The organism is Pseudomonas sp. LAIL14HWK12:I1 (assembly GCF_003202095.1).
Lineage (GTDB): Bacteria > Pseudomonadota > Gammaproteobacteria > Pseudomonadales > Pseudomonadaceae > Aquipseudomonas > Aquipseudomonas monteilii.
Genome location: NZ_QJKG01000005.1, coordinates 322,160 through 434,459 on the forward strand (window position 1 = coordinate 322,160; position 112,300 = coordinate 434,459).

General features: G+C 62.8%; 110 protein-coding genes, 4 tRNA genes and 1 riboswitch (1 of these 115 only partly in view). Of the genes, 35 read left to right on the forward strand and 79 right to left on the reverse strand.

Going from position 1 to position 112,300, the window contains the following annotated elements:
• The first annotated feature begins 111 nt into the window (after positions 1-111).
• The gene (locus D906_RS15455) at positions 112-1,413 is read left to right on the forward strand and encodes a delta-60 repeat domain-containing protein (RefSeq protein WP_025754900.1); all 1,302 of its coding nucleotides are present in this window, start codon (positions 112-114) and stop codon (positions 1,411-1,413) included.
• 7 nt (positions 1,414-1,420) lie between these two features.
• Here the strand turns inward: D906_RS15455 and pcaQ are convergent, their stop codons facing one another.
• Complete coding sequence (pcaQ, locus tag D906_RS15460) at positions 1,421-2,353, reverse strand: pca operon transcription factor PcaQ (protein WP_019097092.1); 933 nt, start codon at positions 2,351-2,353, stop codon at positions 1,421-1,423.
• A 9-nt stretch (positions 2,354-2,362) separates the two neighbouring features.
• Positions 2,363-3,292: an AraC family transcriptional regulator gene (locus tag D906_RS15465; RefSeq protein ID WP_016715507.1), complete on the reverse strand. Its 930-nt coding sequence runs from the start codon at positions 3,290-3,292 to the stop codon at positions 2,363-2,365.
• Between the two features lie 285 nt (positions 3,293-3,577).
• Here D906_RS15465 and D906_RS15470 point away from each other — a divergent pair, with 285 nt between their 5' ends.
• The 4 genes from D906_RS15470 (at position 3,578) to D906_RS15485 (ending at position 7,473) form a co-directional block, all read left to right on the forward strand.
• Complete coding sequence (locus tag D906_RS15470; RefSeq protein ID WP_016715506.1) at positions 3,578-4,918, forward strand: MFS transporter; 1,341 nt, start codon at positions 3,578-3,580, stop codon at positions 4,916-4,918.
• 92 nt (positions 4,919-5,010) lie between these two features.
• Positions 5,011-5,721 (forward strand): fumarylacetoacetate hydrolase family protein, encoded by a 711-nt coding sequence (locus D906_RS15475; RefSeq protein WP_016715505.1) that lies wholly within the window; start codon positions 5,011-5,013, stop codon positions 5,719-5,721.
• 18 nt (positions 5,722-5,739) lie between these two features.
• Entirely contained in the window at positions 5,740-6,498 is a 759-nt protein-coding gene (locus D906_RS15480) for an SDR family oxidoreductase (RefSeq protein WP_016715504.1), read from the forward strand.
• 24 nt (positions 6,499-6,522) lie between these two features.
• On the forward strand, positions 6,523-7,473 hold the full coding sequence (locus tag D906_RS15485; RefSeq protein ID WP_016715503.1) for a 2-hydroxyacid dehydrogenase: 951 nt from the start codon (positions 6,523-6,525) through the stop codon (positions 7,471-7,473).
• Between the two features lie 65 nt (positions 7,474-7,538).
• On the opposite strand, the gene nirD is transcribed toward D906_RS15485, so the two are convergent.
• The 3 genes from nirD to D906_RS15500 form a co-directional block, all read right to left on the reverse strand.
• The gene (gene nirD / locus D906_RS15490) at positions 7,539-7,901 is read right to left on the reverse strand and encodes a nitrite reductase small subunit NirD (protein WP_025754898.1); all 363 of its coding nucleotides are present in this window, start codon (positions 7,899-7,901) and stop codon (positions 7,539-7,541) included.
• Entirely contained in the window at positions 7,901-10,453 is a 2,553-nt protein-coding gene (nirB, locus tag D906_RS15495) for a nitrite reductase large subunit NirB (protein ID WP_027609470.1), read from the reverse strand. The genes nirD and nirB overlap by 1 nt, the downstream gene beginning before the upstream one ends.
• A 304-nt stretch (positions 10,454-10,757) precedes the next feature.
• Positions 10,758-14,774 (reverse strand): bifunctional nitrate reductase/sulfite reductase flavoprotein subunit alpha, encoded by a 4,017-nt coding sequence (locus D906_RS15500; RefSeq protein ID WP_027615903.1) that lies wholly within the window; start codon positions 14,772-14,774, stop codon positions 10,758-10,760.
• Positions 14,775-15,116: 342 nt separating this feature from the next.
• Between D906_RS15500 and map the strand changes: the two genes are divergently transcribed.
• Entirely contained in the window at positions 15,117-15,887 is a 771-nt protein-coding gene (map, locus tag D906_RS15505; RefSeq protein WP_027615904.1) for a type I methionyl aminopeptidase, read from the forward strand.
• A gap of 87 nt (positions 15,888-15,974) precedes the next feature.
• Here the strand turns inward: map and D906_RS15510 are convergent.
• The 4 genes from D906_RS15510 to D906_RS15525 all read right to left on the reverse strand — a co-directional run bounded on the left by D906_RS15510 (position 15,975) and on the right by D906_RS15525 (position 16,476).
• Positions 15,975-16,051, reverse strand: a tRNA-Asp gene (locus tag D906_RS15510).
• Between the two features lie 13 nt (positions 16,052-16,064).
• Positions 16,065-16,140, reverse strand: a tRNA-Val gene (locus tag D906_RS15515).
• A 170-nt stretch (positions 16,141-16,310) separates the two neighbouring features.
• Positions 16,311-16,387 (reverse strand) — tRNA-Asp (locus D906_RS15520).
• A 13-nt stretch (positions 16,388-16,400) separates the two neighbouring features.
• Positions 16,401-16,476: transfer RNA gene (locus D906_RS15525), tRNA-Val, on the reverse strand.
• Positions 16,477-16,691: 215 nt separating this feature from the next.
• On the opposite strand from D906_RS15525, the gene rdgC reads away from it, so the two are divergent.
• The 3 genes from rdgC to sugE all read left to right on the forward strand — a co-directional run bounded on the left by rdgC (position 16,692) and on the right by sugE (position 18,745).
• Positions 16,692-17,612 carry a recombination-associated protein RdgC gene (rdgC, locus tag D906_RS15530; protein ID WP_016715497.1) on the forward strand — a complete coding sequence of 307 codons (921 nt, stop codon included), beginning with the start codon at positions 16,692-16,694 and terminating at the stop codon, positions 17,610-17,612.
• 212 nt (positions 17,613-17,824) lie between these two features.
• Positions 17,825-18,286 carry a hypothetical protein gene (locus D906_RS15535; protein ID WP_019097087.1) on the forward strand — a complete coding sequence of 154 codons (462 nt, stop codon included), beginning with the start codon at positions 17,825-17,827 and terminating at the stop codon, positions 18,284-18,286.
• Positions 18,287-18,427: 141 nt separating this feature from the next.
• A complete protein-coding gene (gene sugE / locus D906_RS15540) occupies positions 18,428-18,745 on the forward strand; it encodes a quaternary ammonium compound efflux SMR transporter SugE (protein ID WP_012270979.1) in 318 nt (105 codons plus the stop codon).
• Positions 18,746-18,754: 9 nt separating this feature from the next.
• On the opposite strand, the gene D906_RS15545 is transcribed toward sugE, so the two are convergent.
• The 4 genes from D906_RS15545 to D906_RS15560 form a co-directional block, all read right to left on the reverse strand.
• Positions 18,755-20,632, reverse strand: coding sequence for a 1-acyl-sn-glycerol-3-phosphate acyltransferase (locus tag D906_RS15545; protein ID WP_019097085.1), 1,878 nt, complete (start codon positions 20,630-20,632; stop codon positions 18,755-18,757).
• Between the two features lie 131 nt (positions 20,633-20,763).
• Positions 20,764-21,597, reverse strand: coding sequence for an amidohydrolase (locus D906_RS15550; protein WP_027615807.1), 834 nt, complete (start codon positions 21,595-21,597; stop codon positions 20,764-20,766).
• A 24-nt stretch (positions 21,598-21,621) separates the two neighbouring features.
• A complete protein-coding gene (locus D906_RS15555) occupies positions 21,622-22,896 on the reverse strand; it encodes an MFS transporter (protein WP_027615808.1) in 1,275 nt (424 codons plus the stop codon).
• A 99-nt stretch (positions 22,897-22,995) separates the two neighbouring features.
• Positions 22,996-23,727: a GntR family transcriptional regulator gene (locus D906_RS15560; protein WP_019097082.1), complete on the reverse strand. Its 732-nt coding sequence runs from the start codon at positions 23,725-23,727 to the stop codon at positions 22,996-22,998.
• 152 nt (positions 23,728-23,879) lie between these two features.
• On the opposite strand from D906_RS15560, the gene D906_RS15565 reads away from it, so the two are divergent.
• Entirely contained in the window at positions 23,880-25,055 is a 1,176-nt protein-coding gene (locus tag D906_RS15565; RefSeq protein WP_019097081.1) for an MFS transporter, read from the forward strand.
• Between the two features lie 125 nt (positions 25,056-25,180).
• Entirely contained in the window at positions 25,181-28,654 is a 3,474-nt protein-coding gene (locus tag D906_RS15570) for a hybrid sensor histidine kinase/response regulator (RefSeq protein ID WP_019097080.1), read from the forward strand.
• On the opposite strand, the gene rmuC is transcribed toward D906_RS15570, so the two are convergent.
• Both rmuC and D906_RS15580 read right to left on the reverse strand, forming a co-directional pair.
• Positions 28,626-29,996, reverse strand: coding sequence for a DNA recombination protein RmuC (rmuC, locus tag D906_RS15575; RefSeq protein WP_161751474.1), 1,371 nt, complete (start codon positions 29,994-29,996; stop codon positions 28,626-28,628). The genes D906_RS15570 and rmuC overlap by 29 nt on opposite strands.
• A 193-nt stretch (positions 29,997-30,189) precedes the next feature.
• Complete coding sequence (locus tag D906_RS15580) at positions 30,190-30,603, reverse strand: tetratricopeptide repeat protein (protein WP_033693674.1); 414 nt, start codon at positions 30,601-30,603, stop codon at positions 30,190-30,192.
• Positions 30,604-31,551: 948 nt separating this feature from the next.
• On the opposite strand from D906_RS15580, the gene D906_RS15585 reads away from it, so the two are divergent.
• From D906_RS15585 to D906_RS15595, 3 genes are all read left to right on the forward strand, one after another.
• Positions 31,552-31,776 (forward strand): hypothetical protein, encoded by a 225-nt coding sequence (locus D906_RS15585; protein ID WP_016715487.1) that lies wholly within the window; start codon positions 31,552-31,554, stop codon positions 31,774-31,776.
• A gap of 249 nt (positions 31,777-32,025) precedes the next feature.
• The gene (locus D906_RS15590) at positions 32,026-32,508 is read left to right on the forward strand and encodes a hypothetical protein (RefSeq protein WP_019097078.1); all 483 of its coding nucleotides are present in this window, start codon (positions 32,026-32,028) and stop codon (positions 32,506-32,508) included.
• Between the two features lie 147 nt (positions 32,509-32,655).
• Positions 32,656-33,921, forward strand: coding sequence for an OmpP1/FadL family transporter (locus D906_RS15595; protein ID WP_019097077.1), 1,266 nt, complete (start codon positions 32,656-32,658; stop codon positions 33,919-33,921).
• Between the two features lie 42 nt (positions 33,922-33,963).
• Here the strand turns inward: D906_RS15595 and D906_RS15600 are convergent, their stop codons facing one another.
• Positions 33,964-34,893, reverse strand: coding sequence for a LysR family transcriptional regulator (locus D906_RS15600; RefSeq protein ID WP_027615809.1), 930 nt, complete (start codon positions 34,891-34,893; stop codon positions 33,964-33,966).
• 113 nt (positions 34,894-35,006) lie between these two features.
• On the opposite strand from D906_RS15600, the gene D906_RS15605 reads away from it, so the two are divergent.
• A complete protein-coding gene (locus D906_RS15605; RefSeq protein WP_027615810.1) occupies positions 35,007-35,267 on the forward strand; it encodes a DUF2798 domain-containing protein in 261 nt (86 codons plus the stop codon).
• Here D906_RS15605 and D906_RS26810 read toward each other — a convergent pair.
• The 15 genes from D906_RS26810 to cobO all read right to left on the reverse strand — a co-directional run bounded on the left by D906_RS26810 (position 35,155) and on the right by cobO (position 46,945).
• Complete coding sequence (locus tag D906_RS26810) at positions 35,155-35,415, reverse strand: hypothetical protein (protein ID WP_097156175.1); 261 nt, start codon at positions 35,413-35,415, stop codon at positions 35,155-35,157. The genes D906_RS15605 and D906_RS26810 overlap by 113 nt on opposite strands.
• Positions 35,416-35,719: 304 nt before the next feature.
• A complete protein-coding gene (locus D906_RS15615) occupies positions 35,720-36,271 on the reverse strand; it encodes a glutathione peroxidase (protein ID WP_019099289.1) in 552 nt (183 codons plus the stop codon).
• Positions 36,272-36,317: 46 nt separating this feature from the next.
• Complete coding sequence (locus tag D906_RS26815) at positions 36,318-36,440, reverse strand: hypothetical protein (RefSeq protein WP_256204610.1); 123 nt, start codon at positions 36,438-36,440, stop codon at positions 36,318-36,320.
• Entirely contained in the window at positions 36,437-37,639 is a 1,203-nt protein-coding gene (locus D906_RS15620; RefSeq protein ID WP_027615811.1) for an MFS transporter, read from the reverse strand. Before D906_RS15620 ends, D906_RS26815 begins: the two co-directional genes overlap by 4 nt.
• 64 nt (positions 37,640-37,703) lie before the next feature.
• Positions 37,704-38,108: a MarR family winged helix-turn-helix transcriptional regulator gene (locus D906_RS15625; RefSeq protein ID WP_016715479.1), complete on the reverse strand. Its 405-nt coding sequence runs from the start codon at positions 38,106-38,108 to the stop codon at positions 37,704-37,706.
• A gap of 71 nt (positions 38,109-38,179) precedes the next feature.
• Positions 38,180-38,914 carry an adenosylcobinamide-GDP ribazoletransferase gene (locus tag D906_RS15630; RefSeq protein ID WP_025754894.1) on the reverse strand — a complete coding sequence of 245 codons (735 nt, stop codon included), beginning with the start codon at positions 38,912-38,914 and terminating at the stop codon, positions 38,180-38,182.
• 1 nt (position 38,915) lies between these two features.
• Entirely contained in the window at positions 38,916-39,482 is a 567-nt protein-coding gene (locus tag D906_RS15635) for a histidine phosphatase family protein (RefSeq protein ID WP_025754893.1), read from the reverse strand.
• A complete protein-coding gene (gene cobT / locus D906_RS15640; protein ID WP_025754892.1) occupies positions 39,479-40,534 on the reverse strand; it encodes a nicotinate-nucleotide--dimethylbenzimidazole phosphoribosyltransferase in 1,056 nt (351 codons plus the stop codon). Before cobT ends, D906_RS15635 begins: the two co-directional genes overlap by 4 nt.
• The gene (gene cobU / locus D906_RS15645; protein ID WP_027615812.1) at positions 40,531-41,052 is read right to left on the reverse strand and encodes a bifunctional adenosylcobinamide kinase/adenosylcobinamide-phosphate guanylyltransferase; all 522 of its coding nucleotides are present in this window, start codon (positions 41,050-41,052) and stop codon (positions 40,531-40,533) included. Before cobU ends, cobT begins: the two co-directional genes overlap by 4 nt.
• Position 41,053: 1 nt before the next feature.
• Positions 41,054-42,508: a cobyric acid synthase gene (locus D906_RS15650; RefSeq protein WP_019099292.1), complete on the reverse strand. Its 1,455-nt coding sequence runs from the start codon at positions 42,506-42,508 to the stop codon at positions 41,054-41,056.
• The gene (cobD, locus tag D906_RS15655) at positions 42,505-43,497 is read right to left on the reverse strand and encodes a threonine-phosphate decarboxylase CobD (RefSeq protein WP_019099293.1); all 993 of its coding nucleotides are present in this window, start codon (positions 43,495-43,497) and stop codon (positions 42,505-42,507) included. Before cobD ends, D906_RS15650 begins: the two co-directional genes overlap by 4 nt.
• Positions 43,490-44,398, reverse strand: a complete 909-nt coding sequence (cbiB, locus tag D906_RS15660) for an adenosylcobinamide-phosphate synthase CbiB (RefSeq protein WP_016715472.1) — start codon at positions 44,396-44,398, stop codon at positions 43,490-43,492. The genes cobD and cbiB overlap by 8 nt, the downstream gene beginning before the upstream one ends.
• Complete coding sequence (gene bluB, locus D906_RS15665; RefSeq protein WP_016715471.1) at positions 44,395-45,045, reverse strand: 5,6-dimethylbenzimidazole synthase; 651 nt, start codon at positions 45,043-45,045, stop codon at positions 44,395-44,397. The genes cbiB and bluB overlap by 4 nt, the downstream gene beginning before the upstream one ends.
• Positions 45,042-46,337: a cobyrinate a,c-diamide synthase gene (locus tag D906_RS15670; protein WP_019099294.1), complete on the reverse strand. Its 1,296-nt coding sequence runs from the start codon at positions 46,335-46,337 to the stop codon at positions 45,042-45,044. The genes bluB and D906_RS15670 overlap by 4 nt, the downstream gene beginning before the upstream one ends.
• The gene (cobO, locus tag D906_RS15675; protein WP_016715469.1) at positions 46,334-46,945 is read right to left on the reverse strand and encodes a cob(I)yrinic acid a,c-diamide adenosyltransferase; all 612 of its coding nucleotides are present in this window, start codon (positions 46,943-46,945) and stop codon (positions 46,334-46,336) included. Before cobO ends, D906_RS15670 begins: the two co-directional genes overlap by 4 nt.
• A gap of 119 nt (positions 46,946-47,064) precedes the next feature.
• A riboswitch (cobalamin riboswitch) is annotated at positions 47,065-47,285 on the reverse strand.
• 167 nt (positions 47,286-47,452) lie between these two features.
• Between cobO and D906_RS15680 the strand changes: the two genes are divergently transcribed.
• Positions 47,453-48,031, forward strand: a complete 579-nt coding sequence (locus tag D906_RS15680; RefSeq protein ID WP_019099295.1) for a hypothetical protein — start codon at positions 47,453-47,455, stop codon at positions 48,029-48,031.
• Positions 48,032-48,171: 140 nt separating this feature from the next.
• Here the strand turns inward: D906_RS15680 and D906_RS15685 are convergent, their stop codons facing one another.
• From D906_RS15685 to D906_RS15705, 5 genes are all read right to left on the reverse strand, one after another.
• On the reverse strand, positions 48,172-48,705 hold the full coding sequence (locus tag D906_RS15685) for a C40 family peptidase (RefSeq protein ID WP_016715467.1): 534 nt from the start codon (positions 48,703-48,705) through the stop codon (positions 48,172-48,174).
• A gap of 139 nt (positions 48,706-48,844) precedes the next feature.
• On the reverse strand, positions 48,845-49,486 hold the full coding sequence (locus D906_RS15690; RefSeq protein WP_019099296.1) for a C40 family peptidase: 642 nt from the start codon (positions 49,484-49,486) through the stop codon (positions 48,845-48,847).
• A gap of 127 nt (positions 49,487-49,613) precedes the next feature.
• On the reverse strand, positions 49,614-50,321 hold the full coding sequence (gene hda, locus D906_RS15695; RefSeq protein WP_003252443.1) for a DnaA regulatory inactivator Hda: 708 nt from the start codon (positions 50,319-50,321) through the stop codon (positions 49,614-49,616).
• 152 nt (positions 50,322-50,473) lie between these two features.
• The gene (locus D906_RS15700) at positions 50,474-51,547 is read right to left on the reverse strand and encodes an AI-2E family transporter (protein WP_019099297.1); all 1,074 of its coding nucleotides are present in this window, start codon (positions 51,545-51,547) and stop codon (positions 50,474-50,476) included.
• A gap of 12 nt (positions 51,548-51,559) precedes the next feature.
• The gene (locus tag D906_RS15705) at positions 51,560-52,618 is read right to left on the reverse strand and encodes a DUF2066 domain-containing protein (RefSeq protein ID WP_027609868.1); all 1,059 of its coding nucleotides are present in this window, start codon (positions 52,616-52,618) and stop codon (positions 51,560-51,562) included.
• 254 nt (positions 52,619-52,872) lie between these two features.
• On the opposite strand from D906_RS15705, the gene purM reads away from it, so the two are divergent.
• The 4 genes from purM to D906_RS15725 all read left to right on the forward strand — a co-directional run bounded on the left by purM (position 52,873) and on the right by D906_RS15725 (position 55,670).
• Positions 52,873-53,931, forward strand: coding sequence for a phosphoribosylformylglycinamidine cyclo-ligase (purM, locus tag D906_RS15710; RefSeq protein WP_003252437.1), 1,059 nt, complete (start codon positions 52,873-52,875; stop codon positions 53,929-53,931).
• The gene (purN, locus tag D906_RS15715) at positions 53,931-54,584 is read left to right on the forward strand and encodes a phosphoribosylglycinamide formyltransferase (RefSeq protein WP_019099299.1); all 654 of its coding nucleotides are present in this window, start codon (positions 53,931-53,933) and stop codon (positions 54,582-54,584) included. The genes purM and purN overlap by 1 nt, the downstream gene beginning before the upstream one ends.
• An 8-nt stretch (positions 54,585-54,592) precedes the next feature.
• Complete coding sequence (locus tag D906_RS15720) at positions 54,593-55,303, forward strand: DUF3108 domain-containing protein (protein ID WP_016715462.1); 711 nt, start codon at positions 54,593-54,595, stop codon at positions 55,301-55,303.
• 184 nt (positions 55,304-55,487) lie between these two features.
• Positions 55,488-55,670, forward strand: a complete 183-nt coding sequence (locus D906_RS15725) for a hypothetical protein (RefSeq protein WP_016715461.1) — start codon at positions 55,488-55,490, stop codon at positions 55,668-55,670.
• A gap of 46 nt (positions 55,671-55,716) precedes the next feature.
• On the opposite strand, the gene D906_RS15730 is transcribed toward D906_RS15725, so the two are convergent.
• The 7 genes from D906_RS15730 to D906_RS15760 all read right to left on the reverse strand — a co-directional run bounded on the left by D906_RS15730 (position 55,717) and on the right by D906_RS15760 (position 63,995).
• Entirely contained in the window at positions 55,717-56,256 is a 540-nt protein-coding gene (locus D906_RS15730; protein ID WP_016715460.1) for a DUF2058 domain-containing protein, read from the reverse strand.
• Between the two features lie 26 nt (positions 56,257-56,282).
• On the reverse strand, positions 56,283-57,116 hold the full coding sequence (gene mazG / locus D906_RS15735) for a nucleoside triphosphate pyrophosphohydrolase (protein ID WP_025754884.1): 834 nt from the start codon (positions 57,114-57,116) through the stop codon (positions 56,283-56,285).
• Between the two features lie 92 nt (positions 57,117-57,208).
• On the reverse strand, positions 57,209-59,449 hold the full coding sequence (gene relA, locus D906_RS15740; protein ID WP_019099300.1) for a GTP diphosphokinase: 2,241 nt from the start codon (positions 59,447-59,449) through the stop codon (positions 57,209-57,211).
• A gap of 96 nt (positions 59,450-59,545) precedes the next feature.
• Positions 59,546-60,904, reverse strand: a complete 1,359-nt coding sequence (gene rlmD, locus D906_RS15745) for a 23S rRNA (uracil(1939)-C(5))-methyltransferase RlmD (RefSeq protein ID WP_019099301.1) — start codon at positions 60,902-60,904, stop codon at positions 59,546-59,548.
• Positions 60,905-61,804: a cysteine synthase CysM gene (cysM, locus tag D906_RS15750; RefSeq protein WP_025754883.1), complete on the reverse strand. Its 900-nt coding sequence runs from the start codon at positions 61,802-61,804 to the stop codon at positions 60,905-60,907.
• Between the two features lie 94 nt (positions 61,805-61,898).
• A complete protein-coding gene (locus tag D906_RS15755; protein WP_025754882.1) occupies positions 61,899-63,272 on the reverse strand; it encodes a cell wall metabolism sensor histidine kinase WalK in 1,374 nt (457 codons plus the stop codon).
• 3 nt (positions 63,273-63,275) lie between these two features.
• On the reverse strand, positions 63,276-63,995 hold the full coding sequence (locus D906_RS15760) for a response regulator transcription factor (RefSeq protein WP_019099304.1): 720 nt from the start codon (positions 63,993-63,995) through the stop codon (positions 63,276-63,278).
• A 193-nt stretch (positions 63,996-64,188) separates the two neighbouring features.
• On the opposite strand from D906_RS15760, the gene D906_RS15765 reads away from it, so the two are divergent.
• Genes D906_RS15765 through D906_RS15780 form a run of 4 tightly spaced genes read left to right on the forward strand, consistent with a single transcriptional unit; the run spans position 64,189 to position 68,837 of the window.
• Complete coding sequence (locus D906_RS15765; RefSeq protein ID WP_019099305.1) at positions 64,189-66,942, forward strand: response regulator; 2,754 nt, start codon at positions 64,189-64,191, stop codon at positions 66,940-66,942.
• A 35-nt stretch (positions 66,943-66,977) separates the two neighbouring features.
• Positions 66,978-67,967 (forward strand): 2-hydroxyacid dehydrogenase, encoded by a 990-nt coding sequence (locus D906_RS15770; protein WP_019099306.1) that lies wholly within the window; start codon positions 66,978-66,980, stop codon positions 67,965-67,967.
• Between the two features lie 31 nt (positions 67,968-67,998).
• Positions 67,999-68,436 carry a hypothetical protein gene (locus D906_RS15775; RefSeq protein WP_019099307.1) on the forward strand — a complete coding sequence of 146 codons (438 nt, stop codon included), beginning with the start codon at positions 67,999-68,001 and terminating at the stop codon, positions 68,434-68,436.
• Positions 68,433-68,837, forward strand: coding sequence for an META domain-containing protein (locus D906_RS15780; protein ID WP_019099308.1), 405 nt, complete (start codon positions 68,433-68,435; stop codon positions 68,835-68,837). The genes D906_RS15775 and D906_RS15780 overlap by 4 nt, the downstream gene beginning before the upstream one ends.
• Positions 68,838-68,871: 34 nt before the next feature.
• On the opposite strand, the gene D906_RS15785 is transcribed toward D906_RS15780, so the two are convergent.
• Positions 68,872-69,336, reverse strand: coding sequence for a TlpA disulfide reductase family protein (locus D906_RS15785; RefSeq protein WP_019099309.1), 465 nt, complete (start codon positions 69,334-69,336; stop codon positions 68,872-68,874).
• A gap of 85 nt (positions 69,337-69,421) precedes the next feature.
• On the opposite strand from D906_RS15785, the gene arsC reads away from it, so the two are divergent.
• Genes arsC through D906_RS15800 form a run of 3 tightly spaced genes read left to right on the forward strand, consistent with a single transcriptional unit; the run spans position 69,422 to position 70,783 of the window.
• Positions 69,422-69,775 (forward strand): arsenate reductase (glutaredoxin), encoded by a 354-nt coding sequence (gene arsC / locus D906_RS15790; RefSeq protein ID WP_016715448.1) that lies wholly within the window; start codon positions 69,422-69,424, stop codon positions 69,773-69,775.
• Entirely contained in the window at positions 69,772-70,377 is a 606-nt protein-coding gene (gene wrbA / locus D906_RS15795) for an NAD(P)H:quinone oxidoreductase (RefSeq protein WP_097156174.1), read from the forward strand. The genes arsC and wrbA overlap by 4 nt, the downstream gene beginning before the upstream one ends.
• Entirely contained in the window at positions 70,370-70,783 is a 414-nt protein-coding gene (locus D906_RS15800; RefSeq protein WP_016715447.1) for a DUF2069 domain-containing protein, read from the forward strand. Before wrbA ends, D906_RS15800 begins: the two co-directional genes overlap by 8 nt.
• 30 nt (positions 70,784-70,813) lie before the next feature.
• Here the strand turns inward: D906_RS15800 and D906_RS15805 are convergent, their stop codons facing one another.
• Together D906_RS15805 and ttcA are read right to left on the reverse strand one after the other, a co-directional pair.
• Positions 70,814-71,485 carry a DNA-3-methyladenine glycosylase I gene (locus D906_RS15805; protein WP_019099310.1) on the reverse strand — a complete coding sequence of 224 codons (672 nt, stop codon included), beginning with the start codon at positions 71,483-71,485 and terminating at the stop codon, positions 70,814-70,816.
• 4 nt (positions 71,486-71,489) lie between these two features.
• A complete protein-coding gene (ttcA, locus tag D906_RS15810; RefSeq protein ID WP_016715445.1) occupies positions 71,490-72,314 on the reverse strand; it encodes a tRNA 2-thiocytidine(32) synthetase TtcA in 825 nt (274 codons plus the stop codon).
• Positions 72,315-72,575: 261 nt separating this feature from the next.
• Between ttcA and D906_RS15815 the strand changes: the two genes are divergently transcribed.
• Complete coding sequence (locus D906_RS15815) at positions 72,576-73,175, forward strand: Yip1 family protein (protein WP_003252385.1); 600 nt, start codon at positions 72,576-72,578, stop codon at positions 73,173-73,175.
• Positions 73,176-73,306: 131 nt separating this feature from the next.
• On the forward strand, positions 73,307-73,801 hold the full coding sequence (locus D906_RS15820) for a SprT family zinc-dependent metalloprotease (protein WP_016715444.1): 495 nt from the start codon (positions 73,307-73,309) through the stop codon (positions 73,799-73,801).
• A gap of 59 nt (positions 73,802-73,860) precedes the next feature.
• On the opposite strand, the gene fpr is transcribed toward D906_RS15820, so the two are convergent.
• The gene (gene fpr / locus D906_RS15825; protein ID WP_004375483.1) at positions 73,861-74,640 is read right to left on the reverse strand and encodes a ferredoxin-NADP reductase; all 780 of its coding nucleotides are present in this window, start codon (positions 74,638-74,640) and stop codon (positions 73,861-73,863) included.
• A 118-nt stretch (positions 74,641-74,758) separates the two neighbouring features.
• On the opposite strand from fpr, the gene finR reads away from it, so the two are divergent.
• Positions 74,759-75,685, forward strand: coding sequence for a LysR family transcriptional regulator FinR (gene finR, locus D906_RS15830; RefSeq protein ID WP_016715443.1), 927 nt, complete (start codon positions 74,759-74,761; stop codon positions 75,683-75,685).
• Here finR and D906_RS15835 read toward each other — a convergent pair.
• From D906_RS15835 to D906_RS15845, 3 genes are all read right to left on the reverse strand, one after another.
• Positions 75,682-76,047, reverse strand: a complete 366-nt coding sequence (locus D906_RS15835; RefSeq protein WP_010952700.1) for a diacylglycerol kinase — start codon at positions 76,045-76,047, stop codon at positions 75,682-75,684. The two genes, finR and D906_RS15835, sit on opposite strands and share 4 nt — an antisense overlap.
• Before the next feature lie 73 nt (positions 76,048-76,120).
• Positions 76,121-76,771 carry a response regulator transcription factor ErdR gene (gene erdR, locus D906_RS15840; protein WP_016715442.1) on the reverse strand — a complete coding sequence of 217 codons (651 nt, stop codon included), beginning with the start codon at positions 76,769-76,771 and terminating at the stop codon, positions 76,121-76,123.
• 179 nt (positions 76,772-76,950) lie between these two features.
• Entirely contained in the window at positions 76,951-77,661 is a 711-nt protein-coding gene (locus D906_RS15845) for a tRNA-uridine aminocarboxypropyltransferase (protein WP_016715441.1), read from the reverse strand.
• Between the two features lie 217 nt (positions 77,662-77,878).
• On the opposite strand from D906_RS15845, the gene D906_RS15850 reads away from it, so the two are divergent.
• Entirely contained in the window at positions 77,879-78,298 is a 420-nt protein-coding gene (locus D906_RS15850; RefSeq protein ID WP_019099311.1) for a quorum-sensing-regulated virulence factor family protein, read from the forward strand.
• Positions 78,299-78,313: 15 nt separating this feature from the next.
• On the opposite strand, the gene D906_RS15855 is transcribed toward D906_RS15850, so the two are convergent.
• The gene (locus D906_RS15855) at positions 78,314-78,523 is read right to left on the reverse strand and encodes a hypothetical protein (RefSeq protein ID WP_019099312.1); all 210 of its coding nucleotides are present in this window, start codon (positions 78,521-78,523) and stop codon (positions 78,314-78,316) included.
• Positions 78,524-78,683: 160 nt separating this feature from the next.
• Between D906_RS15855 and D906_RS15860 the strand changes: the two genes are divergently transcribed.
• The gene (locus D906_RS15860) at positions 78,684-79,805 is read left to right on the forward strand and encodes an LOG family protein (protein WP_019099313.1); all 1,122 of its coding nucleotides are present in this window, start codon (positions 78,684-78,686) and stop codon (positions 79,803-79,805) included.
• Positions 79,806-79,854: 49 nt separating this feature from the next.
• On the opposite strand, the gene recX is transcribed toward D906_RS15860, so the two are convergent.
• The 5 genes from recX to D906_RS15880 all read right to left on the reverse strand — a co-directional run bounded on the left by recX (position 79,855) and on the right by D906_RS15880 (position 82,851).
• Complete coding sequence (gene recX / locus D906_RS15865) at positions 79,855-80,325, reverse strand: recombination regulator RecX (protein WP_016715436.1); 471 nt, start codon at positions 80,323-80,325, stop codon at positions 79,855-79,857.
• 21 nt (positions 80,326-80,346) lie between these two features.
• Positions 80,347-81,414 (reverse strand): recombinase RecA, encoded by a 1,068-nt coding sequence (recA, locus tag D906_RS15870; protein WP_016715435.1) that lies wholly within the window; start codon positions 81,412-81,414, stop codon positions 80,347-80,349.
• 103 nt (positions 81,415-81,517) lie between these two features.
• Positions 81,518-82,000: a CinA family protein gene (locus D906_RS15875; protein ID WP_019099314.1), complete on the reverse strand. Its 483-nt coding sequence runs from the start codon at positions 81,998-82,000 to the stop codon at positions 81,518-81,520.
• A 46-nt stretch (positions 82,001-82,046) separates the two neighbouring features.
• Complete coding sequence (locus D906_RS26535) at positions 82,047-82,196, reverse strand: hypothetical protein (protein ID WP_155951169.1); 150 nt, start codon at positions 82,194-82,196, stop codon at positions 82,047-82,049.
• Between the two features lies 1 nt (position 82,197).
• A complete protein-coding gene (locus D906_RS15880) occupies positions 82,198-82,851 on the reverse strand; it encodes a hypothetical protein (protein WP_019099316.1) in 654 nt (217 codons plus the stop codon).
• Between the two features lie 251 nt (positions 82,852-83,102).
• On the opposite strand from D906_RS15880, the gene mutS reads away from it, so the two are divergent.
• Positions 83,103-85,688, forward strand: coding sequence for a DNA mismatch repair protein MutS (mutS, locus tag D906_RS15885; protein WP_080587388.1), 2,586 nt, complete (start codon positions 83,103-83,105; stop codon positions 85,686-85,688).
• Positions 85,689-85,828: 140 nt separating this feature from the next.
• Positions 85,829-86,152, forward strand: a complete 324-nt coding sequence (gene fdxA / locus D906_RS15890) for a ferredoxin FdxA (protein ID WP_012270863.1) — start codon at positions 85,829-85,831, stop codon at positions 86,150-86,152.
• Between the two features lie 513 nt (positions 86,153-86,665).
• Here the strand turns inward: fdxA and rpoS are convergent.
• The 8 genes from rpoS to D906_RS15930 all read right to left on the reverse strand — a co-directional run bounded on the left by rpoS (position 86,666) and on the right by D906_RS15930 (position 93,849).
• A complete protein-coding gene (rpoS, locus tag D906_RS15895) occupies positions 86,666-87,673 on the reverse strand; it encodes an RNA polymerase sigma factor RpoS (protein WP_003252351.1) in 1,008 nt (335 codons plus the stop codon).
• Between the two features lie 108 nt (positions 87,674-87,781).
• On the reverse strand, positions 87,782-88,642 hold the full coding sequence (locus D906_RS15900) for a peptidoglycan DD-metalloendopeptidase family protein (RefSeq protein ID WP_019099318.1): 861 nt from the start codon (positions 88,640-88,642) through the stop codon (positions 87,782-87,784).
• 215 nt (positions 88,643-88,857) lie between these two features.
• The gene (locus tag D906_RS15905) at positions 88,858-89,496 is read right to left on the reverse strand and encodes a protein-L-isoaspartate(D-aspartate) O-methyltransferase (protein ID WP_161751472.1); all 639 of its coding nucleotides are present in this window, start codon (positions 89,494-89,496) and stop codon (positions 88,858-88,860) included.
• A gap of 35 nt (positions 89,497-89,531) precedes the next feature.
• Positions 89,532-90,281 carry a 5'/3'-nucleotidase SurE gene (gene surE / locus D906_RS15910; protein ID WP_016712911.1) on the reverse strand — a complete coding sequence of 250 codons (750 nt, stop codon included), beginning with the start codon at positions 90,279-90,281 and terminating at the stop codon, positions 89,532-89,534.
• A complete protein-coding gene (gene truD, locus D906_RS15915) occupies positions 90,269-91,327 on the reverse strand; it encodes a tRNA pseudouridine(13) synthase TruD (protein ID WP_027609873.1) in 1,059 nt (352 codons plus the stop codon). The genes surE and truD overlap by 13 nt, the downstream gene beginning before the upstream one ends.
• Positions 91,324-91,797: a 2-C-methyl-D-erythritol 2,4-cyclodiphosphate synthase gene (gene ispF / locus D906_RS15920; RefSeq protein ID WP_019099320.1), complete on the reverse strand. Its 474-nt coding sequence runs from the start codon at positions 91,795-91,797 to the stop codon at positions 91,324-91,326. Before ispF ends, truD begins: the two co-directional genes overlap by 4 nt.
• 76 nt (positions 91,798-91,873) lie before the next feature.
• Positions 91,874-92,728, reverse strand: a complete 855-nt coding sequence (fghA, locus tag D906_RS15925) for an S-formylglutathione hydrolase (RefSeq protein WP_027615813.1) — start codon at positions 92,726-92,728, stop codon at positions 91,874-91,876.
• Positions 92,729-92,736: 8 nt separating this feature from the next.
• Positions 92,737-93,849: an S-(hydroxymethyl)glutathione dehydrogenase/class III alcohol dehydrogenase gene (locus D906_RS15930; protein WP_016712915.1), complete on the reverse strand. Its 1,113-nt coding sequence runs from the start codon at positions 93,847-93,849 to the stop codon at positions 92,737-92,739.
• A gap of 106 nt (positions 93,850-93,955) precedes the next feature.
• On the opposite strand from D906_RS15930, the gene D906_RS15935 reads away from it, so the two are divergent.
• Positions 93,956-94,852 (forward strand): LysR substrate-binding domain-containing protein, encoded by an 897-nt coding sequence (locus tag D906_RS15935; RefSeq protein ID WP_019097125.1) that lies wholly within the window; start codon positions 93,956-93,958, stop codon positions 94,850-94,852.
• A 43-nt stretch (positions 94,853-94,895) separates the two neighbouring features.
• On the opposite strand, the gene ispD is transcribed toward D906_RS15935, so the two are convergent.
• From ispD to bamA, 15 genes are all read right to left on the reverse strand, one after another.
• Positions 94,896-95,603 (reverse strand): 2-C-methyl-D-erythritol 4-phosphate cytidylyltransferase, encoded by a 708-nt coding sequence (gene ispD, locus D906_RS15940; protein ID WP_019097124.1) that lies wholly within the window; start codon positions 95,601-95,603, stop codon positions 94,896-94,898.
• Positions 95,600-95,881 carry a cell division protein FtsB gene (gene ftsB / locus D906_RS15945; RefSeq protein WP_016712918.1) on the reverse strand — a complete coding sequence of 94 codons (282 nt, stop codon included), beginning with the start codon at positions 95,879-95,881 and terminating at the stop codon, positions 95,600-95,602. The genes ispD and ftsB overlap by 4 nt, the downstream gene beginning before the upstream one ends.
• A gap of 168 nt (positions 95,882-96,049) precedes the next feature.
• On the reverse strand, positions 96,050-97,339 hold the full coding sequence (gene eno / locus D906_RS15950; protein ID WP_016712919.1) for a phosphopyruvate hydratase: 1,290 nt from the start codon (positions 97,337-97,339) through the stop codon (positions 96,050-96,052).
• Positions 97,340-97,492: 153 nt separating this feature from the next.
• Entirely contained in the window at positions 97,493-98,338 is an 846-nt protein-coding gene (gene kdsA, locus D906_RS15955; RefSeq protein ID WP_019097123.1) for a 3-deoxy-8-phosphooctulonate synthase, read from the reverse strand.
• Between the two features lie 3 nt (positions 98,339-98,341).
• Positions 98,342-99,970 (reverse strand): CTP synthase, encoded by a 1,629-nt coding sequence (locus D906_RS15960; protein WP_019097122.1) that lies wholly within the window; start codon positions 99,968-99,970, stop codon positions 98,342-98,344.
• A 269-nt stretch (positions 99,971-100,239) separates the two neighbouring features.
• Complete coding sequence (tilS, locus tag D906_RS15965) at positions 100,240-101,523, reverse strand: tRNA lysidine(34) synthetase TilS (RefSeq protein WP_025755053.1); 1,284 nt, start codon at positions 101,521-101,523, stop codon at positions 100,240-100,242.
• Between the two features lie 147 nt (positions 101,524-101,670).
• Positions 101,671-102,618 carry an acetyl-CoA carboxylase carboxyltransferase subunit alpha gene (locus tag D906_RS15970; protein ID WP_025755052.1) on the reverse strand — a complete coding sequence of 316 codons (948 nt, stop codon included), beginning with the start codon at positions 102,616-102,618 and terminating at the stop codon, positions 101,671-101,673.
• Between the two features lie 106 nt (positions 102,619-102,724).
• Complete coding sequence (dnaE, locus tag D906_RS15975; RefSeq protein WP_027609875.1) at positions 102,725-106,249, reverse strand: DNA polymerase III subunit alpha; 3,525 nt, start codon at positions 106,247-106,249, stop codon at positions 102,725-102,727.
• A gap of 217 nt (positions 106,250-106,466) precedes the next feature.
• The gene (rnhB, locus tag D906_RS15980; protein WP_019097118.1) at positions 106,467-107,090 is read right to left on the reverse strand and encodes a ribonuclease HII; all 624 of its coding nucleotides are present in this window, start codon (positions 107,088-107,090) and stop codon (positions 106,467-106,469) included.
• 1 nt (position 107,091) lies between these two features.
• The gene (lpxB, locus tag D906_RS15985) at positions 107,092-108,219 is read right to left on the reverse strand and encodes a lipid-A-disaccharide synthase (RefSeq protein ID WP_019097117.1); all 1,128 of its coding nucleotides are present in this window, start codon (positions 108,217-108,219) and stop codon (positions 107,092-107,094) included.
• A gap of 1 nt (position 108,220) precedes the next feature.
• Positions 108,221-108,997 (reverse strand): acyl-ACP--UDP-N-acetylglucosamine O-acyltransferase, encoded by a 777-nt coding sequence (gene lpxA, locus D906_RS15990; protein WP_016712927.1) that lies wholly within the window; start codon positions 108,995-108,997, stop codon positions 108,221-108,223.
• On the reverse strand, positions 108,994-109,434 hold the full coding sequence (fabZ, locus tag D906_RS15995; protein ID WP_003252314.1) for a 3-hydroxyacyl-ACP dehydratase FabZ: 441 nt from the start codon (positions 109,432-109,434) through the stop codon (positions 108,994-108,996). Before fabZ ends, lpxA begins: the two co-directional genes overlap by 4 nt.
• Positions 109,435-109,548: 114 nt before the next feature.
• The gene (lpxD, locus tag D906_RS16000; protein WP_019097116.1) at positions 109,549-110,604 is read right to left on the reverse strand and encodes a UDP-3-O-(3-hydroxymyristoyl)glucosamine N-acyltransferase; all 1,056 of its coding nucleotides are present in this window, start codon (positions 110,602-110,604) and stop codon (positions 109,549-109,551) included.
• Between the two features lies 1 nt (position 110,605).
• Positions 110,606-111,109, reverse strand: coding sequence for an OmpH family outer membrane protein (locus tag D906_RS16005; protein WP_003252311.1), 504 nt, complete (start codon positions 111,107-111,109; stop codon positions 110,606-110,608).
• Positions 111,110-111,153: 44 nt separating this feature from the next.
• Positions 111,154-112,300, reverse strand: part of the annotated coding region (bamA, locus tag D906_RS16010; RefSeq protein WP_110321037.1) for an outer membrane protein assembly factor BamA (this coding region is incomplete at its 5' end). 404 nt of the annotated region lie beyond the right edge of the window; 1,147 of its 1,551 annotated nt are in view.

Here is a 112,300-nt window from a genome sequence, read left to right on the forward strand (position 1 = left end):
CCTCCATTCCAGGGGCAAGAGACCTGTCATTTATGCCAGTAGATCGGATGAGGGCCTGCGCTTTCAATAGTGCGGGTAGTCACAGATCGTGACCAGCCAGAGGCTTACTCAATGAAACGACCGATCATTTCAGCTTTTCTTCAACAATCCACGCCTGACCGCAACCGTTTGAAGGCAAGTGCCGCCCTTAGTGACGCCCCTGTAGACCGGAGCTTCGGTAACGAAGGCTACGCTTACCTGCTGGCACAGGAGCCAAAATCAGCTGGAGTGTGCACTGACATCCTCAAAAGCCACGTTCGACAAGATCGCTACTACGCGTGCGCATTTCAATCGCATAAAGAAACCCAGGTATTCAACAGCGCCGTCTGGCTGCTGGATGGCGACGGCGAGCGAGATCACAGCTTCACCGTCGACTTTGGATCGCTCATGGAAAAGGACAAGACGTTTATTCCCTACAGCCTTATGGAAGATCGCAAGGGCAACCTGCTCTGCCTGGGTGAAGTGTCCAAAAACCCCCACCGGCTATGGAAATTCAAGAACACGGGAGAGTTAGACAAGAGTTTCGCCAGCACTGGATTTATCGATAGCGACCGACTGACCGCTGAGCGGCTGAATTTCCGCTTCGCCGCCGCACTCTCTGATGGCTACGTCATTGCCTGCCACACCCCCGACTTCAAGACCGTCCTCGTCGCCCTGTCGCCGGACGGCACCCTGAAGCCAACCTTCGGTAATGAGGGGGTGCTGGACCTTGAGTCGCAGTTGCCTGGGTACGGTGCCGGCATAACCGGCCTTATCGCTACAACGCATGCTGATGGAAGCAATCGCGTTCTGTTGCTGAGTTTGAGAGGCGTAGGCGACGACCTGTTCTCGGTATTGAGCGCCATCGACAGTAAAGGCCGCTTGGACACTTCCTTTGGCAACAATGGCCATTTCAAATCAGAAAACGCCACCTTTTATCGAGGCCTGTCGTGCAGCAGCGTGTCGTCACTTGTCACGCTATGCGGAGGGCATATGCTCGCGGATGAAAGCATGCAACCAGACATTATCCGGTTGACCAGCAACGGAGCCCCCGACCAGGACTTCAACAAGGGGGCGCCTGTCCGCTTCGACGCCAACGCCGGGATGTGGCACCACATGATCGAGTACGAAGGGCGCCTGGTGGGGGTAGGCAGCTTCTATAACCATAACCGGGCGGTCCGCTATCAGGCCGACGGCACACTCGACGTCACTTTCGTTTCGCCCTGGGGGCATGGTGCGTTTGGGGCCGTCCCACCGAACCCTGGTTTTTACATGGATGGCAACTCATCGATTGCCTTCGTTCCCGCCAGTAAACGCCTGCTGATTTGTGGTGATGTGAATGTCACAGCGCAAAATCAGGTGGCTGCGGCAGTGCTCGCTTTAGCATTGGGTTGAAAGGCACTCAGGGGTAGTTACCCTCGCGGTACTGCCCCGCTACCTCGCGCAGCACTTCGCACACCCACTGCCCCGGCAGGCTCTGCGGCAAGGCGGCATTGCGACAAATGCCCACAGAGCCACCCGGTTCACGCACGCCCAGGTCTAGCTCGACCAGCTCGCCACGGCGCAGGTCGAGCAACACCGCATCGCGTGGCGCTACCCACAGCCCATCGCTACCCAGCAGGTAGCGCCGGCTCAGCGCCAGCGACAGGGTTTCCAGGCGCTGCGCCGGCATCTGGATGCCGCATTGCACGAACAGGCTGTCGGCATGCTGGCGGATGGTGGTGCCCGCCGGCGGCAACACCAGCGGGTAACACCCCACCTGGCCCCGCTCGACAGGCGAGGTGGCCAGCAGCGGATGGCCCGGGCGTACCACCAGGCTCATCGACTCGCTGTACAGGTGCTCGAACGACAGGCCCTGGATCTGCGGGCTGTCGGTCATGCGCCCGACCACCAGCTCCAGCTCGCCCAGCCGCAGTTGGCCAAGCAGCTGCGCGCTGACCCCGGTGACCACACTGATCACCAGCGCTTCATGGCGCTGGTGCAGGCGGCACAGCACTTCGGGCATAAGCAGGCCTTCGACCGTCGACAGCACGCCGATGCGCACCTGCGACGGCGCCCGCGCCTCACCACGCAGGCTGCTGACGCCATCGCGCAGGGCCTGCACACTGGGCCCGGCATAGCGCATGAAGCGCGTGCCGGCGGGGGTCAGTTCGACACCCTGTCGGCTGCGCGCAAACAGGCGCGTTTCCAGCAGGTCTTCAAGTTCCTTGAGGGTTTTGGAAATGGCCGGCTGGCTGATGGCGAGCACGTCGGCAGCCCTGGCCAGGCTGCCCTGCCGGGCAATCTCCAGAAAGCACAGCAGGTGGCGGTATTTGATGCGGGTGTCGAGGTTCATGCCGCAAGCTTAACGCATCGCCACCTGCGGCGTATCCGGGTCGCGCTGTTGGCGGCGGAACTGCCCTGGCGGCAAACCGTGAATCTGGCGGAAGCGCCGAGAGAAATAAGCTTCATCGGCAAACCCGCACAAGCGCGCCACTTCACCCACCGGCCGACTGCCATTGAGCAGGTAGTTACGTGCGGTGTGCATGCGCCGCTCCAATACCAACTCGCTGAACGTCTTGCCAATTTCCTTGCGCAGCCAGTGGGTCAGGTAAGTCGGGGACAGGTACGTGGCAGCGGCCACTTTCTGCAGGTTCAGGTCCGGGTCGTCAATGTGGCGGCGCAGGTACTCGCTCATGCGATTCAACGCGGCCCGACGGCTCAGTTGCGCTGCGTTGCTATCCGCCAGAATACGCAAGGGTTCAGCATACAGCCCGCACACCTGGCCAATCAGTTGCAACAGCAGGCCCTTGAGCACCTCACGGCTGCCAAAGCGGCGGTTGGCATCCAGCGCACGCATGCGCTCAAGCAGCTGCAACACCTCGGCGAAATCGGCGTCTTCCAGGCAAAAATCCAGGTGCTCCTGGAAGCGAAACGGTGACAGCTCCGGGGCTTGCAGGATCGAGACTTCTTCCAGATCCATCGGGTCGCAATCCAGGTGTGGCAACAGGAAGGTCTGGGAAAAATTGATCACCACGAAATCACTGTCCGCAGGATGCGGGATCACATGCACCCGGTGCGGCAGGATGAAGGCCAGTGTGTTGCGCTTGAACGGGCGTTGCACGCTGCCGATGTGCTGCACCGTATCTCCCCCCAGGTTGATCTGGACCTGGAAATATTCATGACGGTGCGGCGCGGTTTCGGCCGGGCGCCCACGTCGATCGCGAATGTGGAAATCCATCAGCTCGCTGCGCTGCTGCATGACGTAGGTGGGGACCTCGCGCTTTGGTGGCATGGGCAAACTCCGTTAAGCAAACAACCAGTTGTACGACGTCCACATTTAAACGTGACTACAAAAAACGACGCAACCGCATTTCGTCACAACCCGCTTAAAACGCGACACACAGCAATTAACCAGCTCAAAACCCTGTGCCCGGATTCTTTTGGACACCGCACGCTTCCCCCTCCTTCCATGGCAAAAACGGTCTAACCCTGCCGTTGCATTCAAAGCGTTGTACGACCACCTTAGAAAAGGGACTGCAGCCCAACCTCAACCAACAACAACAAACGAGGTCGACTCATGTCGAGCACGCCTACCCCCCGCGCAGCGTCGTCGTACACGCTGGACGCGGCCCCCGCCCAGCGCCTGCCCACCCGCCGCCGCTGGTTCATGCTGTCGCTGCTGCTGGTGGCGACCATCATCAACTATGTCGACCGGGTAAATATCTCGATCGCAGCCCCGTTCATGGCCAAGGACCTAGGCTTGGACAAGGTGGAGATGGGACTGATTTTCTCCGCTTTCGCCTGGACCTACGCCCTGGCCCTGGTGCCCGCCGGCTTCATCGCCGACCGCTTTGGCTCGCGCCTGACCTATGGTGTGTCGCTGATCAGTTGGTCGGCGGTTACCGTCGCCCAAGGCTTGGCCAGCGGCTTCTCCTCGCTGTTCGGCCTGCGCCTTGCGGTCGGGGCCATGGAAGCCCCGGCTTTTCCCGCCAACAGCCGCGCGGTGACGGTGTGGTTCCCTGCCCGCGAACGCGGCATGGCCAGCAGCATCTACGTGTGCGGCCAGTACCTCGGCACTGCGCTGTTCACCGGTGCCCTGCTCTGGCTGGCAACCACCTACGACTGGCGCCACGTGTTCTACAGCACCGGCCTGGTCGGCATCGTGTTCGGCGTGGTGTGGCTGTTCCTTTACCGTGACCCGTTGAACTGCAAGAAGGTCAGCAAAGAAGAACTGGCCTACATCGAGGGCGGCGGCGGCCTGGTCAAAAGCAGCCAAGAGCGTACCCGCTTCGACTGGCGCCAGGTGGCCGAGCTGTTCCGCTACCGCCAGGTATGGGCCATCTGCCTGGGCAAGTTCGCTAGTACCTCGGCGCTGTACTTCTTCCTCACCTGGTTCCCCACCTACCTGATCGAAGAGCGCCAGCTCACCTTGATCAAGGTCGGTATCTTTGCCGTGATGCCGTTCATTGGCGCCACCGTCGGCATCCTGCTGGCAGGCATCGTCTCTGACTTGCTTATCCGCAAGGGTTACTCGCTGTCGTTCGCACGCAAGCTACCGCTGGTGGTGGGCTCGATGCTGGGCATGTCGATCGTGCTGGTGAACTTCACCGACTCCAACGTGTTGTGCATCGCCATTCTCACCTTGGCGTTCTTTGCCCAGGGTATCGCCTCGTCATCGTGGGCTGCGGTTTCAGAAGTGGCACCCAAGCAACTGATCGGCCTGACCGGCGGCATCACCAGCCTGGCAGCGAACATCGGCGGCATCGTCACACCGATCGTGATTGGTGCGGTCGTGCATGCCAGTGGCTCGTTTGCCATGGCCTTCTGGTTCATCGGTGGCGTGGCCCTGATGGGCACCCTGTCGTATTCGCTGCTGCTCGGCAAGCTGTATCGCATCGAGCTGAAGACAGCGGCATGAGCACGGAAAAGTCCAATCCTTCCCCGCTTTCGTCCAACTTTGCCAGCCAGGCACTGGCTACGCTGGCCACTCCAGCACGGAGGATTCACCCCATGAGTTACCTGTTCAACCCGCCGGCCATCATCAGCCTGTCCATTCGCGGCAGCGATACGCGTTTCCCGGTTGGCCGCGTGTTCTGCCTGGGCCGCAACTATCCCTGGCCGGAGTCCTACGGGCCAGCACCGCAGGAGCCTGTGTTCTTCATGAAGCCGGCGAGCAACGTGGTCGAGGCACAAGGTGAGCTGCCGTTCCCCCCACAGACCGAGGAGTTCTGCCACGAGATCGAGCTCGTGGTGGCCATTGCCAAAGGGGGGGCGGATATCGCCCCGCAGGAGGCGATGGAACATGTATTCGGGTTTGCTGCCGGGCTTGACCTGACCCGCCGTGATCATCAGCGCAAGGCCAAGGCCGAAGGCCTGCCGTGGGAAAGCGCCAAGGTTTTCGAGGCCTCGGCCCCCATGACCGCTATCGCGCCTGCCAGCGAACTCCCTTGGCCCCTGCCAGCCTCGCTGTGGCTACAGGTGAACGGCCAGGAACGCCAACGCGCACACCTTAGCCAGCAGACCTGGCCGGTGGCCGAGGTCATCAGCCGACTGTCCCGCCAGCTGCCGTTGCGCCCAGGTGACCTGATCATGACCGGTAGCCCGCCCGGCGTAGCCCCTTTAAACCCGGGTGACACCCTGCATGCCGGCATCGATGGCATCGGCGAACTGCACATGCGCGTAGGCCCCCGCCCTGCCGGGCAAGCCGCTGACGCGGCCTGAAACCCCAGGAGTATTCACATGAGCCAACATAAGAAAATTGCACTGGTCACTGGCGCAGGCAGCGGCATCGGCCGCGCCGTCGCCCTCGCCCTGCTGGAAGATGGCTTCAGCCTGGTCCTTGCCGGGCGCCGTATAGAGCCACTGCAAGCGGTGGTCGAACAAATACAGGCAGCGGGCGGTGAAGCCCTGGCCGTAGCCACTGACGTGCGTGACGAACAGAGCGTCGCGCAACTGTTCGCCACCATCGAGGAGGTGCATGGCCGCCTCGACGTCATCTTCAACAACGCCGGCATCAACGCCCCCGCCGTGCCGGTCGACGAGCTGCCGCTGGAGAACTGGCGCAACGTCATCGCCACCAACGTGGATGGCGTGTTTCTCTGTGCCCGCGCAGCGTTCGGCCTGATGCGCCGCCAGCAGCCGCAAGGCGGGCGGATCATCAACAACGGCTCGATCTCGGCACACACCCCGCGCCCGTTCACCGCGCCCTACACGGCCAGCAAGCATGCGGTGCTGGGCCTGACCAAAGCCCTCGCGCTGGATGGCCGGCCTTACAACATCGTGTGCAGCCAGGTGGACATCGGCAATGCCCTGACCGAGCTGTCCGAGCGCATGACCCGTGGCGTGCGCCAGGCCAATGGCGAAATCGCCGCCGAACCGATGCTCGATGTGCGCCATGTAGCCGACGCGGTGCGCTACATCGCCGCGCTACCGCTGGACGCCAACGTACTGAACATGACCGTGATGGCCAGCAACATGCCGTTCGTTGGCCGTGGCTGATCCTTGTTCCTGATGGAGTGACCGATGAAACCCGAAGTCCTGCAACTTAGCCCGATCCTCATCCCGCAAATCCGTGAGCGCCTGGAACAGCTGTTCACCGTACACCGTTACTACGAACAGGCCGACAAGGATGCCTATGTCAGCCAGCATGCCAACAACATTCGCGGCGTGATCACCGGTGGCCACACCGGTATCAGCCAGGCACTGATGGCGCGCTTGCCCAACGTCGAAGTGATCGCGGTCAATGGCGTCGGCACCGACGCGATAGACCTGGCCTATGCCCGAGATCGCGGCATCCAGGTAACGGCGACCATCGGCGCCCTCACCGAGGACGTCGCCGACCTCGCCATCGGCCTGCTGATCGGCTTGTGCCGGGGTATCTGCACCGGTGACCGTTTCGTACGCGCCGGCCATTGGGCCACCAGTGCCACGCCGCTGGCACCGTTGCCACTGGCCCGGCAGGTGTCGGGCATGCGTGTGGGCATCGTCGGTATGGGCAGGGTCGGTCGCGCAGTGGCGCAGCGGGCGGCGGCGTTTGGTTGCCCGATTCGCTACACCGACCTGCAGGCGCTGGATGTGCCTTACGGGTTCGAGGCAGATTTGCTGCAGTTGGCCAGGGACAGCGATGCACTGATTCTCGCGGCGGCGGCCGACAAGGGCGAGGCGCTAATCAATCGTGAAGTGCTGCAGGCGTTGGGCGCCGAGGGGTATCTGATCAACATCGCGCGCGGCAAGCTGGTGGATGAGCCCGCGTTGATCGCAGCGCTGGAGGCCGGTGAAATCGCTGGCGCGGCGCTGGATGTGTTTGCCGATGAGCCCCGCGCGCCCGAGGCGTTGTTCGGCCGTGAAGATGTGGTGCTGCAGCCACATCGGGCCAGCGCCACGGTGCAGACGCGCACGCGCATGGGCGAGATGGTGGTGGCCAGCCTGGTAGATGTGTTTGCCGGGCGCACGCCGCAGGGGTTGGTTATCTGAGCCGCCTGTTCCGGCCTCTTCGCGGGCACGCCCGCGAAAGGGCCCGAACAGGCAGCAGATGATTATCAGGCTACAGCCAACTCCACAGCCCCATCCTTCAACCGCACCGGCCACACCCGCAGCTGCTGCCCGGCATCCTCCAGGCACACCCCGCTCTGCAAGCTGAAATGCTGCTTGTACAACGGCGCCGCCACCACCAGTTCGCCCTGCACACTGCCCACCAGCCCGCGGCCAATGATGTTGGCGCCAGAACGCGGGTCGCGGTTGTCTACCGCATATAGCGGCTGGGCCTGCCCCGGCAGGTAGAACAGCGCCACCTGCGCCCCGTCCAGCCATACCACTACCCCGGAATCGGCCACCAGGTCTTGCGCCTGGCACACCGCCTGCCAGTGCTCGCAGGTTTTTACAGCAACATTGGACAGGTTCATCAGACAGCCTCCTCGACAGTAGGGATCAGGTGCAGCGGCGCAGCCGGCCGGCGTTGTTCGCGTTCGCGTACGAAGTGCACGTCCGGGTCGGCGCGCTGGTCGTTGACAAAGGTGCGGAAGCGCTTGAGCTTTTCCGGGTCGTTGAGGGCGTTGGCCCATTCGCATTCGTACTGGTCCACCACATGCTGCATCTGCGCTTCCAGTTCGCCAGCCAAGCCCAGGCTGTCTTCGATGACCACCTGTTTCAGGTAATCCAGCCCGCCCTCCAGGTTCTCGCGCCACACCGAAGTGCGCTGCAGCTTGTCGGCCGTGCGGATGTAGAACATCAGCACGCGGTCGATCAGGCGTACCAGGGTTTCGTCGTCCAGGTCGGTAGCGAACAGCTCGGCATGCCGTGGGCGCATGCCGCCGTTGCCGCACACGTACAGGTTCCAGCCTTTGTCGGTGGCGATCACGCCGATGTCCTTGCTTTGCGCCTCGGCGCATTCGCGGGTGCAGCCCGATACCGCGAACTTGAGCTTGTGCGGGCTGCGCAACCCCTTGTAGCGGTCTTCCAGGCGCAGGGCCATGCCGACACTGTCCTGCACACCGTAGCGGCACCAGGTGCTGCCGACGCACGACTTCACCGTGCGGGTCGACTTGCCATAGGCGTGGCCGGTTTCGAAGCCGGCCTCGATCAGCTCCCCCCAGATCAGCGGCAGTTCGTGCAGCTGGGCGCCGAACAGGTCGATGCGCTGGCCGCCGGTGATCTTGGTGTACAGGTCGTACTTCTTGGCCACCTGGCCAATGACGATGAGCTTGTCAGGGGTGATTTCACCGCCAGGGATACGTGGCACTACCGAGTAGGTGCCGTTCTTCTGCATATTGGCCATGAAGGTGTCGTTGGTGTCCTGCAGTGGCACCAGCGCCGGGTCCATGATCGGCTGGTTCCAGCACGACGCGAGGATGTTGCCCACTGCCGGCTTGCAGATGTCGCAACCCACATGGCCCTTGCCATGGCGTTCGAGCAGTTCGCTGAAGGTGCGGATGCCCTCCACCCGCACCAGCCCGTACAGCTCCTGCCGGGTGTAGGCAAAGTGCTCGCACAGGCTCTTGTCCACCGCGACGCCACGGGCCGTCAGTTCATGCTCGAACACCTGCTTGAGCAAGGCTGCACACCCCCCGCAGCCCGTGGCAGCCTTGGTGCACCCCTTGACTGCGGCAAGGTCGCTGCAACCGCTGTCGATGGCGGCGCACACCGCCCCCTTGCTGACGTTGTGGCAGGAGCAAATGGTCGCGCTGTCCGGCAGTGCATCGGCGCCCAAGGCCGGCGCGCCACCGCCTTGCGGCAGAATCAGCGCGGCCGGGTCGGCCGGCAGGGCGATGCCGTTCTGGGCATATTGCAGCAGGGTGTCGTAGTAACTGTTGTCACCCACCAGCACCGCGCCGAGCACGCGCTTGCCGCTGGCATCCACCACCAGCCGGCGGTAGGCACTGTTGGCTTCGTCGATGAAGCGGTAGCTGCGTGCCCCTGGCGTGGCGCCGTGGGCATCGCCGATCGAGCCGACATCCACGCCCAGCAACTTGAGCTTGGTCGACATGTCGGCACCGGTGAACGCGACCGCCGCCTCCCCCGTCAGCAACGCGGCCAGGTTGCGCGCCATGCTGTAGCCCGGGGCGACCAGGCCGAACACGCTGCCGTTCCACGATGCGCACTCGCCGATGGCAAAGATACGCGGGTCACTGCTGCGGCAGTGGTTGTCGATCACTACCCCGCCACGCGCGGCGATGTCCAGCCCACTGGCGCGGGCCAGGGCATCCTGCGGACGAATACCGGCAGAGAACACGATCAGGTCGGTTTCCAGGTGCTCGCCACCCTCGAAGTTCATGCGGTAGCGATAGGCTTCACCGTCGCTGATCGACTGGGTGGCGCGGGACAGGTGCACGCCCACGCCCAGCGCTTCGATCTGTGCCTTGAGCGCGGCACCGCCCTCGCCGTCCAGTTGCACCGGCATCAAGCGTGGGGCGAACTCAACCACGTGGGCTTCCAGGCCCAACGATTTGAGCGCGTTGGCGGCTTCCAGGCCAAGCAGGCCACCACCAACCACCACGCCACGACGGGCACTGGCGGCGGCGGCCCGGATGCCATCGAGGTCGTCGAGGGTGCGGTAGACCAGGCGGGCGTTGCCGCTGGAGCCTTCGATCGGCGGTACGAAGGGGTACGAACCGGTGGCCAGCACCAGTTGGTCGTAGCTGTACCGGCCTTCGGCGGTAACCACTTCGCAGCGCTCGCGGTCGATTTCCAGCACGCATTCGCCAAGGTGCAGGTGCACGCCGTTGGCGGTGTAGAAATCGGGCTCGCACAGGGCCAGGGTTTCGGCACAGCTGCCGCCGAAGTATTCGGACAGGTGTACGCGGTCGTAGGCGCGTTGGCGCTCTTCGCCGAACACATGCAGTTCGAAGCGCTCGTGGGCGCCGCGGCTGACCAGTTGCTCGACGCAATGGTGGCCGACCATGCCATTGCCGACGATGACCAGTCGCTCTCGTTGCCCGCTGCTCGCTGTTGCCTTCATAAGCCGATCCTCGATCAAAAAAAAAGCGCCTGGAGCCGAAGCTCCAGGCGCCTTTGCCTGTATTCATCACGGTAGGTGGCCCGGGTTGATCGCCGTTGATCAGTGGGCTTTGTTGTAGCTTGGGTAAAGCAGGGAGTGTGCCAATTGCGTTACCTGTACCGGCCTCTTCGCGGGCAAGCCCGCTCCCACAGGGATCTCCACAGGTCTGCAGACTTGCACATTACCTGTGGGGTGGGTTTACCCGCGAAGAGGCCGCCACAGGCAATGCACATTCAAGGTGCAACGCTCCCCATCCTGGAGCACTTCAGTAAACATCCCGCCGATACCGCTTGGCCTTGCTCAAGGCCTCCATGTAGGTATCCGCATCCACGCCACCATGCTCGGCAATGATTTCACGCAACGCCGCATCTACATCCTTGGCCATGCGCTGGGCATCACCACACACGTAGAAGTACGCCCCCGCCTCCAGCCATTGCCACAGCTGCGCGCCCTGTTCGAGCATGCGCTGCTGCACATAGATTTTCTTGGCCTGGTCACGGGAAAACGCGGTATCCAGCCGCAGATGACCGCTTGCCTGCCAAGCCTGCAACTGCTCCTGATAATAGAAATCGGTCGCCGCATACTGCTCACCAAAGAACAGCCAGTTGCCCCCTTTCGCGCCCCGCGCTTCTCGCTCCTCCAGAAACGCACGAAACGGTGCAATGCCAGTCCCAGGGCCAACCATGATCACCGGCACGCTGTCATCCTCGGGTAGCCGGAAGTGCTTCGACACCTGTGGGAAGATGGCCACTTTCAGCGCCTGGGCACGGTCGGCCAGAAAGCTGGAACACACGCCTTTACGCTCGCCATAGCGCACGGTGGAAACGGTCAGGTGCACCTGATCCGGATGCGCCAATGGGCTGGAGCTGATCGAGTAAAGCCGTGGCTGCAACGGTTTGAGCAGGTCGAGCCAACTGGCCAGCGGCAGTTTTTGAGGGAAAGCACGCAGCACATCGACCAGCTGTCGGCCCCACAGCCAGTCCTGCAGCTCGGCTTTGCACTCGGGCTGTAACAGGCGCTGCAGGTCCGGGGCACTGCCGGCAAAGGCCTGCAGTTGTTGCGGGGTCACCTTGGCAATCTCCAGATGCGCTTGCAGGGCTTCGGCCAGTGGCATGGCAGGCTGGCCTTTCAACTCGACCATGGCCTTGCCATCGAGCTGCGTCAGCGCCAGCAGTTCATCGACCAGCGTCGGGCAATTGCGCGGCCATACGCCCAGGGCATCACCAGCTGCATAGCTGAAGCCGCTGCCGCTCAGGTCGAACACCAGTTGCCGGGTTTCCTTGCTTGCACCGGGCCCATTGAGCAGGCGGTTTTCCACCAAGGCGGCGGCCCAGGGTTGCTGCTTGCCATAGATCGTGACCGGCGCAGGCTCATTGACCGGTTGTGGTGTGGCAGCAGTGCCCAGCGAGGGCAGCAGCGCTTCGAGCCAGCCGCAGAACGCTTCGTCAAAGTCGGGCTCGCAGTCCACCCGCTGCAACAAGCGCCGCCCACCCAGCTCAGCCAGGCGCTGGTCGAGTTTGCGGCCAAAACCGCAGAACTGGTCGTAACTTGAGTCACCCAAGGCCAGCACGGCATAGGGGAGCTCGGCGCAGAGGGTGCCCTCTTCGCCCTGCAATGCCTGCCAGAATGCCCTGGCGCTGTCTGGCGCGTCGCCATCGCCAAAGGTGCTGGCGATCAGCAGCACGCTGGCGGCGCCTTGTAGCTGGCGCGGGCTAACGGCTTCCATGCAACTGAGCTGCACCTCCAGACCGGCACCGCGCAAGCGTTGGGCACAGCGCTCGGCCAACAGTTCGCCGTTACCGGTCTGCGAGGCCCACAGCACTTGATGCCGTGGCGCCGGCAACGCCGCAGCGGGCAATGCCGCAGGCTGGGCAAACAGACCGGCCAGCAAGCCGTCGACGAACAGCCGACGGCTGGCGGCCAGCGGTGCATTGGCCGGCAGGCTGGGTACGCCTTCGGCACGGCTTTGGTCCAGGCCCAGCAGAAAGCCTTGCAGGTAATGGCGCTCTTCTTCTGCCAACACCGGGGCTGGCAGGGTGTCCAGGCCAAGCAGACGAGACAGGGTGGCAGTTGGCATTCGGGCTGACTCCGCAATGGCAGTGTTCAGTTCAAGGGTATCGATGCGTTCGCCTGCGACCCGCTCCAGGGCCACGGCGCAGTGTTTGAACGCGGGTTGCAGCGACAGCGGGTCAACCGCATCGCAGGTGACGGCATTGATTGCCAGTTGCTCACCGACCACATCGTTCCAGTGGAACGGTGCGAAGCAGTTGCCTGGCATGACCCGGTCGCTGATGCGTGCGGGTAGCACGGCCTGGCCACGGCGCGAACGAATGGCCACCTGGTCTTTCTCGGTAACGCCCAGCCTGGCGGCATCTTCGGGGTGAATTTCGACGAAAGGGCCGGGCTCCAGCTTGCTCAATGCCGGCACCTTGCCGGTCTTGGTCAGGGTGTGCCACTGGTGCTGCACACGGCCGGTATTCAGCACCATGGGGTAGTCGTCATTCGGCAACTCCGGTGCCGGCAACCAAGGCCGGGCGAAGAAACGGGCTTTGCCACTGGCGGTCGGGAAGGCCAACGCCGGGCGCTGGCCCTGGGCATCGTGCAGCAGCACCTGGCTGCTGCCGTCATTCAGGTAGCGCAACGGGCTGCGGTCGCTGTCACGGCCAGGCGCGCAAGGCCACTGGCGAGGTTGCCCACGCAGTTCGGCATAACCGATGCCGCGCAGATCGTACCCGGTGGCAGGGTTATGGAAGCGACGGATTTCCTCGTACACCGCTTCGGCATCGGCGTAATCGAAGGCGTCGGCATAACCCATGGCGCAAGCCACACGGGCAATGATCTGCCAGTCCGGCAAGCTCTGCCCTGGCGGCTCGACGGCGCGCGGCATCAGGGTAAGGTTGCGCTCGCTGTTGATCATCACACCCTCGCCTTCGGCCCACAGCGCGGCCGGTAGCAGAATGTCGGCGTAGCGATTGGTTTCGGTGTCGAGGAAAGCGTCCTGAGTAATCACCAGCTCGGCCTGATGCAGGCCGTCGATCACTTGCTGGCGGTTGGCGACACTGGCCACGGGGTTGCTGCAGATGATCCAGCAAGCCTTCACTTCACCGGCTTTCATCTGTTCGAACAGCGCCACCGTGCCCTCGCCGCCTTCGCGGCGCAGGCTGCCAGGTGCCAGTTGCCATTGCTGTTCGACAAAGGCACGGTCGGCTTCCACCAGCGCCGAGCGCTGGCCTGGCAAGCCGTGCCCCATGTAGCCCATCTCACGGCCGCCCATGGCGTTGGGCTGACCGGTCAGCGAGAACGGCCCGCTGCCGGGGCGGCAGATGGCGCCGGTGGCCAGGTGCAGGTTGCAGATCGCATTGGTGTGCCAGGTGCCGTGGATGCTCTGGTTCAGGCCCATGGTCCAGCAGCTCATCCAGTTGCTGGCACCGCCGATCCATTCGGCGGCCTTGATGATGTCGGCCTCGGCCAACCCGGTGATGGCGGCCACCCGCTCAGGGCTGTAGTCATCGAGGAAGGCTGGCAGTTCGTCCCAACCTTCGGTGAAGCGGGCGATGAAGCCAGGGTTGGTGTGGCCGTTACGGTGTAGCAGATGCAACAGGCCGTTGAGCAAGGCCATATCGCTGCCGGGGCGTACCTGCAGGAACAGGTCGGCCTTGTCGGCGGTGGCGCTGCGCCGTGGGTCGACCACAATCAGCTTCGCACCGGCCTTGATCCGGTCGAGCAAACGCAGGAACAGGATCGGGTGGCAGTCGGCCATGTTGGCGCCAATCACCAGGAATACGTCGGCGTGCTCGAAATCCTGGTAACTGCCGGGTGGGCCATCGGCGCCAAGCGACAGCTTGTAGCCACTGCCGGCGCTGGCCATGCACAAGCGCGAGTTGGACTCGATGTGGCGGGTGCGGATAAAGCCCTTGGCCAGTTTGTTGGCCAGGTACTGGGCTTCCAGCGACATCTGCCCGGACACATACAGCGCGACGGCATCGGGGCCGTGCTGGTCGACGATGCCACGCAGGCGTGCGGCTGTTTCGGCGATGGCCTGATCGATACCGGTGCGCGCCGGCTGCTGGTTTCGCTGCTGCCGTACATAGGCGTCTTCCATGCGCCCGGCGGCGGTCAGCGGCAGGTGCGCAGTGAGACCCTTGGTGCACAGACGGCCGAAGTTGCCGGGGTGTTGCTTGTCGCCGCTGACCTTGCTGACCTTGCCGTCGGCAACGCTCATGACGATGCCGCAGCCGACGCCACAATAGGGGCAAACGCTGCGTACTGCGGTGTTGGCCATGGGCGGGCTCCTGTAGGGAACGCAAAAAGGCGCCGGCTGCCCCGGCTTGCTGATGCAAGCGAGGGGCAACACGGCGCCTTTGTCGTGAGGTTTTGTGGGCTGTCGACGTTGATGGCCCTGGATGAGGAGTAAGTCAGCAATTAATGGGCCAGATGTACCGGCCCTTTCGCGGGCACGCCCGCCCCACAGGGATATCGCAAAGCCTGAGGGCGGTGCCGCACCTGTGGGAGCGGGCGTGACCGCGAAGAAGCCGCCACAGGTTTCGCACCACACGGTGGCAACCCGGGGTCCCCTGGCGCTATGCTGGGGCACATTCCAGCATGAGCAACCGCCCTCCCCCCCATGTCCCAAGTGATCCTCAAGACCCCCACCCAACTCGACCTGATGCGCCGCGCCGGCCAATTGCTGGCCCAGGTGTTCGCCGAACTCGACAGCTTCATCCGCCCCGGCATCACGACGATGCAAATCAACGACCGCGCCGAGGCGTTCATCGTCGACACACTCAAGGCCCGGCCTGCGAGCAAGGGCCAGTACGGCTTCCCCTATTCGCTGAATACCTCGGTGGACCACGTGGTGTGCCACGGCATACCCAAGGTCGATGAAGTGTTGAAGGAAGGCTCGATCGTCAACGTCGACATCACCCTGGAGCAAGGCGGCTACATCGCCGACTCGTCGAAGATGTACTGCATCGGGAAAATCAGCGATGAAGCCCGGCGCCTGGTCGACACTACCTACGATGCGCTGTGGAAAGGCATCGAACAGGTGCGCCCCGGGGCCACGCTGGGCGATATCGGCCATGCCATCCAGGCCCATGCCGAGGCAGCGGGCTACAGCGTGGTGCGCGAATATTGCGGGCACGGTATTGGCCAGCAGATGCATGAAGCGCCGGAAGTGTTGCACATCGGCCAGCGTGGCATGGGCATGCAGCTCAAGCCGGGAATGGTGTTTACCATCGAGCCGATGATCAATCAGGGTGGACGTGGCACCCGGGCGCTGAAGGATGGCTGGACGGTAATTACGCGTGACCACAGCCTGTCAGCGCAGTGGGAGCATACGGTAGCGGTGACTGAAGAAGGGTTTGAGGTGCTGACGCTGCGGGAGGAAGAACACTGACACCTGAAACTCAGACACAAAAAAAGCGACCCTAAGGTCGCTTTCTTTGTTACTTCCGGGTGTTCAGTGGGCCCTGGAAGTGGAATATGGCGCAGCGGACGGGACTCGAACCCGCGACCCCCGGCGTGACAGGCCGGTATTCTAACCGACTGAACTACCGCTGCGCTATACATCGAGTGGTGGGTGATGACGGGATCGAACCGCCGACCCTCTGCTTGTAAGGCAGATGCTCTCCCGGCTGAGCTAATCACCCATGTCTCTCGGTGTGGCGCGCATTCTACGGGCGACTTGCAGCTCTGGCAAGCACTTATCGCAGTTTTTTTAAACTTTGATCAAACATCAAATTCCAGGCACAAAAAAAGCGACCCTAAGGTCGCTTTCTCTGTTACTTCCGGGTGTTCAGTGGGCCCTGGAAGTGGAATATGGCGCAGCGGACGGGACTCGAACCCGCGACCCCCGGCGTGACAGGCCGGTATTCTAACCGACTGAACTACCGCTGCGCTATACATCGAGTGGTGGGTGATGACGGGATCGAACCGCCGACCCTCTGCTTGTAAGGCAGATGCTCTCCCGGCTGAGCTAATCACCCTTCGTCTCGGTGTGGCGCGCATTCTACGGACGGCCCTGCACCCTGGCAAGCACTTTTTAAACTTTCTTCAAAAAAAACTTCATGCCTTTCAAAGACCTAGCGTTGCCGGGTGTTTCTTTGAGGCAGAAGCGGCTGCTGGCCCTGTGACAGGGCTGGCCTCAGATCACCACACGGAGAATAATGCCCGCCTTATGCATTAAGGAGAGTTGCCCCTCATGTGGTTCAAGAACCTGCTGACCTACCGCCTGACCCAGGAAGTCCCGTTCGAGCCTGAAGCGCTGGAAGCCGCCCTGGCCAGCAAGCCGGCCCGCCCCTGCGCCAGCCAGGAGCTGACCACCTATGGTTTCGTCGCGCCGTTCGGCAAAGGCGAAGACGCTCCCCTGGTGCATGTCAGCGGCGAGTACCTGCTGATTGCCGCGCGCAAGGAAGAACGCATCCTGCCGAGCAGCGTGGTCAACGACGCGGTCAAGGAAAAGGTCGAAGAGATCGAGACCGAGCAGATGCGCAAGGTCTATAAAAAGGAGCGCGACCAGATCAAGGACGAGATCATCCAGGCCTTCCTGCCGCGCGCGTTCATCCGCCGTTCGATGATCTTCGCTGCCATCGCCCCGCGCCAGGGCGTGATCCTGGTGAACTCGGCCAGCGCCAAACGTGCCGAAGACCTGCTGTCGACCCTGCGTGAAGTGATGGGCTCGCTGCCGGTACGCCCGGCCACCGTAAAAATTGCACCGGTTGCCACCATGACCGACTGGGTCAAGTCGCAGCAGGCCGCCGAAGGCTTCTATGTGCTGGACGAGTGCGAACTGCGCGACACCGCCGAAGACGGCGGTATCGTGCGCTGCAAACGCCAGGACCTGACCGGCGAGGAAATCCAGCTGCACCTGAGCACCGGCAAAGTGGTGACCCAGCTGGCCTTGGCCTGGCAGGACAAGCTGTCGTTCATCCTGGACGACAAGATGGTGATCAAGCGCCTGAAGTTCGAAGAGCTGCTGCAGGAGCAGGCCGAGCAGGATGGTGGTGATGAGGCAGCGCAGCAGTTCGATGCCAGCTTCCAGCTGATGATGATGACCTTTGCCGAGTTCCTGCCGGTGCTGTTCGAGGCGCTGGGTGGGGAGGAGATTCCGCAAGGCGTCTGATGTGTCTTGAAATGCCGGTGCTGGCCTGAATGACATGTTTCTGCCCGCACCCGCCTTTCGGCATACGGAGGTTGCCTGACCTTCCGACAACTTGAGCATTCCAGGAAAAGCTTCTGTCTGCGTATCGTTCTGCCATGTAGATACGTTCGGTGTGCGGTGGCGGGCGCCGTTGCCTGCCGTTTAAATCACATGACTGAATGATAGAGATGACAATGGATGACTCCAGGCTAGACACCTCGAAAACTTTCACTGGCGATATTTACCTGGAAGAGGATGGAAAAAGACGCCCCATACGCATCGACGACAGTGGCTGGTTACGCATCATGGATGCGCAGGTGCTGCCGGTGACATTATGGTTCGGTTGCTATCAAGAGGATGATGGCGACATCTATATCATCAAAGAGTTTACCAACGGCGGGAGCAAGTCTGATCGCGTCCTGAGTCTGAACGATGATGGCCGGTTGGGACTTTACTCCGGATCGAGCCGCCCTTGGCGAATCCGTAGGCAGGATGGGGAAGTTCTGGTACCGCGCTCTACACCTGAAGCGGCTATAACAGTGTCAACCAAGGGTGGTCGGGTGTGGACAGCGAACAACAGCCAGTGCAAGGCCGCCAAAGGTGCCGGTAGCCACTTTGTTGTGCATATCCATAAAGTGGGCGTGTACCGATTCTGATCGGCTAGCGCTTACGCTTAACTGGAACTTGCCTGGCGGGGAACGGTTGGGCACCATGGCGTCACTGTGAGGACGACCTCACGACGCACCGCGTGACCATTCCGGGGACGGCCCCATCATTCAAACGATGGAGACACACCTATGTCCTGGATCATCCTGTTCTTCGCCGGCCTGTTCGAGGTCGGCTGGGCCGTTGGCCTGAAATACACCGACGGCTTCAGCAAGCCGATTCCCACCGTGCTTACTGTTGGCGCCATGGTCATCAGCCTGGGCCTGCTGGGCCTGGCCATGAAAGAGCTGCCGCTTGGCACCGCCTATGCCATCTGGACCGGCGTGGGTGCCGTCGGCACGGTGATCGCCGGCATCATCCTGTTCGGCGAATCCATGGCCCTGGTACGGCTGGTCAGCGTGGCGCTGATCGTCTGCGGCCTGGTCGGCCTCAAAGTCAGCGCCAGCTAACCCTCCCCCCTAACGCAGGTTGCCGCGCAAGCGGCTGACCTGCTCGCGCAAGGTTTCTGGCCGCGCTGCCTCCACCGGGATGGCGGCGCCGGCCACGATGGTCACCCGCGACCAGAGGCGCTTGAAAAAGCCCTTGGCCGGGTCGCGGCTGAAGAAGCTGCCCCACAGCCCCTGCAAGGCCAGCGGAATCACCGGCACCGGCGTTTCTTCCAAAATGCGGTTCACGCCGCCCTTGAACACATCGATCTCACCATCGCCGGTCAGCTTGCCTTCCGGGAAGATGCACACCAGCTCGCCGTCGGCCAGGTACTCGGCAATGCGCGCGAAGGCCCGCTCATAGGTGGCCAGGTCTTCGTTACGCCCGGCGATCGGGATGGCGCCAGCGGTGCGGAACACGAAGTTGAGCACCGGCAGGTTGTAGATCTTGTAGTACATGACAAAGCGGATCGGCCGGCGGATCGCCCCGCCCAGCAGCAGCGCATCGACGAACGACACGTGGTTGCACACCAGCAGCGCCGCACCTTCATCGGGGATGCGCTCCAGGTCGCGATGCTGCACGCGGTACATCGAATGGCTGAGCAGCCAGATCAGGAAACGCATGGTGAACTCGGGCACGATCCTGAAGATATAGGCGTTGACCGCGATGTTGAGCAGCGACACCACCAGGAACAGCTGCGGGATGGTGAAGCCCGCCAGCCCCAGCAGGATGATGGTGAGCACCGCCGACACCACCATGAACAATGCATTGAGGATGTTGTTGGCCGCGATCACCCGCGCGCGCTGATCCTCGGCCGTGCGGGCCTGGATCAAGGCATACAGCGGCACGATGTAGAAGCCGCCGAACACGCCCAGGCCAACGATCGACAGCAGGATCCACCAGGCCTGCCCCATGCCCAGCAGCGTCAGCCAGTCGTGCGGGACCGCTGCAGCAGGCACATCGCCGGAATGCCACCACCACAGCAGGCCGAACAGGGTCAGGCCGAACGAGCCGAACGGCACCAGGCCGATTTCCACTTTGCGCCCGCTCAGCCGCTCACACAGCAGCGAGCCCAGGGCAATGCCCACCGAGAACAGTGTCAGCACCAGGGTGACCACCGTGCCGTCACCGTGCAGCCAGTCCTTGGCGTAGGCCGGAATCTGCGTAAGGTAGATGGCCCCGACGAACCAGAACCACGAGTTGCCGACGATCGAGCGCGACACGGCCGGCGGCTGGCCCAGGCCCATGCGCAGGATCGCCCACGACTGCTTGAAGATGTTCCAGTCCAGCGGCATGCTCGGCGAAGCGGCAGCGGCCCGCGGGATCCAGCGGCTGGCCAGGTAACCGAGCACTGCGGTGCCGACCACGCCACCCGCCACCACCGTGGCGTAGCTGTCGGCCGACATCATCACCCCGGCGCCGATAGTGCCGGCGAGAATGGCCAGAAAGGTGCCGGTTTCCACCAGCCCGTTGCCGCCGACCAACTCTTCTTCGCGCAGGGCCTGCGGCAGAATCGAGTACTTCACCGGGCCGAACAGCGCCGAGTGAGTGCCCATGCCAAACAGGGCCACCAGCATCAGCGTCAGGTGGTTGGTGATAAAGCCCAGCGCACCGATCGCCATGATCACGATCTCGGCCAGCTTGATCGCACGGATCAACGCGTCCTTGGCGAATTTCTCACCAAACTGCCCACCCAGTGCCGAGAACAGGAAGAACGGCAGGATGAACAGCAAGGCGCACAGGTTGACCCAGATCGAACGGTCACCGTCGCCCAGGCTGAGCTTGAACAGGATCGCCAGGATCAGCGACTGCTTGAACAGGTTGTCGTTGAATGCACCCAGTGACTGAGTGATGAAAAACGGCAGGAAGCGCCGCTTGCCGAGCAAGGTGAATTGCGAGGAGTGACTCATCGTCCTTGGTCCTGAGGGCTTTTCAATTGGAGGCGCGCCGGGCGCGTCAGGCCACAAATCTGCATGGGAAATGCGTGCACTGGCAAGCACCTTCACGCCCACAATGACCAGGTCGCCTCAGAAACAGCCCATCATTCGAAGCCGAACAACGCTCGCGCTGTATCCACCAACAGCGCCCGACGCAACTCCGCCGAACACCCCAAGGCCTCAAACTGTTCCAAAGCCGTACTGAAACCCACCGCCGACTCATGCTGGGTATGTGGCCAGTCACTGCCCCACATCAGCCGCTCGGCGCCGTAATGCGCTTCCAGCGCACACAGCGCCTGCCGGGCGAAGGCGAGGTTCTGTTCCGGCGAGCCTTCCAACCGATAAATACCCGATACCTTCACCCATACCTTGCCCCGCCCACCCAGGGTCAGTAACTCGGCAAAACCCGGTTGGCCCAGGCCACGGCGGGCATCAGGCCGGCCGAAATGATCGACCACGATGTCCAGCCCATAAGGCTCAAGCGCCCGCACCAGTGCCGGAATGTCCGCCACGTGGCGATGCAGCTCCAGGTGCCAGCCCTGCTCGCCAATGCGTTCAAGCAAGGGCCGCCACTGGGCACCGGTGAGGTCGGGCAACGCCTGGCCCATGAGGTTCAGCCGCACGCCCTTCACGCCTAGCCGGGCCATCTCATCCAGCCTCTCACGCTCGACGTCCTGCTCCAGCATCACCACCCCGCGCAACTGCCCCGGCACCGTTTGCAGGGCGCTGAGCAGGTAGCGGTTGTCGGTGCCCAGGAAACTGGGCTGAACCAGCACGCCATGGCTGAAACCATGGGCCAGCAGTTGGCCCAGGTAGTCGCCCAGCGGCGCATCGTAGCTGGGCGCGTAACGCCGCTCGCTGGCCAGGTTCAGCCCGCGGCTGAATACGTGGGCGTGGGTGTCGATGGCGGTCAGGTGCAAAGCAGGAGCGTCGGGCATGGTTCTCATACAAACAAGGTGAAGTTACTTGGTGGCAGCGCCAGCCATTTCCGGCGCAGGTGCAGATTCAAGGTTGCGACCACGGGTTTCCGGCAGGCAGAGGGCGGCGATCATCGCCACGCCATAGGCAATGCCGGCGTCGATGCCGATGGCACTGCCCAGCGACATCGACTCACTCATGTGGCCGACCAGGAACGGAAACACCGCTGATAACACACGGCCGAAGTTGTAGCAGAAGCCCACCCCGGCACCGCGCACATCGGCCGGGTACAGTTCGTTGAAGAACGCGCCCAGGCTGGCCGGGATGCCGGCGGCGAAAAAGCCCAAGGGGAAGCCGAGGAACAGCATTTGCGTGTTGGTCAGCGGGAAGAACACATAAGCCTGTACGGTCAGCACACAGCACAGGGCGAACAGCAGAATGTTCTTGCGCCGACCGATGCGGTCGATCAACAGGCCGCTGACCACGCAACCGCACCAGAACGCCAGGATGATCACCGCCAGATAGCCGCCCGAGTTCAGCACCGAGAGGTTGCGTTCGGTCTTGAGGAAGGTCGGCAGCCAGGTCATGACTGCGTGGTAGCCACCGTGGGCACCGAGGCCGAGCAAACCGCCGAGCAGGGTCACGCGCAGCAGTTCCGGGCGGAAGATGCCAGCCATCGATTGCAGGAAGCTGGCGGGGATGGCCTTTTCTTTTTGCAGGCGCTGGAAGCTGTCCGGCTCTGGCACGTTGCGGCGTACCCAGATGATCAGCAGCGCTGGCAAAAGGCCGACGAAGAACATCACCCGCCAGGCGAATTCCTGCGGCACCAGCGAGTAGATCAGCGTGAACAGCGCCACCGCCAGGCCCCAACCCACGGCCCAGGCGCTTTGCACCGTGCCCATGACCTTGCCACGGTATTTCGGGTTGATGGTTTCGGCCATCAGCACCGCGCCAGCCGCCCATTCACCGCCAATGCCGAAGCCTTGCATGGCCTTGACGAACAGCAGCGGGTAGAAGCCGGTGACGAACGCCGAAAGGAAGGTGAAGAAGGAGAACCAGAGAATCATCCATTGCAAGGTACGCACGCGGCCGTAGCGGTCGGACAAGGTGCCACCCAGCCAGCCGCCGATCGCCGAGGTCACCAGGGTCAGGCCGCTGATCAGGCCGGCATCGCCCTTGGTCAGAGAGAAGGCAGCGATCAGCGCGGGGATGGCCAGGCCGAACATCTGCACTTCCAGCGCATCGAGCGACCAACCGCCGAAGCAGGCCCAGAACGTCTTGCGTTCCCGTGAGGTGATCTGGCGATACCAGCTGAACATGATTGTTATCCTTCTTGGTCGTGTGTGTGTTACGGGCAGGCGAAGCCACTGCGCCGTGGCAACGCGGCGCAGACAGGTAAAACGGGTGAAGCGGCCGGCTTAGCGGATATCGATGCGGTAGCGGAAGTGCTGCGCATGGCCGCGCGAGCGGCGCCATTCCAGGGGCTTGCCGGCGTAGTCACGGGCCAGACGCTCGATCACCACCACCGGGCTGTCGGCCGGCAGTTGCAGCAAGCGGCCATGCACTGCGTCGACCGCTTCGGCGGTCAGGGTCTCTTCGGCGTAGGCGACCACCTGGCCGCACAGTGCTTCATAGATCGGGTACAGCAGAGGCCCCTTGCTGTTCAGCTCCACGTCCAGCAATGGCTGGAAGGTCTGGCGCGGCAGCCAGATTTCTTCGGCCAGGACGGGCTGGGCACCCAGCAGACGGGTACGAATGATACGGATCACTTCGGCGCCCACCGCCAGGCCCAAGGCCTCGGCCACCGCCGATGGCGCTGCGAGCGGCTCGATGGACAGGATGCGGCTTTCTGGCACCACACGCTCGCCATTGGCAGCCTCGAAACGGAAGAAGCGGAACAGCGAAGACTGGAACTGCGGGCGGCGGATGAAGGTGCCGCGTCCCTGCTGACGTTCCAGCACGCCTTCGGCGACCAGCACATCGACGGCCTTGCGCACGGTGCCGACCGACATCTCGAATTCGGTGGCCAGGGCCGCTTCGGTCGGGATCGCCTCGCCCGGGCGCCAGCGGTTATTGGCAATCTGCTCGACCATGTGGTCGCGCAATTGTTGGTAGCGGGGCAGTCGAGCATCACCGGTCAATGGGTGCATGGGTCTCGCTCTCGTCTTGTTATCTAAACATATATATGAATTTTGCGAGAGTATTCCCCGCGGGTGGCGGGCTGTCAATCCTCCGCCTGTCGCCAGACACAGTGCCTGGCTTATGCTTGTGGCCGGGAAACCAGAACAACAAGGACGTGGCAATGCTCGCCGCCATCAAACGCTACCCGCACACCGTACGCCTGTTGCTGTTGACCACCTTCACCCTCACCGTCGCCCGTGCCCTCACCCTGCCCTACCTGGTGGTGTACCTGGCCGACAACTTCCAGCTGCCGATCAGCCAGATCGGCTTGCTGATCGGTGGCGCGCTGATCATCGCCTCGCTGCTGAGCCTGTATGGCGGCCACTTGGTCGACACCTTGCGCAACCACACCCTGGTCAGCGCGAGCACCCTGTCGTTCGCCCTGGCCTTCGTCGGTGCGGTCGCCAGCCGTTCGGCGCTGTTGTTTTTCCTGTGCCTGGTTCTGATCAACCTGGCCCTTGCGGTGGTCGACATCGCCGCCAAGGCCGGCTTCTGCGCCCTGCTGCCGGTAGAGCAACGGGCCGAGGTGTTCGCCATCAAGTACACCCTGAGCAACGTTGGTTACGCCGCCGGCCCTTTACTGGGTGTGGCCATGCTGGAACTGAACGACCACATGCCATTCATCGCCTCTGCCCTGCTTGGCCTGGCCATGTGCCTGGCCTATTGGTGCCTGGGCGACCGCAGCCTGCTGGCAAGTGCCGACAAGCCTGCGGCCGGTTTCGGCCAAGTGGCGCTGGGGCTGGCGCGTGACCGCCGGCTGGTGTGTTTCACGTTGGGCGGGGTGTTGAGTGCGGTGGTGTTTGGCCAGTTCACGGCCTACCTCTCGCAGTACCTGGTCGTCACCAGCAGCCCGACCGAGGCGGCGCGCCTGGTCGGCTATCTGGTGACCACCAACGCAATAACGGTGATTGCCCTGCAGTACCTGATTGGCCGGCGTATCAGCCGCCAGCGTCTGATGCCCTGGTTGCTGGCCGGCATGGCCCTGTTCATCGCCGGGCTGCTGGGCTTTGCATCGGCAGGTTCGGTGCTGGCCTGGTGCCTGGCGATGCTGGTGTTCACCCTGGGCGAAATCATCGTGATCCCCGCCGAGTACATGTTCATCGACCTGATTGCGCCGGAGCACTTGCGCGGGGTGTATTACGGCGCACAGAACCTGTCCAACCTGGGGGCGGCACTGGGGCCGGTGATGGTGGGGTTCGCCCTGGTACACCTGTGGCCGGGGGCGATCTTCTACCTGTTGGTATTGTCGGTGATACTGGCGGGGGTGTTTTACGGGTTGGGTACCCGAAAAGATTGATGTGTTGTTTCAGGTCAATCGCGAGCAAGCTCACGCCTACAACCATCGTCTGCGCTGACGAAGCGGCACCTGCGTGCCAGACTGATTGATCGGGACCGCGTTATCTTTTTTGCTTCGGAGTCTTCATGTCGTTGTCCAGCGGGCTGATCGCCGTGGTCGCCCTGGCCTATATGGCCGTCATGTTCGCCATCGCCTTCTATGGCGACCGCCGCAGCACGCCGTTGCCGCCGAAACTGCGTGCCTGGGTGTACAGCCTGTCGCTGGCCGTGTATTGCACCAGCTGGACCTTCTTCGGTGCGGTCGGCCAGGCCGCCGAACAGCTCTGGGCGTTCCTGCCGATCTACCTGGGCCCGGTGCTGCTGCTGATCTTCGCGCCCTGGGTGCTGCAAAAGATGGTGCTGATCAGCAAGCAGCAGAACATCACCTCGATCGCCGACTTCATCGCCGCCCGCTACGGCAAGTCGCAGACGCTGGCGGTCGTGGTGGCGCTGATTTGCCTGGTCGGTGTGCTGCCGTACATCGCCTTGCAGCTCAAAGGCATCGTGCTGGGCGTGAACCTGCTGATCGGCGCCAACGCCGATGCCACCGGCACCCGCGTGCAGGACACCGCACTGGTGGTGTCGCTGGTGCTGGCGCTGTTCGCCATTGTGTTCGGTACACGCAGCCTGGATGTGACCGAACACCACCGCGGCATGGTGCTGGCAATTGCCTTCGAATCGCTGATCAAGCTACTGGCCTTCCTCGCGGTGGGCATCTTTATCGTCTTCAACCTGTATGACGGCTTCGACGACCTGTTCAGCCAGGCTCGCCAGTCGATCCACTTGCAGGACTATTGGCAGGAGACCATCAACTGGCCATCAATGGTGGTGCAAACCGCCGTGGCGATGATGGCGATCATCTGCCTGCCGCGGCAGTTCCATGTCACCGTGGTAGAGAACATCGAACCCCAGGACATGCGCCTGGCGCGCTGGGTGTTCCCGATGTACCTGGCACTGGCCGCGCTGTTCGTGGTGCCGATTGCCCTGGCCGGGCAGATGTTGCTGCCGGGCACGGTGATTTCCGACTCGTTCGTCATCAGCCTGCCGCTGGCCGAGGCACACCCGAGCCTTGCCCTGTTGGCGTTCATTGGCGGCGCTTCGGCGGCCACCGGCATGGTCATCGTCGAAGCCGTGGCGCTGTCGACCATGGTGTCCAACGACATGCTGCTGCCCTGGCTGCTGCGCCGCAACAACGCCGAGCGGCCGTTCGAGGCGTTCCGCCACTGGATGCTCTCGGTGCGCCGGGTGACCATCGTGGTGATCCTGTTGCTGGCCTACGTCAGCTACCGCTTACTGGGGTCCACCGCGAGCCTTGCGACCATCGGCCAGATCGCCTTCGCCGCCGTGACCCAGCTAACCCCGGCCATGCTTGGCGCGCTGTACTGGAAGCAGGCCAACCGGCGCGGCGTGTTCGCCGGCCTTGCCGCGGGTATCTTCCTGTGGTTCTACACCCTGGTGCTGCCGATCACCGCGCACAGCCTTGGCTGGTCACTGCAACTGTTCCCGGGGCTGGCGTGGCTGCACGGCAACCCGCTGGGCCTGCCTATCAGCCCGCTGACCCAGGGCGTGGTGTTGTCACTGGCGGGCAACTTCACCCTGTTTGCCTGGGTCTCGGTGCTTTCGCGCACGCGGGTGTCCGAGCACTGGCAGGCCGGCCGCTTCATTGGCCAGCAAACCGCGCGGCCCAGCAGCAAGCCGCTGCTGGCGGTACAGATCGACGACCTGCTGACCCTCGCCTCGCGCTTTGTGGGTGAAGAGCGTGCACGTCAGAGTTTCATCCGCTTCGCCTACCGCCAGGGCAAGGGCTTCAACCCCAACCAGAACGCCGACGGCGACTGGATCGAGCACACTGAACGCCTGCTGGCCGGGGTACTGGGCACCTCGTCGACCCGCGCCGTGGTCAAGGCCGCCATCGAAGGCCGCGACATGCAGCTGGAAGATGTGGTGCGCATCGCCGACGAAGCCAGCGAAGTGCTGCAGTTCAACCGCGCCCTGCTGCAAGGCGCCATCGAGAACATCAACCAGGGCATCAGCGTGGTCGACCAGAACCTGCACCTGGTGGCCTGGAACCGGCGCTACCTGGAGCTGTTCAACTACCCCGACGGCCTGATCAGCGTGGGCCGGCCCATTGCCGACATCATCCGCTACAACGCCGAGCGCGGTCTGTGCGGCCCGGGCGAAGCGCAGGTGCATGTGGCGCGGCGCCTGCACTGGATGCGCCAGGGCCGTGCGCACTCCTCCGAACGGCTGTTCCCCAATGGCCGGGTGATCGAGCTGATCGGCAACCCGATGCCAGGCGGCGGCTTCGTCATGAGCTTCACCGACATCACCCCGTTCCGCGAGGCCGAGCAGGCCCTGCGCGACGCCAACGAAGGCCTGGAACAACGGGTGGCAGAGCGCACCCAAGAGCTGTCGCAGCTCAATCAGGCACTGTCGGAAGCCAAGAGCCATGCCGAAGCAGTGAGCCAGTCCAAGACCCGCTTCCTGGCTGCGGTCAGCCATGACTTGATGCAGCCGCTGAACGCCGCCCGGCTGTTCTCCGCCGCCTTGTCGCAGCAGGCCGAGGGCATGAACGAAGAGGCCCAGCAATTGGTGCAGCACATGGACAGCTCGCTGCGCTCGGCCGAAGAGCTGATCAGCGACCTGCTGGACATCTCGCGCCTGGAAAACGGCAAGATCACTCCGGACGCCAAGCCCTTTGCCCTCAACGAACTGTTCGACACCCTGGGGGCAGAATTCAAGGTACTGGCGGCCGAGAAAGGCCTGGAGTTCCGCTTGCGTGGCAGCCGCTTGCGGGTGGACAGCGACATGAAGCTGCTGCGGCGGGTACTGCAGAACTTCCTCACCAATGCCCTGCGTTATGGCAAGAGCCCGATCCTGCTGGGTGCTCGCCGCCAGGGCGAACGCCTGTGGCTGGAAGTGTGGGACCGGGGGCCGGGCATTGCCGACGACAAGCTGCAGGTGATCTTCCAGGAGTTCAAACGCCTGGACAGCCACCAGACCCGCGCCGAAAAAGGCCTGGGCCTGGGCCTGGCAATTGCCGACGGCTTGTGCCGGGTGCTGGGGCACCCGCTGGAAGTACGCTCATGGCCGGGCAAAGGCACGGTGTTCCGGGTCTGCGTGCCGATTGCCCGCCAGCCCGCACCGGCGCCGAGCGCCCCGGTGGAACAGGGTGGCCAACCGCTGGCCGGGCTGCAGGTGCTGTGCGTGGACAACGAAGACAGCATCCTGATCGGCATGAACAGCCTGCTCAGCCGATGGGGTTGCCAGGTATGGACCGCGCGTAACCAGGCCGAATGTGAGGCCCTGCTGGCCAAGGGCATGCGCCCGCACCTGGCATTGGTGGACTACCACCTGGATGACGGCGAGACCGGCATCGGGCTGATGGGCTGGCTACGCGCGCGCCTGGGTGAACCGGTGCCAGGGGTGGTGATCAGTGCCGACGGCAGCAAGGAAACCATCGCCATGGTGCATGCATCTGGCCTGGACTACCTGGCCAAGCCGGTCAAGCCGGCGGCTCTGCGCGCCATGCTCAACCGCCATCTGAGCCTGGTTCAGTAACCGCTGCATCGGGCACCTCGTCGGACAGCGCCCGTTCCAGCAAGTCTGCCGGCAGGCTCTTGCTGGCACGGGCGCCCAGCAGTTTCAGCTGTTCGCTGCGGCTGACCAGATTGCCGCGCCCTTCGCACAATTTGTTGCGGGCTGCGGCATAGGCCTTGTCCACCTGCTGCAGGCGGCTGCCCAGCTCGTCCAGGTCCTGGATGAACAGCACGAACTTGTCGTACAGCCAACCGGCGCGCTCGGCAATTTCGCGGGCGTTCTGGCCTTGACGCTCCTGTTTCCACAGGCTGTCGATCACCCGCAGGGTCGCCAGCAAGGTGGTGGGGCTGACAATCACGATCTGCCGGTCGAAGGCTTCCTGGAACAGGTTGGGCTCAGCCTGCAAGGCTGCCGAGAAGGCCGCCTCGATAGGCACGAACAGCAGCACGAAATCCAGGCTGTGCAGGCCTTCGAGGCGATTGTAATCCTTGCTCGACAGGCCTTTGACGTGGCTGCGCAATGACTGCACGTGCTGCTTGAGCGCGGCCTCGTCGTTGCCGGCGACGAACTGCTGGTACGCCGTGAGGCTGACTTTGGCGTCCACCACCACCTGCTTGTCGCCGGGCAGCATGATCAGCACATCGGGCTGGAAACGCTCGCCGTCGGCACTTTTCAGGCTGACCTGGGTCTGGTACTCGCGGCCCTTTTCCAGGCCTGCATGCTCCAGCACCCGCTCAAGAATCAGCTCACCCCAGTTGCCTTGGGTTTTCTGGCCCTTCAAGGCCTGAGTAAGGTTGGTGGCCTCGTCCGACAAGCGCAGGTTGAGCTGCTGCAGGCGCTCCAGCTCCTTGCCTAGCGAAAAGCGTTCGCGGGCCTCTTGCTGGTAGCTTTCTTCCACGCGCTTTTCGAAGGCATGAATACGCTCCTTGAGCGGGTCGAGCAACTGGCCCAGATGCTGCTGGCTGGTCTGGGCGAAGCGCTGCTCACGCTCGTCGAAGATCTTGGTGGCCATGTCGGCGAACTGGGCGCGCAGGGTATCGCGAGCTTCCTGCAGGTCTTCGAGGCGTTGCTGATGGCTTTCCTGCTGCTCGCGCAGCTCGGCCTCCAGGCGTGCGGTCTGGGCCTCCAGGCGGCGCAGTTCAGCCTCCCGGCTGGCGCGCTCCAGGCTCCAGGCGTGGGCGGCATCGCGGGCATTGTCGCGGTCGACTTGCAGCAGTTCCAGCTCACGGCCCTGGGCGGCCAACTGAGTCTGTTTGACGGTGTTGGCTTCGCTGAGGTCGCTGACTTCATCGCGGCTGGCCTCCAACTGCGCTTGCAGGCCAGCCTGGGCCAGCTGGGCGGCATTGAGGCGTTCTTCAAGCAACGCCTGCTCACCTTGTCGCGCGCCCTGGCGGCGCTGCACCTGCATGACCCACCCCAGGCAGGGTAACGCGCCTGCCACCAAGCCCAGCAGAATGCTGGCCAGATCCACTGTCATGCTTACCCCGAACGATCCTGGATGATTGATGCGCAGCTTATCAGCCCGGCGGGCGTGTTGCCTGTTGCAGCCCGAGTGCTCAGCCCGAGAACCACTGGCGCAGCAACCGCCGCGCTTCCTGCGACCCCTGCCCCGCCGCCAGCTCCAGCCAGTACCGTGCCTGCTCAGGCTCCGTGTGCTGGCACAACCGTGCATATTCCAGTTGCGCCCGCCGATCACCGGCGCGGGCGGCCTGACGCAGCAGTTCATGGCCAATCCGCCGGTCACGGGCATTGCCGCAATCACGGCACAGCATCTGCCCCAGGCGGCTTTGTGCGACCACAACGCCTTGGCGCGCCGGCTGTTTCAACAGGCGCCCAGCCAAGTGCTTGACCTGGGGCTTGTCACCCAGGCGCGGGCTGTCGAGCAACCACAAGGCAACTTTCAGTGAAAAGCGTTTGGGGGGAGGCGTCGATGGCGCAGGGCTGGCGAGGTGTTTGCTACGGAACTTCATGAGTAACAGGTTTGGCAACTCGAAAGGCGCGCCACTCTACTCTTTTTTTTCCGCCGCGGCCTGTCGATTTCTGGAGAATTGAAAAAAATTTAAATGATCTTTTCTTGACGTTTTCGAGGGGATGACCAATCGGTCTGTCGAGGCATGTCGATTGTCGGACAGTTCACTGCTTTGCTAGCACGCCCGTCCTAGAGCAAGCGCTCGGGACAATCCACAGTTCCTGTGGATAACTCGGTGGACAACCCTCTCACACACCGCGCAAAGCCCCGTGGATTGGGGCTTTGCGTCAAACTGACGATTTTTTCACCAGCTAAAAATAGTGTTTTTTTTCATTGACTTAACCGCGCAGTCAAGGCATTGGCGAGGCTGTCGATGCGTGTTGCCGGGCTGTTACAACCGTTGCCCCGAATGTGAACAAGTGCACCATAAACCGCCATCCGAGTGCACGAAATGGGCACATCAACCTGGATACGGTCCATTTGCCCCCTCTTCACAGCAATGCCAATACACGCCATACTGCGCGGCTAACCCGAACGAACGTAGTGCTTGCCAAGCGTCTGCATTTCCAGTAAGGTGCGCCTTGTTAGTACCAAGCTGAAAGTCAATTCTGGCCGCAAGCGTCCTTGCAACCCCTCCTCCCAAGAGTGGCGCTGCTGAAAGCAGGACCGGCCTAATCGATGATTCCCTCGCCAGCCTCAGGCTGCTCAAGCACGAATCACGTGACAGATTGATCAGGATTCCACCCCGACGGCCTAGAACCTTGGCCCCGGCGTGCTGCCTGCCTTCCGAAGTACCTACCAGTCAGCCCAAGCGCCCACCTTTGATTGCGCTCCCTCTGGCTGCCCTGTTCCAGTCAGGTTCGTTCGTCCCTTAATAAAGGCGTCACTGGAACGTTTCTATCATGCACGGATCATAATCCCCGTGTTTAAAGCAGGAACCTCCAACAATATGCATACCCATCATCAAATTCAGGCTGCCATTGGCACCCTCTCCCAGGCCTTCTCGCCGTTGAAGTGCCTTATCGTTGCCCCTCGCAAGGGCAGCTTCAGCTTCACCCTGGTAGACGAACACGGCGTCGCTTGCCACACCGAGCGCCTGTACCCTGAACAGTACAGCCGTAGCGAGCCGCTGCAGGCGGTCATCGCCCGTACTCGCCAATCGCTTACCGCGTGAGCCGCGAATACTGCAGTATTCAAGCGCTGAATCACCCCATCGCCAGTCTGCCTGAACGTACCCGGCGTAATTGCCTGAGGGCATATAGCCCGGTATGTCAGGCAGCAAACGATTTAAAAACAGCCCTTTACACCACGATTATCACACTACACTTCAACTCGAGCGGTCCTTGCCGCTTCCGGCGGGCCTGATCATTCACCAGCTGCCAAGCTCCAGCGCCCGTCCGGCCCTTATCTGCTCGAGGGCATCATGGGTATCGCGGCGAATGAATTGTGTCAGTATGTGATCCGACCCACCCTGGTCTACCTGAACCGTCACTGCGCCAGCGCCGAGGCCTTGTTGCTGGGCATCGCCGCCAGCCAATCGGCACTCGGGTCAGCGTTGCACGACCGACGTGGGCATGGCCTTTACCGCATTGGCGAACACCGCCATCAGGCACTCTGGGACGACTACCTGGCCCGTGATCCCGACCTGGCCAGTCTGGTCCGCGGCCTGGCCAGCCAGCACGCCTTCCTTGGCGGGCCGCACCTGGAGCTCACCGTCAACCTGCGCTACTCCACCGCCATTGCCTGGATGCTCGTCGAAGAACAGGCCACGCCGCTGCCAGCTGCCGACGATTTACTGGCACTGGCGCGCATCTGGCGACAGATTTTCAACCCCCAAGGTCGCCTGCGCGACTTCACTCACGCCTGGCATACCTGCATAGATCGGAGCTTGCCACAGGCATCTTGAGACGCGTCCTACAAAAATACCGGAAAAAAGGGAATTTTGGTCGGATTGTCCTACAAAACCGCTCTAACTCCTGCGATTGAGGCTATAGCGCAGCGCGTGATTTGTTGGTAGCTTTTCGCCCCGGAGATCCCAAGGAGTTTTCTAATAATGAAAAAAGTCATGCTCAAAACCTCCCTCGGCGTAGCCGTTGCTCTTGCTTCCAGCCAACTGCTCGCCAGCGGCTTCGCGCTCAACGAACAGAGCATCAGCAGCATGGGGACAGGTTTCGCGGGACGTTCCTCTTCTGCCGAAGATGCCAGCACCGTGTTTGGCAACCCGGCAGGCATGTCCCGCCTCAAACGCGAACAATTCACCGTGGGCGGCGCTGCCGTCATCGCCAAGTCCGACATCTCGGGCCGGGGCAGCAACCTCGGGGGGGAAACCGATGGTGACATGGTGCCTTTGGTTGGCGTACCGATGGGTTACTACGTCAAGCCGATCGACGACCACTGGAGCGTCGGTTTCGGCGTCTACGTACCATTCGGCCTGGTAACCGACTACGGCAGCGATGACGCCGCACGCTACTGGGGCAAGAAGAGCCACGTCGAGGTTGTCACCTTCCAGCCGACTGTCAGCTATGCCTTCAACGACAAGGTCTCGATCGGCTTCGGCCCGACCATCAACCGCATCAAGGGTGAGCTGGGCTCAAACCTGATCAACCCGTTCACGCCTGGCCGTAACGATGGCGAAGTGAAGATCAAGGGCGACGATACCGCCGTTGGCTACAACATCGGTATCCTGGTACAAGCCACCGACCGCACCCGCGTCGGCCTTACCTACCACTCGATGGTCGACTACAAGCTCGAAGGCAAGACCCGCGTCAGCACGCCGCTGATCGGGCCATTCAACGGCAACAAGTTCGACGCCAGCCTGAAGATCAAGACGCCCGAGTCTGTCGACCTTTCGGTTACCCATGAGCTGGACGACCAGTGGACCCTGTACGCAGGTAGCACCTGGACCCGCTGGAGCCGCCTGAAAGACATCACCGTGCAGAACGATGTGCCGGCCCCACTGGCAGGTTCGGCGTTCCAGACCATCACCGAAGAACAGAACTGGCATGACACCTGGGCCCACGCGATTGGTGCGTCGTACAAGGTCAACAAGGAATGGGTACTGCGTACCGGCTTCACCGTCGACCAGTCGCCGACCAACAACCACGACCGCTCGCCACGCATCCCGACCGGCGACCGCAAAGTGTTCAGCCTGGGTGCCGGCTGGAGCCCGAACGACGACATGACCATCGACGTGGCCTATTCCTATCTGTGGGAAGAAGACACCAAGGTCAATCAGGTAAGCGCAACCAAAGGCAGCTACCAGGCCAAGTACGAAAACAGCGCCCACGGTATCGGTGCTTCGCTCACCTACCGCTTCTGATTCGTACCCGCCACACAAAAAACCGCCCCCGTGGCGGTTTTTTCATGCCTGCACCTGCCAACTGTCACCCAGGCACTCGCGCAGATAATCCATGAACACGCGTACCTTGGTGGTCATGGCAAAACGGTCGGCCAGGCACAGGTAGATATCCATCGGCTCGGTCTGGGCGTAGGCTTGCCCGCGGTCGCTGTATTCGAACAAGGGCACCAGCGCACCGGAGGCCAGGTGTGGCCGCACGATGAACTCGGCCAGGCGGGTGATGCCACCATCGTGCAGGGCCATCTGGGTCAGGGCATCGATGTCATCGCTGATCAATACGCTGCCGAATTCCGCCTCGAAGCGCAGGCCGTCGCGCATGAAGCCCCAACGCAGAAAGCGCCCATCCACCGGATAGCGAAACACCAGGCAGCGGTGGTCGCGCAGGGCCTCAGGCGTGGCGGGTACGCCAGCGCTTTGCAGGTAACCGGGTGAGGCGCAGCAGATGAACGGGATACGGGCAATGTGCCGGGCCATTAGCTGGTCTTCCAGCTGAGGGGCAATACGCAGGCTCACGTCGACGTCTTCTCGGGCATGGTTCACTCGGCGATCAGTCGTTACCAACTCTATCGAAAGCAATGGGTAGCGGGCACTGAAGGCAGGTATCAGCGGCGCCAGCACGTGACGACCGAACGCTGAAGTCGAGGCAATACATAACCGCCCCTGGGGTTCGCTGTCGGGGGTGGTGACCGCCTGTTCGGCCAGCGCCAGGTCACGCTCGATATGCTTCACACGCTCGTAATACTGGGCGCCAGCGGGGGTCACAGCCATGCTGCGTGTGGTACGGCTGAGCAGTCGCACCTGCAAGTGGCCCTCTAGCCGAGCCAGGTTCTGGCTGACCGCGGCCGGGCTGAGCCCCAGACTGCGGGCGCCAGCGGCAATGCTGCCGGCTTCGACAACCTTGATGAAACTGCGGATGGCGTTGAGCTGGTCCATTTGAGCCCTTGGATTCGTAAGAATCTCTTTATAAAGAACTCAATCCTGCGGGTCTACAGGTGCAGGAGGATGCGTTGCTAACCTGCGCCTCCACTCACGTTTCAGGAGTTCGCATGAGGAACCTGTCCCAGTCGCGCAGCCGACGCAAGTTACGCCCGGGCGCCACACCTTACGTTTTTGCCTTTTACATGTCGTCGATCATGGCACTGCTGATGTGCTTCGTGATCACAGCGGCCAATGCCGGGGTTAACCCGGAGTACCTCAGCAATGTGCTGAAGGCCTATCAATTGGCAATGCCGGTGGCGTTTGTCTGTGTGTTGATGGTGAGGCCGGTGGTGGTGCGGCTGGTGGCGATGACGGTGCATGCGAACTGAAGTAACAACAGCGGACGCATCTCCCGCTCCCGCTCTCGCTCTCGCTCTCGTTCTTGATCTTGATCTTGATCTTGATCTTGATCTTGATCTTGATCTTCGCGACTTCAGGAGGCCGAACGCAGGCCTTGCGGAGTGAGGTGACGGGCATGGATGCCCGTCAAGCGCTGGGCCCCAGGATGGGGCCTGCAGCGCGGTCCTCCCGGGAGCAAGGCCGGAGTGAGGGAACCCCGGAGCGCAGCGTAGGGGCCGGATGATGGGAGCGCAGCGTTTTTTGGTTACTTTTTGTCGCGTTTGACAAAAAGTGACTCGCCGTAAGGGCGAAAAGGTGAGTCGGCGTCGCCAAAGCAAATGGACTTTGCGCCACATAAGAACCAGCACTTTTTTGCTTTTCGCTTTTCGCTTTTCGCTTTTCGCTATCAGTCCTCAGCATCAAACACAGTCAGAAAACCGCCTCACTGCTGCGAAGCGATGGCCTTTTCGATAGCAGCCCTGAACGCCGGGTCATCCGGTTTGGTCAGGCTGGAGAAATTCCCAATCACCTTACCCTTACGGTCCACCACGTATTTGTAGAAATTCCACTTCGGCGCACTGCTCTGGCTGGCCAATTCAGCGAACAGTGGTATCGCATCCTTACCCCGTACCGGCTGCGTCTTGGTCATGGTGAAGGTGACACCGTAGTTGGCATAGCAAACCTTGGCGGTCTTCTCACTGTCGGCATCTTCCTGCTTGAAGTCATTGGACGGCACGCCCAGCATTTCCAGGCCTTGCTCGTGATACTCCTTGTACGTCGCCTCAAGCCCCTCGAACTGCGGCGCAAAACCGCAATAGCTGGCGGTGTTGACCACCACCAGCGGTTTGCCGGCAAAGCGCTGGCACAGGTCGACCTGACCCTTCCCACGCAATTCCGGCAGGCTACCCTGCAACACGGCCGGGCAATCGGCAGCCCAGCTCGATGTGCTGGCTAGCAGGGCCAGCACCGGCACCATCAACCAATGTGCACGCATGATTCGTTTCTCCCGCATGACGATCCTTGAGCTTGCAGGGTAGCGCCTAACAAACACCCATGCCCAGTTGCATCAATGCCATCCCCCCCTGATGCCAGCCCCACCACACCAGTGCCAACAGCGCCAAAGCAGCAAGGGCCAGCACCCCACGGGCCAGGTAGCGGTTCATGCGGCCTGGGCCTGCAAGCGGGCAACCGGACGCTCGCGCACCGGCCAATTAAGGGCGGCAGCCAGCAGGCTGAGCAGGATGGAAATCTGCCAGACCAGGTCGTAGCTGCCAGTGCGGTCATACACCACCCCACCCAACCAGCCACCGAGGAAGGCCCCAAGCTGGTGGAACAGGAAGACGATACCGCCGAGCATGGACAAGTTGCGCACCCCGAACACCGTCGCCACGGTGCCATTGGTCAACGGCACTGTGGACAGCCAAAGCAGGCCCATGGCGATACCGAACAGGTAAGCACTGAACTCGCTCACCGGCGCCCACAGGAACAGCAGGATTACCACCGCACGTAGCAAGTAAAGCCCGGTCAGCAGACGCGGCTTGGACATGCGACCACCCAGCCAGCCAGCAGTGAAAGTACCTACGATATTGAACAGGCCGACCAAGGCCAGCACCGTGGTACCGGTGGTTGCAGCCAGGTGCTGGTCTACCAGATAGGCCGGCAGGTGCACACCAATGAACACCACCTGGAAGCCGCAGACGAAAAAGCCCAGCGCCAGCAACCAGAAGCCGGAATGCGAGCACGCCTCGCGCAGTGCCTGGCCCAGGGTCTGTTCGGCGCCATGGCTGGGCTGCGGGCGGTCGCGCAGCAGGCCGACGAAGGGCACGATAAACGCCACCATCAGGCCCAACACCAGCAACGCCGCCGACCACCCCAACCACTGGATCAAGCCCAAGGTACCGGGCAGCATGGCGAACTGGCCAAACGAACCGGCAGCGCTGGCAATCCCCATCGCCATACTGCGCTTCTCGGCAGGCACAGCACGCCCGACCACGCCAAGGATGACCGAGAACGACGTGCCGGACAGGCCGATGCCGATCAGCAAGCCGGCACTGAGCGACAACGACAAGGCCGAATCGGCCATGCCCATCAGGATCAAACCGACGGCATAGAGAATGCCACCGATGATCACCACCCGCGCGGCACCCAGGCGGTCGGCCAAGGCTCCGGCGAAGGGTTGGGCCAGCCCCCAGATCAGGTTCTGCAAGGCGATGGCAAAGGCGAACACCTCACGCCCCCAGCCAAAATCGGCACTCATCGGCGCCAGGAACAGGCCAAAGCCATGTCGCACACCCAAGGAAAGCGCCAGGATCAACGCCGCCCCCACCAATACCCAACCGCTGGTTCGCCACACCGAAGTCATTGTCGTTATCTCCAGCACATCGCAAGGTTTTTGCGGGTATATACCCGCTTATAGTCGTATCGATTCAGGCCAGTTGGCCCAGCAAACGCACCAGCTCATCCCGCTGCCCTGCCCCCAGTCGCTCCACCAGCTCCGTTTGAGCCTGCTCCCAGGCGGGATGGGCGTCACACAATAGCTGCTTACCCGCTTCGGTCAGCAGCACCACGCGATTGCGTTGGTCATCGCCATCCACCAGGGCCAACAGCCCCTCGGCCTCAAGCACCCGCAGGTTGCGGCCCAAGGTGCTGCGCTCCAGGCCCATCGCTTCGGCCAGGGTCGTGATGCTAGGGCGATCAAGCCGCTGCAGATGGCGTAACAGGGAAAACTGGGCGACATTGACCCCAAAGCCGGCAAGCGCTTCGTCGTAATGTCGGCTCACCCCACGGGCAGCGCGACGTAGATGGGTACAGATGCATTCACTGGGCAGCATGGATACGTGTATATACCCGCGTCATAGGTGTTGCAAGAAATTTCGCCTTGGAGGTAACAGCAACCGATCGCTCAGAGCCCCACGGCCAAACCCAGCACCACAGCAAGCTCAAGCAACTCCACCATCGCGCCAGCGGTATCCCCGGTGGTCCCGCCAAGGCGCCGGCACATCAGTTGCCGCAACCCTGCAAATACAGCGACTGTCAGCAACAGTATCCAGCATGCGCCCCAGCCACCTGCGACCAGGCACATGACCGCGCTGCCCAGCAAAGCCCAATAGGCCTCACGGCGCGGCAGATGATCGGCCAGGGCTTGGCCCAGGCCACCCGAGCGCACGTAGGGGGTACCCAGGAACAGGGCCAACATTGCCGCCCGACCAATCAAGGGCGCCAGCAGCAATTGCGCTCCGATGCCCTGCTCCACCAGCACCCACAAGGCGCAGAACTTCAGCAACAGCACCAATACCAGGGTGACCACGGCAATCGGCCCGCTGCGCGGGTCTTTCATGATCTGCAAGGTGCGTTCACGGTCGCCGAAGCCACCCAGCCAGGCATCAGCACTGTCGGCCAGGCCATCCAGGTGCAAGGCACCACTGAGCAACACCCACACTGTCAGAAGCAAAGCGGCATGCAGCGGTGCTGGCGTACCTTGCAGCAGATGGCTGGCCAGCCACAGCAGTAAGCCGAACAGCAACCCGACCAGCGGGTAGAACAGCAGCGAACGCCCCATTTCACGTGGTGCCGGCATGCCTGGCAGGCTTACGGGCAGGCTGCTGAGAAACTGCAAGGCAATCCAGAATGGCAACATTTCAGCACGCCTCGACCCACTGGCCATCGACACCCTGTACCAGCCGCACCAGCGCACCATGCCCCACCTCAACCTGCAGCAGCTGCGCCCTCGGCAAGCCACGGGCTCGGGCCAGCAATAGCCGCATCACACCGCCATGGGTGACCAGCAGCACGCGCTTGCCAGCATGTTGACGGCCCAGCCGCTCGACAGCAGCCAGCACACGTTCGGCAAACGCCTCGACTGGCTCGCCATTGGGTGGCGTAAAGGCGTAGGGGTTCTCCCAGAACCGACCCAGAGCATCCGCCTGGTCTTCCATGATCTGCGCAGCGCTTCGGCCCTCCCAGTCGCCAAAATGCAGCTCCTGAAGGCCGGGTTCTCGTTGCACCGGCAAATTCAACTGCGCCCCCAGTTCATCGGCAAAGCGGGCGCAGCGCTGCAGCGGCGAGCTGACCAGCACCTCCCAGGGCCCTGCCTCGGCCACGGCACCACGCATCTGCGCCCAGCCCTTGTCAGTCAACGCATCGTCAAGGCTGCCGCGCAGGCCGCCCTGTTCGGTTTCGCCATGGCGCAACAAGTCGAGGATCATGCCGGGCGGTCCGCCACCGCAGCTTCGGCGAACGTCGCCATCTGCCCGTGCAGCGCGCAGGCGAGGCGCAGCAGCGGCACGGCGAGCGCAGCACCACTGCCCTCACCCAAACGAAGACCCAGCGCCAGTAGCGGTTCGGCCTGCAAGGCCTCGAGCAATGCTTTGTGCCCGGGTTCCGCCCCTTGGTGAGCGAACAGCAACCACGCCCGGCACTGCGGATTAAGGCGCACCGCCGCCAGCGCGGCAACGCTACAGATGAAGCCGTCGACCAGTACGGCGATACCCGCCTGCGCACAAGCGATGTAGGCGCCCGCCAACGCAGCGATCTCAAAGCCACCGACGCAACCCAAGGCTTGCAGCGGGTCCGCAGCCTGCAACTTGTGCAAGCGCAGGGCGTGCTCAATGACTTCGGCCTTGTGCCTCACACCCGCGCTGTCCAGGCCCGTGCCCGGGCCGCTCAGTTCAGCAGGCGGGCAGCCCAGCAGGACGCTGGCCAAGGCGGCGGCGGCTGTGGTGTTGCCTATCCCCATCTCGCCACCGATGAACAGCTGCGCACCCCGTTCGGCAGCACGCAGCGCGCTGTCGCGGCCCGCCTGCAAAGCAGCTTGCAGTTGGCCTTCGGTCATTGCCGGCTGGCGAGCGAAGTTGGCCGTACCGGCCCCAAGGCGCAAGTGGTGCACGCCCGGCAAGGCCAGATCAGGGTCGATGGTGCCCAGGTCGACCACTTCGAGGCTGGCCTGCAGCTCGCGCGCCAGCACGCTGATCGCTGCACCACCCCCTAGGAAGTTGCGCAGCATCTGCCCGGTCACCGCCTGCGGGTAAGCTGAGATACCCTCCTCGACCACACCGTGGTCACCGGCAAAAACAGTGATGGCGGCCTGATCCAGCACCGGCCTTTCACGCCCCTGCAGGCCGGCAAGCTGAATGGCCAGGCCTTCAAGCTGGCCAAGCGAACCGGCAGGCTTGGTCAGTTGCTGCTGACGGGCGCGGGCCTGGTCCATGGCGGCGTTATCGAGGGGTTGGCAGGCATCACGCCACCAGGCTTGTGTCATAGTGCAGGTCCTTTAAGCATTAAGGGCAGGCCGGCCACGGTCAGCACAACGCGCTGACAACGTTCGGCCACGGCCTGGTGAAGCCAGCCGGCCAGGTCGACATAACGCCGGGTCAGCTCGCCCATGGGCACGACGCCCAGGCCGGTTTCGTTACTGACCAGGATCAGGGTGCCAGGCAACTGCTCAAGGCAGACCAGCAGGGCATCTCGTTCCTCAGCCACGCGCTGGTCATCTTCAAGCATCAGCAGGTTGGTCAACCACAGGGTCAGGCAGTCCACCAGCAGGCAACGGCCTTCGGCCGCTTCGGCGCGCAGCACAGCGGCCAGGGCCAGCGGTTCTTCGATCAGCCCCCAGTCGTCCGGACGGCGTTGGCGGTGCAGCAACACACGTTCGTTCATTTCACCGTCCAGCGGCTGGCTGGTGGCAATGTAGGTCACCGGCAGGCCACTGGCACTGGCCAACTGTTCGGCGAGGCGGCTCTTGCCAGAGCGGGCGCCACCGAGGATCAGGCTGCGCATGTCAGGCTACCCCACAGAGTTGGCGCAAGCGCGTGGTGTCCAGGTGTTTTTCCACCAGGTCGGCCAGGCGCTCGATGTCGCGCTCGCGCAGGGCTTCGTAATCGATGGTCTGGGCATCTTCCAGGCCGGCCCAGCGCAGCAGCGCGGCGCACGAGTGGCTGCCCTCGAACAGGCCGTGCAGGTAGGTGGCAAGGATCTGCCCATCATCGCTCACCGCGCCATCACAACGACCATCAGCCAGTTGCACGGCAGGCTGTTCCAAACCAGGGCCGGTGGTGACGCCTGCGTGAATCTCATAACCGGCAACCGGGGCCGCTTCAAGGTTCAGTACCCCGGCAACGTTGCGCAACTGCTTCTGGGCCTCAAGCACCGTGGCGTAATCCAGCAGGCCAAGCCCCGGGCTCGATCCGGCAGGGCCCTCGAGGCCTAGCGGGTCATGCACTTCACGGCCCAGCATCTGCAGGCCACCACAAATGCCGATCAGCTTGCCGCCGTAGCGCAGGTGCCGCTCGATGGCTTTGTCCCAACCGCGCTCGCGCAGTTGCGCCAGGTCGCCACGCACGCTCTTGGAGCCCGGCAGGATGATCAGGTCGGCAGCCGGAATCGGCTGGCCCGGGCCAATGAACTGCAGGTCCACCTGCGGGTGCAGGCGCAGCGGGTCGAAGTCGGTGTGGTTACTGATGCGCGGCAGTACCGGCACGATCACCTTGAGCACACGCTCGCTTTTGGCGCCTTGGCGCACATCGATGCCGTCTTCGGCTTCCAGGTGCAAATCGGTGACGTAGGGCAACACGCCCAGCACCGGCTTGCCGGTGCGTTGCTCCAGCCAGTCCAGCCCCGGCTGCAACAGGGCGATGTCGCCACGGAAGCGGTTGATAACAAAGCCCTTGACCCGCGCCTGCTCACTGGGCGAAAGCAGCTCCAGCGTGCCGACAAGGTGCGCGAACACGCCGCCACGGTTGATGTCGGCGACCAGGATCACCGGGCAATCGACGGCTTCGGCAAAGCCCATGTTGGCGATGTCGCCGGCCCGCAGGTTGATCTCTGCCGGTGACCCGGCGCCCTCGACCATGACCACCGGCCAGGCGGCACTCAGGCGCTGGTGCGAAGCAAGCACCGCCTGCATGGCGATGGCCTTGTAGTCGTGGTAGGCCACCGCATTCATGCTGGTGACCGCACGGCCATGAATGATCACCTGGGCACCGGTGTCGCTGTTGGGCTTGAGCAGTACCGGGTTCATGTCGGTATGCGGCGCCAGCCGGCACGCCTGGGCCTGCACTGCCTGAGCGCGGCCAATTTCGCCGCCGTCGGCGGTTACCGCGCTGTTCAGCGCCATGTTCTGCGGTTTGAACGGCACCACAGCGACGCCCTGGCGCAACAGCCAGCGGCACAATGCGGTCACCAGCGTGCTCTTGCCGGCATCGGAGGTGGTGCCTTGCACCATGAGGGTGGTCATGCCGATTCCTTTTGATAGTCGGTCAGCGCCTGGGCCAGGCGCTGTTCGTCGGCCGCACTCTCGGGCAGCCCCAGGCGCACGGCCGGAGGGTTTTCGAACAGGCGCACCAGGATGCCGCGACGGGCAAGAAAGTCATGCAACGGCGCGGCACGCTCGCTGCGCACGTACTGGAACAGGTCACAACCGCCGCTTGGCGCCAGGCCTGTGCCAGCCAACAAGGTGGCAAGGCGCTTGCTGGCAGCAGCGCAACGTTCAGTCTGCAAACGCTGCGCAGCTTCGTCGGCCAAGCTTGCCTGGGCCAGCACCCGGGTCGGGCCGTTGACGGTCCAAGGGCCAAGCAACTCGGCCAGACGCAACAGCAGGCTGCGCTCAGCGGCGACGAAGCCCAGCCGCACTCCGGCCAAACCGAAGAATTTACCGAATGAACGCAGCACGATCAGGCCCTCGCGACCCGCGCAGTCCACCACGCTGTCTGCCGGGGTGTTGTCCATGAACGCTTCATCGACCAGCAGCCAGCCACCGCGCGCAGCCAGGCGCGCATGCCAAGCCAACAGCTTCTCACGCGGGACCCGCCGCCCGGTCGGGTTGTTGGGGTTGACCAGCACCAGCACGTCGAGGCTATCGAGCGCTGCGTCAACCTGTGCCTCGTCCAGCTCAACCAACTGATGTCCCGCCCGCTGCCAGGCGTACGGGTGTTCGGCATAACATGGCGTCAGCACCCCTGTCCGGCCTGCGGCGCGCAGCAGCGGCAAAGCCTGGATTGCGGCCTGAGAGCCCGCTACCGGCAGCAGCTGGCTGGCACCGTAGTACGCGCGTGCAGCGTCTTCCAGGCCGTCCTCGACCTCCGGTAGACGCGCCCACGCATCCATAGGAATCGGTGGGATCGGGAATGGCCAGGGCGCGATGCCGCTGGACAGGTCGAGCCACTGCTCGCGAGGAATGCCATACTGCTGCACTGCGCGCAGCAGGCGGCCACCGTGTTCAAGCATTGATGTAAGCCCCCAGGCAGATCAACAACAGCCACAACCACACCCCCCGCTGCACCAGGGCCCAACCACGCTCGATGGCATCGGCATCGGCCACTGGCCCCTCGCCCAGGCGCGGCCGCTCATGAAGCTCGCCGTGGTACACCGCCGGGCCACCGAGCTCCACGCCCAGTGCACCGGCACCTGCAGCCATCACCGGGCCGGCGTTAGGGCTGTCCCACAGGGGGCCCTGCTTGCGCCAGCAGGCCAGGGCCAGGCGGGTCTTGCCCAGCAGCGCATAAGTCAGCGCCACCAGCCTTGCGGGAAGGTAGTTGAGCACGTCGTCGATACGCGCCGCGCACCAGCCGAAACGTTCGAAGCGCTCGTTACGGTAGCCCCACATGGCATCCAGCGTGTTGCTCAGGCGATACAGCACCACACCCGGCGCGCCAGCTACCACGAACCAGAACAGCGCGGCGAACACCGCATCGCTGCCGTTCTCCAGCACCGACTCGGTGGCCGCCCGGGCCACTGCCGGCTCGTCCAGTTCGCGGGTTTCGCGGCTGACCAGGTAGCCGACGCGCCGACGCGCCTCTTCAAGGTTGCCTTGGCGCAACGCGTTGGCCACCGGCAGCACATGCTCACCCAGGCTGCGCAGCCCCACGGCGCAGTACAGCGCCAGCACATCCACCAGCCAGCCGATGTAAGGCAGCCACGACAAGACCAGCGCCACCAGGGTCAGCGGCACCACCGCCAGAAACCACGCACTCACCCCATGGCTACGCCAGCCGCGCCCGCCGGCATTCAGGCGGCGCTCAAGGTTACTGGCCATGTTGCCAAAAGCCACCAACGGGTGACGCCGCTGCGGTTCGCCCAGCAAAGCGTCCAGGGCTACCCCGGCCACGGTCAGCAAGGCCACGCTCATTGACGCTCTCCCCATTGGTTCTCGTAAAGCATTTCGCTCAAGGGCCGCTCTTCGGCCCAGTTTTCCTGCACCAGCATCGGCACCGGGTAGAACTCGGTGACCGGCCCCAGGCACAGCACCGCCACCGGTTTGGCGCCCGCAGGCATGCCCAGCAAAGCGGCCAAAGCCTGCGGCTCGAACAGCGACACCCAGCCCATGCCCAGCCCTTCGCCACGCGCAGCCAGCCACAGGTTCTGGATGGCACAGGCCAGCGAGGCCAGGTCCATTTCCGGCAGCGTGCGGCGGCCGAAGATGTGCGGTTCCCGGTTATCCATCAAGGCCGCCACCAGCAGCTCGGCGCAGTCGTTGATGCCTTCAACCTTCAGCTTCATGAAGGCATCGGAACGCTCGCCCAGCGCCTCGGCGGTGCGCACCCGCTCCGCCTCCACCAAGGCCTGGATGCGCCCACGCAGGTCACGCCGGGTAATGCGGATAAAGCGCCACGGCTGCATCAGCCCGACACTGGGCGCCTGATGCGCGGCGGCCAGCAAACGGGCAAGCAGCTCTGGCGCCACCTGGCCACCGGCAAAATGGCGCATGTCGCGACGCTCGCCAATGGCCCGGTAGATCGCGGCGCGCTCGACGTCGCTGAAGGCATGTTCGCTCATGGCCGCAACAGCGCCGCCGACGCATCCGGGTTGGAGGGGAAGTAGAAATGCACGTATGAGGCCGTCAACCGGCCCGAGCGATACACCGCTTCGTTGCCACGCCCGCCATTAGGGCTAAGGCCACGGGCGATCGGTTCCAGCTCGGTGCTGGTCAGCGAGTGATGGTAGGTATGGCCACGCAAGGTGCCCTCCGGCAGTTCTACCGCCTGCAGCGCCAGGGCCGCCAGGCGCTTCTGCATGGTCGCCTCGCCCCGCAGCAGGCCCAGCAGTTCGGCACGCTCGCCTGCCACGTCGGTCAAGGCATCGAGCAGGTACAGCATGCCGCCGCACTCGGCCAGCAAGGGTTTGCCCTGAGCATGATGGGCGCGGATTGCCTCGCACATCGGCGCATTGGCGGCCAGGGCATGGTGATGCAGCTCGGGGTAGCCGCCCGGCAGGTACAGGCTATCCACCGCCGGTAGTTCGCGGTCGTGCAGCGGCGAGAAGAATTCCAGCTGCGCCCCGAGGTTGCGCAGCAGATCGAGGTTGGCCCCGTAGGTAAAGGCAAACGCTTCGTCGCGTGCCACGCCGATGCGCACCCCTGCCAGCGAAGCAGCACACGCTTGTGTTTCGGGCTCGGCAAAGCTCACCGGCGGTGGCAAGGCTGCGTCGCAGCTGGCGCCAAGCGCCTCGGCGGCGGCATCTAGGCGGGCATCCAGGTCGTTCAGCTCGCTGGCCTGAACCAGCCCAAGATGGCGGCTGGGCAACTCGATGCCGCGCTCGCGCGACAAGCCGCCATACCAGCGCAAGCCCTGGGTCAGGCTACCTTCCAGCAGTTGCGCGTGGCGCAGGCTGCCCACCCGGTTGGCCAACACCCCGGCAAACGGCAAGTCGGCCTGGTAGCGCGCCAGGCCCAGGGCCAATGCGCCGAACGTCTGGGCCATGGCCGTGCCGTCGATCACCGCCAGCACCGGCACGCCGAAGTGGCGCGCCAGGTCGGCGCTGGACGGGGTGCCATCAAACAGCCCCATCACCCCTTCGATCAGGATCAGGTCGGCCTCGCCCGCGGCGTCCCACAGCAGGCGACGGCTTTCTTCGGCACCGATCATCCACAGGTCCAGTTGGTACACCGGCGCGCCGCTGGCGCGCTCCAGGATCATCGGGTCAAGGAAATCCGGGCCACACTTGAACACGCGCACCTTGCGCCCGAGGTTACGGTGCAAGCGGGCCAGCGCGGCGGTGACGGTAGTCTTGCCCTGGCCAGAGGCTGGTGCCGCGATCAACACGGCGGGGCAATGGCGCGATTGACTCACAGTTCAACGCCCTTCTGTGCGCGAATGCCCGCCTGGAAGGCGTGCTTGAGCATACCCATCTCGGTCACGGTATCGGCCAGTTCGATCATTTCAGGCTTGGCCGCGCGACCCGTGACAATCACATGCTGCATCGGCGGGCGGGCCTGGATGTCTGAAAGCACCTGGTCCAGGTCGAGGTAGCCGTGCTTGAGGGCGATGTTCAGCTCATCCAGCACCACAAACTGCACATCTGGGTCTTGCAGCAGCTGGCGCGACACCGCCCAGGCGGCTTCGGCGGCGGCGATGTCACGCTGGCGGTCCTGGGTTTCCCAGGTGAAGCCCTCCCCCATCACGTGGTAGCGCACCTGCTCAGGGAAGCGGCGGAAGAACAGCTCTTCCCCGGTGCTGTTGCGGCCCTTGATGAACTGCACAACACCGCACTGCATGCCATGGCCCAGCGCGCGCGCGAGCATGCCGAAGGCCGAGCTGCTCTTGCCCTTGCCATTGCCGGTCAGCACCAGCAACAGGCCGCATTCGTTGGGGGAATTGGCGATACGTTCGTCGATGACCGCCTTCTTGCGCTGCATGCGCGCCAGGTGGCGTTCGTCACGTTCGGTGGATTCGCTCATCAGGGTTCTCCGCTGGCTGGCACCGTGGCAACGCACGCTGACAGGTAATAGGCAGGCAAACGGAGTACGCGCAGGGGCCATGGCAGGGCGCCACGGTGCACCGCGCATCACCCTCCGTGATGCCGTTGGCAGTAACAGGCCGGTCTCCGGGCTTGTGAGCGGGCTTTGGCCCGGGCCTGCGCGCCTTCCCGGGTACCTGTACCCAGTGGCCCTGCGCGGCCGCGACTCACCTACCGTTGCGGGGGCAGCGCCGGAATCGCGCCATGCTGGCGCCCACCGGCTTCCCAGTTTCACCCTGCCCAGTCGGGGCTGGCAGGGCACCTGAAACACGCGCGAAGGTTAGAGGGTTGTACCGGGAGCGTCAATCGAAGCGGGCCGCTTTGCAGCCGAACAGGCAGCGCCTGGGTAATGGCCAATTCGCCGGGTTGTGCCACACTGAATGCAGTGATATCACATAGCCATCACTTTCAGCTGGACGCGATTACAACGATAACAGGAGAGCGCAGCATGCGAGGCCAGATCATCAACAACCCGCGCCTGGAGTTTCTCGCCCCGGTGCTGGAGCGCTGGGGGGACTGCATCGACCGCTTCAATCAATTTGCTGGCGATGCCGAAGCGCCTTATTGGCATGGCGCAGCCGCGAATACCGGGCTGCTTGCCGCAGCCGCGTGGCAGGCCGAACTCACGGCGCTGCAACAGTTTGCCGGCAAGAAGCAGCGCGACGAAGGCGAACACGAAGGGCGCTGCGACCTGTCGATCACCAGTGCCGATGAAGCGCTGTACCTCAGTGTCAGCCAGCGCTGGCCAAAAATTGCCCGAGTGGACATGGCCGAAGCGTTGCAGCAGACCGCTGCCCTCGCGCGCCAGGTGGCCTACCCCAGTCAGTTGAGAGCCGCCGCGCTGTTCATCAGCCCGTGGAAGGCTGGCCAGCACGCCAGCCCCGAGGAACTGCAGGACCTGGTCGACGATTTGCAGAACCATACCGCCTGTGCCATTGCCTGGTACTTTCCGTACCCCTATCGCAAATTGCACAACGAGCTGGGGCAGTATTTTCCGGGGGTGGCGTTGCTGCTCAAGCAGGCTTGAACCAACGCCGGCGCAGCGGGGATCTTGGTCTTGATCTTCGCGACGTCAGGAGGCCGGAGTGAGGCCTCCTGACGTCGCAATCAGCGGCGCCTGAAGTATCGCGCGCTTAAAATCAGAAGCAATGGCAACGGCCCTGGTATTCAGGGGTTTTGCGCCAGGTGCCCCTGCGGAATCACCCGCTTGGCCTGCAAGTACGCCTTGGCCCAATAGCTGTTGGAAAGGTAGTCCAGGCGCACCGTTCCGCCTGTCGAGGGCGCATGCACAAAGCGCCCTTCGCCAACGTAGATACCGGCATGGCTGACCTGCGAGCCACCACTGGTAGCAAAGAACACCAGGTCACCGGACTGCAGCGACTGGGCATCCACCGTGGGTGCGCGCATGACGATCATCTCCCGCGTCGAACGCGGCAGGCTGATGCCGGCAGCATCACGGTAGACGTACTTGATCAGGCCACTGCAGTCGAAGCCGGAGTCCGGCGTATTGCCACCCCAACGGTAAGGCGTACCCACAAGGCCAATGGCACGGATCAATACGTCATCGGCAATCGGCGAGGGGCTTGGCTGGCTGTAGGAAACCTGCGGCTGAACCACAGGGGCCGGCGCTGGAGCGCGGCTGGAGCAGGCAGCCAGCAAGGCTGCCAGGGAGAGAAATGCGAAGCGCGCCATCTTTACCATGGCCAGAACATCCTGTCTGAGATTGCTGCGCTGCAGCCAAAAAGAGTTGAGAATTTAGATTAGACGCTTTCTGTAAATACGCACGGCGGCGAGCTTTTTTCAAAGCATCGCCGCCGTGGCAGGGTACAGCATTTTGCCATCAGTTGCGCGCGATGTTGGTCGGCGCCATGGCCAAGGCACGCTTGGCTTCGATGAAGGTCTTGCTCCAGTAGCGGTCACCGAGGCTGTCGATGCGCACGCCACCGCTGCGGCGGCTGCTGGAGTGGATGAACTGGTTGTCACCCAGATAGATGCCGGCATGGCTGACGCGGCCGCGACCGTTGGTGCTGAAGAACAGCAGATCGCCCGGCTTGAGCTTGTTGCGGGCCACTTTCGGGGCATCGACGTTGATCATTTCGCGCGTCGAGCGTGGCAGGGTCATACCCGCCTCTTCGCGGAACAGATAGCCGATGAAACCGCTGCAGTCGAAACCGGACTTTTCAGAGGTACCACCGAAGCGGTAGCGAGTGCCGATCAACGACATGCCGCGCTCGAGAATACTGTCCGCCAGCACGGGCAGCTGGTAGGGCTTGCTGTTGCTGGAGAAGGCCTCCAGGTCATCTTCAGTGGCCAGCTCTTCCGGCTCGCCGAACACCGACGAGGACGAAGCTTTAGCCTTGATCACCGATTGTGTGGCGACCGGGGTGTGATCCTGAGGCTGAGAAACCGGGCCTTGGGCCGCGCAGCCAAAAAGCAGGGTCACGAGTGCGAGTGGCACGAGGGGTGCGAAGCGCTTTAGCATGGGCACGACCGTGTCTGTAATCCTTTAGAAGGGTGAAACTATGCCCTCTATCATGGCCATTTGCAAATTTTATCGAAAAAGATGTGACTTTTTTGTTTTGCCGCTCTGGCCCAGCGTTTTCAGGGGGTTACCAGCCGAGGGTTTCCTTGAGGAACGGAATGGTGAGCTTGCGTTGTGCCTGCAGCGAGGCCTGGTCGAGGCGCTCCAGCAGGTCGAACAGCGCGCTCATGCTGCGCGCACCGCGGGTGAGGATGAAGTGACCGACTTCGTCGGTGAGGTGCAGGCCGCGGCGCGAAGCACGCAGTTGCAGGGCTCGCAGCTTGTCTTCGTCAGACAAACCACGCATCTGGAACACCAGGGCCAAGGTCAGCCGCGACTTCAGGTCCGGCAACTTGATGGGCAATTCGCGCGGGGATGCCGAGGCGGCCAGCAGCAAGCGCCGGCCACTGTCACGCAGGCGGTTGAACAAGTGGAACATGGCCTCTTCCCAGTCCGCCTTGCCGGCAATCACGTGCAAGTCGTCGATGCATACCAGTTCGTACTGGGCGAGGTAGTCAAGCAGTTCTACGCCGCGATCGAGCAGTTGCGCTAATGGCAGATAGACAGCAGGTTCGCCGCGTTGCTGGAAGCGGTGGGTGGCAGCCTGCAGCAGGTGGCTACGGCCAACACCCTGCTTGCCCCACAGGTAGATAAGGCTCTCGGTCCAGCCGGCGTCGGCTTCGCATAGCCGCTCGACGTAGCCCAATGCCGCAGCATTGGCGCCCGGATAGTAGTTGATGAAGGTGGCGTCATCGCGCAGGCGCACACCCAGGGGCAACTGGATCGGTGGTTTCATGCTCGCGGGCGGTCAGCAGGACCGAAGGGGCCTTTGGTGAACAATGTTGCAAAGTCTATACCCGCAAGGCGGGCCGCACAATCACGGCAACAGATAGCACAAGCAAAATCAACAAGTTGCGCTAAGTTGGGGGCTGCATCGCAGCCCCAACATCACAACTGCGGGTCGATATCCCCGGCATACATGTCCGATTCCTTGTACATGTCATGCACATGCCGCAGCAGCACCATGATCACGGCCGCCACCGGCAGTGCCAGCAACACCCCGGTAAAACCGAACAGTTCGCCACCGGCCAGGATGGCAAAGATCACCGCTACCGGGTGCAGGCCGATTCGGTCCCCTACCAGCAGCGGCGTCAACACCATGCCTTCGAGTGCCTGCCCGACCATGAATACCGCGACGATGCCCAGCATCGGATACAGGTCGCCCCCAAACTGGAACAACCCCGCCACCAAGGCCGCACCGATACCTATGATGAAGCCCATGTAGGGCACGATGGCGGCCAACCCTGCGAGCATACCGATGAGCAGGCCCAGTTCCAGCCCGACCAGCATCAACCCGGCCGAATAAATGACGCCCAAGGCCAGCATTACCATCAGTTGCCCACGCACGAACGCCCCGAGTACTTCGTGGCATTCGCCCGCCAACCCGACCACCTGCGGCTCACGCTGGCGTGGCAGCAGGCTGCGCAGCTTGGCCATCATCAGGTCCCAGTCACGCAGCAGGTAAAAGCCCACCACCGGAATAAGTACCATGTTGGCCAGCCAGGCCATCAGCGCCAGGCTCGAGGCCGTGGCATGCGACAGCAGCATGCCGACGATGTCGGTGGTCTGGCCCATGTGGCCAGCGATGGCAGCTTTGATCTTGTCGAACTTCCAGAAGCCATCAGCCAGGCCCAAGCGGCTCTGCACCCAAGGCAACGCAACATGCTCAAGCCAGTCGAGCATCTGTGGCGCCAGCTCGTACAGGCGCACCAGCTGCTTGGCAAGCATCGGCACCAGCACCAGCAGCAGGGCCAGCAACAGCAGGGTGAACAGGCCGAATACCACCACAACACCCCATGTGCGCGACAGCCCCAGACGCTCCAGGCGGTCAACCAATGGGTCGGCCAGGTAGGCCAGCAGGATGCCGACCAGAAACGGGGTAAGAATGTTGTGCAAGCTATAGAGCAGCACAGCGACCAGCAGGGCAGCGCCCAGCCAGATCCAGCGACGAACGTCGGTCACGGTATGCTCCCCTTACCAGCGAAAACGCAGGCCGTCGAACGGCTTGGGCGCAGGTTGGGCCGGCGCAGGTTGCTCACCGGCTGCCGGTGCTGGCGTAGCGGGCGCTACCGGCACCTGCTCTGCGGGCAACTCCTGCAACTTGGCCAGGCCGAGTTGGGCGCGCAGCTGTTCGCGGTTGCCGGTCACACCATAGGTCAGGGTGGTGCCTTCAGCCATTTGCAGGCGTGGGCCATAGGGTTCGAGCACACGGGCAAGCTCGGCATAGCGCTGCAGGTTCACCCCCTGCACCTGTACCTGCATCTGGCTGCTGGCACCCGGACGGGTGACATAACGCGGCGCCAGGCGACTGCTGACCGCCAACATGACCGCGTCAGCCAGGGCAGCCGGGTCGCCCCCTTCGGCCGTGCCTTGTTCACGCTGGTCGCCCAGCCACAGCTGCCACTTGCCCTGCCATTTGCCATCGGCTTCCTGTGCATGCACCGCCAGCAAGGCATCGGCGCCATAACGCTCGGCGGCCTCACGCAAAGGTGCCGGGTCGGTGGCTTCGACCTGCTTGGCATTGGCTACCAGCTGCTCCTGCAAGTCGGCCAGCGGCAAGCGCAACGGCAAGCCACGGTGCTGGGCGGCACGGCGCAGGGGCTGGGCGCTGGCCTGGCCGTCACCGACCAGGCTGCTGCCCTCGGCACTGTCATTCAGCCACCAGCCGAGAATCGAAGGCCGATTGCTGCCCCACAGCGCCAGGCCGGCCTTGCGCAAGGCCCGTTCGGTGCTACCGGGGTCGAACTCGACCACCACCGACTCGGGTGGGCCGGCCTCGCTGCCAACCTGGTTGATGATTTGCTGCGGGTCTTTGCGCAACTCGGCAAGTGCCGGGCTTTGCACTGCCTTGGGGTCGCCGGTCAGGCGCAGCACCAAAGTGTCGAGGGCTTTGGCAGTGGCGGCAGTACGGGCTTCGGCGCCCTGCCCGGCCATTGGCTCGCGCACCTGATAAAGGCCAGCGACATTTTCAGCCTGGGCTGCAACCGATATCAGGGCCAGGCCGCCGACCGCCAGAATATTGAACAAACGCATGGAGGATTCCTGTCCAGTCGAGCATGAAGCTCGCTACTTGCAGCTTATACACATGCAACCGCATCAACCACCCTCAGCCCTTTTTCAACAATTTACCGCCCTGCCCGTCGGCCTGAGGATGGCCGCTGCCCGGCAACCCTGATAAAATCGCGCGCCTTCACAGACCACTGACGTTCAGGCAGCCGCCGTCTACCCGCCGGCCTTGGCCGTCTTGGTCGTTTTTAAGAATCCCTCCCTCCTAAAGGCCTGGATCAATGAGCAAGCAACCCTCCCTGAGCTACAAGGACGCCGGTGTAGACATCGACGCCGGCGAAGCACTGGTCGAACGCATCAAGGGCGTGGCAAAACGCACCGCACGCCCTGAAGTCATGGGTGGCCTGGGCGGCTTCGGCGCCCTCTGCGAGATCCCGGCCGGCTACAAGCAGCCGGTGCTGGTCTCCGGCACCGACGGCGTCGGCACCAAGCTGCGCCTGGCGCTGAACCTGAACAAGCACGACAGCATCGGCCAGGACCTGGTCGCCATGTGCGTGAACGACCTGGTGGTATGCGGCGCCGAGCCGCTGTTCTTCCTCGACTACTACGCCACCGGCAAGCTGAACGTTGACGTGGCCGCCACCGTGGTCACCGGCATTGGCGCCGGTTGCGAACTGGCCGGCTGCTCGCTGGTCGGTGGTGAAACCGCCGAAATGCCTGGCATGTACGAAGGTGAAGACTACGACCTGGCCGGTTTCTGCGTCGGCGTGGTGGAAAAAGCCGAAATCATCGACGGCTCCAAGGTTGCCACTGGCGACGCGCTGATCGCCCTGCCGTCTTCGGGCCCGCACTCCAACGGCTACTCGCTGATCCGCAAAATCCTCGAAGTGTCCGCTACCGACATCGAGAACACCCAGCTGGACGGCAAGCCGCTGACCGACCTGCTGATGGCGCCGACCCGCATCTACGTCAAGCCGCTGCTGCAACTGATCAAGAACACCGGCGCCGTCAAGGCCATGGCCCACATCACCGGTGGCGGCCTGCTGGATAACATCCCGCGCGTACTGCCGAAAAACGCCCAGGCCGTGGTTGACGTGGCCAGCTGGCAGCGTCCGGCGGTGTTCGACTTCCTGCAGGAAAAAGGCAACGTCGACGAGCACGAAATGCACCGCGTACTGAACTGCGGCGTGGGCATGGTCATCTGCGTAGCCCAGGACCAGGTTGAAGCTGCCCTGAACGAACTGCGCGCCGCCGGTGAGCAGCCGTGGGTCATCGGCCACATCGCCGAAGCCGCCGAAGGCGCCGCCCAGGTCGAGCTGCAGAACCTCAAGGCACACTGATGCCGAGCAAGACCTGCAATGTAGTGGTACTGCTGTCGGGCTCCGGCAGCAACCTGCAAGCCCTGATCGACAGCTGCCAAGGCCAGGACAGCCCGGTGCGCATCCGTGCGGTGGTTTCCAACCGCGCCGATGCCTACGGCCTGCAACGTGCCGCGGCGGCCGGTATCGACAGCGTGGTGCTCGACCACACCCAGTTCGACGGCCGTGAAGCCTTCGATGCCGCGCTGGTTGCGCGCATCGACGGTTTTGCGCCGGACCTGGTGGTGCTGGCCGGCTTCATGCGCATCCTCAGTGGCGACTTCGTGCGCCACTACCAGGGTCGCCTGCTCAACATCCACCCGTCGCTGCTGCCCAGGTACAAGGGCCTGCATACCCACCGGCGGGCACTGGAGGCAGGCGACGCCGAGCACGGCTGCAGCGTACACTTCGTGACTGAGGAACTCGATGGCGGCCCACTGGTCGTACAGGCTGTGGTACCGGTGGCGTCTGACGACACCGTCGAAAGCCTGGCCCAACGGGTACACCGTCAGGAACACCTGATCTACCCGCTGGCGGTGCGCTGGTTCGCTGAAGGGCGCTTGCGCCTTGGCGAACAGGGCGCATTACTGGATGGCCAGCCCCTGGCGGCCAGCGGTCACTTGATTCGATCCTAGGAGAATTTATGCGTCGCGCCCTGCTTTTGGCTCTCGCCGTGCTCGCCCTGCCCCTCCAGGCAGCTGATCTGAAGCCTTTCTCGGCCAGCTACACCGCCGACTGGAAGCAGCTGCCCATGAGCGGCACCGCCGAGCGCAGCCTGGTCAAGAATGCCAATGGTACCTGGGACCTTAACTTCAAGGCCTCCATGATGATCGCCAGCCTGACCGAGCAAAGCACCCTGCGCATGGAAAACGACACCCTGCTGCCGCAGAAGTACCACTTCGAGCGCGGCGGCCTGGGCAAGGCCAAGAAGGTCGACCTGAACTTCGACTGGACTGGCAAGAAAGTCACCGGCAGCGACCGTGGTGATGCCGTCAGCCTGCCGCTGAACCGTGGCGTGCTGGACAAGTCATCCTACCAGTTGGCCCTGCAGCATGACGTGGCCGCCGGCAAGAAAAGCATGACCTACCAGGTGGTTGATGGTGACGAGATCGACACCTACGACTTCCGCGTGCTGGGCACCGAAAAAGTCACCACCAAGACCGGCCAGGTCGATGCGGTGAAGGTCGAGCGCGTGCGCGACCCAAGCCAGAGCAAGCGCATCACCGAGCTGTGGTTCGCCAAGAACTGGGACTACCTGCTGGTGCAACTGCGCCAGGTAGAGACCGATGGCAAGGAGTACGTGATCGTGCTGCAGGATGGCACGGTCGATGGCAAGCCGGTGAAAGGCAACTGATCCAGCACTGCCTGCAACATCCCAAGCCCCGCCCAGTGCGGGGCTTTTTTATGCTCTTGTGCAAAGGCACTGGCCTTCATGAAACTTGTTTCATGCCCGTTTTATTTACTTAGCCTGCTAACAAACTCTATAAAGAGGGTGTGCGACACACTGTCGCAGCCAACTGAAGAAGTGGAGTTTACCGATGACTGTCCAAGTAACCGAACGCGACGAATCGAAAATGTCCCACGAAAGCCTGGCCGCCGGCATGCGGATCTGGGATGTGCACCAACAAGGTCAACTGGTGGGGATGTTCCACAACGAACACGAAGCGCACCAGTACCGCGTAGAGCTGGAAGACCTGGAAAACCAGCGCACCACGCAATGACCCAGCCTTCAAATAAAAAACCCCGCCAAGGCGGGGTTTTTCGTGTTTACCACATCAGATCATCAGGGATCTTGTAGGCGGCGTACGGGTCATCTTCGTCCGCTTCCTCGACATGGGTATTGAGCAACAGGATACGGCCAGGGTCGCGCTCCTGAATCTTCACCGCCGCTTCGCGAGGGATAACCTCGTAGCCACCGGCATGAGAAACCACGGCCAACGCGCCGTTACTCAGCTTGGTACGCATCAAGGCATTGACGGCAATGCGCTTGACCTTCTTGTCATCGACGAAGTTGTAGTAATCCTCGGTGCTCAGCTTAGGCAGACGAGTAGCTTCGATCAGTTGCTTGATCTGTGCAGCACGGGCCTTCTGCTCGGCCTTTTCCTGCTGCTGGCGATTCAGCTCCTGGTCACGCTTGACCTTTTCGGCCATGGCTTCCTTGGCCATGCGCTGCTGGCTGTCGTCGACTTCGACCTGGCCTTTGTGCTCCATGCGCTTCTGTTTCTTTTCAGCTTTGTTGGTCTGCGAGACCTGTTTCTGGTTGACCAGACCGGCTTTGAGCAATTGGTCGCGAAGGGAAAGGCTCATGAATGTTCACTCACTTATGCAACAGCTCAGCCGCAGCTGGGCAGGTTCTTTTCCTGACGCTTGGCTTCCCCCCAAAGGGCATCCAGTTCGTCAAGGTGACAATCTTCAATGGGGCGACCACTGTCGCGCAATGCCTGTTCGATAAAACGGAAACGTCGTTCGAACTTGCGGTTGGCGCGGCGCAGGGCGTTTTCCGGGTCATGCTTGAGGTGGCGGGCCAGGTTGACGGTGGCGAACAGCAGGTCGCCCACTTCATCTTCGAGGGCATCGGCATCGCCGTCGGCCATGGCCTGCAACACCTCGTCCAGTTCTTCGCGCACCTTGTCCAGCACCGGTAATGCTGCCGGCCAGTCGAAACCGACCGTGGCGGCGCGCTTTTGCAGTTTGGCTGCCCGTGACAGGGCCGGCAAGGCTGACGGCACGTCATCGAGCAGCGACAGTTGCTCGGGCGTGCTTTTCTCGGCCCGCTCCTCGGCCTTGATCTCCTCCCAACGGGACTTGACCTGGGCCTCGCTCAGGCTGGGGGTATCCAGCGGCGCATAAAGCTCGCCGGTAGGGAATACATGTGGATGGCGACGAATCAGCTTGCGGGTGATGCTGTCGACCACGCCATCGAACTCGAAACGCCCCTCCTCCCGGGCCAGCTGGCTGTAGTAGACCACCTGGAACAGCAAGTCGCCCAGCTCACCTTGCAGGTGCTCGAAATCACCGCGCTCGATGGTGTCGGCGACCTCGTAGGCTTCTTCAATCGTGTGCGGGACGATACTCGCGTAGTTCTGCTTGAGGTCCCATGGGCAACCGTACTGCGGGTCGCGCAGGCGGGCCATGAGGTGCAGCAGGTCTTCGAGGGTGTAGGTCATGTAGGCAGGTCCTTCGGTGGCGCCCTCTTCGCGGGCAAGCCCACTCCTACAGGGGTAGGAGCGGGTTTACCCTCGAAGCAGGCGCCGCAGTCTCAAGGGGTACGATTACGCCGCGTCTCGATGATGTTCGGCAACTGCGAAATCCGCCCCAGCAGGCGCCCCAGCGCGTCCAGGCCTGGAATCTCGATGGTCAGCGACATCAGCGCGGTGTTGTCTTCCTTGTTCGAGCGGGTGTTCACCGCCAGCACGTTGATTTTCTCGTTCAGCAGCACCTGCGAAACGTCGCGCAGCAGGCCCGGGCGGTCGTAGGCACGAATAACGATGTCAACCGGGTAGGTCTGCACCGGGATCGGCCCCCAGCTCACCTGGATCATGCGCTCCGGCTCCTTGCCCGCCAGCTGCAGCACCGAGGCGCAGTCCTGGCGGTGGATGCTCACGCCACGGCCCTGGGTGATGTAGCCGACAATGGCATCGCCCGGCAGCGGCTGGCAGCAGCCGGCCATCTGCGTCAGCAGGTTGCCGACCCCCTGGATCTGGATATCACCACGCTTGCCAGTACGCGGGCCGGTAGGCTTGCGCGGCACCAGCTCGATCTGCTCGACACGCTCGGGTTCCAGCAACTGCTGGGCAGCATTGACCAGATGGGCCAGGCGTAGGTCGCCCGCCCCCAGCGAGGCGAACATGTCCTCGGCGGTCTTGACGTTGGTTTTCTCGGCCAGGCGCTCGAAGTCGACCTGCGGCAGGCCCAGGCGGCTGAGTTCACGTTCGAGCAAGGTCTTGCCAGCGGCGACGTTCTGGTCGCGCGCCTGCAGCTTGAACCAGTGCACGATCTTGGCCCGCGCCCGCGAGGTGGTGACATAGCCCAGGTTGGAGTTCAACCAGTCGCGGCTGGGGTTACCGTGCTTGCTGGTGATGATCTCGACCTGCTCGCCGGTCTGCAGGCTGTAGTTCAGCGGTACTATACGGCCGTTGATCTTGGCGCCACGGCAGTTATGGCCAATCTCGGTGTGCACCCGGTAGGCGAAGTCCAGCGGCGTGGCACCCTTGGGCAGGTCGATGGCATGGCCGTCCGGTGTGAATACATAAACCCGGTCCGGCTCGATGTCGACGCGCAACTGCTCGGCCAAGCCACCGATGTCGCCCAGCTCTTCGTGCCACTCCAGCACCTGGCGCAGCCAGGAGATCTTCTCTTCGTAGTGGTTGGAGCTCGGCTTGACGTCGGTGCCCTTGTAGCGCCAGTGGGCGCATACGCCGAGCTCGGCTTCTTCGTGCATGCCGTGGGTACGGATCTGCACTTCCAGCACCTTGCCCTCCGGGCCGATCACCGCCGTGTGCAGCGAGCGATAGCCGTTCTCCTTGGGGTTGGCGATGTAGTCGTCGAACTCTTTGGGGATGTGCCGCCACAGCGTGTGCACAATGCCCAGCGCGGTGTAGCAGTCGCGGATTTCCGGCACCAGCACGCGCACCGCACGCACGTCGTAGATCTGGCTGAATTCCAGGCCTTTGCGCTGCATCTTGCGCCAGATCGAATAGATGTGTTTCGCCCGACCGCTGATATCGGCCTTCACGCCCGTGGCCAGCAACTCGTTCTGCAACTGGTTCATCACGTCGCTGATGAAGCGCTCGCGGTCCAGCCGGCGCTCGTGCAGCAGTTTGGCGATCTGCTTGTACTGGTCGGGTTCGAGGTAGCGGAAAGACAGGTCTTCCAGCTCCCACTTGATGTGGCCGATACCCAGGCGGTGCGCCAGCGGCGCATAGATGTCGAACACCTCGCGCGCGACACGCAGGCGTTTCTCGTCGTCAGCAGCCTTGACCGCACGGATCGCGCAGGTGCGCTCGGCCAGCTTGATCAGCGCCACACGCACGTCGTCGACCATGGCCACGAGCATCTTGCGCAGGTTCTCGACCTGCGCCTGCGAGCCCAGCACCAGCGACTGCCGCGGGCTGAGGCTGGCACTGATGGCGGCCATGCGCAGCACGCCGTCGATCAGCTTCGACACCACCGGGCCAAAACGTTGGCTGACTTCAGCCAGGGTGACCTTGCCTTCGCGCACCGAGCGGTAGATGACCGCTGCCACCAGGGAGTCCTGGTCGAGCTTGAGGTCGGCGAGGATTTCGGCGATCTCCAGCCCCGCCTGGAAGCTGGACGTACCGTCCGCCCAGGAATGCTTGGCCGGGTTGCCCTTTTTCTCGACCTCGTGGGCAAACTCGCAGGCCTCTTTCAGCGCTGCGCGATCCAGTGCCGAATCGACGCTTACCACATGGTCCAACCATGCTTCGAGATTGATACTGCCGTCGGTGTTGACCGGCTGGTGCACTCTCACCTGTACCATCTTTGTTTTACCTTTCCATACAGCGCACCACGCGGATGCGCTGGCGATCACCGTGCGGCTGCCATTCCATGGAAGCCGCACCAAGGGGCCAGTCTGCTAGCCCGCTTCGAATAACGCCATGGCCTCGACATGCGCCGTTTGAGGAAACATGTCGAGAATCCCGGCCCTTTTTAACCGGTACCCCTGGCCGACCAGCACCTGGGCGTCTCGCGCCAGCGTGGCCGGGTTGCACGATACGTAGACCAGCCGTTTGGCCTGGAGGCGTGCGATGCCTTGCACCACCTCGAAAGCACCGTCGCGCGGTGGATCCAAGAGTACCGCAGAAAAGCCCTCGGCGGCCCATCCGGTGCCTGCCAAAGGCTGCGATAAATCGGCCTGAAAAAACCGTGCGTTATGCACATTGTTGTTTCGGGCATTGGCCGCGGCCCGATCGACCATGGCCTGTACACCTTCCACAGCCACCACTTCGCGCGCCTGGCGGGCCAGCGGCAGGGCGAAGTTGCCCAAGCCGCAGAACAGGTCCAGCACACGTTCGTCGGCCTGCGGTGCGAGCCAGGCCAGGGCCTGCTCGATCATCGCCGTGTTGACCTGGGCATTCACCTGGACGAAGTCGCCCGGGCGCCAGGCCAGTTCCAGCTGCCACGGTGCCAAGGCAAAGCCCAGTTGTGCGGTAGCGTCCACCGGCGCAGGTTCACCTTCACCCTGCAACCACAGCTGGGCATCGGCCTGCTCGCAAAACGCCTGCAGTTTCGCCAGGTCTTCTGCCGGCAGCGGCGCAACATGACGCACCAGCACCGCCTCGGCGGTACCACTGAACAGCTCCACGTGGCCCAGCGCCTGGGGTTTGCTCAACGAACGCAGCACCGTCGGCAAGTGGCGCAGAATCGACTGCAAAGGCTGTACCAGTACCGCGCAATCGTCGATGGCGATGATGGCCTGGCTGGCTTCGGCACGGAAGCCGACCTCCAGCTGACGCGCCTTGACGTCCCAGCGAACGGCCACGCGGGCACGGCGTCGGTAGCCAAATTCCGGCCCGCTCAGCGGTGCGGCCCATTCCTCGGGCTGCACGCCAGCCACTCGCTGCAGCTGTTCGGCCAGCGTGCGCTGTTTGAGCGCCAGTTGCGCTTCGTGCGGCAGGTGCTGCAGGTTGCAGCCTCCGCAGCGGTCGTAATAACGGCACGGCGCCTCGCGGCGCTCGGGGCTGGCCTGTAGCAGGCGCTCCAGGCGGGCCTCGACCACTTTGCCACGGGCATTGAGCACGCGCGCCTCCACGGCCTCACCGGCCAGGGCGCCACTGACAAACCAGGTGCGCCCGTCAAGGAAGGCAATGCCACGGCCGTCACCGGCCAGGCGCTCGATATCCAGGCGCTGCTTCTTGCCCACGGGGACCTGGGGGCTACGGTTGCCGCCGGCCGGCTGAAAGCGCAGGCCGCTGTTGCTTTTTTTCTTGGACATTTAGCTCGGGTCGAACAGGCCGGTGGACAGGTAACGGTCGCCGCGGTCGCAAATGATCGCGACCATCACGGCATTTTCCACCTCACGGGACAGGCGCAGCATGGCTGCGACCGCACCACCGGAAGACACGCCGCAGAAAATGCCCTCTTCACGGGCAAGGCGGCGGGTGGTGTCTTCGGCTTCCTGCTGCGACATGTCGACCACGCGGTCTACGCGGGTGGCGTCGAAAATTTTCGGCAGGTATTCCTCGGGCCAGCGGCGAATGCCTGGAATGGCCGAGCCTTCCATGGGCTGCAGGCCGATGATCTGCACCGCCGGATTCTGCTCCTTGAGGTACTGCGAGCAGCCCATGATGGTGCCGGTGGTGCCCATGGAACTGACGAAATGGGTAATGGTGCCTTGGGTCTGCTGCCAGATTTCCGGGCCAGTGCTGTTGTAGTGGGCGATCGGGTTGTCGCCGTTGGCGAACTGGTCAAGCACCAGGCCGCGGCCTTCGGCCTGCAGCTTCTCGGCCAGGTCGCGGGCACCTTCCATGCCCTCTTCCTTGGTCACCAGAATCAGCTCGGCGCCGTAGGCGGTCATCGCGGCCTTACGCTCGGCGGTGGAATTGTCGGGCATGATCAGGATCATCTTGTAACCCTTGATTGCCGCCGCCATCGCCAGGGCGATGCCGGTGTTGCCGGAGGTGGCTTCGATCAAGGTGTCGCCGGGCTTGATCTGGCCACGCAGCTCGGCGCGGGTGATCATCGACAGCGCAGGGCGGTCTTTCACCGAGCCGGCAGGATTGTTACCTTCGAGCTTGAGCAGGAGGGTGTTGCTGGTTTCGCCAGCAATGCGCTGCAGGCGAACCAGTGGCGTATTGCCGACGCAATCGGCGATGGTTGGGTACTGCAAGGTCATGGCGTATTTCACAATCCGGACGGCAGGGGCGCCTATCATACCGGCAAACCCTTCGCGGCCATATCACGCAATCTGTAGAACATATAGCTACAAGCTATAAGGCGTCCTGCGCCCGCGCCGAGACCACCGCATGTGACGGCAAGCGCATCCACAGTTGCAGCCCACGCTTGCCATTCTGCGCCCACAAAGTGCCGCCCTGGCGCTGGATGGCACTGCGGGCGATGCTCAGCCCCAAGCCAAAACCACCATCCCCCGGCCGCGAACCGTCCAGCCGCGAGAACGGCGCGAAGATCCGTTCCAGGTCCTCTTCTGCCACACCCCCGCCTTCATCTTCCAGCCACAACCACCAGTAACTGCCTTCGCGCTGCCCACCCAGGCGCACCACACCCTCGGCAGGCGAGTGACGAATGGCATTGCGCAACATGTTTTCCAGTGCCTGGGCCAAGTGGTTGAGGTTGCCCTGCACCCAGCAGTCGGCCGGCACTTCACAGCGCAAGCGCTCAAGCGACCAACCGCTCTCGTAGCTGGCATTCTCGGCCAGCAGCTCCCACAACGCGTGGACTTCGATCGGCTCCAGGTTCATCGGCGCACGTTCGGCGTCCTGCCAGGCCAACTGCAGGGTGTCTTCTACCAGTTGCTGCATACCATCCACTTCACGGGTCAGGCGCTCGCGCAGGCGTTGCAAGTCGGTTTCACCGTCACAGGCCACCCGCAGCCGGCTCAACGGCGTGCGCATTTCATGCGACAAGTCGCGCAACAACTGCTGCTGCATGGCCACCGTGCCCTGCAGCCGCTCGGCCATCTGGTCGAAGGCGCGGGCCAGCTCGCCCAGCTCGTCATGCCGGGCGATGGTGCGCGAGTCCAGGCGTGCCGACAGCTGGTCGGCACGCCAGGCATTGGCCTGTTCGCGCAGCTGGTTCAAGGGCACGATCAACATGCGGTACAGCCCCACGCACAGCAGCAAGGTGAACAGGCCGGGGATGATGCCGTTGGTGACGATGCGCCACAGCAAGCGGTACTGGTCCGGATTGAACCGTTGCGGCAGTTCGATCACCAGCATGCCCTGCTCCGGCGCCGACGGGAACGGTACACGCACCCAAGGCTGGTCGACGCTGCGACGGCTCATAGGCCAATCGACCCCGCGCAGGCGCGTCAGGCGCTGCATGATCTGCGGGTTGAGGGTGGCACTGTCGAGGGGCCGCAGGTTGATATCCAGCACACCCACCCAGCCCCGTTCGCGCTGGTGCATCGCCGCCACCCACTGGTCCACCCCCGCCCGCCCACCGCTACGCCAGGCTTGCTCGGCCTCGGCGGCATAGCCACGCAGCGTTTGCCGCGCCGGCTCAGAGAGGAAAGCGTTCTGGATTTCCATGTGCCGGCCCCAGGTATAACTGAGGCCAATCATCAGCAGGCAGAAGCCCACCAGCAAGATGGCCAGCTTCCAGAACAACGAATGGCGGTCGAGCATGGCTTACTCCGCCTCGGTGGCGCTGAGCACGTAGCCCTTGCCCCACACGGTGCGGATCTGCCGCTCGTCATAGCCGATGCCCTTGAGCTTGCGGCGGATCTGGCTGACATGCATGTCCAGGCTGCGGTCATGCCGCGAATAGCCGCGTTGCAACACCTGCTGGTAAAGGAACGGCTTGCTCAGAACGTCATCGAGGTTGCGGTTGAGGATGTCGAGCAGGCGGAATTCGCTGGGTGTAAGGCCTGCCAGGCGGCCATCCAGCCGCACATCGCACAGCCCCTCGTCGAACTGCAGCTCACCGCCGCCGGCCTGCTCCTGCGGCGCCTGATGACGCCGCTCAAGGGCCACCCGACGCAGGATGGCCTCGATGCGCACCTGCAGCTCGGCCATGCTGAACGGTTTGGGCAGGTAGTCATCGGCCCCACGCTGGAAACCACTGATACGGTCGGCCTCGGCACCCAGCGCCGACATCAGGATCACTGGCGTGGCGCTGCGCTGGCGTAACTGTGCCAACGCGTCAAGGCCATTGAGCCCGGGCAACAGGATGTCCATCAGCACCACATCGAACACCTGACGCCCGGCCGTCTCCAGGCCCTCCAGGCCATTGCGGCACCAGGTCACCTGAAAGCCGCCGCGTTGCAGTTCTTCGTGCAGGTAGGCACCGAGCACCGGATCATCCTCGATGGCGAGGATAGTGGAGTTGTGAATAGCTACAGGATTCATTGGCAACTGCCATGCATTCTCAATTGCGCGATTATTGAGCATCCACCGCCTGCCAGGCAACCGCCCTGCGACCAATGCACCGGCAATGGCGCAAAACACATACTAAAGAGGTGCAATGGTGCCGCAGGCGGAGTAACTTCGCGGCTTGGCCGTCACCACTTGACGGCATCCAGGCACATCACAGGAGGCGAGTGTGCTCGATCGCTTGGGAATCCGTAGCCGGGTCCTGCTGCTGGCACTGCTGCCGGCCGGCCTGATGGCCCTGGTGCTGGGCAGTTACTTCACCTGGCTGCAACAGAACGACCTGCGCACCCAGCTGTTGCAGCGTGGCAAGATGATTGCCGAACAACTGGCGCCACTGGCCGCCCCCGCCATGGCCCGGCTCGCGCCAGCGCAACTGGAGCGTATCGCCGCGCAGACCCTGGAGCAGTCCGATGTACGGGCCGTTGCCTTCCTGGCCCCGGACCGCACACGCCTGGCCCACGCTGGCCCGAGCATGCTCAACCAGCCCCCCAGCGGCGGTACGGGCACCCAGCTGTTGCAACGCAGCGGCAACGACGCCACCCGCTACCTGATGCCTGTCTTCGGCCACCACCGTGATCTGGCCACCGATGCCGTACCGGCCGAGGCCGAGCGCCTGCTGGGATGGGTCGAGATCGAGCTGTCGCACGACGGCACACTGCTGCGCGGTTATCGCAACCTGTTCACCAGCCTGTTGCTGATCCTCGCTTGCCTGGCCCTCAGCGGCCTGCTGGCGCTGCGCATGAGCCGCACCATCAACGGCCCCATCGAGCGCATCAAGCACGCGGTCAACCAGCTCAAGGACGGCCACCTGGAAGAACGCCTGCCAACCATGGGCAGCCATGAGCTGGACGAGCTGGCACACGGTATCAACCGCATGGCCGAAACCCTGCAAAATGCCCATGAAGAACTGCAGCACAGCATCGACCAGGCCACCGAAGACGTGCGCCAGAACCTCGAAACCATCGAGATTCAGAACATCGAGCTGGACATGGCACGCAAGGAGGCGCTTGAGGCCAGCCGCATCAAGTCGGAGTTCCTGGCCAACATGAGCCACGAGATCCGCACCCCGCTCAATGGCATTCTGGGGTTTACCCACCTGCTGCAAAAAAGCGAGATGACGCCGCGCCAGCTGGACTACCTGAGCACCATCGAGAAATCCGCCGACAATTTGCTCGGGATCATCAACGAGATCCTCGATTTCTCCAAGATCGAGGCCGGCAAACTGGTGCTCGACAGCATCCCGTTCAACCTGCGTGACCTGGTTCAGGATACGCTGACCATCCTGGCACCGGCCGCCCACGCCAAGCAGCTGGAATTGCTCAGCCTGATCTATCGCGACACGCCCGCTTCGTTGATCGGCGACCCGCTGCGGCTCAAGCAGATCCTGACCAACCTGGTCAGCAACGCCATCAAGTTCACCCGCGAAGGCACCATCGTCGTACGTGCCATGCTCGAAGACGAGCACGAAGACAGCGCACAGCTGCGCATCAGTGTGCAGGACACCGGTATCGGCCTGTCGCCGCAGGATGTACGTACACTGTTCCAGGCCTTCAGCCAGGCCGACAACTCGCTGGCCCGCCAGCCCGGCGGCACCGGCCTGGGGCTGGTGATTTCCAAACGCCTGATCGAGCAGATGGGCGGCGAAATCGGCGTCGACAGCACCCCGGGCGAAGGGTCGCAGTTCTGGATCAGCCTCAACCTGCCCAAAGCCCACGACGATGTCGAGGCGTTTGCGCTACAGCCGCTGCTGGGCCGCCGCGCCGCCATCGTCGACGGCCACGAGCTGGCCCGTCAGGCGCTGGAACACCAACTGGAAGACTGCGGCCTCAGTGTCAGCCTGTTCACCTCCTACGACCAGCTGCTGCAAGCGGTGCAAGCTGCCAGCCAGGCCGGCCAGCCGTTCGAGTTCGCCGTGCTCGGGGCCAACCTGGGCACCCTGTCGCCCGAGCAACTGGGCCACTACCACCAGCAGCTTGAGCGCCACCACTGCCAATGCGTGGTGCTGTGCCCGACCACCGAGCAAGCCCTTTACCACCCGTTCCTGCCCAATGGTCATGGCCAGTTGCTGTCCAAGCCGACCTGCACCCGCAAACTGCGCCGCCTGCTGCTGGAGCTGGTGCAACCACGCCGCCCGCTGGGCGAAGCGAACAGCATCAACGGCCAGCGGCAGCCGAAAATCCTGTGCGTCGACGACAATGCCGCCAACTTGCTGTTGGTCCAGACCCTGCTAGAGGACCTTGGCGCCGAGGTGCTGGCCGTAGACAACGGTTATGCCGCGGTAAAGGCCGTACAGGACGAGCCCTTCGACCTGATACTGATGGACGTGCAGATGCCCGGCATGGATGGCCGCGCCTGCACAGAGCAGATTCGGCTTTGGGAAAATACCCAAAGTGGCAACCCGCTGCCGATCGTTGCCCTTACCGCCCACGCCATGGCCAATGAAAAACGCGCATTGCTGCACGGCGGCATGGACGACTACCTGACCAAGCCAATCAGCGAACGGCAACTGGCCCAGGTGGTGATGAAATGGACGGGGCTGAGCCTGGGCACACCGCGGCAGGCGCAAACCGATCTGTTGGCCAACAGCGATGAGCTCAAGGTACTCGACCCCGAAGAAGGCTTGCGCCTGGCGGCAGGCAAGGCGGACCTGGCAGCCGACATGCTGAGCATGCTGCTGGCCTCGCTGGAGGCAGACCGCGAAGCCATTCGTGCGGCCCGCGATGCAGACGACCGCAATGGCCTGATCGAGCAGGTACACCGCCTGAACGGCGCCTCGCGCTATTGCGGTGTGCCGCAGTTGCGCGCGGCCTGCCAGCGCAGCGAGACCTTGCTCAAGCAGGAAAGTCCGCAGGCACAGCAGGCGCTGGATGAGCTGGACGGTGCGATCAGCCGGCTGGCGGCGCAGGCCAGATTGAGCGCTTGAACAGAGCGGTCGAGTTTTGAATGAGGAGCCCCACCATGCGAGCCCTGTTGTTCAGCAGTCAGCACTACGATCAGGAAAGCTTCACCCGGGCCGCCAGTGGCAGCACCCTGGAACTGCACTTCCAGCCTGCCCGCCTGACGCTCGACACCGCCGCCCTGGCCAGCGGCTACGAAGTCGTTTGTGCCTTCATCAATGACGAACTCGACGCCCCGGTGCTGCAGCGCCTGGCCGCCGGTGGCACACGCCTGATCGCGCTGCGTTCGGCCGGCTACAACCACGTCGACCTGGCCGAAGCCCAGCGGCTGGGCCTTGAGGTGGTTCGCGTGCCAGCCTACTCGCCACACGCCGTGGCCGAGCACGCCGTGGCGTTGATCCTGGCCCTCAACCGGCGCCTGCACCGGGCCTACAACCGCACCCGCGAAGGTGATTTCACCCTGCACGGGCTCACCGGCTTCGACCTGCACGGCAAAACCGTCGGTGTGGTCGGCACCGGCCAGATCGGCGCGGCCTTTGCCCGCATCATGGCCGGTTTCGGCTGCCAACTGCTGGCCTACGACCCCTACCCCAACCCGGAACTGCTGGCCCTCGGTGCGCGTTACCTGACCATGCCCGAGTTGCTACGCGAAGCCCGCATCATCAGCCTGCACTGCCCGCTGACCGAGCACACCCGCCACTTGATCAACGCACAGAGCCTGGCCCAGCTGCAACCCGGTGCCATGCTCATAAACACGGGCCGTGGCGCGCTGGTCGACACCCCGGCACTGATCGATGCGCTGAAAAGCGGCCAACTCGGCTACCTGGGCCTGGATGTCTACGAAGAAGAAGCCCAGCTGTTCTTCGAAGACCGCTCCGACCTGCCCCTGCAAGACGATGTGCTGGCGCGCCTGCTGACCTTCCCCAACGTGATCATCACGGCTCACCAGGCCTTCCTCACCCGCGAGGCGCTGGATGCCATCGCCGCGACCACGCTGGACAACATCAACCGCTGGGCGGCGGGCAATCCACAGAATCTGGTGATGGGTTAATGCTAGGATACGCGGCATTTCTGGAGGACCCATGGTCGAGCACGATTTCCGTTACACCCTTTTCAACCCGCAACACACCCTGATCGAGTGCCGCGCACTGGTGCCAGGCCGCTACCAGGTCACTGGCAACGGCGGCTCGATGCACAAAGGCGACACTCTGCTGGTCACCCTCAAAGGCAGCAAGGACCTGTCCATGCGCCTGACCGTGGAAAGCGTGCGCCACCTGATCAACCCGCGCGGCCAGTGGGTTGCCGTGGCCAGCGGTCCGGTGTTCAACGAGCTGGAAATCCTCACCTGGCAGGTCGAGTGCGACAGCTGCGATGCCGTGCTGGACTTCGAATTTGCCGTGGACGCCAAGCTGGGCAAACAAGCCCGCCAACCCGCTGCCAGCGCGCGCATTGCCGAACTGGGCTGGGCCAGCCGTGGCGACAAACACCTGTGCCCGCGTTGCCAGGAGAGCGTCGAGTGAAAAATCTGCTGACCGGCGTGCTGATTGCCACCGGCCTGCTCGGCTGCGCCGCAGAACCTTCGAAGCTGCAGCAGGAACGCAGCTATGTGCTGGAGTGGATTGGCGAACGCCCGCTGATCGACTACAGCCACCTGACCCTGACCCTGGCCAGCGACGGCCGCGCCTATGGCAATGGCGGTTGCAACCACTGGTTTGCGCCGTACACGCTGGACGGTGAGCACCTGAGCTTCGGCAAGGTCGGCAAGACCCGCAAGCTGTGCGCGCCAGCGTTGATGGAGCAGGAAAAGCGCTTCTTGCAGGCACTGGAAACGGTGCAGCGCTGGGATGTGTCGCCAGTGGAGCAGATGCGCTTCTGGCCGGCCGAAGGCAAGCCGCTGCGATTCTGGCCTGAAGAAGGCTGATATCATGGGGGGCTGCCCTGCAGCCCCACCTGGATCAAGCGCCTTTCAGGGCCTTGATCTTGGCCTGCAACCCTTCCAGGGTCTGCTCGCCCAACAGCTGCTCACGCACCTTGCCCTTGTCATCGATGATGTAGGTCACCGGCAGCGCCTCGCTGCGTGGCAGGTCGTAGCGCTCGGCCGGGTCCTGGGCCAGCACGGTAAAACCGATGCCCAGGGTGTCAGCGGCCTGTTTCAGGTCCTGCCCCTGCAAGCCATCAAAATTCACCCCCACCACCTTGATGCCATCGGCCGCCCACTGCTTGGCCGCCGCGTTCAGTTCCGGGATTTCGGTACGGCACGGCCCGCACCATTCAGCCCAGTAGTTGAGCACCAGCCAGTGCCCGTCGATCTGTTCGGCCTTAACCGTATTACCGTGTTGGTCCACGCCATAATCGGCACCGCAACCACCGAGCAACAGGCTCGCGGTGATGGCCAGTACTGCTGCCAGACGCCTTGCCATGGGTCAATCCTTCTCGAGTTTTAAAGCAAATTGGTCAGTCGCTGCGGTTAGAATAGCCGCCACACCCTGCTGGATGCGACCCGACATGACCGACCTCACGCTCTATCATAACCCGCGCTGCTCGAAATCCCGCGGCGCGCTGGAACTGCTCGAAGCCCGCGGCCTGGCGCCAACCATCGTGCGCTACCTGGAAACCCCACCCGACGCCGCCACCCTCAAGGCCCTGCTCGCCAAGCTGGGCGTCACACCACGTCAACTGCTGCGCACAGGTGAAGACGCGTACAAGGACCTGAACCTGGCTGACCCGGCATTGACCGATGCACAACTGATCGACGCCATGACCCAGCACCCCAAGCTGATCGAACGCCCGATCCTGGTCGCCGGTGACAAGGCCGTGGTCGGTCGCCCGCCGGAAAAAGTGCTGGAGATCCTGCCGTGAGCGCCCCGTACATCCTGGTGCTGTATTACAGCCGCCATGGTTCGACCAGCGAAATGGCCCGGCATATCGCTCGCGGCATCGAACTGGCCGGCATGGAGGCGCGCCTGCGCACGGTGCCTGCGATCTCCACCGAGTGCGAAGCCGTCGCGCCGGATATTCCGGCCAGTGGCGCGCTGTACGCCACCCTGGACGACCTGCGCCACTGCGCCGGGCTGGTGCTGGGCAGCCCGACCCGTTTCGGCAACATGGCAGCGCCGCTGAAGTACTTCCTGGACGGCACCAGCAGCCTGTGGCTGGGTGGCGAACTGGTGGGCAAGCCGGCTGGCGTGTTCACCTCCACCGCCAGCCTGCACGGCGGCCAGGAAACCACCCTGCTGTCGATGATGCTGCCGTTGATGCACCACGGCATGCTGGTGATGGGCCTGCCCTACAGCGAATCGGGCTTGCTGGAAACCCGCGGGGGCGGCACCCCTTATGGTGCCAGCCACCATGCCGGTGCCGATGGCAAGCGCGAGCTCGACCAACACGAGATCGCCCTGTGCCGCGCCCTTGGCCAACGCCTGGCGACCACCGCCAAGGCCCTGGAGGCCGCGCGTGGCTAAAAAGCCCAAGGTGTTGCCGCCACTGGAATGGTTGGCACCGCGCCTGCGCCTGACGCGAGCGTTGAGCCTGGCGTTTTTCTTCGGCCTGATCGCTTTGCTGGTGGTCAACAACCTGTGGTTTGCCAACCTGCACGGGGCACGGGTCGAGGTGATCCTGGCGATCGAACTGGTGCCGCTGCTGTTGCTGTTGCCGGGCATGCTGACAGGCAGCGCACGGGCACATGCCTGGACCTGCTTCGTGGTGAACATCTATTTCATCAAGGGCGTGCTGGCGGCGTTCGACCCGGCGCGGGCGGTGTTCGGCTGGGTTGAAGTGCTGGTGAGCCTGGGGTTGTTCATTGCAGGGCTGCTGTATGTGCGCTGGAAGTTCCAGCATGAGCGGCGCCTGGCGGGCGAAGGTAATTAACATCTGGGGCCGCTCTGCGGCCCCAAAATCTCAATGGTTGACGGTATGCGCCAGCATCACCGACAACTGGCACAGCGGCCGCCCGCTCTCTTCGTGCCACTGGTTGAACGCCTGCTGTACCAACGCCAGGTCGCGTTGACTGGTCGGTTGCTTGTCGATCACCTTCTGTGCAATCAGCGCCGCCGCCATGTCATCGGTGGGAATGAACGTATCCTTGCCGACCATGCGCAAAAAGCGTGGCGCCGACAACCCACCCAGCTGGTTGCCGTGCTTGGCCAGGTACTTCCACAAGCCCACGATGTCGGTCACCGGCCAATCGGCGATGAAGGCGCCGAAACTGCCCTTTTCCTTCGCCACGTCGAGCACCATCTGCGCATTGCGCGGCACGCTCTTGAGCTTGCCCATGTGACGGATGATGCGCTCATCCTGCATCAGCCGCTCCAGGTGCTCGGCGCCCATCAGCACCACCTTCTCCGGGTCGAAACCGAAGAACACCTGCTCGAACGCCGGCCATTTGGCATCCACCAGGCTGTGCTTGAGCCCGGCGCGGAACACACGCAAGGCCAGGGTCGACAGGTAGCGGTCATCACTGATGCCCCGCAACTGCGCCGGCGTGCGCGGCTGCGGCAGGAATGCCTCCAGCGCCTGGGCCGAGCCAAAGCGGTTCAGGCAGTACTCATGCAGCCACTGGTAATCGCGCATAGGCTCAGATATTCACCACGTCGAGGAAGCGCGGGGTAGCGTTTTCGTCGATCTTCAGGCTGGTGAAGTCGAACAGGTTGCGGTCGGCCAGTTGCGACGGTGCCACGTTCTGCAGGGCTCGGAAAATGCTCTCGGTACGGCCCGGGTGCTTGCGCTCCCACTCCACCAGCATGTCCTTGACCACCTGGCGCTGCAGGTTTTCCTGCGAGCCGCACAGGTTGCACGGGATGATCGGGAATTCCTTCATGTCCGAGTAGGCCTGGATGTCCTTCTCGCTGCAGTAGGCCAGCGGGCGGATTACCACATTGCGGCCATCATCGGCGCGCAGCTTCGGCGGCATGCCCTTGAGCGCACCGTTGAAGAACATGTTGAGGAAGAAGGTTTCGACGATATCGTCGCGGTGGTGCCCCAGGGCCATCTTGGTCGCGCCGATTTCATCGGCGAAGGTGTACAAGGTGCCACGGCGCAGGCGCGAGCACAGCGAGCAGGTGGTCTTGCCCTCGGGTACCAGTTCCTTGACCACCGAGTAGGTGTCCTTCTCGACGATGTGGTACTCGACGCCCAGCTCCTTGAGGTAGGCCGGCAGCACGTGCTCGGGGAAGCCCGGCTGCTTCTGGTCCATGTTCACCGCAACGATCTCGAACTTGATCGGTGCCACCTTCTGCAGGTGCAACAGAACGTCGAGCATGGTGTAGCTGTCCTTGCCGCCAGACAGGCAGACCATGACCTTGTCGCCATCCTCGATCATGTTGTAGTCGGTGATGGCTTCGCCGGCGAGACGACGCAGGCGTTTTTGCAGTTTGTTCTGGTTGACCGAGAGGGTGCCCATAGCGCTTGAATCCGCGAGGTGTGACAAAAGGCGGCTATTTTACGCACAAACGCGGCGCCGCTGTAGGCATTCCGATAAAGACTTCGTTGTAATCAACAGTACGCCTGACAGCGCAATTTGCTCTAAAAAGCACGGTTTATGCCGGCAACAGCTTCCTATACTGCGACATAAGGCCACATTACCGCTTGCTTCGGTGTTCGGGCCTCGGGCCGCTTGCGCTCCATCTGGGGGGCGTTTGGCAACATTGAGAGGAGTGACGGCATGATTCATCACGTTGTGGGGCTGTTTACCCATCCCGACCAGGAATGGCGGGAAATCCGTGGCGAAGAAGAAACCATCAGCCACATGTACCTGACGCATACCCTTATCCTGGCGGCGATTCCCGCCGTTTCGGCGTTCATCGGCACCACCCAGGTCGGCTGGGTGATCGGCGACCGCCCAGCAGTGATGCTGACCATGGAAAGCGCCATCTGGATGAGCATCATGTCGTACCTGGCAATGCTCGCCGGGGTGGCGGTAATGGGCGCATTCATCCACTGGATGGCGCGCACCTACGATGCCAACCCGTCCATGGCGCAGTGCATCGCCTTTGCCACCTACACCGCCACCCCTTTGTTCATCGGCGGCCTGGCAGCGCTTTACCCGCACTTGTGGCTGGGCATGCTGATCGGCACGGCCGCCATCTGCTACACGGTGTACCTGCTGTATGTCGGCTTACCGACGTTCATGAACATACCGTCCGACGAAGGCTTCCTGTTCTCGAGCTCCGTGCTGGCGGTGGGCCTTGTGGTGCTGGTGGCGATCATGGCCGCCACGGTGATTATCTGGGGACTGGGCGTGGGGCCCGTCTACACCAACTAGAACAGATTCAACCAACACTGGGGCATCAATCAGGGGCCGCCGCAAGGCGGCCTCTGGCTGTGCGCTGACCGGTGGCTCGGCACCCCCGCTGCAGTTGCGGCATAATGCCCGGTCAGGAGAACCACCCCGCCATGCCCGAGCTGCTCAGACAACGCGTCGAAACCTGTTACCAGCAAGCCGAAACCTTCTTCAAACGCCCCTTCCCGCGCCCGGAAGTCAGCTTCAAGCTGCGCGGGCAAAAAGCCGGGGTTGCCCACCTGCACGAGAACCTGCTGCGTTTCAACCTGCAGCTCTACCGCGAAAACCAGGAAGACTTCCTGCGCCAGACCGTGGCCCATGAAGTGGCACACCTGGTGGCCCACCAGCTGTTCGGCGACCGCATCCAGGCCCATGGCGAGGAGTGGCAGCTGATCATGCGCGGGGTGTACGAGCTGCCGCCCAACCGGTGCCACAACTACGCAGTGCAACGGCGCGCGGTCACCCGCTACATTTACCGCTGCCCATGCCCGCAGGGTGACTTCCCGTTTACGGCGCAGCGGCACAAGTTGGTGCGCCAGGGGCGGCGGTACCTGTGCAAGCGATGCAGGGAGATTCTGGTTTACAGCGGCGAGACCCGCGTCGAATAGATTGTGTTCAAGCATAAGAAAGGCGACCCGAGGGTCGCCTTCTTGTACCAGCCTGCGCCTTACTTCTCGACGAAGGCACGCTCGATCAGGTAGTCACCCGGCTCACGCATGCGCGGGGAGATCTTCAGGCCGAAGCTGTCCAGCACTTCGCTGGTCTCGTCGAGCATGCTCGGGCTGCCGCAGATCATCGCACGGTCGTCCTGCGGGTTGATCGGTGGCAGGCCGATGTCGCTGAACAGCTTGCCGCTGCGCATCAGGTCGGTCAGGCGGCCCTGGTTCTCGAACGGCTCGCGGGTCACGGTCGGGTAGTAGATCAGCTTGTCGCGAACCGACTCACCGAAGAACTCGTTCTGCGGCAGGTGCTCGGTGATGAACTCGCGGTAGGCCACTTCGTTCACGTAACGCACGCCATGCACCAGGATCACTTTTTCGAAGCGCTCGTAGGTTTCCGGGTCCTGGATGACGCTCATGAACGGCGCCAGGCCAGTGCCGGTGCTCAGCAGGTACAGGTGCTTGCCAGGGTTCAGGTCATCGAGTACCAGGGTGCCGGTAGGCTTCTTGCTGATGATGATCTCATCGCCTTCCTTCAGGTGCTGCAGCTGCGAGGTCAGCGGGCCGTCCGGCACCTTGATGCTGAAGAACTCCAGGTGCTCTTCCCAGTTCGGCGAAGCGATGGAATAGGCACGCATGAGCGGACGGCCGCTTTCCTGCTGCAGGCCGATCATCACGAACTGACCGTTCTCGAAGCGCAGGCCCGGGTCGCGGGTGCACTTGAAGCTGAACAGGGTGTCGTTCCAGTGGTGCACACTGAGGACACGTTCGTGGTTCATGTTGCTCATCGATGGGGCTCCTGAAGAAAAACGCGGCGCGCAAAACGCGCAGTTGCGCAATAGTTTAGGGGCAGCGACAATATCTGTTAACTGGATTATCAAGATATGTGTTATCGGTTATATCGATATGCGATTCACACTTCGTCAACTACAGGTCTTCGTCGCCGTCGCCCAGCATCAAAGCGTCTCTCGGGCCGCTAGCCTGCTGGCGTTGTCGCAGTCGGCCGCCAGCACTTCAATTACCGAACTGGAGCGGCAATCGAGCTGCCAGTTGTTCGACCGTGCCGGCAAGCGACTGGCCCTCAACGCCTTGGGCCATCAGCTACTACCGCAGGCGGTTGCCCTGCTCGACCAGGCCAAGGAAATCGAAGACCTGCTCAATGGCAAGTCCGGTTTCGGTTCGCTGGCGGTTGGCGCCACACTGACTATCGGCAACTACCTGGCCACCCTGCTGATCGGCAGCTTCATGCAGACCCACCCGGAAAGCCAGGTGAAGCTGCATGTACAGAACACAGCGCATATCGTGCAGCAGGTGGCGCACTACGAAATTGATCTGGGTCTAATCGAAGGTGACTGCAACCACCCGGACCTGGAAGTGCAGCCCTGGGTAGAGGACGAACTGGTGGTGTTCTGCGCGCCGCAGCATCCGCTGGCCACGCTGGGCCGTGCCGATATCGAAAGCTTGTCGCAAGAAGCGTGGATACTGCGCGAGCAAGGCTCAGGCACGCGCCTGACCTTCGACCAGGCCATGCGCCATCACCGCGCCAACCTCAATATCCGCCTGGAGCTGGAACACACCGAAGCCATCAAGCGCGCCGTCGAGTCGGGCCTGGGCATTGGCTGCATTTCACGCCTGGCGCTGCGGGATGCCTTCCGCCGAGGCAGCCTGGTAGCGGTAGAAACCCCCGAGCTGGACCTGATGCGCCAGTTCTACTTCATCTGGCACAAACAGAAGTACCAGACCTCGGCCATGCGTGAGTTTCTGGAACTTTGCCGCAGCTTCACCGCGGGCTTTACCCGCAGTGATGAGATCGTGCTGCCGCCAATCGCTTAAAGCAGGATCACGCCCCACACCAGCGCGACCATGGTCAGCGCCACCAGCTGTGCGGCGCTGCCCATGTCCTTGGCGTTTTTCGACAGGGGGTGACGCTCCAGCGAGATGCGGTCGATGGCCGCTTCCACGGCCGAGTTGAACAGCTCGACGATCAAGCCCAACAAGCACACCGCGATCATGATCGCCCGTTCCGCACGGCTGACCGGCAACCAGAAGGCGATCGGGATCAGCAGCACGTTGAGCAGTACCAGTTGGCGGAACGCGGCCTCCCCCTTGAAGGCGGCGCGCAGGCCGTCCAGTGAGTAGCCGGCGGCGTTGAAGATGCGTTTGAGGCCGGTCTGGCCCTTGAATGGCGATGTCATGTGAGTCACTTCACAACGGAAAGGCCAGCAGACTAGACCGGCACGGGTCAAAAAAGCGTGAAGCCACGCGCAGTCAGTTGCTGGCAACCGATTCAAGTTGTTGCAGCAGCAGTGCAGCCTGGGTGCGGGTGCGCACGCCCAGCTTGCGGAAGATCGCGGTCACGTGGGCCTTGATGGTAGCTTCCGACACGTTCAGCTCATAGGCGATCTGCTTGTTCAACAAGCCTTCGCAGACCATGGTCAGTACGCGGAATTGCTGCGGCGTAAGGCTGGCCAGGCCTTCGCTGGCGGCTTTGGCCTCAGCCGACACATCCACCTTTTCGAACGCCTGCGGCGGCCACCAGACCTCGCCATCGAGCACCTTGCGCACGGCATCCTGGATGACTTCCAGGGTGCTGGACTTGGGAATGAAGCCACTGGCGCCAAACTCGCGGGACTTGACCACCACGGCAGCCTCTTCCTGCGCCGATACCATCACCACGGGAATCTGCGGGTATTGCCCGCGCAACAGCACCAGCCCGGAAAAACCGTAAGCACCCGGCATGTTCAAGTCCAGCAGCACCAGGTCCCAGTCGGCTTTTTCGCTCAGACGGGTTTCCAGTTCGGCAATGCTCGCGACTTCGACCAAGCGTACATCCGGGCCCAGGCCGAGGGTAACGGCCTGGCGCAGGGCGCCACGGAACAGTGGGTGGTCATCGGCAATCAGGATTTCGTAAGTGGCCATCGATCTAAGGATCCTGTTCTGTGCCAGGCGCTCGAGGGTAAGGGAAGCGTCCGGCGGGGAATCGGCGCCAAGGATGCCGAGCACGGTCAAGGGTGGTCAAGCCGATCGCCCTGCCGTCTCGCCCACCCTGGCTGCCAGCTCCGTCATTATGAACCAAAGCAGGGGTTGTGCCCCTTGGACTATAGGAAGGTATGCAAACGCTGGTGGGTGTCGTCCTGCTCGTCCAGCGGCAGGCGCCGCTTGCCGCTCAGGTAATGCAGGCTGAACACATCCAGGTAGGCATCCAATGCCTGCGAGGCCTGGCTGTCGCCGGCCAGGTCCAGGCACATGGCGGCCACTTCTGCCGTGCAGAAGTGATCATCACGCTTGGAACGCCGCAGGCGGTAACGCGACATCTGCTCGGCCTGCAGGCTCAACACCGGGAAGCGGTCCAGGTACGGGCTTTTGCGGAACATCTTGCGCGCCTCGGTCCAGGTGGCATCCAGCAGGATGAACAACGGGCGCTTGCCCGGCTCGCGCACCACCTCGCTGACCACCCGCTGTTCAGCCACGAACTCGCCCGGGAAGACGATATAGGGCTGCCAGCGCGGGTCGTCGAGCAAGGCCAGCAAGCGCTCGTCGACCGAGGTGCGCAGCCAGCCAAAAGCGGAAGTGTCTTCGATCAGGTCGGCAATCAGCCAGCCGGTGTTGGTAGGCTTCAACGGCTCGGTGTCGTGCATCAGCAGGCACACGCCGGAGTCAGCCTGTACACGGGGTTTCCAGGCACACAGGCAATGGGTGGCAATCACCCGGCAATCCGGGCAACGCTCTGCACGCGAACCACGGGCGATGAATGGCTTGTTGCTGCGGGCCAGGCGTTCGGCGCGCAGGCGCGCTACCGCATGGCTCATGCCGGCAGGCCTCTGGTCGATTTGGAGATGGGCACAAGGATGACTCGGAGAACACAAGGGCGCCAGTCTACCAGAACAGGGGGCAATTGCTGTGCAGGCTGCAAGGCGGTCTTTATAATCGGGCCTTTACCGTGCCCGGATCTTGCCTTGCGCGATTTCACGGAACACCGTCGACCCGCGCATGTCAAAGCGCCAGTCATCGAACCAGGAGAGATTCATGCTGCGCCTTATCGCCCCCGCCCTGAGCCTGTTGCTCGCCCTGCCTTTGGCAGCACAGGCGGCATCCAAGCAGGACTACGACCTTAACAAGATGCTGCAGAAGGTTGCCACAGAAAGCAGCGTCGGCACCCCGCGCGCCATCAACGAGGACATCCTCGACCAGGGTTACACCGTAGAGGGCAAGGCGCTGGTCAACCACCTGAGCGTACGCCAGAGCCACGCCGAGCGCATGCAGGCCAACCCCGAGCAGGTACGCAGCCAGCTGGGCGACAGCGTTTGCCGCAACAGCGGGTTCCGTAACCTGATGTCCAAGGGTGCGGTCATGGTCTACCGTTTCACTGTCTACAAGACCAACCAGCCAATCATGGATCAGGCCTTCGACAGTGCCAGCTGCATGGCCGGCAACCAGAAGAAGTAACAGCCGCGTATCACGCTACATCTGCTCCTTCTCGCGGGCGCACCAGCGCCCTTCGGCGGCATCGGCACGCATTTCGGCCAACAACGCCTGCAGGTAGCGTGACTGGCACTCCAGCCCCTCCAACCTGCGGCAGCACTCGGCCTCAAGGCTCAGGTGATGCACCTGGGCCGCGCTCTCCAGCAGCCGGTAGAGCTGCCCGTCCACTTCGATGATCAAGCGATGCATACCGCCACCTCCTGCATCGACACGTTTCGCTTTACCAGTTAACCAAACCCGTGCCGCCATTGGGTGCATGCCGACAGGCGGCGCTGCCAAACAACCCGGCACGATCGGGCGCGACGGTCTAGATTGAGGTCATAGGCATTGGTGCAGAAGGAGACGTTGCATGCCTTACCAATCGAATGAACTGCTGTTCAGCCACTTCCGCGACAACAACATCGACCTGAGCAACATCGACGCACAACTGCAACTGGTAGCACCCGACAGCCCCAACTTGCCGCTGTACCGCGACATGATGTTGACCATCCTGCGCATGGCCCATGACGACAGCGACCGCTGGAGCGCCAAGATCACCTTGCAAGCCCTGCGCGAACTGGACCAGTCGTTCCGCACCCTGCAGCGCTACAAAGGTCGGCGCAAGGTGACCGTGTTCGGTTCGGCACGTACCCCGCTGGAACACCCGATGTATGCCTTGGCCCGCGAGCTGGGCGCCACCCTGGCACGCTCCGATCTGATGGTCATTACCGGAGCGGGTGGCGGCATCATGGCGGCAGCCCACGAAGGCGCTGGCAGCGAGCACAGCCTGGGTTTCAACATCACCCTGCCCTTCGAACAACATGCCAACCCCACGGTAGGCGGTACCGACAAGCTGCTACCGTTCCACTTTTTCTTCATCCGCAAGCTGTTTTTTGTCAAAGAGGCTGATGCCTTGGTGCTGTGCCCTGGCGGTTTCGGCACCCTGGATGAAGCGCTGGAGGTTCTGACCCTGATCCAGACCGGCAAAAGCCCATTGGTACCGGTGGTGCTGCTTGACTCGCCTGGCGGTAGCTTCTGGCGAGACTGCCTGGACTTCATCAGCCGCCAGCTGGAAGAAAACCGCTACATCCTGCCCAGCGATCTGAAGCTGGTACGCCTGGTGCACAGTGCCGACGAGGCGGTGGAGGAAATCAACCAGTTCTACAGCAACTACCACTCCAGCCGCTGGCTGAAGAGCCAGTTCGTAATCCGCATGCACCACCCGCTCAGCGAAGCAGCGCTGTATGACATCCAGGAGGGTTTTGCCGACTTGCGCCTGAGTGGCAAGTATCACCAGCAGCCAGACAGTGGCGCCGAGCATGAGGTGGGTAATTTCAGCCACCTGACCCGCTTGTCGTTCGCCTTCAATGGCCGGGATCAGGGCCGGCTGCGCGAGCTGGTGGATTTCATCAACCTGCCGGAAAACTGGGCCAAGCCGCAGCCGATGCATACCACGCAACGGGCCAGGGAGGCGTTGAAGGTCAGTTCATAAGCGTCGTCTGCTTTGGGGCCGCAGAGCGGCCCCGGCATTTCAGCAATGATCAGTAATCATCCAGATCCCGCCCACTGAGCAGGCGACCGATCAAATCCATGGGGAAGCCCCGGTAAGCGAGAAATCGGGTCTGCTGGGCACGGCTGCGCGGGTCTTGCGGGCGCTGCCCGGCGAACTTGCGCTGCCACACATCACGCATGCGCTCTGCCCAGTCCACCTCGCTCTCGCGTAGCGCCTGCTCGATATCAGCACGCGCCAAACCACGCTGGCCAAGCTCTTCGCGAATACGCGCAGGGCCATAGCCAGAACCGGAACGGTAGCGGATAAAGCTTTCAAGGTAGCGGGCTTCACTCAGCAGCCCTTCTTCGGCGAGCCGATCGAGCTCAGGCTCGATCAGCTCATCCGAAGCGCCGCGCTGACGCAGCTTGCGCGTCAGCTCAACGCGACCGTGCTCACGTCGCGCGAGCAGGTCCATGGCTGTCCGCCGAATGGCGACGGGGGTGTCGAGTACGGCGGACATGTTCAGCTATCTACCGCGCAATCAATAACCGGCGTCAGCGTCGGCCATGTCATCGGCATCTGCTTCGACAGCCGCAGCTTTGCCAGCCGCAGCGACAGCGCCAGAAGTCAGCAACTTGTCGCGAATCTGCTTCTCGATCTCGGCACCAATCGCCGGGTTCTCAGCCAGGTACTTGGCGGCGTTGGCTTTACCTTGTCCAATCTTGTTGCCTTGATAGGCATACCAGGCACCGGACTTCTCGACCAGACCTTGGGAAACACCCAGGTCGATGATTTCGCCATTGCGGTAGATACCCTTGCCGTAGAGGATCTGGAACTCGGCCTGACGGAACGGTGGCGAAACCTTGTTCTTGACGATCTTGACGCGGGTTTCGCTGCCGACCACCTCGTCGCCTTCCTTGACCGCACCCGTACGACGGATGTCCAGGCGCACCGAGGCGTAGAATTTCAGGGCATTACCACCGGTGGTGGTTTCCGGGCTGCCGAACATTACGCCGATCTTCATACGGATCTGGTTGATGAAGATGACCAGGCAGTTGGCGTTCTTGATGTTACCGGTGATTTTGCGCAGCGCCTGGGACATCAGGCGAGCCTGCAGGCCCACGTGCATGTCACCCATTTCGCCTTCGATCTCGGCCTTCGGCACCAGGGCGGCCACGGAGTCGACGATGATCACGTCAACCGCGTTGGAACGCACCAGCATGTCGGTGATTTCCAGGGCCTGTTCGCCGGTGTCCGGCTGCGAAACCAGCAGGTCGTCGACGTTGACGCCCAGCTTGCCCGCGTATTCAGGGTCGAGGGCGTGCTCGGCGTCGACGAAGGCGCAGGTGGCGCCGTTTTTCTGGGCTTCGGCGATGACCGACAGGGTCAGCGTGGTTTTACCCGACGACTCCGGGCCGTAGATCTCGACGATACGGCCTTTTGGCAGGCCGCCAATGCCCAGTGCGATGTCCAGGCCCAGCGAACCGGTGGAGATGGCCGGGATCGCCTGGCGCTCGTGGTCGCCCATGCGCATGACTGCGCCTTTACCGAATTGGCGTTCGATCTGACCCAGGGCCGCAGCCAAGGCGCGCTTCTTGTTGTCGTCCATTGAAATCCTCACGTGTTCGACGTGGCCCTGACGGCCGGAATACCTGTATAAGTAGCCAGTATTATTCCACAGGCCGGCGCTCACGCAAACCCCTGTCGTCGATTTACTCGGCACCAAGCTGTAACAAGCCGTCTAACGCGGCGATCACCGTCTGTCGGCGCACCGCCTCGCGGTCACCGTCGAACTGCCGGCGCTCGCTGAAGACACGGCTGCCATCGCCCCAGGCCAGCCACACGGTACCCACTGGCTTGGCGGGCGAGCCACCGTCCGGCCCGGCCACTCCGCTTACCGCCACGGCAAAGCGCGCGCCACTGGCGGCCTGGGCACCTCTGACCATGGCTTCGACCACTTCCTGGCTAACCGCGCCCACCTGGCCGAACAGCACCTCTGGCACCCCCAGCTGGCGAGTTTTCTGGGCATTGGAATAAGTGACATAACCGGCCTCGAACCAGGCCGAGCTACCGGGTACACGGGTGATGGCTTCGGCGATGCCGCCGCCGGTGCAGGATTCGGCGGTGGTCACCTGTGCATTGAAGCGGCGCAGGTGTTCACCCAGGCGGGTGGCAAGCGTGGTGATCGGGTCCATACAGGGCTCCTTGAAGGCTGCCCTCTACCCTATCAGTTAGTGGCTTTCACTGATATTCGGCCAGGTCGCGAAGCGGGCAGCCACAACGGCGACAGACCTGCCGCGAAATGACGAACTCGCCAATGAACAGGCGTTCGACCTCGACCGGTTTGTGCCTGTACAGCCCGCAAATCATGCGCCTCAGCCAATGGGACATGTCAGAAGTTCAGCCGCAGTACGGTACGCCAGAAGTTCTTGATCGGTGAACGCCGGTGCTTGGCCCAGTTGCGCTCCCACCACTCATCCTCATTGCGCACTACCTGCTCCAGATCGCTACCTGCCACAGCTGCCGCATGTTGGCGATACAACATCGGGAACACGCAGTGCTGACGAATCTTGTGCTTGACCACCACATCCACGGGCGTGCCATCGTAGGGCGTCTCTGCCAGGATCCGGCAGCCTTCGCGCGACAGTACATAAGCGTGCAGTGCAACCACCCGCCCCCTGGCAATGAACGGGAACCACGTCAGCCAGGTTCGCCCCATGGAATAGCCCAGATGCAGTGCCTGGAAAGAGCGTGACTGCATGAAGCGGTTCACCCAGCTCACCCGCGAAGCCTTGAAATCATAAGCCTTGGCATCGTCTTCGAAGATCAGGATTCGATCCAGCCCGTTGTCCAGTGCGTGGCGTGCCAACTGCTGGTGCGATTCGTAGCAACCCCGCTTGGGGTCACTGTTTTTCGCCACGACATGAAAGACCACTTCATTGTCCAGCTGCCGCCCGATGGTTTCACTGAACAGCTTGCGCCGGTCATCCCGCGTGTCGAGGGAAATACAAAAAACCGCATCGACATCAAAACGAATTCCACTCACTGCACTAACCAACCTGATTGCAATAACGGTTAACTTGGCACGGCCAAAAGGGCGCAATCTTCCATGGGAGCACCATGATGTCAACAAGCCATGCCCCCACGTCTGCGCTGCCCGGCGTTGCAGGTTCTGCCGGTGCGGCAGCCGTGGTAACCTATGCGGCTTGAAAATTCAGGTGGGTCTCGGCGCCGCGCATGCAACACGGAACGCCTCAATTTGCCCCACAATGTTGAGACCTACACTCTAAGTCTTTGATGAATAAAGCACTCTCCGATCTTTCCGCACACACCCCGATGATGCAGCAGTACTGGAAGCTGAAAAACCAGCACCCGGACCAGCTGATGTTCTACCGCATGGGCGACTTCTACGAGATCTTCTACGAAGATGCCAAGAAGGCTGCGAAACTGCTGGACATCACCCTGACCGCGCGCGGTCAGTCGGCTGGCCAGTCCATCCCCATGTGCGGGATTCCGTTCCATTCGCTGGAAGGCTACCTGGCCAAGCTGGTCAAGCTGGGCGAATCGGTGGTGATCTGCGAACAGATCGGCGACCCGGCCACCAGCAAGGGCCCGGTCGAACGCCAGGTGGTGCGCATCATCACTCCCGGCACGGTCAGCGACGAAGCCCTGCTCGACGAACGCCGCGACAACCTGATTGCCGCGCTGCTCGGTGACGAACGCCTGTTCGGCCTGGCCGTACTGGACATCACCAGCGGCAACTTCAGCGTGCAGGAGATCAAGGGCTGGGAAAACCTGCTGGCCGAACTCGAGCGCCTGAACCCGGTCGAGCTATTGATCCCCGACGACTGGCCACGCGACCTGCCTGCCGAGAAGCGTCCGGGCGCCCGCCGCCGCGCCCCGTGGGACTTCGACCGCGATTCGGCGCGCAAGGCGCTGTGCCAGCAGTTCGCAACCAAGGACCTCAAAGGCTTTGGCTGCGACAAGCTGACCCTGGCCATTGGCGCCGCCGGTTGCCTGCTAACCTACGCCAAGGAAACCCAGCGCACTGCCCTGCCGCACCTGCGCAGCTTGCGCCACGAGCGCCTGGACGACACGGTCATCCTCGATGGCGCCAGCCGGCGCAACCTGGAGCTGGACGTCAACCTGGCGGGTGGGCGTGACAACACCCTGCAATCGGTGGTCGATCGTTGCCAGACCGCCATGGCCAGCCGCCTGCTGAGCCGTTGGCTGAACCGGCCGTTGCGCGACCTCAAAGTACTGCAAGCACGTCAGGACTCGATCCGTTGCCTGCTCGACAACTACCGCTTCGAGAAGCTGCAGCCACAACTGAAGGAAATTGGCGATATCGAGCGCATCCTCGCCCGTATCGGCCTGCGCAATGCCCGCCCTCGTGACCTGGCGCGCCTGCGCGATGCCTTGGGCGCGTTGCCCGAGCTGCAAAACGCCATGACCGAGCTTGAGGCGCCGCACCTGGCGCGCCTGGCAGCCATTACCGGCACCTACCCGGAGCTGGCCAGCCTGCTGGAGCGTGCAATCATCGACAACCCGCCGGCGGTAATCCGCGACGGCGGCGTGCTCAAGGCCGGCTATGACAGCGAGCTGGACGAGCTGCTGGCCATCAGCGAAAACGCAGGCCAGTTCCTGATCGACCTGGAAGCCCGGGAAAAGGCCCGCACCGGGCTGGCCAACCTCAAGGTCGGCTACAACCGCGTGCATGGCTACTTCATCGAGCTGCCGACCAAGCAGGCCGAACAGGCACCGGGCGACTACATCCGCCGCCAGACGCTCAAGGGTGCCGAGCGTTTCATCACCCCTGAGCTGAAAGCGTTCGAGGACAAGGCACTGTCGGCCAAAAGCCGCGCCCTTGCCCGCGAGAAGATGCTCTACGACGCCCTGCTGGAAACCCTGATCAGCCACCTGGCGCCGCTGCAGGACAGCGCTGCCGCCCTGGCCGAACTGGATGTACTCAGCAACCTGGCCGAACGTGCGCTGAACCTCGACCTTAACTGCCCGCGCTTCGTCGACGAGCCGTGCCTTCGCATCGAGCAGGGCCGCCACCCGGTGGTGGAACAGGTGCTGACCACGCCATTCGTGGCCAACGACCTGGGCCTGGACAACAGCACGCGCATGCTGATCATCACCGGCCCGAACATGGGCGGTAAGTCCACCTACATGCGCCAGACGGCCCTGATCGTGCTGCTGGCGCACATCGGCAGCTTCGTACCCGCAGCCAGCTGCGAGCTGTCACTGGTCGACCGCATCTTCACCCGCATCGGCTCCAGTGACGACCTGGCTGGCGGGCGCTCGACCTTCATGGTCGAGATGAGCGAAACCGCCAACATTCTGCACAACGCCACCGACCGCAGCCTGGTGCTGATGGATGAAGTCGGCCGTGGCACCAGCACCTTCGACGGCCTGTCGCTGGCCTGGGCCGCCGCCGAGCGCCTGGCGCAATTGCGTGCCTACACCTTGTTCGCCACCCACTACTTCGAGCTCACCGTGCTGCCGGAGAGCGAGCCGCTGGTGGCCAACGTGCACCTCAATGCCACCGAGCACAACGAACGTATCGTGTTCCTGCACCACGTTCTGCCGGGCCCTGCCAGCCAAAGCTACGGCCTGGCCGTGGCGCAACTGGCCGGCGTGCCGACGGCGGTCATCCAGCGCGCCCGCGAACACCTGGGGCGCCTGGAAACCACCAGCCTGCCCCATGAGCCGGCCCCGGCCCAAAAAGCCAAGGACACGCCACAAGTGCCGCACCAGAGCGACCTGTTCGCCAGCCTGCCACACCCGGCCATCGAGAAGCTGGGCAAGCTGCAGCTGGACGACATGACCCCGCGTCAAGCTATCGAAATGCTATATCAACTAAAGAACCTGTTATAACGGCAGCCACTACAAGCTGGTAGAATCCGCCGCGGTTTGCTGGTGCTGCAGGTTATTAGCCTGGCCTGCAGCCACATACCTGTAAACCGCGCGGCCCTGAGAGGAAGGGCCGCCGCCGTCGCCTGAGGAGAGAACTAGAAATGACCTTCGTCGTCACCGACAACTGCATCAAATGCAAATACACCGACTGCGTGGAAGTCTGTCCGGTGGACTGCTTCTACGAAGGCCCGAACTTCCTGGTCATCCACCCGGACGAGTGCATCGACTGCGCCTTGTGCGAACCGGAGTGCCCAGCACAAGCTATCTTCTCGGAAGACGAAATCCCTGCCGGGATGGAGAACTTCATCGAGCTGAACGCCGAACTGGCGGAAGTCTGGCCGAACATCACCGAGCGTAAGGACGCCCTGCCGGACGCTGAAGAGTGGGACGGCAAGACCGGCAAGATTGCAGACCTGGAGCGCTGATAGCGCCCAGACACGAAAAAGGCCCCTCGGGGCCTTTTTTGTTTTCCTGCAGGCAAAAAAAAGGGGCGGTTTGACCCGCCCACATTTTTTCCGTAGTCCCTGCTTGTCCCAAACATCATCCTGATGAAATCGCGTCTTGCGATGTCCTTGGCCTCCTCCCTGGAAGCCTGTGCATGTCCGTGTGCACAGTTCGAATACTAGCGGCTTCAGCTGAGCGGGCAAGCGCGAAACCTCACAAGGTATTACATGGGACACATTTCCACACAGCAAAATAACGCATGATTTTCAATGAGTTGGAAAAATACCGGGGCTGAAAACGACAATGATTTACTGAGACTTGCATAGATAGCTTACAAAACAAGTAAGAAAAGGCTTACATGCAATGTTACCGAGGTAGCGCCATACATCACGGGACTGCTTTGTAGCCCCCCGACAGACGCAAACGAAAGACTGTTTTCATCACACACAAAAACGCCCCGAGGTCATCGGGGCGCTTTGTGAAGCAGGCTGTCGCTACTGGAACAACGACTCGCTGGACAGGCCGTTCTTCTCCAGGATCTCACGCAGGCGCTTGAGCCCTTCTACCTGGATCTGCCGCACCCGTTCCCGGGTCAGGCCGATCTCCAGCCCAACATCCTCCAGGGTGCTGCTTTCATGCCCGCGCAGACCAAAGCGGCGTACCACCACTTCCCGCTGCTTGTCGGTCAACTCCCCCAGCCACTGGTCGATGCTCTGCGACAGGTCGTCATCCTGTAGCAGCTCGCACGGGTCCGTCGGGCGGTCGTCGGTCAGGGTGTCGAGCAGGGTCTTGTCCGAATCCGGGCCAAGCGACACATCCACCGAAGACACCCGCTCGTTCAGGCCGAGCATGCGCTTGACCTCGGCGACGGGCTTCTCCAGCAACGTAGCGATTTCTTCCGGGGAGGGTTCGTGGTCCAGCTTTTGGGTCAGCTCACGGGCCGCGCGGAGGTAGACGTTCAGCTCTTTGACCACGTGGATCGGCAAGCGAATGGTGCGGGTCTGGTTCATGATCGCCCGCTCGATGGTCTGGCGAATCCACCAGGTCGCATAGGTCGAGAAACGGAAACCACGCTCCGGGTCGAACTTCTCGACCGCACGGATCAGCCCAAGGTTGCCCTCCTCGATCAGGTCGAGCAGCGACAGGCCACGGTTCACGTAACGACGGGCAATTTTGACAACCAGGCGCAGGTTGCTTTCGATCATGCGCTTGCGGCCAGCAGGGTCACCCTTTTGCGACAAACGCGCAAAATGCACTTCCTCTTCCGGCGAAAGCAGCGGCGAGAAGCCGATTTCGTTGAGATACAGCTGGGTGGCATCGAGCGCCCGGCTGTAATCGATGTACTTGTGTTGCTTGAGCGAAGAGCCCGACTTGGCCCTCGTCCGAACCGAAGATACAGCAGGTTCGTCTGACACCACATCCGTTTCCAAAACGATACCCGTCTCCATCAGGAGGACGTCATCGTCGATGTCAAACTCCGGCACTTCTTTACTGAGAGCCATTGTTATAGTCCTTTGCTGAGTTCGAACTCAGACTCGAGCGGCACCTTTATCCCTGGCAGCGCTTGAGCCTGTCCCCTCTACATCACAGGAACAGGCCGGGTACAACGATCAACGGCGTGGCAGGAACTGGAGTGGATCGACGGGTTTGCCCTGGCGGCGAATCTCGAAATGCAGCTTCACCCGATCTGTGCCCGTAGACCCCATTTCAGCAATCGACTGCCCTGCCTTGACCTGCTGCCCCTCCCGAACCAACAGCCTGCGGTTGTGGCCGTAGGCACTGACGTAGGTATCACTGTGCTTGATGATGATCAGCTCGCCGTAGCCCCTTAAACCACTCCCGGCGTAAACCACCGCACCATCAGACGCAGCAAAAACAGGCTGTCCCAAATCACCGGCGATATCAATGCCTTTATTCAAACTACCGTTTGAAGCGAATTTTCCAATCAGCACGCCGTTGGCAGGCCAGGTCCAGCCGCCTACCGCGCGCTCTGCCGCAGGCACGGTGGTGGCAACCGGCGTACTGGCGGAGGTTGCCGGCGTTGCCGGTTTGCTGGTGTTGGCAGGTGTCACGGCAGTAGTGCCCACGGGCCTGCGGGTGACCGTGGTGCGGCTCGATGAAGAGGGGCTGGACACCACCGTGGTACTGCTGCTGGAACCGCTGCTGAAACGAATCGCTTGCCCCGGGCGAATGGTATAAGGCGCCGCGATGCCGTTGCGTGCGGCCAGCTCCTTGTAGTCCCAGCCATAGCGGAAGGCAATGGAGAACAGCGTGTCACCCGGCTTGACGACGTACTGCCCGGACGTCACCGCCGGGCGCTTGGGCACGGTGTTATTGCGGTCGACCACCCGCGCGCTGCTGTTGCTGCTGGTGCTCGAGCAACCCACCAGTAGCGTGCCCATGGCCAGTGCAATCACCAGAAGCTTGAAACCCGACCCGTCCTTGCGCTGCCGAATGACTGTGTGACCCACCCGCGCTCCCCTCATGGTGCCGAAAAACGATATGAAGACAAGAAATGCAATATTGTTGCAATTATAACCAAGCCGGCCATTATTGGCAGGCGGGTGCAAAAGGCTGTTGCAATACCCCGGTGCGAGCTAGCGCTTCGTACCGCCAGATAGACAGAGCGAAGCGGCAAGAATTCGCCGCTGGGGCAAAAATACCGCGCGAGTCATACCCGCCAGCCTCAGGCCAGCGGACCATTGAGCAGCGGGACGAAGCGTACGGCCCCCAGCACGCGCCGGGAGAATCCATGCTCCTCGCGCACGATCAGCATCAGTTGCTGCGCTTCGCCGGCCGCCCCTACCGGAATCACCATGCGCCCCCCGGGGGCAAGCTGATCAAGCAATGCCTGCGGCACTTCTGGCGCCACCGCCGTGACGATGATGCCGTTGTACGGTGCCAGCGCCGGCCAGCCTTCGCAGCCATCGCCCCAGCGGAATACCACGTTGCGCAGGTTCAGCTCCACCAGGCGCTCTTTGGCCCGGTCCTGCAGCACCTTGATACGCTCCACCGAAAACACCCGTTCCACCAGCTGGGCCAGGATCGCCGTCTGGTAGCCTGAGCCGGTACCAATCTCCAGCACCTTGTCCAACGGCCCGGCCTCGAGCAGTAGCTCACTCATGTGGGCAACCATGAACGGTTGCGAGATGGTTTGGTTGTGACCGATGGGCAATGCGGTGTCTTCGTAGGCACGATGCGCCAGTGCCTCGTCGACGAACAGGTGGCGCGGGGTGCGACGAATCACGTCGAGCACCTTGGTGTTCGAAACGCCCTCTTCGCACAGACGCTGGATCAGCCGCTCCCGGGTACGCTGGGAGGTCATGCCGATGCCGCGGCGCAGCATATCGTCCTCGCGCATCAGAGCAGGCCCTCCAGCCAACCGTCGAGCTGCTCGAAGGCATCATTGAAGGTGCGGTCGAGTTGCAACGGGGTGATCGATACATAGCCCTGCATCACCGCGTGGAAGTCGGTACCCGGGCCACCGTCCTCGGCATCGCCGGCCACGGCGATCCAGTAACCTTCCTTGCCGCGCGGGTTGACCACCTTGGTCGGTGCCGCCGCCCGCGCCCGGTGACCGAGGCGGGTGAGCCGGATGCCACGAATGTGCTCCAGCGGCAGGTTGGGAATGTTTACGTTGAGCACAGTGCGTGGTGGCAGCGCCAGGCGCGACTGGGCCTCGACCAGGCGGCGGGCGATATGGGCCGCGGTCGGCAGATTGTCCGGCTGGCGCGACAACAGCGAAAACGCCAGCGACGTGCCACCCAGGAAGCGGCCTTCCAACGCTGCGGCGACCGTGCCCGAATACAGCACGTCATCGCCCAGGTTGGCTCCGAGGTTGATCCCCGACACGACCATGTCCGGCGTGTGCGGCAACAGCCCATTGAGCCCCAGGTGCACACAGTCGGTCGGCGTGCCGTTCAGGCTGATGAAACCGTTGGCCAGGGTTTGCGGGTGCAGTGGCCGGTCCAGCGTCAGCGAACTGCTGGCGCCGCTCTTGTCTTGCTCCGGGGCGATCACCGAGCACTCGGCGTAATCCGCCAGCGCAGCGTGCAGCGCGGCGATGCCGGGCGCGGTAACACCGTCGTCGTTCGAAATCAGAATACGCATGGGCTGTCCGTCTGCCCTGCCGACACCAGATCCACGACTTCACGCACCACCACGGTGGCGAAGCATCCGGCCGGCAGGACGAATTCCAGTTGCAGGATATCAGGCTCGGGATAATGCCATGTCAGGCCGCCAATAGGGAGCCGCAAAATGCGCCGTTCGTGATCCATGCCCGCCTGGGCCAACCACTGGCAAAGTGCCGGTTGCTCTGCACCGACGGCGTTTTCCAAGCGGGCAGTGGCCCCGTCAGCAGGCGAAGCGCCCTCACCCCACATCGGGCCGGTCGGATGCAGATCGAGAATCGCCAGGCGCGGGTCGGCACATTCCGCCTCTCCCGCCGGGAAAAAGCTACGGCTGTCAGTGAATGCCAGCAGGTCGCCGACCTGCGCCCGCGCCCAGCTACCTTCAGCGACACGCGCAGCCAGCACCTGATTGAACAGGTAGCTGCGCCCGGCCGAAAGCAACCGCGAACGCACATTGCGCTGCTCGGGCAAGGCTTTGCGCGCCGCCCAGTCGAGGGCGTCATGGACGTTGCCGCCGCCGTGACCGAAGCGCTGGGTGCCGAAATAGTTGGGTACACCGTGCTGCTTCAGCTGTTCCAGGCGCGCATCCAGCGCCTGGTGATCTGCAGCCAGGGCCGTCAGGCGCAGGGTGAAGCCGTTGGCCGAATGCGCGCCACGCTGCAGCTTGCGCTGGTGACGCACCTGCTTGAGCACGCGCAGGTTGGCATCCTCGGCACGTGACAGGTCAGGGTCGGCCTTGCCTGGCAGGTGCAGGCTGAACCACTGACGGGTCAGGGCCTGACGGTCCTTGAGCCCGGCATAGCTGATGGTGCGCACCGGCACACCGGCGGCGCGCGCCAGGCGGCGAGCGGCCTCTTCGGTGTTCAGGTCACGCTTCTCGACCCACAGCCACAAGTGCTCGCCCTGGCCCGAGAGCGGGATATCGAGCACTTCGTCGACCTGGAAGTCTTCGGCAACCGCCTTGAGGATGGCGGTGCCCAGGGGTTCGCCCGATGCGCGCGGGCCCAGCAGTTCCAGTTCGGTCATGCTGGCAGCAGCAGGGCGACCGAATGCACGGCAATACCCTCCTCGCGGCCGGTGAAGCCCAGCTTTTCGGTGGTGGTGGCCTTGACGTTGACCTGGTCGAGCTCGACCTGCAGGTCCTCGGCGATCAGCTGGCGCATGGTCTCGATGTGCGGGGCCATCTTCGGCGCCTGAGCGACAATGGTGGCGTCGACGTTGCCGACCTTCCAGCCCTTGGCCCGGACGATGCCGACCACATGGCGCAGCAGCACGCGGCTGTCGGCCCCCTTGAACTGTGGGTCGGTGTCGGGGAAGTGCTTGCCGATATCACCCAGCGCCGCAGCACCCAGCAAGGCATCGCTCAGGGCGTGCAGCAGCACGTCGCCGTCGGAGTGGGCCAGCAGGCCGTATTTGTGGGGGATACGCACCCCGCCCAGGGTAATGAAATCACCGTCGCAGAAACGGTGCACATCGTAGCCGTGGCCAATACGCATAAGAAAACGCCCTGAATGAGTCAGGGCGTGATTCTACCTGCTTTGCAGCGGGTTTGGCGGCTTTTGGACCGGGCTGTTACACCCGCCCCAGTGCCACCGCATGATGGCGCAGGTGTTCCTCGATGAAGCTGGCAATGAAGTAGTAGCTGTGGTCATAACCCGGCTGCAGGCGCAGGGTCAGTTCATGCCCCCCTTTGCGTGCCGCCTGCTCCAGCGCTTCAGGCCTGAGCTGCTTTTCGAGAAAATCGTCACGATCGCCCTGGTCCACCAGCAACGGCGGGCACTCGCCAGCCGGCGTTTCGGCCAACAGCACACTGGCATCCCACTCACGCCAGCGCGCACGGTCGTCACCCAGGTAACGGCTGAAGGCCTTCTCGCCCCATGGGCAGTCCATCGGGTTGCTGATCGGCGAGAATGCCGACACCGAACGGTAACGCCCCCGGTTGCGCAAGGCGCACACCAACGCGCCATGCCCGCCCATGGAGTGACCACTGATACTGCGCTCGCCCGATGCCGGGAAGTGCGCTTCGATCAGCGCGGGCAACTCCTCCACCACATAGTCGTGCATGTGGTAGTGCTTGGCCCAAGGCTGCTGGGTGGCATTGAGGTAGAAGCCCGCCCCCAGGCCGAAGTCCCAGGCGCCGTCCGGGTCGCCCGGCACCTGCTCTCCGCGCGGGCTGGTGTCGGGGGCGACGATGATCAGCCCAAGCTCGGCGGCCAGGCGCTGGGCGCCGGCCTTCTGCATGAAGTTTTCGTCGGTGCAGGTGAGGCCGCTGAGCCAGTACAGCACCGGCAGCTTCTCACCCTGTTCGGCCTGCGGCGGCAAGTACACGGCAAATACCATGTCGCAGCCCAGCACCTTGGAGTGATGCCGGTAACGCTTGTGCCAACCGCCGAAGCTTTTCTGGCAGGAGATGTTATCCAGGCTCATGGCGTACCTCAGAAGTGGATCACGCTGCGGATGCTCTTGCCTTCATGCATCAGGTCGAAGGCTTTGTTGATATCCTCCAGGCCCATGGTGTGGGTGATGAAGGTATCCAGCGGGATCTCCCCCTTCTCGGACATTTCCACGTAGCTTGGCAGCTCGCTGCGGCCACGCACGCCACCGAACGCCGAACCGCGCCATACACGGCCAGTCACCAGCTGGAACGGACGGGTGGCGATTTCCTGGCCGGCACCGGCCACACCGATGATCACCGACTCGCCCCAGCCCTTGTGGCAGCACTCAAGCGCCGCACGCATCAGTTGCACGTTGCCGATGCACTCGAAGGAGAAGTCCACGCCCCCGTCGGTAAGGTCGACGATCACTTCCTGGATCGGGCGGTCGTAGTCTTTCGGGTTGATGCAGTCGGTAGCGCCCAGCTGGCGGGCGATCTCGAACTTGGCCGGGTTGATGTCGATGGCGATGATGCGCGAGGCCTTGGCCTTGACCGCACCGATCACCGCCGACAGGCCGATGCCGCCCAGGCCGAAGATGGCCACGGTATCACCCGGCTTGACCTTGGCGGTGTTGAGCACCGCGCCGATACCGGTGGTGACGCCGCAGCCCAGCAGGCACACCTTTTCCAGTGGTGCTTCTTTCTGGATCTTGGCCACGGAAATTTCCGGCAGCACGGTGTACTCGGAGAAGGTCGAGGTCCCCATGTAGTGGAACAGCTGCTGGCCTTTGTAGGAGAAGCGCGTGGTGCCGTCGGGCATCAGGCCCTTGCCTTGGGTAGCACGGATGGCCTGGCACAGGTTGGTCTTGCCCGAGAGGCAGAATTTGCACTTGCCGCATTCCGGGGTGTAGAGCGGAATCACATGATCGCCAACGGCTACCGAGGTCACGCCCTCGCCTACCGCTTCAACGATCGCGCCACCTTCGTGGCCGAGGATCGACGGGAAGATGCCTTCCGGGTCGGCACCGGACAGGGTGTAGGCGTCGGTGTGGCAAACACCGCTGGCGACCACGCGCAGCAGCACTTCACCGGCCTTGGGCATGGCCACGTCGACTTCGACGATTTCCAGGGGTTTCTTGGCTTCGAAGGCTACGGCGGCACGGGACTTGATCATCAAAGGTCTCCAGACAGAGTGTCGATTCAGGCTGCAGTGTAATTCACAGCCTTTTGATGAATAATCCAGGCAAAGACAAAACATTATTGCCATACAGGGATAATCAATGAGCAGCCGCTGGGAAGGTATCGACGAATTCGTCGCCGTGGCCGAATCTGGCCAGTTCACGGCAGCGGCCGAACGCCTGGGGGTTTCCTCGTCGCACATCAGTCGCCAGATCGCCCGGCTGGAGGAGCGCCTGCAAACGCGCCTGCTCTACCGCAGTACCCGTCGGGTGACCCTGAGCGAGGCCGGGCAAACTTTTCTGCAGCATTGCCAACGCCTTCAGGATGGCCGCGAGGAAGCCCTGCGCGCCATGGGCGACTTGGCCAGCGAGCCAAAGGGGTTACTGCGCATGACGTGCGCGGTAGCGTACGGCGAGCGCTTCATCGTGCCGCTCGTGACACGGTTCATGGCGCTGTACCCGCAGTTGCGCGTGGAGGTGGAGTTGAGCAACCACACCCTCGACTTGCTGCACGAAGGCATGGACCTCGCCATCCGGTTGGGGCGTCTGGCCGATTCTCGGTTGGTGGCCGCCCGCCTCGCACCCCGGCGCATGTACCTGTGTGCCTCGCCGGCTTATCTGGAACGTTATGGTCGACCACACAGCCTGTCAGAGTTGGCGCGGCACAATTGCCTGGTGGGCAGTTCGGACTTGTGGGCATTGCAGCAGGATGGGCGCGAGATTAGCCAGCGGGTGCAAGGGAACTGGCGCTGCAACAGTGGGCAGGCGGTGCTGGATGCGGCGTTGCAGGGGATGGGGTTGTGCCAGTTGCCGGATTATTACGTCCTGGAGCACTTGAATACGGGGGCTCTGGTGTCGTTGCTGGAAGCGCACCAGCCGCCGAATACGGCAGTGTGGGCGTTGTATCCGCAACAGCGGCACCTGTCGCCGAAGGTGCGACGGTTGGTGGATTACCTGAAGGAGGGGTTGGCGGGGTTGCCGGAATATCGGCTGGCTTGAAGGAATCCATTGCCTGTACCGGCCTATTCTCGGGCTTGAGACTTCAGCGGCGCCCAGCCCAGCGCTGACGCAACCACTCCAGGTCTTCGGGGCGCGTGACCTTGATGTTGTCACTGCGCCCTTCCACCAGCCGCGGCGCCTGGCCGGACCACTCGATGGCCGAGGCTTCATCCGTCACGACCACATCCGACACCAGGCACTCGGCCAACGCCCGGTGCAGTGCCCCAAGGCGGAACATCTGCGGTGTGTAGGCCTGCCAGATGGTGCTGCGGTCCACGGTAGCACTTACCCGGCCGCTGCCATCGGCACGCTTGAGGGTATCGCGCGCCGGTACCGCCAGCAAGCCACCCACCGGGTCGTCCGCCAGCTCCGACAGCAGCTTGTCCAGGTCGCTGCGCGCCAAATTCGGCCGCGCAGCATCATGCACCAGCACCCAGTCGCTGTCAGAGGCGCCTTGCGCATGCAGCCACAGCAAGGCATTGAGCACCGAATCGGCACGCTCGCGCCCACCCGCTGCGCGCTGGATGCGCGGGTCGCTGGCGCAACGCAGGGCCGGCCAGTACGGGTCATCTTCAGCAATGCTGACCACCACGCCTTTGAGGGCCGGGTGGCCAAGAAAACAGTCGAGGCTGTGCTCGAGAATGGTCTGCCCCGCCAGCTCCAGGTATTGCTTGGGGCGGTCGGCAGCCATGCGGGCACCTACGCCCGCAGCAGGAATCACGGCCCAGAAGGCCGGTAAGGTATCGATCATTTCTGTGGCAACTGGAAGAGGGTTTCGCCCTCTTTGACCATTCCCAATTCGTGGCGAGCCCGTTCTTCAACGGTCTCCATGCCTTTTTTCAGCTCCAGCACTTCGGCATCGAGCACGCGGTTGCGCTCAAGCAAGCGCTCGTTCTCGGCATGCTGCTCGTCAATCTGCTGCTTCAGTTCGGTCACTTGCGCCAGGCTGCCATTACCCACCCACAGGCGGTACTGCAGGCCACCCAGCAGCAGGAGCAGAACGAGGAACACCCAATAGGGACTGCGCATCACGTTATCCAGGTTAAAAAGGCTGCCGCGTACTTGTTACTTCGGGGCCTCGAATAGCACGAAGCCTGGCCGAGGCCAGGCTTCGTTGACAGAAACCCGTTGGGATGAAGGAAAGATCAGTACGAACGTTCCTACAACTCCGGCTGCTGTCTTTTTACCATCTCTTGCTTAGCCGCGAAACTCGGCACGACCACGGTAAACCGCTTTGGCACCCAGTTGCTCTTCGATGCGCAGCAGCTGGTTGTACTTGGAAACGCGGTCGGAACGGCACAGCGAGCCGGTCTTGATCTGGCCAGCAGCGGTACCGACGGCCAGGTCGGCAATGGTCGAGTCTTCGGTTTCACCGGAGCGGTGCGAGATAACTGCGGTGTAGCCGGCAGCCTTGGCCATCTGGATGGCTTCCAGGGTTTCGGTCAGCGAGCCGATCTGGTTGAACTTGATCAGGATCGAGTTACCGATACCCTTCTCGATGCCTTCCTTCAGGATCTTGGTGTTGGTCACGAACAGGTCGTCGCCAACCAGCTGTACCTTTTCACCAATCTTGTCGGTGAGGATCTTCCAGCCAGCCCAGTCGGACTCGTCCAGGCCGTCTTCGATCGAGATGATCGGGAAGCGCTCGGTCAGGCCTTTCAGGTATTCGGCGAAACCTTCCGCGTCGAACGACTTGCCTTCGCCGGACAGGTTGTATTTGCCGTCTTCATAGAATTCGGAAGCCGCGCAGTCCAGGGCCAGGGTCACATCGGTACCCAGCTTGTAACCGGCTTTTTCAACCGCTTCGGCGATGGCGCCCAGGGCGTCTTCGTTGGAAGCCAGGTTAGGAGCGAAGCCACCTTCGTCACCCACGGCGGTGTTCAGGCCACGGGCCTTCAGCACGGCTTTGAGGTGGTGGAAGATTTCGGTGCCCATGCGCAGGCCGTCGGAGAAGGTCTTGGCGCCTACCGGCTGAACCATGAACTCCTGGATGTCGACGTTGTTGTCGGCGTGCTCGCCACCGTTGATGATGTTCATCATCGGAACCGGCATCGAGTACTGGCCCGGGGTGCCGTTCAGGTTGGCGATGTGCGCGTACAGCGGCAGGTCCTGGTCCTGGGCAGCGGCCTTGGCGGCAGCCAGGGAAACAGCCAGGATGGCGTTGGCGCCCAGCTTGGCCTTGTTCTCGGTACCGTCCAGTTCGATCATGGCGCGGTCCAGGGCTTTCTGGTCTGCCGGGTCCTTGCCCAGCAGCAGGTCACGGATCGGGCCGTTGATGTTGGCGACAGCCTTCAGCACCCCCTTGCCCAGGTAACGGCTCTTGTCGCCATCACGCAGCTCCAGCGCTTCGCGCGAGCCGGTGGAAGCACCGGACGGCGCGCAAGCGCTGCCGATGATGCCGTTGTCGAGCAGTACATCGGCTTCCACGGTGGGGTTGCCACGCGAATCGAGAACTTCACGACCTTTGATGTCGACGATTTTTGCCATTGTTGTAAGCACTCCAGAATTGACGAAAACAACTTAGCTTAAGAAATTCTTGCCGTTCACCAGGCGGATTTGCAGTGGGCAGGCCGGGTGAAGGGAGCCCCTGACCGATTGGTCAGGGGTGGATCGGGCGGTACTTTACCCGAGAAATGAGCTTTACGCGGTTTCTACCGTCGGAAAACTTTTCACCAGGTCGTCCAGTTGCTTGAGCTGGGCCAGGAATGGCTCCAGCTTGTCCAGGCGCAGGGCGCATGGGCCATCGCATTTGGCGTTGTCCGGGTCCGGGTGGGCTTCGAGGAACAGGCCTGCCAGGCCCTGGCTCATGCCCGCCTTGGCCAGGTCGGTAACCTGGGCGCGGCGGCCACCCGCGGAGTCGGCGCGGCCACCCGGCATCTGCAGGGCGTGGGTCACGTCGAAGAACACCGGGTACTCGAACTGCTTCATGATGCCGAAGCCGAGCATGTCCACCACCAGGTTGTTGTAGCCGAAGCTCGAACCACGCTCGCAGAGGATCAACTGGTCGTTACCGGCCTCTTCGCACTTGGCCAGGATGTGTTTCATTTCCTGGGGTGCGAGGAACTGGGCCTTCTTGATGTTGATCACCGCGCCAGTCTTGGCCATGGCCACCACCAGGTCGGTCTGCCGCGACAGGAAGGCCGGCAGCTGGATGATGTCGCATACCTTGGCAACCGGCTCGGCCTGGTAAGGCTCGTGCACGTCGGTGATCACCGGCACATTGAAGGTGCGCTTGATCTCTTCGAAGATCTTCAGCCCTTCTTCCATGCCCGGGCCACGGTAAGACGTCACCGACGAACGGTTGGCCTTGTCGAAGCTGGCCTTGAACACGTAGGGGATACCGAGCTTCTCGGTAACCCGCACGTACTCCTCGCAGACCTTCATTGCCAGGTCACGGGACTCCAGGACGTTCATGCCGCCGAACAGGACGAACGGCTTGTCGTTGGCGATCTCGATGTTACCGACGCGGATGATCTTCTGGGTCATTGATCAGGCCTTGTTCTTCTGAGCCAGGGCTGCCTTGACGAAACCACTGAACAGCGGGTGGCCGTCACGCGGGGTGGAGGTGAACTCCGGGTGGAACTGGCAGGCGACGAACCATGGGTGGTCCTTGGACTCGACCACTTCCACCAGCGCGCCATCTTCGGAACGGCCAGAAACCACCAGGCCAGCGTCGACCAGTTGCGGCAGCAGGTTGTTGTTCACTTCATAGCGGTGGCGGTGACGCTCGGTGATCACGTCCTTGCCGTAGCAGTCGTGGACCTTGGAACCGGCAGCCAGCTGGCAGTCCTGTGCGCCCAGGCGCATGGTGCCGCCCAGGTCGGAAGCCTCGTTGCGGGTTTCGACGGCACCGGTGGCATCGGCCCACTCGGTGATCAGGCCGACCACAGGGTGGCCGCTGTTGCGGTCGAACTCGGTGGAGTTGGCGTCTTTCCAGCCCATGACGTTACGGGCGAATTCGATCACGGCCACCTGCATCCCCAGGCAGATACCCAGGTACGGCACCTTGTTTTCACGGGCGTATTGCACCGCAGTGATCTTGCCTTCCACGCCGCGCAGGCCGAAACCGCCCGGCACCAGAATGGCATCGGCGCCTTCGAGCAGGCTGGTGCCCTGGTTCTCGATGTCTTCCGAATCGATGTAGCGCAGGTTGACCTTGGTACGGTTGGTGATGCCGGCGTGGCTCATCGCTTCGATCAGCGACTTGTACGCGTCCAGCAGCTCCATGTACTTGCCGACCATGGCGATGGTCACTTCATGCTCAGGGTTGAGCTTGGCATCGACCACCTTGTCCCATTCGGACAGGTCGGCGCCGCTGCACTGCAGGCCGAAACGCTCGACGACGAAATCGTCCAGGCCCTGTGCGTGCAGTACGCCCGGGATCTTGTAGATGGTGTCGACGTCTTCCAGCGAAATCACCGCACGCTCTTCAACGTTGGTGAACAGCGCGATCTTGCGACGCGACGAGGCATCGACCGGGTGGTCGGAGCGGCAGATCAGCACGTCAGGCTGCAGGCCGATGGAGCGCAGCTCCTTGACCGAGTGCTGGGTCGGCTTGGTCTTGGTTTCGCCCGCGGTGGCGATGTAAGGGACCAGGGTCAGGTGCATCAGCATGGCGCGCTTGGAGCCCACTTCGACGCGCAGCTGGCGGATGGCCTCGAGGAACGGCTGCGACTCGATGTCACCCACGGTACCACCGATTTCCACCAGGGCCACGTCGGCATCGCCGGCCCCCTTGATGATGCGACGCTTGATCTCGTCGGTGATGTGCGGGATGACCTGGATGGTCGCGCCCAGGTAATCACCACGACGCTCTTTACGCAGCACGTGCTCGTAGATGCGGCCGGTGGTGAAGTTGTTGTTCTGGGTCATGGTGGTGCGGATGAACCGCTCGTAGTGGCCCAGGTCGAGGTCGGTCTCGGCGCCATCGTGGGTGACGAACACTTCACCGTGCTGGAACGGGCTCATGGTGCCCGGATCGACGTTGATGTACGGATCCAGCTTGAGCATGGTGACCTTCAGGCCCCGCGCTTCCAGGATGGCCGCCAGGGAAGCCGAGGCAATGCCTTTCCCCAATGAAGAAACAACACCGCCCGTGACGAATATGTAGCGCGTCATGAAAAACCCTAGAAGTCTGCGTTAAGGCGGCCAGCGCCGCCGGAGAAAGCGAAGGAAGGCCGAAGCCCCCGATCACCTGCGTCAATCACAGTGCATCTCGAAAAACTGCCGCGTCTGTACAGACCAGGGGTATCCCCGGCATGGAGCTCGCTCGTCATTTCCAGAATCAGCCCAGCAAAAAACTGCTTGGTAATCGGCAACTCCTGTGTTTTCGCGGAACCCACAGAAGCTGTATCAAGAAGGGAGGGTAGTCTACCCGAATGTACCCTTCAGCTCAAACCTTGCGCGTTCGTCGGTAACTGCCAGTGCAGCTGGCAATCCGCCTGCACCAACCCCGGCAGGTTGGCCACCGCCAGCAAACACTCGCCCTGATACAGCAGCGGCAGGCGTGGGCGCAGGAAATGCGGCACCTGCAACTCGTTGAGCAGGCGCTTGAGGTCGCGCCGCCCACGGCCGGGGACGTCCAGCATTTCGCCGCCCTTGCGATAGGCGATGCGCAGGTCTGCGAACGGCTGTGCGACCGCAAGACGCACGCTGCCGTTACCTGGCAGCACCAGCGGCCCGGTGGGGTTCACCCAGGCCAGCTCGCCGACAGGCAGCTGTAGCCAGTCACCACTCAGCCACCAGATGCGCCCATGGCTGCGCAGCAGTTGCCCGTCGGCGAGCCGCCAGACGGGCTGGGCATCCCCGGCAGCATCACGCAGGTCCGCCCAACCAGCCCAGTGCCGGGTGTCTGGCAAACGGGTGCGAAGGCTCAGCCAATACTGCAGGGCATTGCGCTGACGGGCGGGCGACAACGCGACCAGGGATGCCAGGTCGAGCGAGTCCAACCCGGCCCAGGCCTTCGGCGCCCCCCTTTCTGCGCACGCAAGGTCACCTTGGGCGAGCTCGTCCAGCAGCCCCAGGGCTTCGCCCAGGTGCTCTGCGGCGCGGGCGAGGTTCTGGGTGGTTTGCGGCCAACGTTGCTGCAAATGCGGGAGCACCTCGCCACGCAGGAAGTTGCGGGCGAAATGTGTGTCGGCGTTTGACGGGTCTTCGATCCAGGCCAGCCCTTTCATTCGGGCATAGGCCTGCAGTTGCTGCCGAGAACAAGCCAGCAAAGGCCTGACCAGACTGCCCTGCCCTAGCGCCCGCTGCACCGGCATTGCAGCCAGGCCACGCAGGCCGGCGCCGCGCAACAGACGAAACAGCAGGGTTTCGGCCTGGTCGTCACGGTGCTGGCCGGTGAACAGGATGTCGCCGGGGCTCAGGGCTTGCTCGAACGCGGCATAGCGGGCGTCGCGGGCGGCCTGTTCGAGGCTGGCACCGGGGGCGATCTGGACGTGGATGACCCGGAGTTCAATGCCGAGATTGTCGCAGATGGCTTGGCAGTGAGCCGGCCAGGCGTCGGCGGCGGACTGCAGACCGTGATGGACATGAATCGCCCGCAGCGGGGGGGATGCGTGGTGGCGGACGTAGTCGCCCAGCAGGTGCAGGAGGACAGTGGAATCGAGGCCGCCGGAGAAGGCGATGTACCAGGCTGGGGCATTGAGCCAGGGGGTGAGGTTGATCATCTGTTCCTCACTTGGCTTGAGATTGCCGGGGGGCTTTGCACCCCTTTCGCGACACAAGGCCGCTCCTACAGGAAAACGCGGTCGCCTGCAGGAGCGGCCTTGTGTCGCGAAAGGGCCGCAAAGCGGCCCCTGGGCTAAATCAGTGAATCAGAGGCCGTAGCTCATCAGGCGCTCGTAACGGCGGGCCAGCAGCGCGTCGTTGTCGAACTTGCTGAGCATGTCCAGCTGCTGCACCAGGTCGGCGCGAATGCTTTCCGACATCTTGACAGGGTCGCGGTGGGCGCCGCCCAACGGTTCCTGGATCACCTTGTCGACGATGTTCAGGCTCTTCAGGCGCTCGGCAGTGATGCCCATGGCCTCTGCTGCATCGGCCGCCTTGTCGGCAGTCTTCCACAGGATCGAAGCGCAACCTTCCGGCGAGATCACCGAGTAGGTGGAATATTGCAGCATGTTCAGCTGGTCACACACACCGATGGCCAGTGCACCGCCAGAACCACCCTCGCCAATCACGGTCGCGATGATCGGGGTTTTCAGGCGAGCCATCACACGCAGGTTCCAGGCAATTGCCTCGCTCTGGTTGCGCTCTTCGGCGTCGATGCCCGGGTAGGCACCCGGGGTGTCGATAAAGGTCAGGATCGGCATCTTGAAGCGCTCGGCCATTTCCATCAGGCGGCAAGCCTTGCGGTAGCCTTCCGGGCGCGGCATGCCGAAGTTGCGGCGCACCTTCTCGCGTACTTCACGGCCCTTCTGGTGGCCGATGACCATGACCGGCTTGCCGTCCAGGCGTGCGGTACCACCCACAATGGCGGCGTCGTCGGAGAAGTGGCGGTCACCGTGCAGCTCTTCGAACTCGGTGAAGATGTGTTCCAGGTAGTCCAGGGTGTAAGGACGACGTGGATGACGGGCCAGACGGGCGATCTGCCAGCTGGTCAGGTTGCCGAAGATGCTTTCGGTCAGGGTGCTGCTCTTGTCTTGCAGACGGGCAATTTCATCGCTGATGTTCAGCGAATTGTCGTTGCCTACCAGGCGCAGGCCTTCGATCTTGGCTTGCAGGTCGGCAATCGGCTGTTCGAAATCGAGAAAATTCGGGTTCATAGTCATCCGTCTTGGGTCTACGGCCAGGCGGCCGGCCGGTTGATCCGTTTGGCGCCCTACCTTAAGGGATCAGGCGCATTCAGGTCGAGATTAAATTTTTTTCGGTTCAACGATATTGCAGGAAGACGTTCTCACGCCCGAACTGGTCACGCAGCGCCTGAATCAGCCCGTCGGCCGGGTCGATTGCCCACTGGTCGCCGAACTGCAGCATGGCCTTGGCATCGCTGCCGGTGTATTCCAGGGTAATCGGGCAGGCACCGCGATGGCGGGTAATCAGCTCGCCCAGCCACTTCAGGCGGTCGCCCTTCAATGCGTCGTGCGCCACCTTAAGCCGAAGGCTTTCGGCCAGCTTGGTGCGCGCATCTTCCATGGTCATCACCTGCTTGACCCGCAGGCGCAGGCCACCGGAGAAGTCGTCGTTGCTGACCTCGCCCTCCACCACCACCATGGCATCGTTCTGCAGCAAGGACTGTGCCGCCATGAACGCATCGGCGAACAACGATGCCTCGATGCGCCCAGAGCGGTCATCCAGGGTCACAAAGCCCATCTTGTCGCCCTTCTTGTTCTTCATCACCCGCAGGGCAATGATCATGCCGGCGATAGTCTGGGTTTCACGCGACGGCTTCAGGTCGACGATGCGCTGGCGGGCAAAGCGGCGGATTTCGGCCTCGTATTCGTCGATCGGGTGGCCGGTGAGGTACAGGCCAAGGGTGTCCTTCTCACCCTTCAGGCGCTCCTTGAGGGTGAGTTCACGCACCTTGCGGTGGTTGGCATAAACATCGACATCCGCCTCGCCGAACATGCTGCCGAACAGGTCGACATGGCCGCTGTCAGCGGTATGGGCTGCCTGCTCGGCAGCCTTGATGGCTTCACCCAACGCGGAGATCAAGGTTGCACGGTTGATGTCGATGTTGGCGTGATAGGCCTTGATCTCGTCATGGAAATGCGGCCCCAGGCGGTCCAGCGCGCCACTTCGGATCAACGCATCCAGGGTACGCTTGTTGACCCGCTTGAGGTCGATCCGTTCACAGAAGTCGAACAGGTCCTTGAACGGGCCGCCCTGGGCACGGGCCTCTACAATTGCCTCTACCGGGCCTTCACCCACGCCCTTGATGGCACCCAGGCCATAGACGATGCGCCCGTCGTTGTTGACGGTGAACTTGAAGTCGGAGAAGTTCACATCCGGCGCGTCGAGGCGCAGCTTCATGCTGCGCACCTCCTCGACCAGCACCACCACCTTGTCGGTGTTGTGCATGTCCGCCGACAGTACCGCGGCCATGAACGGCGCCGGGTAGTGGGTTTTCAGCCAGGCGGTCTGGTACGACACCAGGCCATAAGCCGCGGAGTGGGATTTGTTGAACCCATAACCTGCGAACTTCTCTACCAGGTCGAAGATGTTACCGGCAAGGTCCGCGTCGATATTGTTGGCCACGCAGCCTTCGATGAAACCACCGCGCTGCTTGGCCATTTCCTCGGGCTTTTTCTTACCCATCGCCCGGCGCAGCATGTCGGCGCCGCCCAGGGTATAGCCTGCCATCACCTGAGCAATCTGCATCACCTGTTCCTGATACAGGATGATGCCGTAGGTCGGTGCCAGTACCGGCTTGAGGCCTTCATACTGGTAGTCGGAGTGCGGGTAAGCCAGCTCGGCGCGGCCGTGCTTGCGGTTGATGAAGTCGTCCACCATGCCCGATTGCAGCGGGCCTGGACGGAACAGTGCCACCAGTGCGATCAGGTCTTCCAGGCAGTCGGGCTTGAGCTTCTTGATCAGCTCCTTCATGCCGCGCGATTCGAGCTGGAACACCGCCGTGGTCTCGGCCTTTTGCAACAGCTCGTACGTCTTGCGGTCGTCCAGCGGGATGAAGTCAATGTTGACGTCGGGCAGGTTGTTCTTCGCCTGCTCGCGGTTGATGATCTCCATCGCCCACTTGATGATGGTGAGCGTACGCAGGCCAAGGAAGTCGAACTTCACCAGGCCGGCAGCCTCGACGTCATCCTTGTCGAACTGGGTTACCAGGCCACCGCCTTCTTCATCACAGGCAATCGGCGAAAAATCGGTAAGCTTGGTCGGCGCGATAACCACACCACCGGCGTGCTTGCCGGTGCCCCGGGTCACACCTTCCAGCTTCAGGGCCATGTCCCAGATTTCGCGGGCGTCTTCATCGCCTTTGAGGAAATCGCGCAGGATCTCTTCCTGCTCGTAGGCCTTCTCCAGGGTCATGCCCACTTCGAACGGGATCATCTTCGACAGGCGGTCGGCCAGGCCGTAGGACTTGCCCTGCACCCGCGCCACGTCTCGCACCACCGCCTTGGCGGCCATGGTGCCGAAGGTGATGATCTGGCTCACTGCGTTGCGGCCGTAGGCCTCGGCCACGTAGTCGATCACCCGGTCACGGCCGTCCATGCAGAAGTCGACGTCGAAGTCGGGCATGGAAATACGTTCAGGGTTGAGGAAGCGCTCGAACAGCAGGTCGTAGGCCAGCGGGTCGAGGTCAGTGATCTTGAGTACGTACGCCACCAGCGAGCCAGCACCCGAACCACGGCCCGGGCCCACCGGCACGTCGTTGTTCTTGGCCCACTTGATGAAGTCCATAACGATCAGGAAGTAACCGGGGAAGCCCATCTGGATGATGATGTCCAGCTCGAACTTCAGGCGGTCCAGGTACACCTGGCGCTTTTCTTCGTAATTGGGCGTGGTCTCTTTCGGCCACAGCACCGCCAGGCGCTCTTCCAGGCCTTCGTGGGCCACATGCCGCAAGTAATCGTCGATACCCATGCCATTGGGCGTGGGGAAGTCGGGCAGGAAGTACTTGCCCAGCTGAACCTGGATATTGCACCGCTTGGCGATTTCGACCGTGTTGGCGATGGCATCAGGCAGGTCGCTGAACAGCTCGGCCATTTCCTCGGCCGACTTCAGGTATTGCTGATCGCTGTAGCCACGCGGGCGGCGCGGGTCGTCGAGGGTCCAGCCTTCGCCAATGCACACGCGGGTTTCGTGGGCGTCGAAATCGGACTGCTTGAGGAAGCGCACGTCGTTGGTAGCCACCAGCGGGGCGCCGAGCTTGTCTGCCAGCGCTACGGCAGCGTGCACGTACTCTTCGTCACGGGCGCGGTTGGTGCGCTGCACTTCAACGTAGAAGCGATCGGGGAACATGCCCATCCAGTCTTGCAGCAGGGCCTGGGCTTCATCGTCCCGGCCGGCCAGCAAGGCCATGCCGATGTCGCCTTCCTTGCCCGCAGACAGGGCAATCAGGCCTTCACTGGCAGGGGCGATCCATTCGCGCTGCAGGATGACCAGGCCATTGCGCTGGCCGTCGGTCCAGCCACGCGAGATCAACTCGGTGAGGTTGCGGTAGCCCTTGGGGTCCATGGCCAGAAAGCAGATGCGCGACGGCGGCGCTTCCGGGTCGGCACCGGCCAGCCACAGGTCGGCGCCGCAGATCGGCTTGATGCCGGCGCCCATGGCGGTCTTGTAGAACTTCACCAGCGAGCACATGTTGCTCTGGTCGGTGATCGCCACCGCCGGCATGTTCATCCCCGCCAGCGCCTTGGCCAGCGGTTTGACCCGCACCAGGCCGTCGACCAGCGAGAATTCGGAGTGGACGCGCAGGTGAACGAAGGGAACCGACATGGAAGATCCTGTAGCAGTGCTGAACGACAAGGGCGGGATTGTAGCTTAAATGGGGATGGGATTTGGGGCTGCTTCGCAGCCCTTCGCGGCGGTTCGGCGCACCGACTTGCCCGCCCCCACAGGGATATCACTGCTCTCGGGAACGACGCCGCACCTGTGGAGCGGGCAAGTTGGTGCGCCGAACCGCCGCGAAGGGCCGCAAAGCGGCCCCACCAGGTCAGATCAGGGAATCGGTAACGCCTTCGCGTGCTTCCCAGGCCGCCCGCACCGGGGCAAAGGAACGCCGATGAATGGGCGTAGGCCCCAACCGTGCCAGGGCCTCGAGGTGCACCGGCGTGGGGTAACCCTTGTGCCCACCCATGCCATACCCTGGGTAAATCAGCTCGAAGGCACTCATCTCCCGGTCTCGGGTCACCTTGGCCAGGATCGAAGCCGCCGCGATAGCTGGCACCTGGCTATCGCCCTTGACCACTGGCGAAGCCGGTACGGCCAGCTTCGGGCAGCGGTTGCCATCGATCAGGGCCAGCTTCGGTGTAATGTGCAGGCCTTCCACGGCGCGCTGCATGGCCAGCATGGTCGCATGCAGGATGTTGAGGCGGTCGATTTCCTCGACTTCGGCACGGGCGATACAGAAGCTCAGCGCCTTTTCCCGGATTTCGTCGAACAACGCCTCGCGCTTGGCTTCGGTGAGCTTCTTCGAATCGTTCAGGCCAAGGATCGGGCGCGCAGGGTCGAGGATCACCGCCGCCGTTACCACCGCGCCACACAGTGGGCCACGGCCCACTTCGTCGACGCCGGCGACCAGGTCCTCGACCAGGTTGAAGTCCAGTCCAATTTGCATGTCAGCGGTCCTTGAGCAGGGCCAGTACCGCCTCGGCCGCCTGATTGGAGGCGTCAAGGCGCAGGGTGCGGTGAATTTCGTCGAAACGTTCGGTCTGCCGGCTGCCATCACGCACCAGCGGCGCAAGGGTATTGGCCAGGGCTTCGCTGGTCGCAGCGTCTTGCAGCAGCTCGGGCACCAGTTCGCGCTGGGCAAGCAGGTTAGGCAATGACACGTAGGGGCTTTTCACCAGGCGCTTGAGAATCCAGTAGGTCAAGGGCGCAAGGCGATAGGCCACCACCATAGGCCGCTTGTACAGCAACGCTTCCAGGGTGGCGGTACCGGAGGCGATCAGTACCGCGTCACAGGCCGCCAGTGCCTGATGCGACTGGCCATCAAGCAGCGTCAGCGGCAGTTGCCGCCCTTCGAGCATCTGTTCAACCTGGGCACGCCGCGCGGCATTTGCGCAGGGCAGCACGAAGCGCACGCCCGGCACCTGTTGGCACAAGCGCTCTGCGGCATCAAGGAACAATGCCCCCAGTCGCCCGACTTCCCCACCCCGGCTGCCCGGCATCAGGGCCACTACCGGCCCCTCGCCCAAGCCCAGCGCAGCGCGCGCGGCCGGGCGGTCGGCTTCAAGCGGTATGGTGTCGGCCAACGGGTGGCCGACAAAACGCACCGGCACGCCCTGCTCTTCATAGAACCGCGCCTCGAACGGCAACAGCGTCAGCATCAGGTCGCAGCCTTCGCGAATCTTCAGCACGCGCTTCTGCCGCCACGCCCAGACCGACGGGCTGACGTAATGCACGGTCTTGATCCCGGCCTGACGCAGTTTCAGCTCGATATTGAGGGTGAAGTCAGGGGCGTCGATGCCGATGAATACATCCGGCTTTTCGTCGATCAGCGTCTGGATCAGCAACTTGCGGCGCTTGAGCAACTCGCGCAGGCGCCCCAGTACCTCGACCAGGCCCATGACAGCCAGGCGCTCCATGGGGAAGTACGATTGCAGGCCTTCGGCTTCCATCAACGGGCCGCCAACGCCAATGAAACGCACATCCGGGTGGCGCGCCTTCAGGGCACGCATCAGGCCGGAACCCAGAATGTCGCCGCTGGCCTCACCTGCGACCAAGGCTACGCAAAGCGGGGCCATGTCAGCGGGTGATGCCGCGGGCGGAGTTCACGATCGACTGGCGGAACAGTTCGACCTCAGGGTGTTGCGCGGCCATTTCCGCCAACTCCTTGAGCGCGTCTTCGACGGTCAGGCCCTGGCGGTAGACAATCTTGTAGCAGCGGCGCAGCACATGGATCACCTCGTCGCTGAAACCGCGACGGCGCATGCCCTCGAAGTTCATGCTGCGGGCTTCGGCCGGGCTGCCAAACACGGTAACAAAGGCCGGAACGTCCTTGCCAATCGCCGTCCCCATGCCGGAAAACGCGTGGGCACCGATATGGCAGTACTGGTGCACCAGGGTGTAGCCGGACAGGATCGCCCAGTCACCCACATGCACATGGCCGGCCAAGGCCGTGTTGTTGACCAGGATGCAGTGATTGCCAATGACGCTGTCGTGGCCGATGTGGGCATAGGCCATGATCAGGTTGTGGTCACCCACGGTGGTTTCAGCACGGTCCTGAACGGTACCACGGTGAATGGTCACCCCTTCACGGATCACATTGTGGTCACCGATCACCAGGCGCGTCGGTTCACCCTTGTACTTGAGGTCCGGGGTGTCTTCACCGATCGAGGAAAACTGAAAGATACGGTTATGCTTGCCGATGCGGGTCGGGCCTTTGAGCACAACATGCGGGCCGATAACGGTGCCCTCCCCGATTTCCACATCGGGGCCAACGATCGACCAAGGGCCGACCTCGACGCCATCGGCCAGTTTGGCCGACGGGTCGATAATGGCCCGAGGATCAATCGAATTCATAGGGAGCGTTCCGCGCAGGTGATCTCTGCCGAGCAAACCGGCTTGCCGTCGACCAGAGCACGGCACTCGAATTTCCAGATCATGCTCTTGCGGCTGAGGAACTTGGCTTCCAGCACCAACTGGTCACCCGGCAGTACCGGCTGACGGAAACGCAGCTTGTCGGAGCCGACGAAGTAGTACAGGGTGCCGTCGGCCGGCTTGGCATCGAGCATCTTGAAGCCAAGGATGCCGGCCGCCTGGGCCATGGCTTCGATGATCAGGACACCCGGCATGATCGGGTGCGCCGGGAAGTGGCCATTGAAAAACGGCTCGTTGATGCTGACATTCTTGTAGGCACGAATGCTCTGGGCCTCGAAGTCCAGATCCGTCACTCGGTCCACCAAGAGGAACGGGTAACGGTGAGGCAGGTATTCGCGAATCTCGTTGATGTCCATCATTTCGGGGGGGAAGCCTGTAATAAGAATAGGGAGCGCAGGTGCTGACCACACGCTCCTTTTGCAATCCAAAGAGGAGCCAGCTAGCGACTGTTCACTCTTGCTCAGGGAATGGTATCAGCCTTCTGATGTCGGCTGGCCACCTGAGGTCACGGTATCGACGCGTTTTTCCAGCTGCTGAAGACGCTTGGCCATGTCATCGAGCTGACGGATACGCGCAGCGCTCTTGCGCCAGTCAGCCAAAGGCTGCATGGCTGTGCCGGATGAATAGGAACCGGGTTCAGTGATCGAACGGGTCACCATCGTCATCCCGGAAACAAATACGTTATCGCAAATATCAATGTGCCCTACCAGGCCTACGCCGCCGGCCAGCATGCAATGCTTGCCGATGCGCGTACTGCCGGAAATGCCCACACAAGCCGCCATGGCCGTGTGGTCACCGATCTGCACGTTGTGGGCGATCTGGATCTGGTTGTCGAGCTTTACCCCGTCACCGATCCGCGTGTCGGACAGCGCACCACGGTCGACGGCGGTATTGACGCCGATTTCCACGTCATCACCAATGGTGACGCCGCCGATCTGGGCAATCTTGCGCCAGATGCCTTTCTCATTGGCAAAGCCGAAGCCTTCGCCGCCGATCACGGCACCCGACTGGATGACCACTCGCTTGCCGATGGTGACGTCGTGATACAACGTCACCCGCGGCGCCAGCCAGCCGCCTTCACCTACAACGCAACGCGCACCGATGAAGCAATGCGCGCCGATGCTGACATCAGCCTCGATACGCGCACCGCTTTCGATAACCGCGAACGCCCCGACGCTGGCGCTGGCGTCCACCTGTGCGTCCTCAGCCACCACGGCGCTGGGATGGATTCCCGCCACAGCCTTGGGTTTGGGGTCGAACAAGTGGGAAATACGCGCATACGCCTGGTACGGGTCGGCCACGATCAGGGCATTGCCAGCGAAACTTTCGGCATCCGCAGCCTTGAGCAATACCGCACCCGCCTGGCAGTTATCCAGGTACTTGCGGTACTGCGGGTTGGCGAGGAAGCTCAATTGACCGGGGCCAGCCTCCTGCAGGGTGGCCAGACCGGTAATCTGCAGCGCCTCGGGGCCTTTGAGGGTGGCACCGAGGGCCTCGGCCAGCTGGCCTAGCGTCATGGTCACACTCATATCAACGGGCTTGGTTCATGCGCTCGATGACTTGGCGGGTGATGTCGTACTGAGGCTTGACATCGATGACCGCACCACGCTCGAGGACCAGGTCGTAGCCGCCCTTCTTGATCACTTCCTCGACAGCACCATCCAGCTTCGGTTTCAGTTGCTTGAGCATGTCGCGGTCAGCAACGGCTTTGGCTTCGTTCAGCTCCTTGGACTGGAACTGGAAGTCACGGGCCTTTTGCTTGAACTCGAGCTCCAGGCGCTCACGCTCCTGCTGCTGCATCTTGTCGCCGCCCTTGATCAAGCGGTCCTGGATGCCCTTGGCGCTGCTTTCCAGGCTTTTCAGCTTGGTCAGTTGCGGACCGAACTTCTTCTCGGCATCAACTGCGTACTTCTTGGCAGCATCCGATTCCAGCAGGGCCATCTGATAGTTCAGCACAGCAACCTTCATTTCGGCGAATGCCGGGGTGGCGACCAGCGCCGCGGCCACTACGGCCAGTTGAGCCAATTTACGCACGATGCACTCCTGGATAAACCGTTGTCATTAAGCAAGGGCCGACCTTAGAAGGTCTGGCCCAGAGAGAATTGGAACACCTGGGTATCGGCATCGTCCGGCTTCTTCACCGGCATTGCCAAGCTGAAGCTCAGCGGGCCCAGTGCGGTAATCCAGGTCACACCAAGACCAACCGAGCTGGCCATGCCCGAGAAGCCCACTTTCTCGCAATCAGGCTTGTTGCCGCAATTGGTGTCGAACACGTTACCGACGTCCCAGAACACGGAGGTGCGCAGCGAACGCTGGTCCTTGACGAACGGCAGCGGGAACAGCAACTCGACACCACCTTGCACCAGCACGTTACCACCGAACGGCAACGGGTCCTGATCCGGGTCGCGGATGGTACCTGGCTTGCCACCTTCGGCCTCGCCGCGGCTCGGCGTACTGCGTGGGCCCAGGCTGCTGTCCTTGAAGCCACGGACGGAGTTGAAGCCACCCGCGAAGTAGTTCTCATAGAACGGCAGGCCAGAGGTGCTGCCGTAACCGTCACCATAGCCCAGCTCGGTGTGCAGGCGCAGGGTGTAGTCATTGGTGATCGGCTTGAACAGCTGACCACGGTAGTCGAGCTTGAAGAACGACAGGTCGCTACCCGGAATGGTGGATTCCAGAGTCAGGCTTTGCGAGTGACCACGAGTAGCCAGCACACCTTTGTTCAGGGTCGACTCGGACCAGCCGATCGAAGCCTTGAAGTTCAGGAAGTTGTCGCCTTCCTGCTCAAGGAAATCGAAGATCTCGTCAACGGTGTACTTACCGGTCTTGATCTTGTCCTGCTGCACGCTCAGGCCATAGGTCAGGCGCGAGGTTTCGCTGATCGGATAACCCAGGCTCACGCCGGCACCGTAGCTGTCAACCGCATAGCTGGCCACGTCGACGTCGAGGTCGTCGTAGTCGGTGCTGCGGTAGAAGGCGTTGTAGCCCAGGCTGACGCCGTCGGCCGTGAAGTAGGGGTCCACGAAGCCGAAGTTGTAGCGGGTCTGGTATTCCGAACGGGTCAGGCCGATCGACACCTTGTTACCGGTACCGAGGAAGTTGCTCTGGCTGATCGAACCACCGAGGATCAGGCCGGCGCTCTGGGCGAAACCGACGCTGGCGGTGATCGAACCGGAGGCCTGCTCTTCGACGCTGTAGTTGACGTCGACCTGGTCGTCGGTGCCT

Bases quoted from the DNA above. Each gene is read 5' to 3' on its own strand.
- D906_RS15455 (WP_025754900.1), top strand. From the start codon at position 112: ATGAAACGACCGATCATTTCAGCTTTTCTTCAACAATCCACGCCTGAC.
- pcaQ (WP_019097092.1), bottom strand. From the start codon at position 2,353: ATGAACCTCGACACCCGCATCAAATACCGCCACCTGCTGTGCTTTCTG.
- D906_RS15465 (WP_016715507.1), bottom strand. From the start codon at position 3,292: ATGCCACCAAAGCGCGAGGTCCCCACCTACGTCATGCAGCAGCGCAGC.
- D906_RS15470 (WP_016715506.1), top strand. From the start codon at position 3,578: ATGTCGAGCACGCCTACCCCCCGCGCAGCGTCGTCGTACACGCTGGAC.
- D906_RS15475 (WP_016715505.1), top strand. From the start codon at position 5,011: ATGAGTTACCTGTTCAACCCGCCGGCCATCATCAGCCTGTCCATTCGC.
- D906_RS15480 (WP_016715504.1), top strand. From the start codon at position 5,740: ATGAGCCAACATAAGAAAATTGCACTGGTCACTGGCGCAGGCAGCGGC.
- D906_RS15485 (WP_016715503.1), top strand. From the start codon at position 6,523: ATGAAACCCGAAGTCCTGCAACTTAGCCCGATCCTCATCCCGCAAATC.
- nirD (WP_025754898.1), bottom strand. From the start codon at position 7,901: ATGAACCTGTCCAATGTTGCTGTAAAAACCTGCGAGCACTGGCAGGCG.
- nirB (WP_027609470.1), bottom strand. From the start codon at position 10,453: ATGAAGGCAACAGCGAGCAGCGGGCAACGAGAGCGACTGGTCATCGTC.
- D906_RS15500 (WP_027615903.1), bottom strand. From the start codon at position 14,774: ATGGCCAACACCGCAGTACGCAGCGTTTGCCCCTATTGTGGCGTCGGC.
- map (WP_027615904.1), top strand. From the start codon at position 15,117: ATGTCCCAAGTGATCCTCAAGACCCCCACCCAACTCGACCTGATGCGC.
- rdgC (WP_016715497.1), top strand. From the start codon at position 16,692: ATGTGGTTCAAGAACCTGCTGACCTACCGCCTGACCCAGGAAGTCCCG.
- D906_RS15535 (WP_019097087.1), top strand. From the start codon at position 17,825: ATGGATGACTCCAGGCTAGACACCTCGAAAACTTTCACTGGCGATATT.
- sugE (WP_012270979.1), top strand. From the start codon at position 18,428: ATGTCCTGGATCATCCTGTTCTTCGCCGGCCTGTTCGAGGTCGGCTGG.
- D906_RS15545 (WP_019097085.1), bottom strand. From the start codon at position 20,632: ATGAGTCACTCCTCGCAATTCACCTTGCTCGGCAAGCGGCGCTTCCTG.
- D906_RS15550 (WP_027615807.1), bottom strand. From the start codon at position 21,597: ATGCCCGACGCTCCTGCTTTGCACCTGACCGCCATCGACACCCACGCC.
- D906_RS15555 (WP_027615808.1), bottom strand. From the start codon at position 22,896: ATGTTCAGCTGGTATCGCCAGATCACCTCACGGGAACGCAAGACGTTC.
- D906_RS15560 (WP_019097082.1), bottom strand. From the start codon at position 23,727: ATGCACCCATTGACCGGTGATGCTCGACTGCCCCGCTACCAACAATTG.
- D906_RS15565 (WP_019097081.1), top strand. From the start codon at position 23,880: ATGCTCGCCGCCATCAAACGCTACCCGCACACCGTACGCCTGTTGCTG.
- D906_RS15570 (WP_019097080.1), top strand. From the start codon at position 25,181: ATGTCGTTGTCCAGCGGGCTGATCGCCGTGGTCGCCCTGGCCTATATG.
- D906_RS15580 (WP_033693674.1), bottom strand. From the start codon at position 30,603: ATGAAGTTCCGTAGCAAACACCTCGCCAGCCCTGCGCCATCGACGCCT.
- D906_RS15585 (WP_016715487.1), top strand. From the start codon at position 31,552: ATGCATACCCATCATCAAATTCAGGCTGCCATTGGCACCCTCTCCCAG.
- D906_RS15590 (WP_019097078.1), top strand. From the start codon at position 32,026: ATGGGTATCGCGGCGAATGAATTGTGTCAGTATGTGATCCGACCCACC.
- D906_RS15595 (WP_019097077.1), top strand. From the start codon at position 32,656: ATGAAAAAAGTCATGCTCAAAACCTCCCTCGGCGTAGCCGTTGCTCTT.
- D906_RS15600 (WP_027615809.1), bottom strand. From the start codon at position 34,893: ATGGACCAGCTCAACGCCATCCGCAGTTTCATCAAGGTTGTCGAAGCC.
- D906_RS15605 (WP_027615810.1), top strand. From the start codon at position 35,007: ATGAGGAACCTGTCCCAGTCGCGCAGCCGACGCAAGTTACGCCCGGGC.
- D906_RS26810 (WP_097156175.1), bottom strand. From the start codon at position 35,415: ATGCCCGTCACCTCACTCCGCAAGGCCTGCGTTCGGCCTCCTGAAGTC.
- D906_RS15615 (WP_019099289.1), bottom strand. From the start codon at position 36,271: ATGCGTGCACATTGGTTGATGGTGCCGGTGCTGGCCCTGCTAGCCAGC.
- D906_RS26815 (WP_256204610.1), bottom strand. From the start codon at position 36,440: ATGAACCGCTACCTGGCCCGTGGGGTGCTGGCCCTTGCTGCTTTGGCG.
- D906_RS15620 (WP_027615811.1), bottom strand. From the start codon at position 37,639: ATGACTTCGGTGTGGCGAACCAGCGGTTGGGTATTGGTGGGGGCGGCG.
- D906_RS15625 (WP_016715479.1), bottom strand. From the start codon at position 38,108: ATGCTGCCCAGTGAATGCATCTGTACCCATCTACGTCGCGCTGCCCGT.
- D906_RS15630 (WP_025754894.1), bottom strand. From the start codon at position 38,914: ATGTTGCCATTCTGGATTGCCTTGCAGTTTCTCAGCAGCCTGCCCGTA.
- D906_RS15635 (WP_025754893.1), bottom strand. From the start codon at position 39,482: ATGATCCTCGACTTGTTGCGCCATGGCGAAACCGAACAGGGCGGCCTG.
- cobT (WP_025754892.1), bottom strand. From the start codon at position 40,534: ATGACACAAGCCTGGTGGCGTGATGCCTGCCAACCCCTCGATAACGCC.
- cobU (WP_027615812.1), bottom strand. From the start codon at position 41,052: ATGCGCAGCCTGATCCTCGGTGGCGCCCGCTCTGGCAAGAGCCGCCTC.
- D906_RS15650 (WP_019099292.1), bottom strand. From the start codon at position 42,508: ATGACCACCCTCATGGTGCAAGGCACCACCTCCGATGCCGGCAAGAGC.
- cobD (WP_019099293.1), bottom strand. From the start codon at position 43,497: ATGCTTGAACACGGTGGCCGCCTGCTGCGCGCAGTGCAGCAGTATGGC.
- cbiB (WP_016715472.1), bottom strand. From the start codon at position 44,398: ATGAGCGTGGCCTTGCTGACCGTGGCCGGGGTAGCCCTGGACGCTTTG.
- bluB (WP_016715471.1), bottom strand. From the start codon at position 45,045: ATGAGCGAACATGCCTTCAGCGACGTCGAGCGCGCCGCGATCTACCGG.
- cobO (WP_016715469.1), bottom strand. From the start codon at position 46,945: ATGAGCGAATCCACCGAACGTGACGAACGCCACCTGGCGCGCATGCAG.
- D906_RS15680 (WP_019099295.1), top strand. From the start codon at position 47,453: ATGCGAGGCCAGATCATCAACAACCCGCGCCTGGAGTTTCTCGCCCCG.
- D906_RS15685 (WP_016715467.1), bottom strand. From the start codon at position 48,705: ATGGTAAAGATGGCGCGCTTCGCATTTCTCTCCCTGGCAGCCTTGCTG.
- D906_RS15690 (WP_019099296.1), bottom strand. From the start codon at position 49,486: ATGCTAAAGCGCTTCGCACCCCTCGTGCCACTCGCACTCGTGACCCTG.
- hda (WP_003252443.1), bottom strand. From the start codon at position 50,321: ATGAAACCACCGATCCAGTTGCCCCTGGGTGTGCGCCTGCGCGATGAC.
- D906_RS15705 (WP_027609868.1), bottom strand. From the start codon at position 52,618: ATGCGTTTGTTCAATATTCTGGCGGTCGGCGGCCTGGCCCTGATATCG.
- purM (WP_003252437.1), top strand. From the start codon at position 52,873: ATGAGCAAGCAACCCTCCCTGAGCTACAAGGACGCCGGTGTAGACATC.
- purN (WP_019099299.1), top strand. From the start codon at position 53,931: ATGCCGAGCAAGACCTGCAATGTAGTGGTACTGCTGTCGGGCTCCGGC.
- D906_RS15720 (WP_016715462.1), top strand. From the start codon at position 54,593: ATGCGTCGCGCCCTGCTTTTGGCTCTCGCCGTGCTCGCCCTGCCCCTC.
- D906_RS15725 (WP_016715461.1), top strand. From the start codon at position 55,488: ATGACTGTCCAAGTAACCGAACGCGACGAATCGAAAATGTCCCACGAA.
- D906_RS15730 (WP_016715460.1), bottom strand. From the start codon at position 56,256: ATGAGCCTTTCCCTTCGCGACCAATTGCTCAAAGCCGGTCTGGTCAAC.
- mazG (WP_025754884.1), bottom strand. From the start codon at position 57,116: ATGACCTACACCCTCGAAGACCTGCTGCACCTCATGGCCCGCCTGCGC.
- relA (WP_019099300.1), bottom strand. From the start codon at position 59,449: ATGGTACAGGTGAGAGTGCACCAGCCGGTCAACACCGACGGCAGTATC.
- rlmD (WP_019099301.1), bottom strand. From the start codon at position 60,904: ATGTCCAAGAAAAAAAGCAACAGCGGCCTGCGCTTTCAGCCGGCCGGC.
- cysM (WP_025754883.1), bottom strand. From the start codon at position 61,804: ATGACCTTGCAGTACCCAACCATCGCCGATTGCGTCGGCAATACGCCA.
- D906_RS15755 (WP_025754882.1), bottom strand. From the start codon at position 63,272: ATGCTCGACCGCCATTCGTTGTTCTGGAAGCTGGCCATCTTGCTGGTG.
- D906_RS15760 (WP_019099304.1), bottom strand. From the start codon at position 63,995: ATGAATCCTGTAGCTATTCACAACTCCACTATCCTCGCCATCGAGGAT.
- D906_RS15770 (WP_019099306.1), top strand. From the start codon at position 66,978: ATGCGAGCCCTGTTGTTCAGCAGTCAGCACTACGATCAGGAAAGCTTC.
- D906_RS15775 (WP_019099307.1), top strand. From the start codon at position 67,999: ATGGTCGAGCACGATTTCCGTTACACCCTTTTCAACCCGCAACACACC.
- D906_RS15785 (WP_019099309.1), bottom strand. From the start codon at position 69,336: ATGGCAAGGCGTCTGGCAGCAGTACTGGCCATCACCGCGAGCCTGTTG.
- arsC (WP_016715448.1), top strand. From the start codon at position 69,422: ATGACCGACCTCACGCTCTATCATAACCCGCGCTGCTCGAAATCCCGC.
- D906_RS15805 (WP_019099310.1), bottom strand. From the start codon at position 71,485: ATGCGCGATTACCAGTGGCTGCATGAGTACTGCCTGAACCGCTTTGGC.
- ttcA (WP_016715445.1), bottom strand. From the start codon at position 72,314: ATGGGCACCCTCTCGGTCAACCAGAACAAACTGCAAAAACGCCTGCGT.
- D906_RS15815 (WP_003252385.1), top strand. From the start codon at position 72,576: ATGATTCATCACGTTGTGGGGCTGTTTACCCATCCCGACCAGGAATGG.
- D906_RS15820 (WP_016715444.1), top strand. From the start codon at position 73,307: ATGCCCGAGCTGCTCAGACAACGCGTCGAAACCTGTTACCAGCAAGCC.
- fpr (WP_004375483.1), bottom strand. From the start codon at position 74,640: ATGAGCAACATGAACCACGAACGTGTCCTCAGTGTGCACCACTGGAAC.
- finR (WP_016715443.1), top strand. From the start codon at position 74,759: ATGCGATTCACACTTCGTCAACTACAGGTCTTCGTCGCCGTCGCCCAG.
- D906_RS15835 (WP_010952700.1), bottom strand. From the start codon at position 76,047: ATGACATCGCCATTCAAGGGCCAGACCGGCCTCAAACGCATCTTCAAC.
- erdR (WP_016715442.1), bottom strand. From the start codon at position 76,771: ATGGCCACTTACGAAATCCTGATTGCCGATGACCACCCACTGTTCCGT.
- D906_RS15845 (WP_016715441.1), bottom strand. From the start codon at position 77,661: ATGAGCCATGCGGTAGCGCGCCTGCGCGCCGAACGCCTGGCCCGCAGC.
- D906_RS15850 (WP_019099311.1), top strand. From the start codon at position 77,879: ATGCTGCGCCTTATCGCCCCCGCCCTGAGCCTGTTGCTCGCCCTGCCT.
- D906_RS15855 (WP_019099312.1), bottom strand. From the start codon at position 78,523: ATGCATCGCTTGATCATCGAAGTGGACGGGCAGCTCTACCGGCTGCTG.
- D906_RS15860 (WP_019099313.1), top strand. From the start codon at position 78,684: ATGCCTTACCAATCGAATGAACTGCTGTTCAGCCACTTCCGCGACAAC.
- recX (WP_016715436.1), bottom strand. From the start codon at position 80,325: ATGTCCGCCGTACTCGACACCCCCGTCGCCATTCGGCGGACAGCCATG.
- recA (WP_016715435.1), bottom strand. From the start codon at position 81,414: ATGGACGACAACAAGAAGCGCGCCTTGGCTGCGGCCCTGGGTCAGATC.
- D906_RS15875 (WP_019099314.1), bottom strand. From the start codon at position 82,000: ATGGACCCGATCACCACGCTTGCCACCCGCCTGGGTGAACACCTGCGC.
- D906_RS26535 (WP_155951169.1), bottom strand. From the start codon at position 82,196: ATGTCCCATTGGCTGAGGCGCATGATTTGCGGGCTGTACAGGCACAAA.
- mutS (WP_080587388.1), top strand. From the start codon at position 83,103: ATGAATAAAGCACTCTCCGATCTTTCCGCACACACCCCGATGATGCAG.
- fdxA (WP_012270863.1), top strand. From the start codon at position 85,829: ATGACCTTCGTCGTCACCGACAACTGCATCAAATGCAAATACACCGAC.
- rpoS (WP_003252351.1), bottom strand. From the start codon at position 87,673: ATGGCTCTCAGTAAAGAAGTGCCGGAGTTTGACATCGACGATGACGTC.
- D906_RS15905 (WP_161751472.1), bottom strand. From the start codon at position 89,496: ATGACCTCCCAGCGTACCCGGGAGCGGCTGATCCAGCGTCTGTGCGAA.
- surE (WP_016712911.1), bottom strand. From the start codon at position 90,281: ATGCGTATTCTGATTTCGAACGACGACGGTGTTACCGCGCCCGGCATC.
- truD (WP_027609873.1), bottom strand. From the start codon at position 91,327: ATGACCGAACTGGAACTGCTGGGCCCGCGCGCATCGGGCGAACCCCTG.
- ispF (WP_019099320.1), bottom strand. From the start codon at position 91,797: ATGCGTATTGGCCACGGCTACGATGTGCACCGTTTCTGCGACGGTGAT.
- fghA (WP_027615813.1), bottom strand. From the start codon at position 92,728: ATGAGCCTGGATAACATCTCCTGCCAGAAAAGCTTCGGCGGTTGGCAC.
- D906_RS15930 (WP_016712915.1), bottom strand. From the start codon at position 93,849: ATGATCAAGTCCCGTGCCGCCGTAGCCTTCGAAGCCAAGAAACCCCTG.
- D906_RS15935 (WP_019097125.1), top strand. From the start codon at position 93,956: ATGAGCAGCCGCTGGGAAGGTATCGACGAATTCGTCGCCGTGGCCGAA.
- ispD (WP_019097124.1), bottom strand. From the start codon at position 95,603: ATGATCGATACCTTACCGGCCTTCTGGGCCGTGATTCCTGCTGCGGGC.
- ftsB (WP_016712918.1), bottom strand. From the start codon at position 95,881: ATGCGCAGTCCCTATTGGGTGTTCCTCGTTCTGCTCCTGCTGCTGGGT.
- eno (WP_016712919.1), bottom strand. From the start codon at position 97,339: ATGGCAAAAATCGTCGACATCAAAGGTCGTGAAGTTCTCGATTCGCGT.
- kdsA (WP_019097123.1), bottom strand. From the start codon at position 98,338: ATGACCCAGAAGATCATCCGCGTCGGTAACATCGAGATCGCCAACGAC.
- D906_RS15960 (WP_019097122.1), bottom strand. From the start codon at position 99,970: ATGACGCGCTACATATTCGTCACGGGCGGTGTTGTTTCTTCATTGGGG.
- tilS (WP_025755053.1), bottom strand. From the start codon at position 101,523: ATGATCAACCTCACCCCCTGGCTCAATGCCCCAGCCTGGTACATCGCC.
- D906_RS15970 (WP_025755052.1), bottom strand. From the start codon at position 102,618: ATGAACCCGAATTTTCTCGATTTCGAACAGCCGATTGCCGACCTGCAA.
- dnaE (WP_027609875.1), bottom strand. From the start codon at position 106,249: ATGTCGGTTCCCTTCGTTCACCTGCGCGTCCACTCCGAATTCTCGCTG.
- rnhB (WP_019097118.1), bottom strand. From the start codon at position 107,090: ATGCAAATTGGACTGGACTTCAACCTGGTCGAGGACCTGGTCGCCGGC.
- lpxB (WP_019097117.1), bottom strand. From the start codon at position 108,219: ATGGCCCCGCTTTGCGTAGCCTTGGTCGCAGGTGAGGCCAGCGGCGAC.
- lpxA (WP_016712927.1), bottom strand. From the start codon at position 108,997: ATGAATTCGATTGATCCTCGGGCCATTATCGACCCGTCGGCCAAACTG.
- fabZ (WP_003252314.1), bottom strand. From the start codon at position 109,434: ATGATGGACATCAACGAGATTCGCGAATACCTGCCTCACCGTTACCCG.
- lpxD (WP_019097116.1), bottom strand. From the start codon at position 110,604: ATGAGTGTGACCATGACGCTAGGCCAGCTGGCCGAGGCCCTCGGTGCC.